Raw genomic sequence first — 112,278 nt, 5'->3', positions numbered from 1 at the left:
CGTTCCTGCAGACGCCTGAGGAGACCCGGCATGTTCGGTTACTACCTGCAGCTCGCGCTGCGCAGCTTCCGCAACAGCAAGGTGCTCACCGCACTGATGGTGCTGGCGATCGCGCTGGGTATCGGCGCCAGCATGACCACGCTGACCGTGTTCCATGTGCTCTCGGGCGATCCGATTCCCGACAAGAGCGATCGCCTGTTCTACGTGCAGCTGGATGCGGCCAGCATGCATGGCTACACATCCGGTGAAGAGCCGGACCGGAACATCACCCGCTTCGACGCGGAAAACCTGCTGCGCGAGGCGCGCGGCGCACGGCAGGCGATGATGAGCGGCGGATTCGTCGCAGTCGCGCCGGACGACAACCGCCCGGCGTTCTTCACCGATGCGCGCTACACGTCATCGGATTTCTTTCCGATGTTCGACGCGCCTCTGGCCCATGGCCGCGCCTGGACCGCTGAAGACGACGCCTCCCGGGCGCGCGTGGCGGTGATCTCGGCCGAGACCAACCAGAAGGTGTTCGGCGGTGGCGACAGCACCGGCAAAACCCTGCGCGTCAACGGTGCGGACTTTCGTGTCGTCGGCGTGCTTGGGCCCTGGATGCCGACGCCGCGATTCTGGGATCTGTCACTGGACAGGTTCAATTCACTCGAATCGGTGTTCGTCCCGTTCTCGACTGCGATCGAACAGAAGCTCTCGCGCATGGGCAGCATGAACTGCTGGGGCGACTCGGGCGGCGATCCGAATGCACTTAGCGCACCGTGTACCTGGGTGCAGTACTGGGTGGAGCTGCCCGCTTCCACTGACGCCGCGGCCTATCGCGATTATCTGACCAGCTACTCCGACCAGCAGCGCACGGCCGGACGCTTCGAGCGCCCCACCAACGTGCGGCTGCGTGATGTCCCGGCTCTGCTCGACCACCAGAAAATCGTCCCCAGTGATGTGCGTCTGCAACTGTGGCTCGCGATCGGCTTTCTGGTGGTATGCCTGGTCAATACCGTGGGCCTGCTACTTGCCAAGAGCCTGCGCCGTGCATCGGAGATCGGCGTGCGCCGCGCGTTGGGTGCGTCGCGTCGCGCGATCTTCGCCCAGTTTCTGGTCGAGGCGGGTGCAATCGGTGTCGCAGGTGGTGTCGTCGGTCTGGGCCTTGCGCTGCTCGGCCTGTGGGCCGTGCGCCAGAACCCGAGCAGTTACGCGGCGCTCGCCCAGCTCGACACGACGATGCTGCTGACGACCTTCGCCCTGTCCATCGTCGCGAGTCTGCTGGCCGGCCTGCTGCCGGCGTGGCGCGCGATGCAGGTGACACCGGCCATCCAGCTCAAGTCGCAGTGATCCGAATTTTCTCGAGGACATCCATGGACATCCGCCCCATCTTCTCGACACTGCGCCGGCACAAGACCGCGGCCGCGCTGATCGTGATCGAGATCGCGCTGGCCTGCGCGATCATCTGCAACGCGATCTATCTGATCGATCGCCGGCTCGATCACATGTCGCGTCCCAGCGGCACGGTCGAGGCCGAGATCCTGCGCATCCAGATGCCGAGCATCGACGAAACCGCCAGCGTAGACCGCAGGGCCGCCGTCGAGCGCGATCTGGCCGCCCTGCGAACGCTCCCCGGCGTCCGCCACGTCGCGACGGTCACCCAGATCCCCTATGGCAACAGCAGCTCGACCAGCGGCGTTCGACTCAGCCCCGACCAGCCCAACAACACCATCGTGGCATCGGGTTACCTGGGCAGCGAGGATCTTCTCGACACGTTCGGCCTGAAGCTGGTGTCCGGACGCCGGTTCAATCCGGACGAGTTCCTCGACATGGCCGACGTCGAAAGCGCTGGCGATTCGGCGCGCGTGCCTGCCGTGATCATCAACAGCGCGATGGCCGAGCGTCTGTTCCCGGGCAAAGATGCGGTCGGCCAACACATCTACAGCTGGGGCAGTGCACCGATTCCGATCGTCGGTGTGGTCGAAACGCTGGCGATGCCGACGGACAACACGGGGCCCGGGAACGCGACGATGCTGCTGCCGATCCGCGACGCTTCCAACGGCATCAACTACGTGATCCGCACCGACCCGGCGCAACGTCGCCAGGTGCTCGATGCCGCGGTGGCCACGCTCAAGCAGATCGATCCGGACCGCATCGCCGTCAATGCTGACCTGATGTCCGACCTGCGCGAGAAGTACTATCGCGAGGATCGCGCGATGGCGATGCTGCTGGTCGTGGTGTGCATCGCGCTGCTGGTCGTCACCGCGCTCGGCATCGTTGGGCTGGCCAGCTTCTGGGTGCAGCAGCGTAGCAAGCAGATCGGCATCCGCCGTGCGCTCGGTGCGACGCGCAGCCAGATCCTGCGCTACTTCCAGGTCGAGAACTTCCTGCTCGCGACGATCGGCATCGTGCTCGGCATGCTGCTGGCGTACGGCCTCAACCAGCTGCTGATGTCGCGCTACGAACTGGGCCGTCTGCCACTGGTGTATCTGCCGATCGGCGCTGTTGTCCTTTGGCTGCTGGGTCAGGTCGCGGTGTACTGGCCAGCCAGGCGCGCGGCCTCCGTTCCGCCGGCCGTAGCGACGCGCAGCATCTGATCGCGCGCCACCCCGTCGCCGGTTGCGTCCAGCGCAGCCGGCGACGACCATGCCTTCTGATCCCAAACGTTCCCACCGGATGTCCAGCGCCTGATGCCCACGATCCTCGTCATCGACGACAACCCCGCGGTCGCCACCGCGCTGGAGGTGCTGTTCTCGTTGCACGACATCGCCTGCGAACACGCGGCGACGCCCGAGGCCGGCATTGCCCGGCTGCAGGCGGGCGGCATCGATCTGGTCGTGCAGGACATGAACTTCCACGCCGACACCACCTCCGGCGACGAAGGCGTTGCGCTGTTCCACGCGATCCGGCGCTTCGACCCCGATCTGCCGGTCGTGCTGTTGACCGCGTGGACGCGTCTGGAATCGGCGGTCGAACTGATCCGCTCGGGCGCTGCCGATTACCTGGGCAAGCCCTGGGACGACGGCAAGCTGCTGGCGACCGCCAACACCCTGCTAGAACTGTCGTCGACGCGCCGGGCGCTGGATGCACGCACGCGCGATGACCGCCGTCGACGCGACGCACTCGCGCAGGGTCGCGACCTGCGCGGCCTGGTCTGGGATGATCCAGCCAGCGAGACGACGCTGTCGCTGGCCTTGCAGGTCGCGCGTTCGAACCTGCCGGTGCTGATCACCGGGCCGAATGGCGCAGGCAAGGAAAAGTACGCGGAAATCCTGCATGCCAACTCCGGCGTGCGCGAGGGGCCGTTCGTCGCGGTCAACTGCGGCGCCTTGCCGCACGATCTGATCGAAGCCGAACTGTTCGGCGCCGAAGCCGGCGCCTACACCGGCGCGACCCGCGCACGCGAAGGCAAGTTCGAGGCGGCCGATGGCGGCACGCTGTTTCTCGACGAAGTCGGCACACTGCCGCCCGCGGGACAGGTCAAGCTGTTGCGCGTGCTCGAAACCGGGCGCTTCGAACGGCTCGGCGGCAATCGCGAGCGCAGCGTGTCGGTGCGCGTGCTCAGCGCGACCAATGCCGATCTGCAAGCGATGATCGCCGACGGCCGGTTCCGCGAAGATCTCTACTACCGGCTCAACGGCATCGAACTGCGGCTGCCGCCACTGGCGCAGCGTCCGCGCGACATCCTGCCGCTGGCGCGACATTTTCTCGACGGCCGCAAGCCGCTGTCGGCCGGCGCCGAACGCGCCCTGCTGCAGCACGGCTGGCCGGGCAACGTGCGCGAACTGCGCAATGTGATCCAGCGCGCCGAACTGCTGGCGCGCGAGGCACACATCGACGCGCCCGATCTCGCGCTGCCGGCCGCAGTGGTGGCTGCCGTCGACGTCGACGCCTACGAACCGGACCGCGCCGAGATCGAAGCCGCGCTCGCGCGTAGCGGCGGCGTGCTGGCGCAAGCCGCCAGCGAACTCGGGCTGTCGCGGCAGGCGTTGTACCGGCGCCTCGACCGCCTCGGCATCCGTCGCGACTGACATGCGCTGGCAACAGCGGCTGCCGTTGACGGCTGTGGTCATCGCGATCGCAGGGGTGCATGTCGCACTGGGCGCAGGATGTGCGGTCTTGCTGCTGCGCTGGTGGTCGCCATGGGCGGCAGTCGCGGGCGCCACGCTCTGCGCGCTGCCATCGCTGGTCTGGTCATTGCACCGGGCGTTCGCGCCGTCGCATGCGCTGTTCCGCGCACTCGCCGGCACGGTGGCGAGCTATCGCGACAGCGACTACGGCTTCGGTGTGTCCTGGCAGGGTCGTGGTGCGCTGGGCGAGCTGGTGGCCGCGCACAACGAGCTGGGCGAAACCCTGCGCGCGCAGCGCCTGTCGCTGGTGCAGCGCGAACTGCTGCTCGACACGATGGTGCAGAACACGCCGGTCGCGATGCTGCTGCTTGATCCCGGCGACCGCGTGGTGCACGCGAACCTTGCCGCGCGCCGCGCACTCGGGGGCGGCCGCAAGCTGGAAGGCCAGGTGTTCTCTGCGCTACTCGCCGATGCGCCGCCCGCGCTGGCCGATGCATTCGCCCGCGGCGGCGATGGGCTGTTCACCATCGGCGACGGCGAGACCGAAGAGATCCATCACCTGTCGCGCCGGCATTTCCGATTGAACGGCCGGCGCCACGAACTGCTGCTGCTGCGGCAGATGACGACCGAACTGCGGCGCCAGGAAGTGCAGACCTGGAAGAAGGTCATCCGCGTCATCAGCCACGAACTCAACAACTCGCTCGCGCCGATCGCCTCGCTCGCGCACTCGGGTGCAGAACTGCTGCGTCGCGGCCAGACCGAACGTTTGCCGGACGCGCTGCGCACGATCGAAGAACGCGCGCGGCATCTGGAAGGTTTCATCCGCGGCTACGCGCATTTCGCCAAGCTGCCGTCGCCGCGTCGCGAGCCGATCCGCTGGCGCGCGTTTCTCGATCAGCTGCGCTCGCAGGTGACGTTCGCGGATACCGGTCCGATCGACGATGCGTTTACCGCGTCCTTCGATGCCGCGCAGGTCGAGCAAGCGCTGTTGAACCTGCTGCGCAATGCCCACGAGGCCGATGGCGATCCCGGAGCGGTCGCGATCGGACTGCGGCGCGCCGCGGATGGCTGGCGGATCGATGTGCTCGATCGCGGTCCCGGCATGAACGAGGCGGTGCTGGCCAATGCACTGTTGCCGTTCTATTCGACCAAGCGCAATGGCACGGGCCTTGGTTTGGCGCTCGCGCGCGAGATCGCCGAAGCGCACGGCGGCCGCATCGCGCTGCTCAATCGCGAAGGCGGCGGGCTCTGCGTGTCGCTGGTGCTGCCGGACTGATCCGCAGACCGGTCGGAGGCGCGACGTTCGGGCAGAATCGAAGGCCCGTTCCACGGCGACTCCCGATGCGATTTCGACGCCCCACGCTCGCGCTGCTTCTACTGTATCTGGCGACTGCATCCGCATTCGCGCAACGCGCGAAGAGTCTCGACGCGGTGCCTGCTTTGTTGAAGAGTCCGGAGGCGAAAGCCGTCTGGGCCGAACAGATGGAAGGTCGCCGGGCGCCCGATCATCTCGGCACCCGTGATCTCGCCGGCCTCGACGCCGGAACGCTGCGTCAGCTTCTGGTGCCCGATGTCGCTGGCGACCGCATCGTGCTGCTCGGCGCGCGACGCTGGGTGCAGCATCCCGGTCACGTCGTCGCACTCGTCTGCTATCGCGACGATGCCCCGCGCAACGCGTCTGCGGAGCCGAGCTGCGAAAACGGGGACACCGCGCAGGTGCTCGGTGTGTTGCGTGTCAGTGATGCAGGCGATGCGCAGCTGGTCGCGCGTCTGCGACTCGACGACGGTATCGCGTGGCCGCTGCTCTCCTGGGGTGGCGAGCAGCCACTGCGGATGGAAGATGCCGGCGCGTCGGCGATCCCCGAACGCTGGGAGCGCTTCGATCTCGCCGCCTATCGTCTGTCGAGTGGAGCGCCCGCATTGGGCCTGCGCGGCGGCTGGTCGGAAGGCTACGCCGGCGGCGGCGCGTTCTATTCGGCGCTGTATCTGTTCGAACTGCGCGGCGCCACCTTGAAGCAGGTGTTCGGCGCGGCGATGTCGATGTATCGCGACATCGCCGGCAGCTGGAACGACGACGGCACTCGCGCGCACGACATCGAAGAATGGGCGGGCGTGCTCATCGTCGAGCCGCGCGCACATCACGGGTATCAGGATCTGCGCCTGCGCGAGCGCGGTGGTCGCGGCGGCGATCTCTACCGATGGTCGCCGGCCGCGGATGGCTACCGCCGCGTGGAATGAGGCTCAGCGCTTCTTCGGCCGCTCCCAGCCCTCGACGACCGCCTGCCGCCCGCGCGCGACTGCGAGCTTGCCGTCCGGCACATCGTTGACGATCACCGACCCGGCGCCCGTCGTCGCGTCGTGGCCGATGCGCAACGGCGCGACCAGCGATGCATTCGAACCGATGAAGGCGCGATCGCCGATCACCGTCTTCGACTTGTTCACGCCGTCGTAGTTGCAGGTAATCGTGCCGGCGCCGATGTTGCTGCCGGCGCCGATCTCCGCATCGCCCAGATACGTGAGGTGGTTGGCCTTGCTGCCGACGCCGAGCGTGGTGTTCTTAGTCTCGACGAAATTGCCGATGTGCACGCCATCGGCGAGCACGGTGCCCGGCCGCAGGCGCGCGAACGGACCGATGGTCACTGCACCTTCCGCGCGCACGCCTTCGAGATCGCAATGCGCGCGCACTTCGGTGCCGTCGCCCAGACCGACGTTCTTCAGGCGACAGAACGGACCGACCCGCACACCGTCACCGAGGGCGACACGCCCTTCGAAGATGACGTCGACATCGATCTCGACATCGTTGCCGACGATGACCTCGCCGCGGATGTCGACACGCGCGGGATCGGCGAAGCGCGCACCGGCCACGCACAGGGCGCGCACCGCGCGCAGCTGCCACGCACGTTCCAGTTGCGACAGCTGCCAAGGGTCATTCGCGCCTTCGGCTTCGAGCGGATCGGCGACCAGCACGATCTGCGCGGCGCTGTACTCGTCGGCAGCCATCGCGAAGACGTCGGTCAGGTAGTACTCGCCCTGCGCGTTGTCCGACGACAGTCGTGTCAGCCACGCCTTGAGCGCAGTGGCTTCGGCGGCGAGGATGCCGGTGTTCACCAGATCGATGCGTCGCTGTTCGTCGCTCGCGTCCTTGTGTTCGACGATCGCGCCGACGTGACCTTCCGGATCACGCACGATGCGGCCATAGCCGGTCGGATCCTCCAGCTGCGCGGCCAGTACCGCGAGCCGGCCTTCGACCGACACCAGATGACGCAGGGTCTCCGCGCGCAGCAGCGGCACGTCGCCGTAGAGCACCAGCACCTGCGCGCCATCCGGCACATCGGGCATCGCCTGACGCACCGCGTGACCGGTGCCGAGCTGTTCGCGCTGCTCGGACCAGTGCAGATCGGGCTGGTCGGCGAACGCGGCCTGGACCTGCTCGCCGCGATGACCGTAGACGACATGGATGCCGGCCGGCTCGAGCGCACGCGCGGCCTCGATGACATGCCACAGCATCGGCCGCCCGGCGATCTTCTGCATCACCTTGGGCAGCGACGATTTCATGCGCTTGCCCTCGCCTGCGGCGAGGATGACGACGTGCAGGGGTGCGGTCATGGGGGAACTCTGCGTGGAATGCGGAAATTCTAACGGCGGCGCGGGTAGGATGCCGTCGTCCGCCGCCCACCGGCCTGCCCGATTCACGGAGTCGACACCGCGATGAGCCTGACCCGACAGGGGCGCGACTACCTGGCGATCGGCCTGTTGCAGTGGCTCGTCGACTGGGGCGTCGTCGTCGGCCTGACCCATTTCGGCTTGCCCGTCGCGCCGGCGAATGTCATCGGCCGCATCACCGGTGCGCTGATCGGCTTCTGGCTCAATGGCAAGCTGACGTTCGCCAACGACCGCAACACCGTGGGCACGACGCAGTTCCAGCGCTTCATGATCATGTGGGTGTCGACGACGTTGTTCAGCACCTGGGCGCTCACCCAGATCGATGACGTGCTGGGCCTGCGCTGGGTATGGGTCGCGAAGCCTGCGATCGAACTGGCGTTGGGCGCAGTGGGCTTCGTGCTGTCGCGCTACTGGATCTACAAGCGCTGAAGCGAACGCGTCTTCCGCGATGTCGCGTCACGGGGTCGCCGGTCTCTGCCCATTCGACTGGCGCAGCATCGGCAGCACGAGATCCAGCGGCAGTGCGGGCACCGTGCCCTGATGCCCCGAGACCGTGGTCGCGCGGAACATCGAGTTGAGGATCGCTTCTTCGGTGGCATCGGCCACGGCCACGAACAGCGGCGTCATCGCCTCGTTGGACAGCAGCTCGACACGATGCGTCACCGCGCTGGATGCACGGCGCACGCCGGGCGCGGTCGAAAACGCGATCACGTAATCACCCGAACCGTTGCTCATCGATGCGCCGGTGCGGCCGAGTCCGATCAATGCACGCGTGGCCAGGCGCCGCAGCAGGCGATCGTCCAACGGCGCATCGGTCGCGACGACGATCATGATGCTGCCGTCGCCAGTCGACGGCGGCGGCACATCCGGTGCCAGTGCGATATGGGCCTGCGGATCCGGCAGCGCATCGCCCACCGGCACGCCCGCGATGGTCAGGCGCCCACCGAAATTGCTCTGCACCAGCACGCCGACCATGTACCCGCCGGCGTCGGGCGCGATCCGACGCGAACTCGTGCCGATGCCACCCTTCCAGCCGAACGCGATCGTGCCGGTACCGGCGCCGATGCTGCCTTCTTCGATGTTGTCGATGGACGCGGTATCGAGCGCCTCGTACACGTGCCGCGCCTGCAGCGGACGCGCGCGGATGTCGTTGAGGTAACCGTCGTTGGTCTCGCCGACGACGGGATTGATCGAGCGCACCTGTTCCATGCCCGGCAGTGCGAGCTGTCGCTCGACCAGTGCATCGGCCGCGCGCCAGACGCCCAGCGTGCCGGTCAGCAGGATCGGGGTTTCGAGTTCGCCCAGCTCGTCGACCTGGGTCACGCCCAGCAGTTTGCCGAAGCCGTTGCCGACGACGATCGCCGCCGGGACACGATCGCGGAACAGATTGCCGCTGTGCGGCACGATCGCGGTAACACCAGTGCGCACGGTGTCGCCTTCGATCACGGTCGCGTGTCCGACGCGGACACCTGGCACATCGACGATGGCGTTGCGCGGTCCGGGATCGAGCGTGCCGATGACGACGCCGGTGTCGCGCAGTCGGGGGCGCTCAGGACCGGATGCGAAGGCCTGCGATGTCGTCGCAAGCAGCGCGAGTACCGCGCAGCCCTGCAGGATCGAGCGATTCATCTGTGCGCCCTCGTCGTGTCGGTCGCACGCATTGTGGGGCCTCGGCGGAATCCCGGAAAACCACTACACCGTCATTCCGGCGGAAGCCGGAATCCACCTTGATCTTCGCGACAGTACCGGCCGCGACGGAGAGGCTCGAGACGCAAAATGGATTCCGGATTTCGCCGGAATGACGCGATCTGCCGGATGGGCGCCGAACACGTCTGCGGGCTAGCACATACACCCCAGAACAAAAACGCCGGCACATGGCCGGCGTTCTCGGGTACCGCGTGACGCGATGCCTCAGTGCTTGAGGGTCTTGCGCAGACGCTCCAGCGCCTGCAGCTGGACCACGGCCTCGGCCAGCTTCTGCTGGGCTTCGGCAATGTCCATCGCCTCGCCGCGGCCGGCCAGGATGCGCTCGGCCTCGTCCTTGACCGCCTTCACTGCGGCCTCGTCGATGTCGTCGGCGCGGATCGCGGTGTCGGCCAGGATCGTCACGACCTGCGGCTGCACTTCGAGAATGCCGCCGCCGATCGCGAAATCGAGCACTTCGCCATTGGCCTGGGTCACGACGACCTTGCCCGGCTTCAGACGCGTGATCAGCGGTGCGTGGCGCGGCGCGATGCCGAGCTCGCCGAGCTCGCCGGTGGCCACGACCATGGTCGCCTCGCCGTGGAAGATCTCGGCTTCTGCGCTGACGATGTCGCAACGGATGGTGGTGGTCATGGCGGTCTCGCTCTGCTCGACGTGTAAGGGATGAAGCGTGAGGACGGGCGCGTGCGGTGCACGCTCAGGAAGTGAGAGGTCAGGTACTGACACCTGACGCCCCCACGCCCTCGCGGCTCTTACGCCGCGATCTTCTTCGCCTTCTCGACCGCTTCGTCGATGCCGCCGACCATGTAGAACGCCTGCTCGGGCAGGTGGTCGTATTCGCCGTCGACGATGCCCTTGAAGCCGCGGATCGTTTCCTTCAGCGCGACGTACTTGCCCGGCGAACCGGTGAAGACTTCGGCCACGTGGAAGGGCTGCGAGAAGAAGCGCTCGATCTTGCGCGCGCGCGACACGGCCTGCTTGTCTTCTTCCGACAGCTCGTCCATGCCCAGGATCGCGATGATGTCCTTGAGCTCCTTGTACTTCTGCAGCGTCGACTGCACGCGCTGGGCGGTGTCGTAGTGCTCGTTGCCGATGACGTTCGGGTCCATCTGGCGGCTGGTCGAGTCCAGCGGATCGACGGCCGGGTAGATGCCGAGCGAGGCGATGTTGCGGCTCAGCGTCACCGTGGAGTCGAGATGGGCGAAGGTGGTCGCCGGCGACGGGTCGGTCAGGTCGTCCGCGGGCACGTAGACGGCCTGGATCGAGGTGATCGAGCCGGACTTCGTCGAGGTGATGCGCTCCTGCAGCACGCCCATTTCCTCGGCGAGCGTCGGCTGGTAGCCCACTGCCGACGGCATGCGGCCGAGCAGCGCCGACACTTCGGTACCGGCCAGCGTGTAGCGGTAGATGTTGTCGACGAACAGCAGCACGTCCTTGCCGCGACCCGATGCGTCCTTCTCGTCGCGGAAGTACTCCGCCATCGTCAGACCGGTCAGCGCGACGCGCAGGCGGTTGCCCGGCGGCTCGTTCATCTGGCCGTAGACCATCGCCACCTTGTCGAGGACGTTGGAGTCCTTCATCTCGTGGTAGAAATCGTTGCCCTCACGGGTACGCTCGCCCACGCCGGCGAACACCGACAGGCCTTCGTGCGCCTTGGCGATGTTGTTGATCAGTTCCATCATGTTGACGGTCTTGCCGACGCCGGCGCCGCCGAACAGGCCGACCTTGCCGCCCTTGGCGAAGGGGCACATCAGATCGATGACCTTGATGCCGGTTTCCAGCAGCTCGGTGGACGACGACTGGTCTTCGTACGACGGTGCCGCACGGTGGATTTCCCAGTGGTCGGTGGCTTCGACCGGACCGGCTTCGTCGATCGGACGACCCAGCACGTCCATGATGCGGCCGAGCGTGCCCGGGCCGACCGGCACCGAGATGCCGCGGTCGGTGTTGGTCGCGATCAGGTTGCGCTTCAGACCGTCGGTGGAACCGAGCGCGATCGCGCGCACGATGCCGTCACCGAGCTGCTGCTGCACTTCCAGCGTGATCTCCGTGCCTTCGACCTTCAGTGCGTCGTAGACCCTCGGTACTTCGTTGCGCGCGAACTCGATGTCGACGACCGCGCCGATGATCTGAACGATCTTGCCCTGACTCATTGCTGCATTCCTCTAGAAGAATTCTGGTGCGCGTACGGATCAGACCGCTGCGGCGCCGCCGACGATCTCGGAGATTTCCTGGGTGATCGCTGCCTGGCGGGCCTTGTTGTAGACCAGCTTGAGCGTGTCGATCAGCTTGGTGGCGTTGTCGCTCGCGGACTTCATCGCGACCATGCGTGCGGCATGTTCGGAAGCCACGTTCTCCATCACCGCCTGGTACACGAGCGATTCGATGTAACGCGTCAGCACGTGGCCGAGCACCGATTCGGCGTCCGGCTCGTATATGTAGTCCCAGTCGTGCTTGACCACCGGCGTCTCGGCGGCCGGCAGCGGCAGCAGCTGATCGAAGCTGGCCTTCTGGGTCATCGTGTTGACGAAGTGGTTGTAGGCCAGGAACACACGGTCGACGCGACCGTCGGTGTAGCCGTCGAGCATCACCTTGATGATGCCGACCAGCTGCTCGACTTCCGGCGTGTCACCGATGTGGGTGACGCTGCCGACCATGTCCACCTTCAGGCGGCGGAAGAACACCGTCGCCTTCGTGCCGATGGTCACCACGTCGACCTGCACGCCCTTGTCCTGCCAGGCGCGGATCTCGCCCAGCAGCTTGCGGAACATGTTGTTATTCAGACCGCCGGCCAGACCGCGATCCGAGGACGCGACGATGTAACCGACGCGCTTGACCTCACGCTCGACCAGGTACGGATGCTGGAACTCGGAGCTGGCCTGGGCGAGATGCCCGATCAGCTGCTTCATCGCGTTCGCATACGGGCGCGATGCCTTCATCCGATCCTGCGCCTTGCGGATCTTCGACGCGGAGACCATCTCGAGCGCGCGCGTCACCTTGCGGGTGTTCTGCACGCTCTTGATCTTCGTCTTGATTTCTCTGCCGCCTGCCATATCCGCTCGCTTTGCTCGCTTGAGTTAGGGGGTGAAGGGAGCGCCCGCGATGCGGGCTCAGACGTCAGTGGACGCGAAAACCGCGACCTCTGACCCCCTCACTCCTGACCTTCTGACGCCTTACCAGCTACCGGTGGTCTTGAAGTCGGAGATGCCCTGCTTGAAGGCGCCTTCGATCTCGTCGTTCCAGCCGCCGGTCTGGTTGATCTTGCCGACCAGTTCGCCTGCGGTGTTGTCGAAATGCGCGTGCAGGCCTTCTTCGAACGCGAGCAGCTTGGCGACCGGCACGTCGTCGAGGTAACCCTCGTTGACGGCGTAGATCGTCAGCGCCTGGTGCGCGATCGACATCGGCTTGTACTGCTTCTGCTTCATCAGCTCGGTGACGCGCTGACCGCGCTCAAGCTGCTTGCGGGTGGCTTCGTCGAGATCCGAGGCGAACTGCGCGAACGCGGCCAGCTCACGGTACTGGGCGAGCGAGATGCGGATGCCGCCCGAGAGCTTCTTGATGATCTTGGTCTGCGCCGAACCACCGACGCGCGACACCGAGATACCGGCGTTCACGGCCGGGCGGATGCCCGCGTTGAACAGGTCGGTTTCCAGGAAGATCTGGCCGTCGGTGATCGAGATCACGTTGGTCGGCACGAACGCGGACACGTCACCGGCCTGCGTTTCGATGATCGGCAGCGCGGTCAGCGAACCGGTCTTGCCGGTCACTGCGCCGTTGGTGAACTTCTCGACGTATTCCTCGGACACGCGCGCAGCGCGCTCGAGCAGACGGGAGTGCAGGTAGAACACGTCGCCCGGGTAGGCTTCGCGGCCCGGCGGACGCTTGAGCAGCAGCGAGATCTGGCGGTAGGCGACGGCCTGCTTGGACAGATCGTCGTACACGATCAGCGCGTCTTCGCCGCGGTCCATGAAGTACTCGCCCATCGTGCAGCCCGAGTAAGCGCTGATGTACTGCATCGCGGCCGACTCGGACGCGGTGGCGGCGACGACGACGGTGTGCGCGAGCGCGCCGTTCTCTTCGAGCTTGCGCACGATGTTGGCGACGGTCGAGGCCTTCTGGCCGATCGCCACGTAGACGCACTTGATGCCAGTGGTCTTCTGGTTGATCACGGCGTCGATCGCCATCGCGGTCTTGCCGGTCTGGCGGTCGCCGATGAGCAGCTCGCGCTGGCCGCGGCCGATCGGGATCATCGAGTCGACCGACTTGTAGCCGGTCTGCACCGGCTGGTCGACCGACTTGCGCCAGATCACGCCCGGCGCGACGCGCTCGACCGGCGCGCTGAGCTTGGCGTCGATCGGGCCCTTGCCGTCGATCGGCTCGCCGAGCGCGTTGACGACGCGGCCCAGCATTTCCGGACCGACCGGCACTTCGAGGATGCGACCAGTGGTCTTGGCCACGTCGCCTTCGCGCAGGTGCTCGTAGTCACCCAGCACCACGGCGCCGACCGAGTCGCGCTCGAGGTTGAGGGCGAGTGCGAACGTGGCGGAACCGTCTGCCGCATTCGGCAGTTCGATCATTTCGCCCTGCATCACGTCGGCCAGGCCGTGCAGACGCACGATGCCGTCGGCGACCGAGGTCACGGTGCCTTCGTTGCGCGATTCGGCGCTCAGCTTGACCTTCTCGATGCGGGACTTGATCAGCTCGCTGATTTCGGAAGGATTGAGTTGCGTGGTAGCCATCGGGGGTTCCCTTGAGCCGGCGTTGCCGCCGACGTTGCAATTGAAAATCGTGTCAGTGCGTCAGAGCGGACTGCAGGCGCGCCAGCTTGCCCTTGAGCGAGCCGTCGATCACCACGTCGCCGGCCGAGATCACCGCGCCGCCGATCAGCGATGCGTCCACGGCCGTTTCGACGTGGACCTCGCGACCGAAACGACGCTTGAGCGCGGCGCGGATCTGCTCCACTTCCGCGTCCGGCAGTTCGGCTGCCGACGTCACCGTCGCCAGCACGATGTGCTCGGCTTCGGCGCGCAGCTCCTCGAACTGGCCGGCAATCTCCGGCAACTGTGCGAGACGGCCGTTGCTGGCCAGCAGCGTGAGGAAGCCGGCGAACTTCTCGTCGGCGCCCTCCGGTGCGAGCAGCGCGACGGCATCGTCGTGCGACAGCGCCGGGTGGCCGAGCAGCGCGGCCGCCTGCGGATCGGCAGCGACGCGGGCCGAGAACGCGAGCGCGTCCGACCACGGCGCGAACTGGCCGCCGTCACGCGCGATCGCGAACGCGGCGCGGGCATACGGACGGGCGATCGTCATGGCCTGGCTCATCGGACTCAGATCTCCGCGGCGAGTTCGTCGAGCAGCGCCTTGTGGGCGTTGGCGTCGATCTCACGCTTGAGCAGACGCTCGGCGCCGGTCACCGCCAGGCTGGAAACCTGACGACGCAGCTCTTCGCGTGCGCGGGTGGCCGAGGCCTGGAGTTCGGCGTCGAACATCGCCTTCTGGCGCAGGCCCTCGGTGACCGCTTCGGCCTTGGCGGCCTCGACGATCTGGGTGCCACGCTGGTGGGCCTGCTCGATGATCTCGTTGGCCTTCGCACGCGCGGCCTTGAGTTCCTCGTTGGCGGTTTCCTGGGCCTGCGCGAGGGCGCGCTGGCTGTTGTCCGCCGCGGCCAGACCTTCGGCGATCTTCTTCTGGCGCTCCTCGATGGCACTGAGCAGCGGCGGCCAGATCTTGGTCGCGATGATCCAGATCAGACCGGCGAACGCCAGTGCCTGGGCAATTAGGGTCAGACCGATATTCATGGGCTTGTGACTGCCTGTCGTGAAGGGTTGGGCGCGCACGCGCGCCCCCTGTCATCCACCGGTGCGGTCATGCGCGAGGCACGCACCGCACTGGAAGCGTCAGCTGGATCAGCCCGCGAGCTGCGCAGCGACCGGGCCGATGAACGGCGAAGCGAACGCGAACAGCAGGCCGACGGCGACCGAGATGATGAACGCGGCGTCGATCAGGCCGGCGGTGATGAACATGCGGACCTGCAGCACCGGGATCAGCTCGGGCTGGCGCGCGGCCGACTCGAGGAACTTGCCGGCCATGATGGCCAGGCCCAGACCCGCACCCAGCGCAGCCAGGCCGATCATGATGCCGATGGCCAGAACGGTCGAAGCCTGGATCTGGGCGAACGAGGTCAGTGCGATTTCCATTGTTTTCTCCGGAGCGGATTGCTTGGTAAGGGTGGAACCAGGGATTGGGGTGTTACGAAAGCGGTGTCGCGTGATGCCGGCGATCAGTGGTCGTCTTCAGCCAGGCTGAGGTAGACGATCGACAGCATCATGAAAATGAAGGCCTGCAGCGGGATGACCAGCAGGTGGAACAGCATCCAGCCCAGGCCGAGCACGCCGCCGCCGAGCACACCCAGCAGGCTCGCGCCGCCGAGGACCCAGATCAGCAGGAACACGATCTCGCCGCCGAACATGTTGCCGAACAGTCGCATCGCCAGCGAAATCGGCTTGCTCAGCCACTCGACGATGTTGAGGATCAGGTTGAACGGCACCATCCACTTGCCGAACGGTGCGAACAGGAATTCCTTGGTCATGCCGCCGACGCCCTTGGCGCGCAGCGCGAAGAACACGGTCAGGAAGAACACGCTGATCGACAGGCCGAGCGTCGCGTTGACGTCGGCGGTCGGCACCGGCTTCCAGTAGTGCACGCCCAGCAGCTCGAGCGGCTTGGCGATGAAGTCCGCCGGAATCATCTTCAGCAGATTCATCAGCAGGATCCAGAAGAACAGCGTGATCGCGATCGGCGTCACGAGCTTGCTGGAACCGTGGTACGTGTCGCGAGCCTGCTTGTCGACGAACTCCAGGCAGATCTCGACGAACGCCTGCCACTTGCCCGGCACTCCGGCGGTGGCCTTGCGGGTCGCCATCCAGAATGCGAACACCATCAGGCCGCCCATCAGCAGGGCGGTGATCAGCGTGTCCACGTGCAGCGTCCAGAAGCCGCCTTCGCCGGTCGACGCGGTCAGGTTCTGCAGGTGGTGCTGGATGTAGCTGGTTGGGGTCAGTTCCGCATCAGCTGCCATAAGATCGAAAACCCTGCCTGTGATTGGTTCAGTGCCTGGCCAGAGGCCGGGACATTGCGAGCAACTGCGCGAAGAGCGCGACGATGACCCCGGCGAGCATCGGAACCGGCGACAAACCCGCCATTCCCACGCCCAGCAGCAGAACCGCCACCACCACGACCCACTTCAACGCCACCCCTGCCAGCAGCCGCGCGAGCGCGCCTGTCGACGGATTGACCCCACCCCCCAGCGCGATGACGCTCGACAGCCAGCCCCCGAGTGCGATCGCCGCACCACCGAGACCTGCCGCCAGCGCCCAGTCGGCTCCCTTTGCGAGGGAGGCGAGCGCCGTCACCGCGATCGCGACCGCCTGCCAGGCGATTGCGCGCTGTGCCAGCCGCCGACCCACTGCGACGGACGTCAACACTTCAAAGGATTCCACTGTCTGGAGGACACGAGGGCGTCGAAACGGCCCCGTCGAGCCGCAAAAGTATAGCAGCGGGGTCATTTGCCCCACAACCGGCGGAGGTCCTGTTTCGGAATACGCCGCACACCGGCCATCGACCTGCGTCCTGACGCCCGCGTATTCACAATTTTCCCCCGATTTCTTCGCATTCGCGCGGAACTTCCGCCCGCCGGGCCAGTCGTACTTGTGTGTCCGATCTGCCGTCCTTCCTCGTCGGTCCCGTCTGCAGATCGTCACCCCGAGCCCCGGCCCGCCCGCCGGGGCTCTTTTTTTGTGCATCGCGCAATGGATGCCTCGCGTCGGGAAGAGAAGCGAACGTCGGTCACATGACGGCTTCACGTCGTAAAGACTGCGGTTTAACGAACATCGCACGCCTCTCCCAGGAAGACTCCCCCGATGTCACGACCCGCGTCCCGCCTCGCCCTTGCCCTGCTCTCCACCGCCATCCTCGCCACGTTCGCCACTGCAGCACAGGCGCAGAGCCGTGACGACCGCTTCGTGCTGCGCCTGAGCGCGTTCAATCCGGAAGCCGAACTGGGCTTCTCCGGCGACGGCACGGTCACCGACGGCAGCGATACCGCGACCTTCGGCTTCAACGAAAGCTTCGACACCGGACGCGAATGGCGTCCGCGCGGCGCGATCGGCTTCCGCATCAGCGAGCGCCAGGCGCTGATCGGCAACTTCTACGACTACCGTCGCGACGAGACCTGGGAATACGGCGGCAACGTGCTCGACACCGGCACGATCATCCCGGGCGGCGACGCCATCGAGATTCCGGGCGCACGCATCGACGGCCGCCTGTCGTTCCGTCTGGCGAACCTCAATTACGAGTACGCCGTCGTCAAGAACGACAGCTTCGAATGGGGCCTGGGCCTGGGTGTGACCTACGCCAAGCTCGAAGCCACCGCCAACGGCAGCTCGACCGGCACCGATCTCGTCGACCCGCAGTTCGAGACCGTTGGCTGGGAGCGCGACGGCGTGTCGCCGGGCCTGCACACCCGCCTGACCTGGACGCCGGCCGAACGCTGGACCGTCGGCCTGGAGGCGCAGTACCTCGATACGACCTGGGGCAACATCCTCGACGAGGAAGGCCACTTCGAGCGCGGCGGCCTGCTGGTCGAGTACATGGTCAGCGAGCGCGTCGGCATCCATGTCGGCTACGACTGGTTCCGCCTGAAGCTCAAAGACCAGTATCGCGGCACCGCGCGCGCACCGGACGGCATCGACGCGGGTCCGTTCCCGTACTCGGGCAACGTGACCGGCGATCTGAAGGTCCACGGCCCCATGGCCGGCGTGACGTTCCGCTTCTGATTCGCGGCACCGAGCCGTGCGCCTGGACACAGGTGCGCGGACATGAAAAAGCCCCGGCATGCCGGGGCTTTTTCTTTGGCGCGAACGCGCTGTCCCGCGCGCCTACTTCTTCTTCGGGATGTACAGGTCGGTGATTGTGCCGTCGAACACTTCCGCCGCCATCGCCACCGATTCGCTGAGCGTGGGATGCGGATGGATGGTGTGGCCGATGTCGGCAACTTCGGCGCCCATCTCGATCGCAAGACCGGCTTCGGCGATCAGATCGCCCGCATGTACGCCGACGATGCCGGCGCCGACGATGCGGTGCGTGGCCTCGTCGAAGATCAGCTTGGTGAAGCCCTCGGTGCGGCCGATGCCGATCGCGCGACCGCTGGCCGCCCACGGGAACTTGCCCACGCCGACCTTCAGGCCCTTGGCCTTGGCTTCGGTTTCGGTGATGCCGACCCACGCGATTTCCGGATCGGTGTAGGCGACCGACGGAATCACCCGCGCCACCCATTCCTTCTTCTCGCCGGCGGCGACTTCGGCCGCGAGCTTGCCTTCGTGCGTGGCCTTGTGCGCCAGCATCGGCTGGCCGACCAGATCGCCGATCGCGAAGATGTGCGGCACGTTGGTGCGCATCTGCGCATCGACGGCAATGAAGCCGCGATCCGACACGCGTACGCCAGCCTTGTCGGCGGCGATCTTGCCGCCGTTCGGCGTGCGGCCCACGGCCACCAGCACGCGGTCGAAGGTCTTCGTCTCGGGAATGCTTTCGCCTTCGAACGTGACGTCGATGCCGGTCTTCGCGGCCTTCGCCTCGACGACCTTGGTCTTGAGGTGCGCGGACACGCCCTGCTTCTTCAGACGATCGGCGAGCGGCTTGACCAGATCCTTGTCGGCGCCGGGCATCAGCTGATCGGCGAGTTCGACGACGGTCACTTCCGAGCCGAGCGCGTGATAGACCGTCGCCATCTCCAGACCGATGATGCCGCCGCCGACCACGAGCAGTTTCTTCGGCGTCTCCGCGAGTTCCAGCGCGTCGGTCGAGTCCATGACGCGCGGGTCGTCCCACGGGAAACCGGGCAATTTCAACGCCTGCGAACCGGCGGCGATGATGCACTGCTCGAAGCGCACGAGCTGGGTCTTGCCGTCGCTGCCGGTGACTTCGATCTCGTTCGGCGACACGAACAGGCCTTCGCCGGTGACCACGCGCACCTTGCGCTGCTTGGCCATCCCGGTCAGACCCTTGGTCAGCTGACCGACGACCTTGTCCTTGTAGCCGCGCAGCTTGTCGAGCGCGATCGTCGGTGCGCCGAAATCGACGCCGTAATCGCTGGCGTGCTTGGCCTGGTCGATGACCTCGGCCGCATGCAGCAGCGCCTTCGACGGAATGCAGCCAACGTTGAGGCAGACGCCACCGAGGGTCTCGTAACGCTCGATCAGCACGGTGTCGAGGCCGAGATCGGCAGCGCGGAATGCGGCCGTGTAACCACCCGGGCCGGAGCCGAGCACGACAATGCGACATTCGACATCGGCCTGGCGGCCGGACGACGGCGCGGCCTTGACCGCTTCCGGTTCGGCCGGCGCCGCGTGCGAACGCGCGACCGGCGGATTGCTGCCGGGTGCTTCGCTCTTCTTCGCCGGGGCCTCTTCCTTCTTCTCAGGCGCGGCGGCTTTCGCGTCAGCAGCAGGCGCATCGCCCTCGCCTTCGACTTCGATCACCGCGACCACGCTGCCTTCCGACAAGGTGTCGCCCACCTTGACCTTCAGTTCCTTGATGACGCCCGCGCTCGAGGCCGGCACTTCCATCGTGGCCTTGTCCGATTCCAGCGTGACCAGGCTCTGGTCCTTGGCGACGGTCTCGCCGACCGCGACCAGCACCTCGATCACCGGCACGTCGTCGTAGCCGCCGATATCGGGCACTTTGACTTCGAGGGTATTGGCCATCAGGAATTCTCCGGGGTCTGTTGCGTGGGGTCTGCCACCGCCATGCGCGACGCCGGGCGACGGGCCCAGGTCAGCGAGTAGAGATCGTGGCGGCGGTCATTGAGGTTCTGCACGGTGCCGTCGTTGCGGGCGACGACGAGATCGTTGAGGCGCAGGTCGGCGAACGCGACCTGCTCGACGTTCGGCGTGGTGTCGGCGGCGATGCCGTCGCGCGCGAACGGGAAATCGCAGGGCGTCAGGATGCAGCTCTGCGCGTACTGGATGTCGAAGTTGTTAACGCCCGGCAGGTTGCCGACGTTGCCCGACAGCACGACGTAGCACTGGTTCTCGACCGCGCGCGCCTGCGAGCAGTAGCGCACGCGCAGATAACCTTCACGGGTGTCGGTGCAGAACGGCACGAACAGGATCATCGCGCCCTGGTCGACCAGATGGCGGCCGAGTTCGGGGAACTCGCTGTCGTAGCAGATCATGACGCCGATCGGCCCGCAGTCGGTCATGATCGCCTGCGCGCTGTCGCCGCCGCCGATGCCCCACCAGGTGCGCTCGTTAGGCGTGGGATGCAGCTTGTCGCGCGTGTGCAGCGAGCCGTCGCGCAGCGCGACGTAGCAGATGTTGCGCACCTTGCCGTCTTCACCGTCGCTGGTCCGCGTGGGATGCGAGCCGCCGATGATGTTGATGTTGTGACGCACCGCCAGTTCGCACAGCAGCTGCGCGAACCGCTCGGTGTAACCGGTCAGTGCCAGCAGCGAATCGACCGGCGACAGCGGCTTGTTCTCGACCGACAGCAGCTGCAGCGTGAACAGTTCGGGGAACACGACGAAATCGGCGCGATAGTCGGCGGCGATGTCGACGAAGTACTCCACCTGCGTGGCGAACTCCTCGAACGACGCGACGCGACGCTGCTGGTACTGCACGGTCGCCACTCGCACCGAATCGGGCAGCGGGCGCTGCGTGCCGCGCGTCGGCGCGTTCGCATCGATCTTGGGATTGCGCCAGAGCAGATGCGCGGCGTAGCCGGCTGATTCGAGATCCTGCGGGAGGTAGCCGGGCAGCACGCCGATCAGTTCGAACCCGTTGCGCAGCTGGAAGCTCAGCGCGCGATCGCGTACCCGGCCGGCGACCACGTCGGCGACGTAGGCGCGCACATCGCCCTGATACCGGCGCGAGCGACGCGAAAAGCCCGGCAGTCGTCCACCGAACACGATGCCCTTCAGACCGAGGTCCTGGCACAGCCGTTTGCGCAGTTCGTACATGCGCCGGCCGATGCGCAGGCCGCGATGCGCCGGATCGACGCAGACTTCCATGCCGTAGAGCCAGTCGCCGGTCGACAGATGCCGCGACGCGTAGCCGCCGCCGGAAATCTCCTGCCAGCGATGCGGCGCCATCGCCGCGCGCTCGTCGATGCGGAAGGTCGCGCAGTAGCCGACCGCCACATCGTCGTAGTACGCGACGAACACGCCCTGCGGAAACTGGGCGATCTGGCCGTTGAGCATCTCGGCCGTGTAGCCGTTCTCGTGACCGTAGATGCGATCGCTGAGCGCAACGATCGCCGGAATGTCGGCGATGCCGGCATGACGCAACGTCAGTCGCGCCCGCTCGCGCGTGGACGTGTCGCTCATGCCGGGCCCGGGCCGCTTACAGCAGCACCCGGCGCATGTCGCCGAGCAGCTGCGCCAGCGTCGCGGTGAAGCGCGCGGCCGCAGCGCCATCGATGACGCGGTGGTCGTAGGAGAGCGACAGCGGCAGGGTCAGACGCGGCTGGAAGGCCTTGCCGTCCCAGACCGGCTTCATCGCCGACTTCGACACGCCGAGGATCGCGACTTCCGGTGCGTTGACGATCGGGGTGAAGCTGGTGCCGCCGATGCCGCCGAGCGAGCTGATCGAGAAGCAGCCGCCCTGCATGTCGGCCGGGCCGAGCTTGCCGTCGCGCGCCTTCTTCGCCAGCGCGGACATCTCCTGCGAGATCTCCATGACGCCCTTCTTGTCGGCGTCGCGGATCACCGGGACGACCAGACCGTTCGGCGTGTCGGCGGCGAAGCCGATGTGGAAGTACTTCTTGAGCGTCAGGTTCTCGCCAGATGCGTCGAGCGAGCTGTTGAAGCGCGGGTACTGCTTGAGCACCGCGACCGACGCCTTGATCAGGAACGCGAGCATGGTCAGCTTGACGCCGGGCTTCTCGTTTTCCTTGTTGAGCTGCACGCGCAGCGCTTCGAGGTCGGTGATGTCGGCATCGTCGTGCTGCGTGACGTGCGGGATCATCGCCCAGTTGCGCGCGAGGTTGGCCGCCGAGATCTTCTGGATGCGGCCCAGTTCCTGGACCTCGATCTCGCCGAACTTGGCGAAGTCGACCTTCGGCCACGGCAGCAGGTTGAGACCGCCGCCCGCCGCTGCCGGCGCACCGGACGCGGACTTCGCGCCGCCGCCCTGCAGGGCACTCTTGACGAAGGACTGCACGTCCTCGCGGATGATGCGGCCGCCCTTGGCGCTGCCCTTGAGCTGGGTCAGATCGACGCCGAGCTCGCGTGCGAACAGACGCACCGCGGGACTCGCGTAAGGGACCTTGTCGGGGAAGATCGCATCGGCGTCGAACCGCACCGGCGGATTGCCGCCGCCCGGCGCGCGATGCTCGATCGAAGCCTCGGCGATCTTGTCGGGCTTGCTCTGCGTCGCGACCGGCTCGACCTTGTTGTCATCGGTGCCCTTGGCCGGCGCGGGCGCCGGTTCGGACGCCGCGGCAGGTGCATCGCCCGCAGCTTCGATGATCGCGACCACGGCGCCTTCCGACAGCGTGTCGCCGACCTTGACCTTCAGTTCCTTGATGACGCCGGCGACCGCGGCCGGCACTTCCATCGTGGCCTTGTCCGATTCGAGCGTGATCAGGCCCTGGTCTTTCTCGACCGTGTCGCCGACCGCCACCAGCACTTCGATCACCGGCACGTCGTCGTAGCCGCCGATGTCGGGCACCTTGGATTCCTGCGTGCCACCACCGCCGGACTGCGCCTTCGGCGCCTCGGTCTTCGTGGCCGGTGCGGCTTTCTCGGCGGCAGGCGTGTCGGCAGCCTTCGGGGCTTCGGTCTTCGCGGGCGCTTCGGCCTTCGCCGGCGCTTCGGCCTGGGCGTCGCCGCCCTCGGTTTCGATAATCGCGACCACGCCGCCTTCCGACAGGGCGTCACCGACCTTGACCTTCAGTTCCTTGATCACGCCCGCGAACGGCGCCGGTACTTCCATCGTGGCCTTGTCCGATTCGAGCGTGACTAGCCCTTGGTCGACCGACACCGTATCGCCGACGGCGACCAGCACCTCGATCACCGGGACATCGTCAAACCCGCCAATGTCGGGAACGCGTGCTTCTTTCAGGTCGGCCATGCGGCCCTCCGGGCATCTCGTGACTCGCTATTGTGCGGCCCAGCCGGGTTTGCGCCAACTGTTGCATCGCGTACGGACGCGCATGGCAGCGCGAATGCAGGCGATGCGCACGCAGCGCTCGCGTGTGCCAGCCGCTGAAAACGGAACGCTGCGTCACGAGCGTGACGTTCGCTATCGACACATCAAATTTTTGGCGCTTGCGTTTCGCGGATCTCGCATCGGAACGCCCTCGCGGATGAACTGCGCAATCGGGTTCCCGAAGACACCGTGAAGCGTTGCGAACGCTTCAGGTTGCGCAAATCCTCTATTCAGCCTTCGATTGCGAGCATGGCGCCGCCTTCCCGCAGAGGAAGGTCGCAGCGCTGCCCCCGCACGCCGTGACACGCCGCACCGCTGGACCCGCCACACGGTCCGGCCTTCAAGAAGGAGCACACCCCATGCTGAAGTCCAACAAGCGCGTTCTTGCGCTCGCCACCCTGGCCAGCTTCGCCGTCTCGTCGGTCGCGTTCGCACAGGACGCTGGTGACACCGCGTCCGGCAAGCGCTTCTCGGTCGTCGGCGGCGCCACCCTGCTCGAGCCGACCAACCGCAGCGCCAATGACGGCGTCGAAGTCGACGGCGGCCCCGCGCCGACCGCATCGGTCTCGTACAACTTCACTGACAACATCAGTGCAGAACTGTGGGGCGCGCTCGACAAGTTCGACCACCGCGTCCGCAACGACGCCGGCAAGGTCGGCACCGTCGAGCAGCAGCCGATCGCGCTGAGTGGCCAGTACCACTTCGGCCAGGCCGACAACACCTTCCGCCCGTTCGTGGGTCTGGGTTACCACCACTCCAACATCAGCGGTGAGGATCTCAACCCCGGCGGCGAGCACGTCAGCCTCTCCACGCCGAAGGGCGCGATCGGCACGGTCGGCGTCGACATGAACATTACCCCCACCTGGTTCGCCCGTGCCGATGCGCGTTACCTGCGCAGCCGCGCAGACGTGAACCAGGCCGGCGTGTCCACCGGTCAGGAGCTCAAGCTCGATCCGTGGACCGTGGGTGTCGGTATCGGCGCACGTTTCTGATCTCTCTCCCCAGAGTCGTGCACCAGGAAAGACCCGCTTCGGCGGGTCTTTTTTTTGTGTCATTTCGACGCGCACGGTGCGCACGCCTGTCTGTTACAGCCAGCGCCCCAGCCGCCATTGCAGCAGCACCGCATACATCGCGTGGTAGCCGACCAAGAGCCCGGCGACCGCGAACAGGCCGGCCGGCTCGCCGAGCGGGCCCCACGCGGCGAGTGCCGCATAGTCCCCGCGCATCCGCTCCCAGGCCTGCCAGATGCCGGCGAACACGCGGGCGACGACGACCAGCGTCAGCGCCAGCACCAGCCAGCGGTTCGGCGTGTACCAGACCTGGCCGGGACGATGCTCGACGCGCGTCAGCGCCCAGCCCAGACCCCCGAGCGCCAGTCCGGCGAGCACGCCGAGCGCGGCATAGGGAAACGCGTGGTCGACGAACAGCTGGGCGATGCCCATGCCGCCGAGGAACACCAGCGCGGATGCCGGAATCAGCCAGGCATTGAGTCGGGTCAGCCAGCGCGGCGGACGCCGGCGCGAGGTGCCGACGCGATAGCGGTTCCACAGCGCGAGCGGCCACAGCAGGAGCAGCAGCGCGAAGATGGCGAGCAGGACCACGGCGAGCAACAGAAGAGGCATGGCGGTGTCGCGGATCCCGGCGTGTCGAGGACGACATGATCGGCGATCCAGCGCGCGATCACGATGAAGGGGCCGCGTCCGGCACCTGTTCGAGGCCCGTCGCGAGCGCCGCCAGATGGCGCGTGCTAGAGCGCAGCGTACGGGCGGTACGCGAGCATTGCGGCCGCCATTCATCACGTCCACCCTTCAGGCCGGCAAGCGCTGTCATGATTCGCCATCCTGCGATTCCTTCCGAGCACAACGCGCGCGCCAGCTGGCACGCGCAGCAGGACATCGAACAGGTTCTCAGGGCCGCGGCGTGCCGTCGAGGCGCTTGATCTCGGCGTCCACCGTCCCGGCGTGCCGAAGTGATTCTGGTGATCTCAAGACTTCCTCGCAAACGCCAGGCCGAAGCGCTTGAGCTGCTGAAAGGATTCGCTGGTCGCAGTGGGTAACGCACGATCGGCTCGCTCTCGGCACTCGCAAGTCAGGTCCGATGCCTGATACACCAACTCGGACTGTGAAGTTCTCCGATCCGGATTGCCAATGAAAAATGCAGCCCGAAGGCTGCATTTCTTCATCCATGCTATCGCATGGAACGAGCTTGGCTAACAGTCGCTCTATCCAACGAAAACGCTTGGTGAGAGAGCCTCCAGCGCCTCAAGGCTTGGCGCAGATCGGCTGGTTACGCTCGTCGGACAGCGCGTGCTGAACACGCTTGCCATCTGATGCCGTCCCCTCATAAACGGCACAGTTTCTGGAATCCCATTCGATCCGCGAGTCCCGATACTTGTAACGGGCATGTGCGCGTTCGTAGGCTTTCACTTCTGCACTGGCCAAGGCGTCGTTACCGTAGCTGCGAACTTCAGGCTGCGGTGCTGCAGGCCCTCGCGCGCCGCTTCCAGGATGTCCGGAACACGCAGTCAAGCCGAGCGCCATCAGTGGAAGAATCAGAATCTTCATAAGTTTTCTCAAGTTCAGTTGAGGGGTTAGATGCAGAAAGGTTTGCCGCGAAAGCTCACGACCCAGTCTAGAGATCGAGCGACATCCTTACTTTGATAGTGGCAGTCACACTGACTGGCAACTCGGTCGAGCTCCTTCTCACAAGCTTGCTCCAGTTACCTGGTCGAGAGCTCGGCACCATCGGATGTCAGACCGTCTGTAGCGACAGCAGCCAACGCTCCATCCAAGTTAGATTGACCGCGAGAATCGAAGGATGGTAATGCCACAGATCTCATCTTCCTCGACGGTGAAGCACTCAGCTGTCGCGATGAATCGATAGACACGCCATGCCTGGAAAGCTATCCGCCATGTCTTGGGCGTCGTTCCGCTGCGCACGATGACATCCGACAAAGCGAACTCGATCTGGTCCGCGCCATCGCCGCTTCTCGACCAGCACTTCATGTTCTCCAGCCAATCAAAGGCATCATTGGCTGCACCAGTTTTCGTTGTCATGTTAGAAAAAAGACCCCGCGCCAATGATTCGACGCGGGGTAACGCAGGTTACTGACGAGCTACGATGGTAAGACCCGCGTATGTGCCGGTCAGCCGGATGTTGTAGGTGCCGGCCACAGGCGCGGTGAAGCGGACAGTCTCGGAGTTGCTCGCCGGGCGCGTGGAGAAAGCGTCCCGATCGGTGGCAGTCGGAATGCGGCCGCGCGCGACATGCATCGAGACATTTCCGGTGCCACCGTAGGTCATCAGGGAAAGCGTTCTACCCGCCTGCGCTTCGAAGCTGAAGACCTTGTCATCACCCCCGTCCGAGAGGCCAACCACTTCGACCTTGTTCTGAAGAACGGTCGTGGGCGGGACGCAGTTCCCGGTGCAAGGCGGGGCCGTCGCGCGCGTGAGCAACGCTCCAACATCCAAGATGCCAGCGCCCATCGGCCTGTTGCTGGGGATCGCAATCGGGAACGGGCGGGCGGTGCTGCGGAGCAGCGCACGCATCTCCGTAAAATTAAGTGGGGTTAGAACCACGCTTTGCACCATGGCAACGGCGGCCGCCACATGCGGCGACGCCATAGATGTGCCCGTGAAGCCGGCGAGATTGTATTGCGTGGTCGGGCGTGTGGTCCCCGTGTTGAGCACCTGGAAGATGTAGCCGCCCGGGTCGCCATCAACAAATCCGCCGCCACCTGGAGCAGACAGATCGACGCGGGTGCCCCAGTTCGAATAGTTTGCCTTGGCGCCTGTAATTCCGGTGGCGCCTACTGCAATGACCCCTGTGCACGAGCCCATCGTGTAAGTGCCAGCGTCCGCGTTCGAGTTGCCCGCAGCGACCACGATGATCGAACCCGCACTGTTCACCTGGTCAATCGCAGCCTGATAGATCGCAGGGCATGCCGACGGACCACCGCTGCCCAAGCTCAGATTGAGCACCTCCGCGGGATTGGGGTTCGTCGGGAGGCCATCGACCGGAAGGCCTGCTGCCCACAGCATGCCGTCTGCAATATCGCTGCCGAACCCACCGCACGATCCCAGCACTCGGATCGGCACAACCTTTGAACCGTGCGCCAAGCCTGCGAGGGCGCGGCCATTGTTCGTTTCCTGAGCGACCGTGCCGGATACATGACTGCCGTGCCAGGAACTGTCTAGAGCCTGATTCGGGGGGCCGCCAAGGGCGACGCAGTAGCCATCCTCAACCCAATCACCGACATCCCAGCCGCCCGGCGCACGATCATCACTATCCCGTCGCGAGACGCGACGATCGGTGATCATGTCGTAGCCGGGAAGAATGTTGACGGCGAGGTCCGGATGGTTCTCGACAACGCCGGTATCGATCACCGCGACGACGATGTCTTGTCCCGTGGATATCGCCCAACCCGCCTCAGCGCGCACGCCTCCCGTTGCGTCAGTGAAGTTCCACTGAAGCTGCGCGTAGTTAGGATCATTCGGCGCAGCAGCCGGCACTGCGCGCGCGACATTGCCACGCTGATACAGGTGATCGACCTCAACCGACACCACGCCAGGTTCCGCAGACAGCTCGCGAATGAAGCTGGCGCGCTCGGAGCTTGTCAGCGCCCGCGAGGTTTGGACTACATGCCAACCAGGCGTGCCCATGCTGCGCAGCACGCGCGCGCTCGCAGCAGGCCGCGCCGCAGCAGTAGCGTTAGCGCGCACAGGCATCGCAAGGCCAGCCCGCTGAACCGATGTCCGCAGAGCGCTTTGAAGCACCGCGCGGCCAGCGGTTGACGGGGCGCGCGTGCGAACGACGAACCGTTGGCTGCTTGAGATCACGGACTGACTAGCAGTCTGGCGATCGACTACCTTGGTCCGTTTGGGGCTGAAGTCTGCAGCCTGTGCGCCGCCGGCAATCAGGACAGCGGCGATCGCGGCGCTGAGGGTGGAATGGATACGCATTTCTCTCTCCAGAAAAGATTTGAATCGTTGAGTGATGTCAGATGTCGCGATTTATCCGGTCCCGAATCGCTTTTACAGATCGATACCGAAGCCGATGCCGGCAGACTTCTCGTCTCCGCTAAAAGCGCCGCCAAGGCTGAAGGACGCGCGCTCGCCGACCTTCTTTGCATAGCCGACGGATAGCGCCTGTTCTCCGCTTTGGAAGCCTGCGCCTACCGCAATGCGGCCCCGTGGGCTCTGGGTGCCGGCCGCGTTCGTCGCCATGTTCAACATGGCAGCGCCCATCGCACCCTGGCGGTCGATACGACGATCGGTATCGCGGAACCGCTGGGCCACTTCGCCGCGATAGTTTTCGAACTGCGTGCCCCAGGCAGCCAACTTCTGGTCGGTGTAAGCCTTCGAAGTGGCAACAGCCTTGGTCGCGGTGGTATCGGCGTAGGCCTTGGCTTCCGTCACACCTGCGCGCACCTGACTGACATTCGCTGCGTCGGTCGCCTGCGTGCCGGCAGCCACATTGGTGATCTGACGCTGGCTGGCCGCACTACCGACGGAGACCGTGTTTGCACGGTCTGCCACCGAGCCTTGGCCCAGTGCGACCGCACCTTGCGCCGTCACGCGGGAGCCCTGGCCCACGGCCGTGCCCGATGCAGCACTCACCGACGCCCCCTCACCCACTGCCACTGCGTTCGTCGCGTTCGCCGCGATGCTTGTATTGGCGCCCACGGCAGTGCTGCCATCGGCGTTGACGCGAGAGTTGCCGCCCAGTGCGGTGTCATTGGGTCCGTGCGCATACGCACCGCCACCCACCGCTACACCGTTGTTGCCATTTGCGGCCGCCCCCGAACCCACCGCAACAGCATTCGTATCAAGTCCCACGGTGGCAGGTGTCTGTCCGCCGACAGCGACGCGATTGCTGCCACTGCCCTGCTCGATACCAGTCTCAACCCGGTTCACGCGCTGGTTGAGCTGAGTAATCTGGGTGTCGAGCGCGGAGAAAGTGGCCTGGATACCGCTAAATGCGGTGCCTTGGATGACATACGATGGCATCGACACCGCGCCGAACGCTGTCACCGTCGAGCCGCCGCCCAAAGCGTTCGCGACGCCCTGGAGACCAGCATGGACCTGCCGACCATTAACAGCGTCCGTGCTCGCCGCATCGATCGCCGCTTCCCGAAGATTGGTCAATCTTGTGCCGTTCGCGCCGGCCAACCTGATCGACGACTTGCTTGTGTCATCGTAGGTCACTGCGTTTGCGGCGACATCCACGAAGCCTTCGGTCATGCGGCGAACCTGAGCCAGGTTCACCGCGTCCGTGTCGAGCGTGCCTGCCGCCACATTGGTGATCTGTCGTTCGTTTCCAGCGTGTCCAACGGAGATCGTGTTGTTGCGATCCGCAATCGAGTTCGAACCCAGTGCGACACTGTTGTCGACAATGCGCGGATTGCCGTTCTCATCCATCACCTGCCAGCCGCCCACACGGGCATTGGGGCCGATGGCGACAGAGTTGCTGCCATGCACTTCGGCCTCGGTGCCCATTGCGATGCTGTCAACGAACAGGACGGGGTCCGCGTCGTTCGTGAAGTAACCATTCCAGACAGTAGCCTTGCCGATGGCGATGCTGTTGCGGCCGGCAGCCCACGAACCCTTGCCGATCGCCGTGCTGTTCACATTGTTCGCCATCGAGGCTTCACCGATAGCGGTGGCACCTTCTGCAAGTGCGCTGGAGAACGCGCCTAGTGCGGTCGATCGGAGGGACTGGGCCAGCGCGCCGCCGCCTAGTGCAGTAGCCCAATCGGCACGGGCTTCGGCCCGATCACCGATTGCGGTGGCGTCGTATCCCAACGCGCGAGTCGAGTATCCGATTGCGACCGAACGAATTCCGCTGGCTTGTGCAAGCGCACCCATCGCAGTGGCCGCATATTCTGTTGCTTGGGCGCCGCCACCGATAGCCGTCGACAGTCGTCCGGATGCTCGCGTGTTACGCAGCTCCTGTCCGGCGAAGTCCGACCCGATTTCATCTTCCAGGACATCGACGATGCCGCCGATTGCTACAGCAGACTTGCCACTCGTTTCAGACTGCGCGCCGATCGCAGTGTTGAAGTCGCCGTTTGTCTGCGCGCCTGCGCCCAACGCTGTTGACGCAAGCCCCGTCGCCGAGGTCTGGCGGTTGAGCACCACGCCAAAATCGCTCAACGCGCTGTAATCGATGCTGAGCGTTCCACCGATTGCCGTGGCGGAGGTGCTGACAGCCAAGCTGTCCCTACCCAGCACGGTGGAGTTGACGCTGTTCGCGACCGCTCCTGCGCCTATTGCAGTTGCGCCGCTGGCCAAGGCGGAAGACGCCTCGCCAGCAGCGACTGCATCATCGCCATCGACGAAAGCACCTGCGTCGCTGTTCTCGCTTCCACTTGCGCTGAAGAAGCGGTTGGCAGCGGTTGCGGCACGCAGCTGGCGCACATTGACTGCGTCCGTCTCTTCGGTGCCCGCGGCCACATTGGTGATCTGACGATCGAAGTTAAATCCGTTTCCAGAGCTGTTACCGACTGACACGGTGAACTCGCGCGTCGCAACAGAGTTGCTGCCCAACGCGACGCTGTAATCAGCTTCGGCAAAAGATGCGATGCCGAACGCGGAACTTTGGAGACCCAAAGTCACTGCGTTGTAGCCAACTACGGTAGAAGAGATGCCGCCCGCGAAGCTGCCGCTGCCCAGCGCAACGGTGTAGGCATCACCAGCAACGGTTCCTGAGCCAATCGCGATGGAGCCGAAGCCCGTCGATTTCGCGCCGTCACCTGTCAGCGGATTCGCATTTCCCAGCGCGATGCTGCCAACCCCACTTGCTTCGCTTGCGAAGCCGATCGCGACGCTCTGATCACCGGTTGCCTGCGTGCGCGAGCCGACGGCCAGAGAGTGGCGACCCGTTGCATTCGCGATCGTCCCGATGGCAGTCGACTCCAAAGCCGTGGCACCTGCGCCAACACCGAATGCGGAGGAACCAAACGCTTCCGCATGAGAGCCCGCACCAACTGCTGTCGCGGCCACTGCTGACGCTTGAGCGCCAACCAGCACTGCACTTCCCGACCCGTCGGCGAGCAGTGGATTCCCATCCTCGTCTACCGCTACGCCGCCAATGGCAACAGAAGAATTGCTGGACGCCTGTGCGCCTGATCCGAATGCGGCACTCTCCACTCCTCTCGCGAATGTGTTGACGCCCACCGCTGTCGCGTTGTTTGCAAGCGCGCTGCTGCCAGCGCCATACGCGGAAGCGCCCGCGCCGATCGCACTACTGGCTTCACCCGCTGCAACTGCATCATCACCCTCTACATAGGCGCCTGCGTCGCTGTTGGCACTTCCGGATGCCTGGAAATACTTCGAAGGATCGTCAGCGGCAGCTTGCGCGTCGCCCGCTCCAGCAGCATTTGCATCGCCTTCGATTACGCCAGTGGCAGACATTGGAGCCGATGCTTCAGTTCCCTTGGTCTGCGCCTCGCTAATGTCGTCGCTGCAATCAGCGTCCTTGTTCTTCGCGTTAACGAGATCACCGTTGCAGCGAGCCTCGACGCCAGTTGTCGGAGCCGGCGTGCTTGCAAACGAGATCAGCGGAACGCTGGTCAGCGCAACTGCAAGCGCTGACGCCAGCAAGTTTGCTTTCAGCGGACGAATAGCTGAGGAGCGGGAATACACAGAGAAGGCGTTCATGGTCTATTTCCGGATTAAGGGCTGCGCGTGAGCAAAGGTGTCGAGCGGTCGCCACGAAACTGACGACTTGAATGTGCTGCTGAAGAAGACTGATGAAGTAAGCGTTTCGGGAGAGATCTGGGCGCCCTTCCAACTGTGGCCCCATGCAATTGGCGAAGGGTGCGGACAGTGCTCGCAATTCCCCTATGCCCAATAGAAATTTCAAAAACCTAAGACAGCTGTCCCCTATGGATAGGTGGAAACGGTCGGGATCTTCTTGCTGAGCATTTCGATGGACCGCTGCTGTTCGCCAGCAGGCCTGCAGTTGTTCTCCAGCAGTTCGCGGACCGCCACGGCTGGCGCGCGCCTCGCAGTTTCAACGGTCTAAGGCCGTGAGCCGTGTTGAGCGCATTCGCTCGAAACCAGTGAACAGACAGACCAATTGCCCATCGAGTGGCGGCCCCAAAGTCGATAGCGCGTAGAGATAAAGCCAGCATGGAGCGCTGAGAAATCTGGTGCACAGTGGGCGTGACGCGGTTCATTCCAACACTCTCCAGCCAGCTCAAGAAGCAATGGACAGCCAAGCCCCGCCCTGCGAACTCAAGTTCGCTGAGGATGGCTTCCATGTCTGCGCCGAAGTCCCTGCAGATCGGCATGTTTCGAACGTAACTGTTCGCTACTAAAACTGTCATCCAAGGAATAGTCGCGAAGATATGTAGCAATTCTCACGATCCCGAATTCATCTTCTTTCGAGCACCGAAATCGCATCGCGAGGTCATGCATCCGTTACCTTATCGGCCACTCAGAACCTGTCCGAGATCATTCCGCATGCACCTTCCGGATCCCATTCGTGTGCTCGTGGTCGATGACGACGCGGATTACCGAGATCGCTTCCTCGCTCAAGGCCTCCGACCGTTTGGGTTCGAAGCGGTGACCTGCGGAACAGTCGCCGAGTTCCGATCTCTGATCGCGGCAGAGAACTTTCAACTTGCGATCGTTGACCTGTCTCTTCCGGATGGAAACGGATTCGAGATATCACGCTTGATGAGAGCGCAACTACCTGGCGTGGGCACTGTGATGCTCTCTGCCGATGAGAAGATCCAGAACAGCATCCGGGGACTTCAAGAAGGCGCAGACGCTTACCTTTTCAAGTCCGCTCACATGGATGTGATCGCAGGCACCCTCCATGCTTTGCGCCGCCGCATCCAAACGCCGGTCACTGAGAAATTTCAAGGCGACTGGGCGCTGACCGCAGACGGCTGGTGTCTGACTTCTCCCAGAGGCTGCATCGTGGCGTTGACTCAAAGCGAGCGGCAGATCTGTCGGACCTTGATGACTTCAAGGGGCGCATGTGTCGATCGCCTCACGCTAACCTCTGGACTAACCGCGAAGCCTGACGAGTTCGACGAAAGGCGACTGGACGGAATCATCAGTCGTTTTCGTTCCAAGGTGCTCAGAAGTTGCAACGAGGCCCTACCCATCCACGCGCTTCACGGCCGCGGTTACCAATTCGGGTAGTGCCAGCGCATGTAGGCTGAAGTGCTAACCTCGGCGCGTTAGCCCTAGGAACGCGTGCGTCGCGATAGAGGGTTCGTTCGCGATCCCAGAGGTTTCGATGTTCAAAGCTTGGCGCAATTGGCTGTCCGACCTTCCCATCGCGGATCCTGTGGACCGGCGCAACGCGCAGGCTGTCCAAGGTTTGCTGCTCTTTCTTGGAATCAGCCTACCGCTTGCGACCGGCTTCGGACTATCAGTCCTTTGGCCCATTCGTCATCTTCTACCCGAAGGTGTAGGCAACTGGGTTCCCCATAGCGCAAGCATCGTGCTTGCCGCACTTTGCTTTGCCTGTATCGCCATGATTCGCAGAGGCGCTTTTCACGCCGCGATGAAAGCGTTGCTCGTTGCCCTTATCGCAATTCTTTACGCGAATGCCTTTGCCAACGGGTTCCGACATCAACTTCCAGCTCAGCTGCACCCCATGCTCTTGATTGTGTTGAGCGGGTTGATTTTCGGGCGGCGCGCCATCTGGATCGTTTTTCCGGCGCTGGTCGGAAGTGTGCTCGTCGGCGCAGCACGCGACGCTTTGCATGCCCAGAACCTATTGACGGCTTTCGTGAATGTGCCGCCAGCCATCTTCGGCTATCTGGCAGTTGCTGTGCTTACCAGCAGGACGACTGAGGCGATGCGAGAGAGCTTGCGTGACGCGCAAGCTCGGCGACAGGAATTGGAGGTGGAGATCAAGGAGCGTGAGAAGACCCATGCCCAATTGATCCACGCGCAGAAGAAAGAGATTACCGAACGCATGGCCAGTGGATTGGCGCATGATCTGAACAATATCTTCGCGGTGATCGCCGGCTTCTCCGCATCAGCGTTTGAGGATGACGGCCGAAGCGACGGCGACCGTGTCATCGACCTTGAGCGCAACTTGCGTGCTATTGAGGATTCGGCTCGGCGTGGCATGGCGGCGAACCGAAAGCTCTTGCGCTTCTCCCGTCTGGATACGGCGATGCCAGAGCGGTTTGACGCTGCCGACGCGATCGAGGAGCTTGCCCCAATGCTGCGTCAACTCCTGGAAGCGCGGATCATCTTGAAGATCAACCGAGACCCTGTCGCGCTACCAATCGTTTTCGATCGGAGTCAGTTCGAGCTCATGCTGCTCAATCTGGCATCCAATTCCCGCGACGCAATCGATGGCGATGGCGTCATCTCGATCGGCGTCACACGCGCGGCAGCATATAACCGCATCACCATCGAGGACGATGGACAGGGGATGAGTGAAGAGGTTGCCACCAGGGCATTTGAGCCGTTCTACAGCACCAAGCCATCCGAGAGCGGCACAGGTTTGGGACTGGCAGTGGTGCGTGATCTGGTCACCCGCTATGGGGGAACAATCGAGCTTCGGACCTCCGTGGGCGAAGGCACCTGCTTCCTGATTGCCCTTCCAAACGCTCATTAGCGTTGTGGATGTCATACATTCCGTCGGGAGCCGCGCCTGTCTCGTGTCAGGACTTTCTCATCCGGGCAAGATACGATGCCGAATCCGCATCGCTGGAGATATCTGATCATGAAATTTGGTCGCCGGACCCTCCCCTTATGAAGTTCGCCCTCGATATGTTCAGCGCATCGGACCTGGATTCGCTGATCGACGCTGCCGAGCAGCAGAAGCGTCGTGCGAGCCGTCGCCCCATCAAGCGTGTGCGGGAGGAGCTCATTGCAGCTGCCGCATCGCTTGGCTATTCCATCGATGACGTTTTCGGTGACTCTACTCATCAAGAGGCACCTGAAGTGCCGGCAACCAAGCGCCGGAAGACCACGAAAGCTGCCATCAAGTATCGGGATCCGGAGAACAGGAAGAATGTGTGGAGCGGACGCGGTAGCCTTCCACGATGGCTTCGCGCCAAAGTGAGCCGTGGCCAGGCACCTGCTGATTTCTTGATCCCCGGTCTCGCGAAGCCCACCGCCAGCACCAAGAACGCGATCGGCAAGAAAACCGTCTACAAGCAAGGTTGAACGCGATTGAGTTGGCCCTCCGCTCGTCGGGGCGGAGGCTTACTTGTCGACATCACGAGTTGCCCGGTATCACTGGCACCGACGCATCATCCGTCGCCCCCATGGGATCTAGACTGTGAGGCCGGACTCTTGCGGAACTTGAGGGACGCCGAGCATCCACATGGGCCAAGATTGAAGCAGCGAAGGCATGAGGCGTAAGCTTCGCTCCAATCGGCGCTTTCGACCCCCAAGTGTTCCTCTTTATTCCCATGACTGCCATGCGGATATCAACTCACACGGAATGTGAAATTGATGAAGTTGATGCCGACAGGCCTTCTTGCACGCGCGATTGAGAATCCGAAGGCGACGAACGCGATCCTATTTTTAATAGGCGCCGGCCTGCTTGCTCTTTACGCCATTCTCGCTAACTACGACGGTGAGCTAAAGATATGGGCTTCGGATCTTTGTCCAGCAATGGGATAAAAGTTCTAGCCGTCTTCTTCAAGGAGGTCGGTCTTGCCGCGGTAGTGGCCGTGCTGATCAACTTCTCTATCGAAGCGTTCAATCGGAAACGACACGATAAGGAGAAGCATGAGCTCATCGAGACCATCAACCAGACGCACCAGGATCAGCGGGATGCCCAGATCAAGGCGGTCAACGGAAGGATTTTCCAAACGGTCTACGAGCGAAACATTCCACATGAGTTCTTTAAGGCAATCGAAGAGCAGATGTTGCGGAGCCGCTTCATACGCTTAAGCAGTGACTTCGATCTCGAAATCACTGAAATTGCCGCACCCAGTTCGCCTTGATCAGGACTGGGCTGAGGACACCGGGTGAAGCAGCGGAGCTTCGGATCGGAAGCCGAGTCCGTAGACCGCGCTTAAGCTCCCGGAAGAGCACGAACTACGCGGCATGCTTGAAAAAGCTGGTAAATGGCATCTGAGGAAGAGGTCTGACGCGGCACTTCCATTAGGGCACCCAATGAATCTGTCCATCGCGCACCCAAAAATGCGAGCGGCAACCAACGCTCCGCCAAACCGAGGGATGAAGCGTCGGCAAGTCGCCTCGCGCTGTGAGGGTCCAGCGGGGCCTCGCAGTTGGAGAGAGGAGGAGCTCGATTACTGCGCCACAGCCGCATGGACAGGTCATTACAGCGGCCCAAGCCTCTCCCTCATCGAGCATGCGAAGAAGTTGTCTCGACGGAACGCTGGAAGGCGCGTCGTCTCCGACCAGGTCAAGCACTCGAATGTCGATGCGCCGCCGGCGCAGCAGGCGGCGGAAGAAGTCCTTGACCCACTGGATCACGCGCACCGCTTGTCCTCCAATGCCGGGAGGCCGAGAAGGGGCGCGCTAAGACCGAGTGCAGTCTGCGCGGAACGCTTGGACAGAAAATCGGTCTCGGACGCGTGAGTCGTCTCTTCGATTACCAAGTCGAACTCCGTCCGCGCGTAGGGACGGTTGTCTTTCCGGTAAGGAGTAAAGCGCGCGACCAGCTCCTGAACCACCATGCTGGCGGCGCGCATGTTCACCGAGATCACGGCCGGCGCCTCCTCGTGGCTTCCAGGCATGTAACCCTCCTTTACCTGTTGCTCGAAGGCCTCCGGGTTTTGCTTGCGAAGGTCCTCGGCAGCAAGCCGCTCTGGCGAGTAGACGCCGCGGTCGAGCAGAGTCGAGCGGCCGGGTTGGACGAAGTCGATCCGACCAGCAATGTTGGCGATCTTGATCTGTCCACGCGGGTGGAATACAGGAATGTTTACGCCAACATCGAAAAGCGGCTGGAGCATGGATGTGGCGAGGCGGTCGGCGATATGCCGCCCGTCCATGGTGTCCACACACGAGAAGACAATGTCGGCGTCAGCCGCCGCCCGAATGGCAGACCAAGTGTCAATCCGCTCGGAAACAGCAATCACGAGCGTGTCCGGATGGCTTAGCGCATATGCGTCCTTAAAAACATCCACCTTCAGGCGACCACTGAGCGCATCGGCGGCGGTAGTGTTGAGGATACGATTGAGGTTCTTGGACTCCACATGATCGTCGTCAATCACGATCAGCTCTCCGATCCCCATACGAAGCAGCATCTCGGCCACAAGACTCCCGGTGCCCGAGATCCCAACAATAGCCACCGAGAGGCTTGAGAATTCCGCGCGCATCTCAGCACTAAACGGAAGGGTCCGAGAAGAAGGCTGCGCGAGCTTGCGCACGGTAATCGAGGCGATCGCGTAGCACAGCGCGCCGCCGACGACCGCCAGCCCGGCCAGCGTCGCCATGCCCTCGCCGGTCGGCCGCAACACGACCAGCACACCCACGACGCCGAGCGCGATCGCCGTCCAGCGCCGTGGCCCGACCTTCTCGCCGAGCAAGGGCACCGCCAGCGCGGTGACCATCAGCGGCGACACGAACACGATGGCGTACGCCGTCGACAGCGGCATCCGCGCCAGGCCGTAGACGAAGCCGGCGATCATGCCGACGCCCAGAATCCCGCGCAGCAGATGCAGCGGCCAGTGGATGCGCAACAGGCTCCCCGCGCGCCCGCGCAGCAGCAGCCAGCCGACGATCAGCGGCAGCGTGGCCAGACTGCGGAAGGTCGCGACCTGGAACGCGGAATAGTCGTTCGCGATCCACTTCATCCCCGCGTCCATGCCGGCGAACGCGAGCACGGCGAACAGCATCCACAGCGCGGCGGCGCGGGCATCGGTGGGAGCGGAAGAAGCGGACATGACGATGGGCGAGGCGGTGGTGCGGATGCGCATCCTCGCATGGGCAGCCGAGGTGGGCTAAGCCGGGACGTGCTGAATTTTCTTCACCATCCAGCCGATCGCCGATCAGCATTACGCCTACGCAAGCAGCCAGCTGAAGCCCTCCCCCGCACTGCGGGGGAGGGTTGGGTGGGGGCGAACCCCGAGTTCGGCACTGCCCCCCCTCGTGCGAGTTCGTCGGTGAGAGCGCGCCCGGTGCATTGCGCCGGCACGCAAGGTTCGCCCCCATCCCGACCTGCCCGGCCCGGCGAAGCACGCCGGGCATTCGATCGATCCACGCGGCGGTGCCGCGCAAGCGGACCACTCTCACCCTCCGCTCGCGGGGGAAGGTGCGCAGGACTCTCAGCCCTTCAGCGTCGCCGTATCGATGACGAACCGGTAGCGCACGTCGCCCTTGAGCATGCGCTCGTAGGCGGTGTTGATGTCGGCGATGCCGATGCGCTCGATGTCGGACACGATGCCGTGCTCGGCGCAGAAATCGAGCATCTCCTGGGTCTCGCGGATGCCGCCGATCAGCGAACCGGTCAGGCGACGGCGCTGCATGATCAGTGCGCCGGCGGCGACCGGGGCCGGCTGGTCCGGCACGCCGAGCAGGATCATCGTGCCGTCGACTTTCAGCAGCGACAGATAGGCGTTGTAGTCGTGCGGCGCGGAGACGCTGTCGACGATGAAGTCGAAGGTCTTGGCCAGCGTCTTGAACGTGGCCTCGTCACGCGTCGCGGCGAAATCGTGCGCGCCGAGCTTCAGGGCGTCGTCGCGCTTGGATTCGGACGTGCTGAGCACGGTCACGCGTGCACCTATCGCCACGGCGAACTTCACCGCCATGTGGCCGAGGCCGCCAAGGCCGACCACCGCGACCGCGTCGCCGGCGTTGACGCCGAAATGGCGCAACGGCGAATACGTGGTGATGCCGGCGCACAGCAGCGGCGCCGCGGCGTCGAGCGGCAGCGACTCGGGCACGCGCAGCACGTAGTCCTGGTCGACGGTGATGCGGGTCGAGTAGCCGCCGTAGGTCGGCGCGCTGCCGTCGCGTTCCATCGCGTTGTAGGTGCCGGTCATGCCCTGCTCGCAGAACTGCTCCTCGCCCGCCTGGCACTGCGCGCAGGACCGGCATGAATCGACGAAACAGCCGACACCGACCGCGTCGCCGACCTTGAACTTCGTGACGCCGGCGCCGATTTCGGCGACATGGCCGACGATCTCGTGACCGGGGACCATCGGGAAGATCGAACCGCCCCACTCGTCGCGGACCTGGTGCAGATCGGAATGGCAGACGCCGCAGAAGGCGATGTCGATCAGGACTTCGTTCGCGCGCGGGGCGCGGCGCTGGATCGTGGTCGGCGCTAGCGGCGTGGTGGCGTCGGCAGCGGCGTACGCAGGTGTCTCGGACATGGCGGATGCCTCGTCATGGGCAGTCGGGGGACCCGTTATTTTGCGGCCCCTTGCGCGATGTTGGCGTGGCATCGGCGGAACAGCCCATACCGCCGGTGCGGTAATCTGCGCGCCTTCGTCCCACCTGCAGGTGCCCCATGCCTTCCTTCGATATCGTGTCCGAAGTCGACACCCACGAGCTGACCAATGCCGTCGACCAAGCGAACCGCGAGCTGACTACGCGCTTCGACTTCAAGGGCGTCGAGGCGTCCTACGAACTCGACGAATCGACCATCAAGCAGTCGGCGCCGAGCGACTTCCAGGTCCAGCAGATGACCGAGATCCTGCGTCAGCGCCTGGCCGCGCGGAAGATCGACGTGAAGTGCCTGGAGTTCGGCGACATCGAGACCAACCTCGCGGGCGCGCGGCAGACGGTCACCGTCAAGCAGGGCATCGAGCGCGAACTGGCGAAGAAGATCCAGAACACGCTCAAGGAGGCCAAGCTCAAGGTCGACAGCCAGATCAACGGCGACAAGCTGCGCGTGAACGGCAAGAAGCGCGACGATCTGCAGGCCGCAATGGCCCTGCTGCGCGGCGCCGATTTCGAGCTGCCGCTGCAGTTCGACAACTTCCGCGACTGATCCGCATGTTGCCGAGCGCGGACCCGATCGCCGACACCCGCCTGTGGCTGGAGCGCGCGGTGATCGGGCTGAACCTGTGCCCGTTCGCGAAGGCGGTCGTGGTCAAGGACCAGGTGCGTTTCGTGCTGAGCGACGCGACCACGCCCGAAGCCCTGCTCGAAGAGCTCGGCGAGGAACTGCTGCGTCTGCGCGACACACCGGCCGGCGAGATCGACACGACGCTGATCGTGCATCCGCAGATCCTCGGCGATTTCCTCGAGTACAACGACTTTCTCGACGAGGCCGATGGACTGGTCGAGGTGCTGCAACTCGATGGCGTGCTGCAGGTCGCGAGCTTCCATCCCGAGTACCAGTTCGCCGGAACCGCGCCCGACGACATCGGCAACTACACCAACCGCGCGCCGTACCCGACGCTGCACCTGCTGCGCGAAGACAGCGTGGCACGCGCGGTGGATGCGTACCCGGAACCGGACAGCATCATCGACCGCAATCTCGCCACGCTAGAAACGCTGGGACATGCCGGCTGGGCGCGGCTGTTCACCGAAGCGAACTGAGATTTGTGCAGCGCGCATATGCGTCGCTAACTGGCTGCCGCAGCGATGTGAATCAACGCGGCGGTCGGGTCGAGGCTGCGCAGCCGTCGGAGCGGGCGCTGGCCGAGACGCTGCAGGGAATTCCTGACCCGTCTCCCGCGCCCGCAAACCATCCCAGACAGCGCCCGCTATCAACGCATAAAAATATATTTATATAATGGCGGCCGGATTCGCCTGCCCCGCTCTCCCATGTCGCACGACCACGATCACACCCACGAACACGGCCACAGCCACGCGCCGTCGGTCTCCGCCGCCAACGAACGCGTGGTGCTGACCGGCTTCGCGCTGACCGCGGGCTTCATGCTGGTCGAGGTCGTCGGGGGTGTGCTGTCGGGGTCGCTGGCACTGATCGCCGATGCCGGGCATATGCTGACCGACGCGGCGGCGCTGCTGCTGGCCTGGGTGGGTTTCCGCATCGGACGTCGCGCATCCGATGCCCGGCGGACGTTCGGCTACATGCGCTTCGAGGTGCTCGCCGGTCTGGTCAACGCGGTCACGCTGTTCGCGCTGGTGATCTGGATCGTGTGGGAAGCGATCCAGCGGCTGCGCAGTCCGGGCGAGGTGCTGGCCGGGCCGATGCTCGCGGTCGCGGTGGTCGGCCTGCTGGTGAACTGTCTGGTGTTCTGGATCCTGCATCGCGGCGACCAGTCGCACGTCAACATCAAGGGCGCGACGGTGCACGTGCTCGGCGATCTGCTCGGCTCGGTCGCGGCGATCATCGCGGCGCTGGTGATCCATTTCACCGGCTGGATGCCGATCGATCCGATCCTGTCGGTGCTGGTGTGTCTGCTGATCCTGCGCAGCGCCTGGGCGTTGCTGCGCAGTGCGTTCGACATCCTGATGGAAGCCGTGCCGCCGGACATCGACATCGCCGTGCTGCAGGACCACGTGCGCGACACCGTGCCGGGCGTCGCCGCCATCGACCACGTGCATGTGTGGTCGATCACCTCCGGCAAGGTGCTGGCGACGCTGGAACTCACACTGTCCGAAGACGCACAACCGGCGCAGGTGGTGCCCGCGGTCAAGCGCGCGCTCGCCGAGCGGTTCGCGATCGGCCACGCCACCGTCGAAGTCGTGCACATGCCACAGGCGCAGTGCGCGCTGGAGCAGCAGCGCAGCGGCGACGCGCATCACGACGATCACGATCACCACGACACGCACGATCACCCGCACGACACGCCGCATGGCTCCGGTGCTGTGCGATGACCACGCTCGATGATGCGCGTCTGGCAATCCTCGCCGAGACCTTCAAGCTGCTCGGTGATCCCACGCGGCTGCGCGTGTTGCTGACCTGTCTCGACGGCCCGGTCGCCGTCGGCGAAATCGCGCGCCGCACGGGCGCCTCACAGCCGCTGGTCAGCCATCACCTGCGACTGCTGCGCGGCGCGCGGCTGGTGCGTGGCGAACGTCAGGCGCGCCAGGTGCTGTACGAGGCCGACGACGCCCACGTGCAGGACATGCTGCGCGACATGCTCGACCACACCGGCGAGCACGCCTGACCGGATGTCGCGTGCGTTCACGTCGTCCGCATGAGTCGTGCTCACACTGCGCAATCCGCCGCCGCCGAGCATCCGCATGTCGAACCCGTTCCGCACCGTGTTCCCGTTCGTGCTGCTGGCCTTCGCCATGACGCATGCGGCATCCGCGGTCGCCGACGACGCGTCCGCTGGTTTCACGCGCTGCATGGGCGCGGCAGAGGGTGTGACCGTCGATATGATCAACTGCATCGACGCCGAGACGTCACTGCAGGATGCGCGCCTCAACAGCGAGTACCGGCGAACCTTGGCCGCCATCACGACGCGACAGCAGGCACGACTGCGCACGGCGCAACGATTGTGGGTGCAGTACCGCGACGCGAACTGCGCGTTTCTGGCGGATCCCGACGGTGGCACCCTGGCGACGGTGATGTCGGTCGATTGCAGGCGTCAGATGACCACCGAGCGCGCGAGCGAGCTGGCGCGGTTGCGGGATCAGACCCGAGTGCCGTAGTCGATCAGTCCGGCTGCGTCGCCAACAGCCAAGGCGCAAGCAGCGCCTGCGCGGCCTCGAGCGATCCGACGATGCGATGCCCGAGCGCACGCACGTCGTCGTCCGGCGCCAGCAGATCCGGCACCTGCACCACGGCCATACCGGCGGCGAGCGCAGCGCGCACGCCGGTCGGTGAATCCTCCAGCACCAGGCACTGCGCGGGCGATACGCCGAGACGTTCGGCGGCGAGTAGATAGACATCCGGCGCCGGCTTGGGATGCGCGACATCGCTGCTGGTGCAGACCACGTCGAAATAGCCGAGCAGACCAGCCGCTTCGAGCTTGCGCTGCGCCAGTGGCGCGCGTGTCGACGTCGCGACCGCGCGCGGCATGTCGTGCGCGGCGAGCAGATCCAGCAATGCGACGATGCCCGGGCGATGCGGCACGCCGCTCTCGGCGACCGCCACATAGCGCGCATGCCCGTCCGCGAGCAACGCATCGGCCGCCACGTCGCCGATGTGCGCGCCGAGGCGCGCACGGCACACAGCTTCGGTATGGCCGATCAGACACAGCCACCAGTCCGGATCGATGTCCGCGCGATGGTCGAGTGCCGCGGCGCGCAGCGATTCGAGAATCGCGCGCTCGCTGTCGAGCATCAGCCCGTCCATGTCGAAGATCACTGCCGCGGGCCGGAACGGCAGCGGCGCGATCTCAGCCATGGGCGGTCATCAGCCGTTCGATGTCGGCAGCATCGAGCGCACGCCATTCGCCTTCCGGCAGATCATCGAGCGCGAGTCCGCCGACGTGGCTGCGATGCAGCGCAACGACGTGGTTGCCGACCGCGGCGAACATGCGCCGCACCTGGTGATAACGGCCCTCGGTGATGGTCAGTCGCGCCTGCGTCGGCGACAGCACGTCGAGCACCGCGGGTTTGAGTGGCGTGTTGTCCGCCTCCAGCAGCATCGCGCCGCTGGCGAACAGCGCGGCCTCGTTGCCGCGCAACGGCTCGGCGAGCGTGGCCTCGTAGACCTTGGGCAACGCGGCCTTGGGCGAGATGATCCGGTGCAGCAACTGGCCATCGTCGGTGAACAACAGCAGGCCGCTGGTCTCGCGGTCGAGTCGACCGACCGACGACAGCACCGGCGACCGCAGCCGGAAACGCGGCGGCAACAGGTCATAGACCAGGCGTCCGGTGTCCTTGGTCGAACAGGTGTAGCCGGGCGGCTTGTGCAGCAGCAGCGTCAGGCCGAGCGGCGGATCGAGCGGTTCGCCGTCGACGCGCACGTCGGCATGGCCAACCTGGTCGTCGGCATACAGCACGTCGCCGGCCGCATCGGTGACCCGGCCTTCGCGGAACATCCACGCGACCTGCTTGCGGCTGCCGTAGCCCAGATTGGCGAGCAGTTTGACCAGCTTCATGCGCGGCGCCTCGCTGGCGTCGCGCGGGCGCGCACCGCGTGGATCACCTTGAACGCGCCACTGGATGCGACCTCGTTGACCTCGCTGAAACGCGCATCGAGCACTTCCTCGTACGGAAGATGGCGGTTGGCGACCAGCCACAACGCGCCGCCTGGTTTCAACGAGACCGCAGCGGCGCCGATGAACGCGCGTCCGATGTCGGGTCGGCCTTCGCGGCCGTGCGCATGGAACGGCGGATTGCTGACGATGAAGTCATAGCCCTGCGGCACGCCGGTGGTGACGTCGTGCCAGTGGTAGGCCAACGTTGCGCCCGCGCCGAGTGCGGCGAGATTCCGTCGCGCCAGTGTCAGCGCGCGACCTTCGGCTTCGAAGACGTCCAACGCTGTGATGCCCTTGCAACGCTGCAGCAGTTCGGCGGACAGATAGCCGTAGCCGGCGCCCAGATCGGCGCCGCGACCGGCCAGCGTGCTCGGCAGATGCGAGGCCAGCAGCGCGGACGCGGGATCGATGCGGTCCCAGGCGAACACGCCCGGGCGGCTCTGGAAACGTCCGCCGAGCACGGCGCGTGGACGGTCCAGCGTGGCCCAGGTCTCGACCAGCGCGGTGTCGACGGTGTCGCCGGCCTGCGCCCAGAACACGCGGCATTTGTGCTTCGACAGCGCGCCGATGTTGCCGGCGAGCTGGGCCAGATCGTCCTGCGCGGACTTCGCACCTTCGTCGTTGGACACGCTGGCCAGCACCCAGCCGCCCGGCGTCACCGCCTGCAGCGCACGTGCCAGCACGGCGCGCGACTCGTCGCGCTGACGCGGCGGCAGCACCAGCACGAGCGGCTTGCGCGGCAATGCGACATCACCGTCGTCGCCGGGCAACACCTCGAGGCCGGCGCGCTGCAGGGCCACATGCAGCGGCTTGAGGCTCTGCTCGCAGACCATATCCGGCCAGCGGCCACCGGTCGTCGGCACGCCCGGACGAGCGCGCAGGAACAGCGCGCCCTCCTCGGGCCAGATGATCTGGCGGTGTTCGAGCGGCAGGAACAGGGCGTCGAGGGCGGGATCGGACATGAAGAGGCGGATGCGGGTCGGGCGTCGATTCTACCGGTCGTGCCACCGCGCCCGTAGAACAGCCGATCACGACCGCCCGCTCCACGCCATCCGAACGCGGGGTTGATCCGGCGCAAACATCCGTGCCCGCACGATGACCTCACCGCGTTCCGTACACCCGAGGAGACCACGATGCCCATCCATGCCCTGTTCGTCGGCGGCACCATCGACAACAGCGAACTCGACCTCGACGGCGCCGAGCCGCCAGCCCGCTACCCACCGGATTCCGGTAGCGGCCAGTCGCGCTACCACCTGCACGCAGTGGGCCGTCGCGACGACGAGATCGTCTACGCGGTCTATGGCGGACCCGACATCGCCCACGAGGACGTGCAGCGCGTCAGTGAGGAGCGCGAGTACGCGCGGCGGTTCGAGGCGACCGAGACCATCGTCGGCTGAGTGTCAGCCGGATGGCGCGGCAGCGTGTCGTGCCGATCGGCCAGTGCAGCGAGAGCGTGGCGGTCTGTCCGCCGATGCCGCACGTACGGCGCTGCGCGTCAGGCTGCCGGCCCACAGGCGTACGCCAGCATCGCAAGATGTCGCGGCGCCGACAGGCCCAGCAGCGCGAGCACCGCGTCATCGTCGAAGGATGCGATCGCCGATCCGGCCCAGCCGGCTTCGGCAGCCTGATAACCGAGCGTGCCCAGATGCACGCCTGCCTCGATCAGCAGGAAGCGACCGCCGCGTTCGCCGTATTTCGCCAGCGTGCCGGCGCCTTCCGCCACCAGCAATACGACGAAGGCCGGCGCGACCGCCCAGTCCACGCCCAGCGTCTTCGCGAGCGTGGGCCAGTCGGGACACGGCGCGACCGGGGTGAGCGCGTGGCGCGCCGGGTCGTACCAGGCGAGGCTGTTCTGCAGGTCCGGCGGCCCGTCGACGCGGCACAGGGCGACATAAGCCTGCACCGGATACTTGCCGCCGCCCGACGGCAGCAGTCGCGTCTGCGTAGCGGCATCGCACAGCCCAGCCGCTTCGCGCGTGCGCAGTGGCGCGAGCAGATGCGCGACTGCGTCGAGCGTCCAGGGCGCCGACCCGAAGGCGCGCGCACTGCGGCGTTGCAGCCACGCGGTGTTGCGCTCGGCGCAGGGCGCCGGCAAGGCGACGCCGGCGGCGGCGTGCAGAGGCCGCGGCGGCTGGTACGGGCGCGCGGCGTCGTGCGCGATCCGTTCGTGCATTACCTGTGCACGCGACGGATTGAGCGTGCTGTTGTCCCAGAACAGATGGAACAAAGGCGCTGCGTCGAACGTGGAATCGGGATCGGAAGACGACATCAGAACTCCGGTCAGCCGAGGGGGTGCGGCAGTGGATTGGGCCAGGCGCCATGCGACGCCGCGCCGGGATACCGCCAGGCGACATCACGGCATCGACCGCCGAGGAACGGCGCGCGCTCGTCCGCATGCAGGCCGGTGAGCTGCGGCGACAGCACGCGCATGACGCGCAGGCCGGCAGCCGCGACATCACGCGTGGTCAGCTCGCGATAGAACAACGCGATGCCGGCATGCCCCAACGCCGCGTTCAATGTCTGCAGTTGCGCGGCCGCGTCGCCCGCAGGCGTGCTGCGTGCATGCACATCCCTTGCATCGATCCGCAGGCCGCTCGGCGCCGCATGCGCGTGCAGCGGCGTCTGCGCCCACAGCTCGGGGCGCAGCGTGTAGAACGCGGCGTGTTCGTCGAATCGGCGCAGTGCCATCGGCGTACGCGGCAGGGTGTCGCCTTGCCTGCCGACCAGCCAGGCCGCGAATGTCAGTGCCTGCACCCATTCCAGCAGCGCCTTGTGCAGCGCTTCGCCACGATGCGCGCGGCAGGCGATACCCATCACGTAACGCGGTCGGCCTTCGAACGGCAGACTGCCTGCGACCGCGACCACCGGATGCGGATTCCAGTGCTGGGTGAGTTCGAACGCGCTCAGCGTGCCGCCACGCGCGGCCACGAAGGTCCGCCACTCCGCAGGCAATTCCACGGTGCGACCGCCGAGTCCGTTCGACCACGTCACCGCGAGCGCGTCGCGCTCCAGCAGTTCCTGCGCCGCGCGCAACACGGCAAGCCACGGTCCGCCTTGTGTGTCACGCCATGCGGCCAGTCCGCTCGATGTCGACGGCATGCGCGCCTCACCCTGGCGCGGACCGAGGCCGACCAGTTCCTGCGGCACCCACACGGCGCGGTTGTCGCGGAGCGCATGCACTTCGGCGAGCAGATCGTCATCGGTCTGCGGCATCGGCCACGGGAATTCCGGCTTGGCGCGCTGCGCATCGGAGAACAGTGCGAACTTCGCATCGTCGAGCCGCGCGTCAGCGGGAATCTCACGGCGAGGCCGCACCTCGAACGTGGCCTGCGCCGCGGCGATGCGCTCCAGCGCTTCGGCGATCGCACCGCTGGCCGCGCCACCCGCATCGAGCGCCACGGCGCCGGATGCCGTCTGCCATGGATTGGCCGGATCGGCGGGCGTCGCCGCGTTGTGCACGCGCAGACCGTCGAACAACGGGCCGATGTCGTCGCAGGGTTCCGCCTGCAACGCATGCGCGGGCAGGACCACGCCGCAGCGCGCGCCGGCCACGCTGTGCAGCAGATGATCGGACAGCGTCCGCACTCAGCCGATCCGCGTCGACCGGTGCCCGGCCGCCGTCATCCGATGGCGGCCAGCCACATCCACATCTCGATGGCCGCACCGATCGCGGCGCAGACCAGCACCGCGACCGCGATCAACGCGCCGCGTGCCGGGCTGCGTCCGGTGCGCTCGTAGGCCCAGCAGTACAGGGCGATGAAGACCGCGAGACCGACGATTGGAGAGAGCAGGAAGACGGTGGTCATCGTCCCCGACATCAGGCCTGCGAGACTCGCGATCACCATCGAGAACAGTCCCACCAGCATCAGCTTGCGACGCGAGGGCGCGGGGTGTACCACCGCGTCGCTCGGCGGCGTCGTGGTCGCCGATGTCTCCGGCGTATCGCGGATCACCGCGGCGTCCGCAGCACTGGGCAGTTCGGGATCGATCCGCGGCGTGTTGGCGACGAACAGTTGCGCGGTGACGAAAGAACCCACGCCCAGCGTGACGATGCAGGAACTGCAGGTCGTCGTCGTCGAGCCGCCACCGGCGGCCGACAGACCATCGTGACGCGCGGTGGGATCGAACTGGGACGGCAGTCGGTACATCGCGCACTCCATATCGGACCGCATCCAGCGGATGGGGTGTGCAGATACTAGCGGGGCGATGCGGTGCCGGCACCGGGGGATGCATCGATCCACGGCAGCACCAGCGGCGACGGCGCGCGCATGCCAGGGCGACACGCTGGACACCAAGGCAGCCGCACGACGCGTTCGCGGGTGCTGGCGAGCGTGGACAGGTCGAGGCTCACCGCGTGTTCGAGAAACGGCAGCAGGCTCGTCGCGTCACGCAGCACCGGCGCGATCAGGGCTGCGACCCGCGCCACGTCCTTGGCGACCGACGGGCGGTGCGGCATCGGCGGATCACCCCAGCGCCGGATCACGCGGTTGCCGAGGCAGTACACGCAGGCGGTGTCGCCGGGTACGACGTAGGGACCGACACCGAGCGTGCGATGGTAGGCGACATCGACGAACAGATGCGGCACCGCCGGCATCGCATCGCGGTACGTCGCGAGTGCATCCGACCACAACGCATCCGTGCGCACCACCAGTTGCACAGATGCAGCGTCCGCATCGACACGCGTCGCCCCGCTTGTATCGGACATCGCATCGAACGCCGCCTCCAGTGCAGGCATCGGCGTGCCGAGCCACGCGAGCGCGATGCGCGCAGGCGATGCGAGCGCACTCGGCGGCACCAGCACACCGAGCCGCACGAGCTGACGCACCGCGGCGCCGCAGGCAGCATCGTCGACCAGTGGCGCAAGCGCATCGGCCTGCCACGCCGCGACGATGCGGTCGATCGCGTCCACGCCCTGCGCCTCGTCGACGACGTACAGCGCATCCGCGCCGCCGGAGACCAGCAGCAGCGTGGCGTCGTCCTGTGACTGCGCGAACAGCGTCCACGCCGGGTTGTTGATCCAGCCGTGCCACCGGGCGATGTCGTGCTGCACCTTGCCTCCGGCTGCGTCGTGTCGAGGCCGCGAGGATAGCGGCTGGCGCGCGTGCCGATCTGCTAGCGTGGCGCCGTGCCCCCGACGCCCGACGCCGCCCACGACCTCCATCCCTGGCGCGAAGCCCTGATGTGGGCCTGCGGTCTCGGCACGTATTTCGTGGTCGGCTATTCGCTGACCAACCAGTGGGCGGCCGCGCAGCCCGCGCCGCATTCGCTGCATGGCTCTTGGGATGCGCGCGTGCCGTTCCTGGGCTGGACGATCTGGCCCTACCTCAGTCTCAACCTGCTCTACCCCTGCGCGTTCTTCGCGTTCGAACACGTGCGCGCCCTGCGCGTGCACGCGGCGCGCATCGCGCTGGTGCAGACCATCTGCTTCCTCGTCTTCCGGCTCTGGCCGACGGCCGCGGTGCGCGACGCGCCCGACGTATCCGGCGTCAGCGGCGCGCTGTTCGAGCAGCTGCGTGCATTCGAGCAGCCGGTGAACATGGCGCCGTCGCTGCATGCGGCGGTCCTCGTGCTGGTGTGGCGCGCGGGTAGCGTCGCGCTCCGCCCACACCGTGCAGCGCGAATGCTCTGGCACGCGTGGTGCGCCCTGATCCTGCTGTCGACATTGACGACCTGGCAGCACGACATCGCCGATGCCGTCGCCGGCACCCTGCTCGGCGCGCTGGCGCTGTGGATCGTGCCGATGCGCGCCGCACGCTGAGCGCGCGGCGCGTCGTCGATCAGTCCTGCAGCGCGCGCAGCGTCACTGAAGGCGGTGCATCCAGCACCTTGCGCGTCGCCCACAGGCCGGCCAGCAAGGTCATCAGCACGCCGATGCCACCGCCAACCGCGGCCAGCGCCCAGTTCGGCGTCCACGGCAGGTCGAACACCTGCACCGCGATCACGCCGGCCAGTACCGAGGCCGCAATCGATGCCACCAGTCCCGCGAGCAGGCCGATCGCCGCGAACTCCGATGCCTGCGCCAGTCGCAGCTGCGCCCGCTTGCCGCCGAGCACGCGCATCACGCCGCCTTCGAGCAGGCGCTCGTCCTGGCTGGCGCTCACCGCCGCCAGCAGCACCAGCACGCCGGCGGCGAGCGAGAACCAGAACACCACCTGCACCACCGTCGACACCTGGTCGGCGGTGCTGCGCACCTGGGTCAGCACCGCGTCGATGTCGACCACCGACAGGTTCGGGAACTGCTGCACCAGATCGGCGGTGAAGCGCGGCGTATCCGGCGGCACGCGGACCGCGGTGATGTGGCTGGCGGGATACGCATCCAGCGCGCCGGGGGAGGCGACGACGAAGAAGTTCGGCCGGAAGCTCTCCCATTCGATGCTGCGGAAGCTGGTGATCGGCGCTTCGAAACGCTGGCCGGCGATGTCGAAGACGATGCGGTCGCCGAGCTGCCAGCCGAGATCCTTCGCGAAACCTTCCTCGACCGAGATCTCCGGCGTCGCCGGCGCGGTGTCACCCCAGAACGTGCCTGCAGTGACCCGGTTGTCGTCGCGCAGATCGCTCTGCATCGACAGGTTGAATTCGCGTTCTGCACGACGCTGCGCCTGGCGGTCCTGCGCTTCGTCGCCGCTGCGGCCGGCGTAGTCCTCACCGCGCACAGGTTCGCCGTTCCGTTCGACCAGACGCGCGCGGATCATCGGGAACAGCGCCGGCGCATCGACGCCCTGATCGGCGATGAAGGCGCGCACCGGATCGAGCTGGTCCGGCTGCACATTGATGATGAAGCGGTTCGGCGCGTCCTGGCCGATCGCGAGCTGCCAGCGGTCGAGCAGATCGGTGCGCACGAAGGTCAGCAGCAGCAGCGCCATCAGGCCGAGGCCGAGCGCGGTGACCTGCGCGACGCTGGTGCCCGCGCGCCGGCTCACGTTGGCCAGGCCGTAACGCAGGCTACCGCGCAGCCGCGTGCGCAGCGCGCGCACCAGCAAAATCAGACCCCAGGCCAGCAGTGCGAGCACGGCGAACGTCGCCGCGATACCCGCGAGCATCGCGCCACCGAGCGTCGCCGAGCCGGCCTTCCACCACAGCAGCGCGGCGAGACCGACGAACCCGGCGCCGCCGACCAGCCATGCGCTCGGCTCGAAACCACCCAGATCACGCCGCAGCACGCGCAGCGCCGGCACGCGGCGCAGTGCGAGCACCGGCGGCGCGCCGAACGCCATCAGCACGACGAGGCCGACGCCGTAACCCTGCAACGCCGGCATCAGCCCCGCCGACGGAATCGACAGGCCCAGCAACGATTCCAGCCAGCGGCCGATGCCCCACTGCAGACCGAAGGCGATGACGACGCCCAGCGTGCAGGCGATCACGCCAAGCAGCAGCAGTTCGCCGACATGGATGCCGACCAGCGTGCGCTGCTGCGCGCCCATGCAGCGCATCACCGCGACGGAGGTCAGATGCCGCGCCGAATGCTGGCGCGCGGCCATCGCCACGGCGACCGCGGCGAGGATCACCGACACCAGCGCAGCAAGGCCGAGGAAGCGGCCGGCGCGATCGAGCGAGGAGCGCACTTCCGGCCGCGCGTCGCCGATGGTTTCCACTCGCTGGCCGCGGCCGATGTTCGCGCGCGCGACCGTGGCGAAGCCATCGACGGCGTTCGCGTCACCAGCGATCACCAGGCGATAGCGGATGCGACTGCCCGGCTGGATCAGGCCCGTCGCCTCGAGATCGGACAGGTGCAGGAAGACCTTCGGCGCGACGTTGAAGTAATCGATCGACGCATCCGGCTCCTGCAGCACCAGCGCGGTCAGGCGGAAACTGCGGTCGCCGAGGAACACGGTGTCGCCGACCGACGCGCCCAGCGTGTCGGCGCCGGCGCGGCTCATCCACGCGGTGCCGGGTTCGGGCACAGCCTCGGCGTCGCGTTCGACGCCGTCGGCGCCGGCGATGCGGAAACTGCCGCGCAGCGGGAAACCATCACCGAGCGCGCGCACGTCGCCCAGTTGCAGATTCGCGGTGTCGCCCGCGCCGACGCGGATCATGCTGTCGAGTTCGATCGTGTCGACGGCTTCGAGACCCGCGGCATTGGACGCCTCGCGGATCGCACCTTCGATCGGCGCGTCGCCGCGCACAACCGCATCGCCGCCGAGCAGACGGTTGGCTTCGATCGCCAGCGCGCGTTCGGCGCGATCGGTGACGAAGCCCACTGCAGTCACCGCGACGACCGCGAGTACCAATGCGGCGAACAGGATGCGGATGTCGCCGGACTTGAAATCGCGGCGCAGCTGGCGCCACGCGAGCGCGGCGGTCCTCATGCGGTCATCGCCTCGTCGGCGACCAGACGACCGCTGTCGATGCGCAGGCGGCGCTTGCAGCGCTGCGCCAGATGGTCGTCGTGGGTGACCAGCACCAGCGTGGTGCCGGCGTCGGCGTTGAGCGCGAACAGCAGTTCGATGATCGACTGGCCGGTCGCGGTGTCGAGGTTGCCGGTGGGTTCGTCGGCGAACAGCAGCGACGGCCGGGTCACGAACGCGCGCGCCAGTGCCACGCGCTGCTGCTCGCCGCCGGAGAGCTGACGCGGGTAATGGCCGAGGCGCTCGGCCAAGCCCACGCGCGCGAGCACGTCGCGCGCCGGACCTTCCACTTCGCGATCGCCGCGCAACTCGAGCGGCAGCATCACGTTCTCCAGCGCAGTCAGTGACGGCAGCAGCTGGAAGCTCTGGAACACGAAGCCGACCTTCTCGCCGCGCACCTTCGCGCGGCCGTCCTCGTCGAGCGTCGAGATCGGCGCGCCGTCTAGCACGACGGTGCCGGTACTCGGCGTATCCAGACCGGCAAGCAACGACAGCAGCGTGCTCTTGCCCGAACCCGACGCGCCGACGATCGCCACCGTGTCGCCGTGGCCGATGCGGAACGCGACGTCCTGCAGGATGGTCAGCTCGCCCGACGGCAGTGCGACCCGCTTGCCCAGTTCCGTGACGTCGAGTGCATGACCGGCGCGTTCGGTTTCATCTTGCGTGGGGGTGCCGTCGTGCATAGATATCCTTCGATGTTTCGAACCAGCGCCGCGCACGTCGCCAAGCAGCGGCGTCGCCGGACCGACCGGAGATGTGGGAATGATTGAGGGAACTGCGGCCGCGCGCCGCCGGATGCAAGCGCGGTGGATGCGCTGGATGTTGGCGTGCCTGCTGGCCCTGCCAGTTCTAGCACATGCGCAGTCGGCGGCACCTGCAGCGCAGCCCGGTGGCGCGGCAAAGACCATTCTGGTCATGGGTGATTCACTCTCCGCGGGCTACGGCATGTCCGCTGGCGAAGGCTGGGTGTCGCAGCTGCAGCAGCGCCTGCAGCGCGATGCGCCCGGCTGGCGCGTGGTCAACGCGAGCATCTCCGGCGAGACCAGTGCCGGCGGAGCGTCGCGGATTTCCGAAACAGTGGTCCGCGAGCAGCCCGACATCGTGATCATCGCGCTCGGTGCCAACGACGGCCTGCGCGGCCTGCCGCTGGCGGACGCGCGTCGCAACCTCGCGCGGATGATCGGTGCGTCCCAGCACGTGGGCGCCAAGGTGCTCTTGGTCGGCATGCGCATGCCGCCGAACCTCGGCGCCGATTACACGCGCGGCTTCGAGGACAACTACCGCCTGCTGGCGAAGACCTTCGACACCGCGTTGCTGCCGTTCCTGCTCGAACCGATCGCCAGCGATCGCGGGAATTTCCAGGACGACAACCTGCACCCGACCGCCGCAGTGCAGGGGCAGCTGCTCGATCATGTGTGGCCCGCGCTGCAGCCGCTACTGGACTGAACAGGCGCGTCCCGGACGTCATCCGCAGCGCCGCAAATGTAAGGATCGCGTGATGCATCCAGCGGGCCTTCCAGTCGCGTAGAGAGGGGTGAATCCGTCGCAATGTGCGGCGGGTCACCTCACCGTCTCCGGACGATTTCTGAGAAAACACCATGAAGCGCACTCTGCTCGCCACGATGCTGCTCGCCTCGATCGCCGCCCTCACTGCATGCCAGAAGGACGCCGCCACCGATTCCACCGCTGCCACGATGCCGCCGCCGGCCGAAGCCCCGGTTACAGCACCGCCGGTCGCCACGGCCACGGATCCGGCGATGTCCGCCGAAGCCGACGCCACCGCGCAGACCGACAACCCGATGGTCGGCGGTGCGCCGATGTTCGCCGACCGCGACATCGTCACCAATGCCGCGACCTCGAAGGACCACACCACGCTCGTCGCCGCGGTCCAGGCCGCCGGTCTCGCCGACACGCTGAAGGGCCCGGGTCCGTTCACCGTGTTCGCGCCGACCAACGCTGCGTTCGAAAAGCTTCCGGCCGGTGCCGTCGACGGCCTGCTGAAGCCGGAAATGAAGTCCGACCTGACCAAGGTGCTGACCTATCACGTGGTGCCGGGCAACATCGACGCCGCCGCACTGGTGCAGCAGATCCAGGCCGGTGGCGGTACCGCCAAGCTCAAGACCGTGGAGGGCGCCGAGCTGACCGCGAGGCTGGATGGCCAGACCGTCACGCTGACCGACGCCAAGGGCGACGTGGCCCGTGTGACCACGGCCGACGTGCGTCAGAGCAATGGCGTGATCCACGTGATCGACACGGTGCTGATGCCGTAACGGCGCAGGCACCGATTGCGAAACGGTCGACCCGTTTTGCAGACACGAAGAAGGCGGCCCGAGGGCCGCCTTTTTTTGTCGCGCGCGCCATGATGGCGCAGCTGCCCCGGAAAGCATCTGCACGATCCAATGAGCCGATGCAGAGCGGCGGAGGCGTATCCCCGCTTTCCAGCCGGTGGACCGCGTCAGGAGAATTTAAGAAGAGGCTGAACATCACCATCGTCGGTTCGATCTGCTTACTCGGCTTGACCGGCAGCTACGCCCACCTCACCGCAGCCGAGCACGTACTGCGGACACGTCAGGATCTCGCATACGGACAGCTCGAAGCCGAACGAACTTTGCGTCAGCACCTAGGATGCCGAGCGAACGTGTCGGCGCTCTGCGGTTTAGCTCCGAGCGTTACGGGTGGGATGTCTTGATGTCCCCATCGACTTAGGACCACTTGCCAACTCGCCAAGGGATGGTCTACCGGCTATCCAACTGGCTGCACCAGCTCGTACAGATGGTGTGCAGGAGATATCTACATCCTTGTTAGAGCGCATTTCTCGAACGGCTGGTCGCCCGTTTCTAGCTGTACACCTCAGAGCTGAAAATTCTCTGGATGCGAGCGCACATAGTTCGCAACAGAAGAATCAAAATCCTCAAGGGCCCAGACAGCTCGGTCGCAGTCGTGCCAAGGATCTTCGCCATTGTCGTTGCTCAAACTCTTGATCAAAGCCTCTCTCGCTGAGAGGCTTTCTGGAACTTCGCCACGAGGGAAAAATTGCTTTGATCTCACGCAAGCATCAGCTGCAATAGCTGCTCCAACCTCCCGGAAGGCGCGTTCAATATCATCGATACGCACTGGAGATTCGTAGAGGTAGGAAAATCCACCATTGTCTATTGCTCCTTTTGCCCACCAAGCAATTACAACTGCTTGCTCAGGCCAAGGCAGGCAGTGCACGCCCCTGTCGGCTCGCGCTGCAACACCGCTCAGATAGATTTTTTCAACAAAATCGAAATCAGACAATTGGGGGGCCATCGTAATCGGGTCCGTCCTCTGGCATGGGAAGCAGAATACTGCAGAACAGGCAAATCATCGGTACTCGAAAAAGCCCTCCACCGCCTCGCAAGTGTTCCAAGTAATTCTTAATATCTGGCTGCTGGGACGCCTTAACCTCGTCCACACATTGTTGCGCCTGCTGTGCTGTCATCTTCGAAGGATCAATGTTATTTCGCCTAATGAAATCATCGACATAAGTTCCTACGGCTTGATTGTAAGAGCGATGGCCCCGGTCGTAATAGTGCGTCACCTTGCCGGTAGTCGACCTCTGAAAAACACGTCTCGCTTCAGGCGGGAAGTTGTAACGATTATAGATCTGGCGAGGAACGTAGTGATGCCCTTGAAGTCCAAAGGGGTCGAAGAACGAGATCGGATCGGCACCAACATAAGAGTACGTGCTGATTCCTCCTGCCAACCCAGTTGGATCGCTTTGCGAGTATCTACCAACCATCGGATCGTAGTCACGAAAATAGTTGTAGTTGAGTCCAGAGGCAGCATCATGCCGCTGCCCTGGAAAACGCTTATCAAGCACGAAGACGCCGCCGTCACCGTCCGGGTCTTGATGGGGAGGGCTGTTGCCAAAAGCCTCACTCGCGAGATCCCAGCGCCAAACCGGAACATTACGGGCCGGTTCGATCACCACTCGCGGAGTCCCCAAATGGTCTGGTTGCACATAGTGAAGGCGACCACTGGCGGCGGCGCCGCCGACCAACAACCCCACTGGGGCATCATCTAGCCATATGGCTTGCTGCAGCGGCGTTGCTGCAATGTCGTAATCACCTAGCCAGTGGCCAGCTTCATCATAAACACTTGTGATGTCTTCCAAGCCAAGATAGCTGCGGACCCGTTCGCCCCTGCCGTTATAGCTGTACTGGCGCCGCTGGCTCCCGTTCTGCGCGACGCTGACTAGCCGATTGGCTGCGTTGTAGGTGAAGGTTCTCCCCATACCATCTGTAACAGTGCTGCCGGCGACATCGTACGTGCGCGGCACCCCGGCAACAGACGCCAAAAGATGGCTGTCGGCAGCATATGCGTACGCCTGAATGCCGCTGGAGCTTGCGAACGTGGTCCGATTGCCAGTAGCGTCGTAGGCATATTGCTCTATCAGGGTTTGGGTTTCCCCGTCGCGGAAAGCAGTCAGTCGGCCCAAGGGATCATAATCAAACTGGACGCGTGGCGGGTCCGTGAGCGCGGCCGACCGGAGATGTGACAACTGACCAACCGCATCGTAGCTAAATCCAAGATCCATACCTCCTGCGGCAGTGTCCTGGATCGACGCTGCTCGATAATCGAGGTCATGGCTTCTGGAAAGCGTACGACCGTTGCCATATGTCCAGCCCGCCGAAGGGCCGAACGGATAATAACTTGCGTCGGTAAGTAGTATCTCGCGCACCCCTCCCGGGGACGTCGCCGCCACCTCCGTTATGCGGCCCTGCTCGTCGCGCACATAATCTGCTACCGTCCCGTCGGGGTAGGTAAGCTGACGGAGCCGGTTTGCCTTGTCATACGCATAGCGCACTACGAAAGTTTGGCCGTTGGTGACCTGCACCTTGCGCACGACATTGCCGAAGCGGTCGTAACAGTACTGGGTGCCGCCGGTGACGTCGATCACCGCCGTCATACGGCCAACTGAATGGCCTTCCCCGGCAGCACAGTCAGGCTGCACGGCGTCATAGACATAGACGATGTCGAGTTCAGGTGCGCCCGTGTAGGCAACGCGCGTCAGGCGATTGAGTGCGTCGTAGGTGTAACTGCTGGCTTGTCCTCGCGCGTCTAGCTGCCCGATCCGATTGCCTGAACTGTCATACAAATAAGTCGTGGTGCCAGTGTCTGGGCTCTCAAGAGACCGTAGATTCCCGAACGCGTTGAAGGTGTACCTTGTTTCTAGTCCTTTTGGGTCTGTTACTTTGGTCAGATTATCGAATGCGTCGTACTCAAAATCCGTAGCCGCGTCGATTCCACCGACGTCCTGCAGTGCAGACTTTAGGCGGTTCAAACCGTCGTAGGTGTTGGCCGTCTGCCGTCCTAGCGGGTCGGTGATCGTTAGCGAATTTCCGTTGGGGTCGTACGTGACGTCGGTCGGGTTGTCTCCGGAATCAGCCTGCGTGACGAGTTGCCCCAACTGGTTGAAAACACGCGAAAGCGTCCTTCGTAGAGTGCCACTGCTATCATTGATATCTTCAGCCACACGGTTACCGGCATTATCCAGCGTGTAGGCGATGGTGTTGCCGGCGTTGTCTCGGATGGCGGTCAGGCGGTGCGCGGCATCGTAGTCGTACTCGGTGTAAGCACCGTTTGGATGGGTGACGCGCTGAACCATGCCTGTGGGCCAGTAGGCGATCTGGGTGCTCCGGTCATCGTTACCGGCGCCCTGCACATGGCTTGCGGTGAGCCAGCCGCGAGGGTGGTACTCAAAATTGGTAATCACGCCGTTGATATCTTTGACCGAGAGTTGCCGACCTGCCTCGTCGTAGGTTAGTACTTCTCTGGCCTGGCCAAGCGCGTTCGTTACACGCCACAGATCACCCCTTCGGTAAGAGCAAGCAGAAGGCGTTGTGGAGCAGGCCGGGGCATCACTCGAGTAGTACATAAAGGAAGTGATGTCTGATATGTCAGTCCGCGGCCCATCGATTGTTCTGAGCAAGCCTTCGATCGGGCAGGAGCTCCCCGGCGTCGAAACATCTGCGGCCTCACAATAGGCATAGGCCGTCGTGCGGGATTCATTCGAGCCTCGGTCCGTCGTCGTAATTGAGATGGGCTGGAAGCGGGTGTTGTACGTATAACGCTGCTCACGATCGCCCAAAGAACTAACTAGTAAGCGATTGCTGGCAAGGTCAGTGTGCTCCTCAATGATCCGCTGCTCGGGCAGACCGAATGCTTCTGTTACGGCATGGACGCTCGCTGGGCGAGCAGTTGCGGCGTCAACTATTTCCCCATAGGTGTGAACTGACTCAGTTCCTTTTCGGTCAGTAACACTTCTAAGCCGACGCCGGAAGTCTGTAGAACGGTCATAGTATTGGTAATTAATCGATCCCGCGCTGTCAGTGACCGAGGAGACCTTCGGGGTGCCACCACCCGCATCAGTCATGACGTACGTCGTCAACTCGCCTAGCGAATCGATAACCGCGGTGCCCGTTTGTGAGTAAGTGAGGGAGACACCCGCTACACCCCCGGCATGTTGACTCGATGTTACGCGTCCTTCGGAATCGTAAGCGTACATGCCATAACGCAGGCCATTCTCAGCGGTGATGCCGGTTAAATGTCTCTTAAAACGGGGATCTTCATAATGGTAGACCCGGGATGTACCATCCGGAAAGATTACCGATTCAAGTATGCCATCATTGTAACTGTATTCTGCCAGCTGAACTCCGTTAGTTGAGATGCCTACAATCAGAGCATCAGCTGAATTTCCCAGATAATTAAATTGGATCGAGCGCCCTTGCAGTGACGAGATCCTTTCCAGCCTCTTATACTCGTCGTAAGAGTAAAGAAGTGCGCTGCCGTCAGCCTGAACGCGAGAATTCAGGCGTCCAGTCTCATCGAAGCTGTAAGTTCCATCTCCGCGACCGAGAATCCAATGGAGCCCGTTCTTAACAATTCGCTCCCCGCTGCCGTTGGTAGAGATAAAATCATCACCAGCCTTTTGGAACTGCGCCGTATACCCAGTGCTCTCGATCAGACCAATCTGGGCAGATTCAATCGCCAATCGCATTCCGTGCGTATGCAGCCAACCTGCTCCAAAACCACCGGTCGAATACGCCACGCCTGAGCGGTAGGTGCGGGATAGGTCTACCCAATCCAGCTCAAAGTCTTCTTCGTTCTGAACTTTTTCACCCGTCTTTACGTCGCATGGATTTCCTACAAGACCTGAAGATGCCCCTTGTGTAGGACATTCGCTGACTGTTGTTACTATGCTAGCAACTGCCCATTCATTCACGCATGCGCCGTAAGAATTCATCCAAAACGTGTAGAGAGGCGGTGAAGGGCATTCGTTCTTCCGCAAGCGGTCCAGTTCTGTGTGAATTACTTCTGCGCCGCAATCGTCTCCCCAAAAATAAGTAAGGCTGTACGGCCGTACTTGGCGCTCTCCGCCAATATCACCGTTGTCCCAGGTCGCTTCCCATCCACCAGTGAAAACGGCAGTTGGTACTGCGCAATGCGGAAATTGGAGTTTGTGATCGCTATTTGCTCTTGAAGCGCGTCAGCTTCGTTATCAAAATATTGATCAGCCATCGGGTATCGCCACTCTAGATCGGTGGGCTGATCTAGGCCGAGCCAGTACACGATTCGAACTTTTCCATCCTCTGTGTGAATTGTCTCCTTAATTTCACGGGCATAAGAAAATATATCCGAGAAAAATTCGAACGGCCCGGGAATTTCCCGAATTGCAGATTCCGCTTCTGCTTGGGTTTTGTATTCTCCTATGAGCCTATTCTCGTAGTCATAGACGGTGAATACCTGGTCGCTCTCTTGGGCGGACAGCGTTGGAGAGGCGATCGCAGCTAAGCCTGCGATAAAATTGGCGATCGAATTGCGAATTCTGCGGCGACCAGTTGCGTTCATAGGTTCTAGTGTCCTTCTCAGCAGTAGACGCATCGGGCGGAGCGCAGCGCGTGCCTCAGGTCAGGCTGAGAGAGTGGATACCCGATAGGAATCGGGAAATCCCCAGCAGCCTTGTAGGATTTTCCTGCTGATGTTCCGCGATCGGCTCTACAAGCGGGTGCGATGATGCTGCAGACGCCCTCCCGAGAGGATGCTGTGTTCTCAGAGGAGGGCCTATGAGCCAAGACAATGATCGATGGGGAGATCTGGACGCTGCTATGGAGGTCCCGACGGACTTAGCAGTGCACATCATGAGGAAGCGAGGGGAGCTACCTGCGTCGGTTGGATACGCCACGACGGTCAGCTTGTCATGGTCGCGGCCGATGGGTCGCTTGAGAAGGTTCCAGCATCAGCCAGCGAAAACTACCTCTGGAGTTCAGGGGTCTGTTGGTCCCAAGCCCTAGTGAGAAAGTTTTCTAGAATTCGTTTCAGCGAGCCTAGATCTTTCAGTTCACATTCCCACAGCACGAGAGTGTTCCATCCAGTGTTGCGCAACTGCTCGAGCGCCCGCGCATCGCGAACCTTGTTCCGCGCAATCTTTGCGAACCAATAGTCAGCGTTGGTTTTCGGTTGGCGATTACCTCTGGCACAGTCATGCCCGTGCCAGAAACAGCCATTCACGAAGATCACTTTCTTGCGGGCGGGAAAGACCAGATCAGGTGAGCCCGGCAGGTCCTTCCGGTGCAGGCGGAAACGAAATCCCAGCGCGTGGGCAAGCCGTCGAACTATCAGCTCTGGCTGCGTGTCTTTCGATCGCACCGCCCGCATGGTGCGCGAACGAAGCTCATCGCCCGTCATCCCTCAAACTCGATCCTCAAGCTCGGATCGCTCTCCACAGCGGTGACAATCCGATTGTATCGCTCAATGATGTCCTGGACCGCTGTAGGTCGGGCATCTCGTTCGAAGACGCTCCACTCGTAGACATTGGTGGCGATGAACTGCTCGATCTCGATTACGTCGAGGCGCTCGTCAACACCAGCCTGCTTTGACAAGGCCTTGGCCCCGCCTACACCGTCCTCAGTAGTGACAATCAAAGGACGCAGCCCCGTCGACAGATTTCCTTGGCACTTGCGGATCAGCGCCTCGCCTGGTGCTGTCGTGAAATGTCCAAATCACTCCCGCAACCCTCGAAACAATCTTCAGCAACCGAGATGTTGAAGTCCGGGACCTCACAGAGGTGGAAGCGCCTCCCGAAGGGCTGCACTGACGACGCACATAAATTGCACGTACAATCAATAACTTAGCTTCCATTTCCCTTTGCGTGTTGAGACACTCGGGGTGTAGAGGCGGACCGTACATTCCGGACTCTGCCAATGCGGTCGTTGAAGTGATGCCGGCGGTATGTCGGTGTTACGCCAGCCAGGCCGCGCTCCCGCTCCTCAACTCGTTAAGGACAGAGCCTATCGATTAGTCGCCCGAGTGACCTGCGTTTCCACCTGGGCAGAAAGCACGAAGCCTAGACCCCTGGCCGGGGATCTAGGCTTCTTGTGGCTCGCAGCTTGAGACCCTGCGCAGCCATAGTGCCCCCTCCCAAACCCCTTGTCAACACGCCCGAAGGGCGTGCACGGGAGGGGCTTGCCCGGACATTCCTATCGCCGCAGCCGCGGAGGGCAGCGTTCGCCCCCCCGGCCGGCACTTCCGGACCAATCCTATGACTCAGCACTACCTTCGGAGCGCGGCATACCGCGACTTCTCCATCCATTCGATCTACGCGATGTCAGATGATGAGATCCATGCGATGTTCGCCCGCCTGCGCTGGGGCAACAACACCCACCAAGCCTGCCCCGCCTGTGGGGCTTGGGCAGAGCACTACCGACGGCCTGCCCGCCAGCAGTGGCGCTGCCGGGACTGTAGCCGCGACTTTTCGGTGACCTCGGCCACGGCTTTTTCCAGCAGGAAGAAGTCCCTACGCAGCATTCTCCTGGCCACCTTCTATTACGTCACAGGCGTCAAGGGGCTCGCGGGGCTGGGGCTAAGCCGCATGGGCGACTACTCAAACAAGGCTGCTCACGTCACCCTTGGAAAGCTGCGAGAAGCGATCTTTCGGACCCAGGATTTCACGCCCCTGACCGGTATCGTCGAAATCGACGGAGGCTACTTTGGCGGGAAACCTCGAAAGCCCAACCGTCGCGGTCGGCGCAACCATCAGGTAATTGTCGACCGTATCGCGGGGCGACCTCCAAAGCGTCCATGGCATGCCAGTGGCATGACCCGGGCGAACTGGGAGAAGCGGAGGAACAAGCGCGTAGTGATGATCTTTCGGCAGCAAGGACGGCCAGGAGAGGGCGCAGTGCGGAGTATTGCCGCCGTAGCTCGATCGGAGAACGACAAGGATGCCGCCAAGCTGATCGCACGGTATGTCAGCCCCGACGCCATCATCATGACCGACGAGAGCCCCGCATATGCAACCGTTTCGGCGACCCATACCCACTATGCCGTCAGACACAGCAGAGAGTACGTAAGCGCTGATGGCGTCAATGAGAACCAGGCTGAATCGTTTTTCAGCCGGCTCAGGCGTTGGGAATACGGCGTTTCACACGGTGTGCGGCCGGCATACTTGGCCGATTACGCGAACGAAATGGCGTGGCGTGAGGATGTGCGAAGGTTTTCAATCAGAACCCAAGTGGAACTGCTCTTGGAGAAGGCGCTCACCGTGGGGCATTCCCGCTGGTGGCGCGGGTACTACCAAGGCAAGCGGCGAGGGACTGAGATCCTCATGAATCAAGGTATCCCCCCGTCATCCGGAACGGGTGCGAGCGCCCAGTAACCTTCGATATTAGTGCTCGGACTGTTCCGCCGGACCACCCGTCCGGCGGAACAGTGGGCCTGGAGGCACTTTCGCACCCGCAACCTCAACTCCGCATACCGAACGTCGTTGTCCACCGCATTGCTTTGGGACGCGACGAACAGCAGGACTTCGGTCGTGGACCGCCAGTCCCCTGCGGCCTCTCTTAGACAGGCCAGCACGTTGCGGCTGATGTGGCCACGCTGCAGCAGCAGACCCTCGTTTGACATTCTGACCGGCCTGATAACCTCAGGCGGCACGCAGATATCGTGCAGACCAAGAATGCGGTCCAAAGCCTCTAGGTCCCGGCGGGTGGCTTCGGCGCTCCGTTCCAAGTCTGCGGCGCGCTGGCGCGTTGCCGCCGCCTTCTTGGTGATCTGGGAGATATGGCCGGCGAGGCGCGCGCGCTTATCGACAAGCCATTTCAGTGAGGATGGGGTCCGGGTTTCCATGACTCCAACGTAGCACCGGCAACTACCTGATTTCCTTGGGCAGGTGCGCCATCATGGCGGTCGCGCGATCGTCTCGGGTCAGCGGGACGGCGCGGCGGTGCCATCCGACGCACGCAGCAGCGGATACGGGTTGAGCGGTGTCCCGGTCCACCACTGTTTTTCCGGCGTCAGCTGGAAGATCGCGAAGTGCAGATGCGGCGCGGCAGGATCGGCGTTGCCGGTGCTGCCGACGGTGCCCAGCACGTCGCCGCGCTTCACCGTCGCACCCTCCGCCAGGCCGGGCGCGTACGCCTGCAGATGCGCGTAGTAGTACGAAAATTGCCCGCTGGGCTCGAACTGGTAGATCGTCAGTCCGCCGCGATCACTGGTGAACAGCTTCTCGATCGTGCCGTCGGCCACCGCGAGAACCGGTGTGCCGGTCGGCGCCATGATGTCCAGCGCTTCGTGCTGGCGCTCGCTGCCGCGTGCATCGCCGAAGGTGTCGTGGATGTCGGTGATGGCGATGCCCTGTACCGGCAGCAACAGACCTTCAGGCGCCTGTGCATCCACGATAGGTGTGGCGGCCAGCTGTGCTGTCGGCGGGGACGCGGCCGGCGTGTCGATCACCGCTACAGTGACCGGCGGAGATGTGACCCCGGCAGCCGCCCCGCGAGAAACCGTCTGCGAAGACGGCACCTCGACCACTTCATCCGCCTGGCTCGCGCCCCGCTCGAACAGCGGCCCGCCCTGCCAGAAGAACCACGCGACATTGGCCAGCAGCAGCACCGCAATCAACGCGATCCAGGTTCCCGGCCGTTTCATGGCTTACTCCTCGAGCAGCGCGACGGTGCCCGGCTTGACCACATCGGCAACGCGACGCGCGCTCCAATTGGTCATGCGGATGCAGCCGTGCGACTGGGTCTTGCCGATGTTCTGCGGCTCGGGCGTGCCGTGGATGCCGTAATGCGGCTTGGACAGATCGATCCACACCGTGCCAACCGGATTGTTCGGGCCGGCCGGCAGCGCGGCCTTCGCGTGCGAGGGATCGGCATCCCAGAACAGGTCCGGGTTGTAGTGGAAGGTCGGGTCGGTCGCGACACCTTCGATCTTCCACTCGCCGATTGGCAGCGGATCGCGCTCGGTGCCCGTCGACGCGGGGAACTGCGCGTAGACCTTGCCGCCGGCATCGACCAGACGTACGACCGAATCAGACTTGCTCACCACCACGCGCGCGGGCTCGGCCAGTGGCGCCGCCTCGGCGACGTTCGGGACGACGATGCGCGTACCGGCTTTGAAGTCGCTGCCGGGATTGAGCCGGCGCAGCAGCGCGGGCGACGCATGGAAGCGTTCGCCGAGGGCTTCGACGATGGTCTCGAAGCCCAAGGCGTCCTGCTTCGACTGCGCCATCATGTCGTCGGGCACCGCGACGAACGGACCGGCGACATCTTCGGCCGTCAATGTATGCGCGAGCAGCGCGGGCGCAGCGTCAGCGGTCAACGCGTCCCAGGTGCGCGCATCGAGCGTGCCGTTCGCCTCGATGCCACTGAAACGCTGGAATGCGGCGATCGCGCGCGTGGTGTTGGTGCCGCCGCGCGCGTCGATCTCGCCGGGGGAGAAATGCACGCGATCGAGCAGCACCTGCGTGCGCAGCATCGCCGCATCGCCGGCGTCCATGTCCGCCGCATTGACCGATTCAGCCGTCAGCGCCTCGGATGCATCGGCGCTCTGCACAGTGTCGTCGCGTGCGGGGGCGTCCTGCGCGATTACGGGCGCTGCGACCAGCAGCATGGCGAATGCGCAGACAGGCGCGCGGGCAGTGCGGATCCAGTGGGCGGGCATGGCGTCGTTCCTTGGGCTCGATACGCCGCATGCTCCCGGCGCGCGCGCGCCAACCGTGTGAAGCCGCGCGCGGACCGTTCAGCGTGCCGGGCAGCGCAACAGCTTCGAGTCGCGCCGCCATGACGGATCGTCGGCGTAGACGAACAGCAACTGGCCGTCCTTGAGATCGTCGATCACCGCCTGGGTCACTTCATCGCGCACGGCGGGACACCCCCAGCTGCGCCCGAGCCGGCCCTGCCGACGCGCCTGTTCCGGATCCACGTAATCGGCGCCGTGCATGACGATCAACCGCTCGCGCGCACGGCCGTTGATGCCGGGCTCCAGTCCATCCATGCGCAGCGAATACCCGTTCTGCCCGGTGTAGGTTTCGGCCGTCGAGAACAGGCCGAGGCTCGACTGGTAGCTGCCTTCGACATCGGAGAACACGGTGGGCACGTTGTCGCCGCTGCCGCGGCCATGCGCGACATGCTCGGCGTGCAGCAGGCGCCCGGTCTGCATATCGAAGATCCACATGCGGACGTCGGTCGATGGACGCGAGTAGTCGATGACCGCGAGCCGGCGTCCGACCTCGTGATCCCGCGCAGCGCATGCGCGCGCATCGAGCGCGAGCGACAGCACGTCGCGATCGAGCGCCGGCGCGGCGGCGGACAGGGTGTCGAGCGTGGCGTCGGCAGCCTGCAGCATCGATGACGTCGCCAGCAGCGACAGGAACAGCAGTGTGCGGGCGACGATCGTATGCATGCAGGCAAGCGTATCGCTGCGGCGTCGCAGCCGCACTATTTGCCCAGTCAGCACGCTTTTCCCTCTGCCAAGGGGCGCCCACAAAAGAGACGGAAAAAAAACCGGGTCTGCAGGCCCTGAACCGCTGCAACGCCTTGATTGCCGGTTAAGCCCACCCGGCGCATGATCGAATTCCAGTCATCCATCCTGCGCGCACCGCCCGCAGTCGGGAGTACCCGCGATGCATCGCCGATCCCTGCCCCTGTTGCTCGCCGCCGCGCTGATCGCCCTTGCGATGCCGGCGCTTGCCGGCAACGACGTCACCGATCCGGAACTGCCACGCAGCCTGAACGGCGACAGTCCGGTCGCGGTGCAGTGGACCGATCCCGAGGCTTTCTCCGATATCCGCCTCAGTGGCAATCGCTGGGAAGCCCGCCGCGGTGACTGGGTCGAGCAGATTGCCCGTTACGTGCGCCAGCGCGCGGAGCGCGAACTGCCGGCTGGCAGCACGCTCGACGTGACCATCCGCGACATCCGCCGCGCCGGCATGTACGAGCCGTGGAACGGTCCGCGCTTCGACCACGTGCGCATCATCAAGGACCACTATCCGCCGCGGATCGATCTCGACTTCGTACTGCGCGATTCCAGCGGCGCCGTGATCGCCGAAGGCCCGCGCGAGTTGCGCGACATGGGCTTCCTCAACCGCGCGGGCTCGGCGATGAACAGTGATGCGCTGCGTTACGAGAAGCAGCTGATCGACGACTGGCTGCGACGCGATCTGCGACCTGCGATCGCGCAGCGCTGAGGGTCGGTGGACTCGAAGAAGCCGCGCGATTGCGCGGCTTTTTTGTTGCGTCCACATAAACCCGTTCCGGTTGATGAGGATGTGCTCCACTTAAACTCCGGGCGCCTCACGATCGGACAGCCGTCGTCACGATCGCCGCACGTGCGGACATGTCAACCGAGGTTCGCGAGTCTTCTTTACCCGTTCTGGATTTGGCTCCAGCACTCACTCTGGCCGCTTTCTCTTCTGCTTTGGCTTTGGCTTCGGCTCTGGCTTCTCGCCTTTGACTTGAATCGAGCCGTAGAGCGAGCCGAGCATCGCAGGGCGACGGGGTCGAAGAGCAGCCCATGTCTGAGCGCAGCGAGTTTGGGCTGCGTGCCCCGTCGTCCGAGAAGCGCAGGGGACCGCCGCAGCTGTATCGCGGCGGATCGCGTCCGGCGAAGACGGTTTTGCTTACTTTTGCCGAGACAAAAGTAAGCCGCGCGACAGCGCGGAAGCCCTGTCTTTGATCTTCGCTCCTGCGGTTGATTCATTAGTCTTCGCCCGGGACCTCGAAGTCGCAAAGCGACGAGCGAAGAAGCTGAAGCAAGTGCAGGGCTTTCGCCCGCTGCGCGTGCGAGTTCCTTTTTGACGGGCCAAAAAGGGAACCAAAAACCCCCTTCGCCGGACGCGAGCCGATGCGATGGAGCCGCATCGGTCCCCTGTGCTCCTCGCCTGATGCGGCACGCAGCCCAAACTCGCTGCGCTCAGACATGGGCTGCTCTTCGGCCACGCCAGGCTCCGGTGCTCGGCTCGCTCTACGGCTCGATTCCAGTCAAAACCTGGAAGCCAAAGCCAGAGCAAGACCAAAACCAAAGCCCAGCAAGAGCAGGAGCAGGAGCACTGTCGTAGAAGACAGGTAGAACCCAGAAAAGCCCTTTCAAGTCCGCATAAAGAGAAAGGCCACGTGCGAACACGTGGCCTTCCCGATCCGGATCAACCGGCGTGTGATGTCACCACGCCGGCGTCGGGCCCCAATGCGTCCGCACCGGAGGCCGCGCTGTCTCAACGCACGACGTTGAGGAAGTGGATGTGGCGCTGATACTGGTCGAGCACGTCGTGGATCAGCTCGTCCTTGCGCCAGCCCATCACGTCGTAATCCTGACCGCCTTCGCGCAGGTGGACCTCTCCGCGATAGAAGCGGTCGGTCTCCTTCCGGCGACGGCGCGGATCTTCGAACATGAAGCTCGGCGGCTCGTACGGCACCGGGCGCACGGAGTAGAAGAAATCCATCTCTTCGCCATGGCCGACCTGCAGCCAGATGCGGCCGTCCTCCCCTTCTTCGACCGCGACATCGAGGTTCTGCTTGCGCAGCTCCGCGGCCACGTCCTCGAATGCCGGCTTGACCTGTGTCTGCAGGAACGCGAGCACTTCCTTCTGCATCGGGTGATGGGCGAGCGAGCGCAGGCGCGCCTTCCAGTCGCCGCCGCCGCCGATGCCGACCGGTGCAATGCGCGCATCGCGGAGGCTGTCGCGCTTGACCACTTCCAGACGCATCGCCCGCACCATGCCCCAGCACATCAGGATCATGACCACCGTGAACGGCAGCGCGGATGCGATCGTCGCCGCCTGCAGCGCGGCCAGGCCACCGGCCAGCAGCAGTGCGATCGCGACGATGCCCTCGGCCAGCGCCCAGAAGATGCGCTGCCAAACAGGCGATTCCTCCTCGCCCTTCGTCGTGAGCATGTCGATCACCAGCGAGCCGGAGTCGGACGACGTCACGAAGAAGATCACCACCAGCGCGGTCGCCAGACCCGAGGTGATCGTCGAGAACGGCAGGTTCTCGAGGAACTGGAAGATCGCGACCGAACTGTCGGCCGCCACTGCATCGACCAGCTGCGTCGCACCATCGACCATGACCATATGCAGCGCGGTGTTGCCGTAGATCGTCATCCACAGGAAGGTGAAGCCCAGCGGCACCAGCAGCACGCCGACGACGAACTCGCGGATCGTGCGGCCACGCGAGATGCGCGCGATGAACATGCCGACGAACGGGGACCAGGCGATCCACCAGCCCCAGTAGAACAGCGTCCAGCCGCCCAGCCAGGTGCCACGGGATTCGTAGGCGTACAGGTTGAACGTCATCGCGAAGACGTTCGAGATGTACATGCCGGTGTTCTGCACGAAGGTCTGCATCAGATAGACCGTCGGTCCGGCGATCAGCACGAAGGCCAGCAGCGCCACCGCCATGATCATGTTGAGTTCGGACAGACGACGCACGCCCTTGTCCAGACCGCTGACGACAGAACCCGTCGCGATCAGCGTGATCACGCTGATCAGGATCACCTGTGTCGTCGTGCCGACCGGCGTGTCGAACAGGTAGTTAAGACCGGTGTTGATCTGGATCACGCCCAGGCCCAGCGACGTGGCGAGGCCGAAGATCGTGCCGAGCACCGCGAACGTGTCGACCGCGTGGCCGATCGGGCCGTAGATACGATCACCGATCAGCGGATACAGCGACGAGCGGATACGCAGCGGCAGACCGTGGCGATACGCGAAGTACGCCAGCGACAGCGCGACCACCGCGTAGATCGCCCACGCGTGGATGCCCCAGTGGAAGAACGTGATGCGCATCGCCTGTCGCGCAGCGGCAACCGTCTGCGCATCGCCGACCGGCGGTTCGGCGTAATGCATGATCGGTTCGGCAACACCGAAGAACATCAGGCCGATGCCCATGCCGGCCGCGAACAGCATCGCGAACCAGGTCGCGTAGCTGTAATCGGGACTGCTGTGGTCAGGGCCGAGTTTCAGGCGACCGAAGCCGCTGATCGCGATGCCGACGATGAAGACCAGGAAGCCGGCGACCGTGAGCACGGTGAACCAGCCTGCCTCGTCGGCGACCCAGGTCTTGGCGTGGCCGAACATCGTCTCCATCGCCTCGGGCGCGACGAACGACATCACGATCAAGGCCAGCACGATCAGCGCCGATGGATAAAACACGGGACCGAGAATGCGCGAGTGCCAGCGTTCTGGCGGCGCGACCGGATCGGTATCCGGGCGCACGGTGGGATCGTTCATGGAAAGTCCTCAGGGCAGGACGCGACAGCGCGGCCACAGGGTGAGCCAGGTGCTGCCGCGTCCAGGTGAAACCGCCGGCGACCGGCGGCCGTATCGATGCGGCCGGGCAGCGCGCCCGGCCGTAAATCAGAAGTAGAAGCCGATGTTGACGTTGAGGCGCGAGTGCCAGCCGTCGTTGGCCGGATCGCGCACGCCGATGCCGGGGCCGCCGGCGAACCACATGTTCTTGCCTGCGATCCAGTCGACGTAGGTCAGCATCACGCCCTTACCGAAGCTGCAGCCGGTGACGTTCTGGATCGAATCGCGCAGTCCGGGATCGTTGCCGACCGGCAGCGTCGCGCTGGCGTTGTTGTAGCAAGTGATGCTGTCGAACCAGCCGGTGCGCTGCACGTCATAGGCGACGTTGAACGTCGGCACGTCGGCCTGCGATGCGATCTCGAACGGGAACATGAAAGCCGACATCGCGATGCGCGATTCCGGATTGTCGTAGCGGTAGCGCGCCCACTGCGCCTGCAGCGTCAGCGGACCGCGCACCCACTGCCCGTGCACGGCAGCGCCGGTGTGGTCGTGCTTGCCACCATCGAAGCGGTTCTCGATGCGACCGGCGAAGGCCGATGCGCCCCAGGTGGTTTCCCAACCGTCGGCTTCACTGGTGTGCTCGTAACGCACGATGCCGCGTTCGCGCTCGCGGTAGGGCAGATCCTCGGTCGTCGCGACATCGAAGGAATAGCGGTCGAAGTTCGCGCCGGTGCCGTACTCGTCGCCCGAGAATACACCCGCGTTCCACTGGTGCGCGCCAGACTGGCGCTGCCACACCACGCCGAGGTCGTAATCGTCCTCGAGGCCGAGGTAGTAGCCCGAACCGAACCAGAAACTGTGCGAGGCGGTGGGCAGCAGACCAAACGGGACCTGCTGGATACCGGCGCGGATGTCGGACGTGGCGCCATCGCTGCCGTCTTCGAGTTTCCAGCCCGCGTAAGCGTGGTGCACGGCGTCGAATCCGTCGTACCAGCGGTATTGCAGCGAGAAGAACGCCGGACCGGCGTTGCCGCGTGCATCGACCCGGAGGAGTTCGAGCTCGGGACCGCTGCTGGGCCCGTAATCGAGCCACCCGTAATTGAAGCGGACCGCGCCGCCGAGTTCGAAACCGGGTGTCTCGTCGGCACTTTCTTCAGCCGACACGGCGGGCGCCGCAGCCACGAAAACACCACACAACAACCACTTGAAACCGCGCGAAATCACGACGGGTCTGCCCTCCTCGATAAATTCGTAAACGCAATGCAGACCGGCCATCTTAACGATTTCTGCACGAACCCCCAAATGCACGAAATTTCAGAACTGCAGAAAACGGCTTGAAAACAGGGGTTTTCACGCGTCCATGAGTATGCAACGCGCACGCGCCTCCATTCGCCGGACGGAATATCTGCAGGCGTAGGCACGGCGGAGAGAAAAATGTGATGGCCGGGCGCAAAGCCCGATGCATGCGTCGCCACATGCGCCCGCTATGATTCATGAACGGCGATGATGCCGATGTGCAGGCCCGTTCATGACTGTCTACGTCGACGATGCGGTCCATCCCTGGCGCGGCGAGCGCTGGGCGCATCTGCTCGCCGACACACTCGACGAACTGCACGCCTTCGCGGCCCTGCTCGGCATGTCGCGGCGCGCGTTCCAGGACCGCACCAGCGGCGCGCATTACGACGTGACCGCGGCGATGCGCGCGCGTGCGATCACGCTGGGTGCGATGCCGATCTCGCGTCACCACGATCGTGCGCTCGTGCGCGCGGTGATCGCGAATGCGCGCCGGCAGGGACGCGGCGAGGCACCGTAGGTGAAGCCTGCACGCGCCGGCGGTATCCTGCGCGCAGTCTCCACACTGCATTCCGACGCCATGACCGATACGCCGCCCGACCATCTCTCCAACGATCCGCGCAGCCAGCACTACAACGAGGCGGCGATGAATCGCGGCATCGGGATCCGCTTCAACGGCAACGAGCGGCGTGACGTCGAGGAATACTGCGTCAGCGAAGGCTGGATCCGCGTCGCCGCCGGCCGTGCGCTCGATCGCCGGGGCCAGCCGCTGACGGTCAAGCTGCGTGGCACCGTGGAACCCTACTTCCATCTGGAAGCCTGACCCGCCCATCCGAGGACGCGCCCGATGCAGTACCTGCTGCTGATCTACACCGACGACACACTGCTCGACGGTCTGGCCGAGGGCGAATACGACACGATGATGCGCGGTTGCCTGCAGCACGCCGATGCGTTGCAGGCCGAGGGCACGCTGCTCGGGTTCCAGCAGCTCGAACATGCGACCACCGCCAAGACCGTGCGTACGCGCGGCGGTCGTACGCAGGTGTTCGACGGTCCGTTCTCCGAAACCAAGGAAATGCTGGCCGGCTTCAACCTGATCGAAGCCGACAGCGAGGAAGACGCATTGCGCATCGCGGGCGAGTTCCCGTGGGCGCGCACCGGCAGCATCGAAGTGCGCCCGGTGCGCGATGTCGGTCTGGTACGCACGCGCGTCGGCGCCTGAGCACTACCGCCGCGTGCCGGATCAGATCTGCACGCGGTTGCGGCCGGACGCTTTCGCCACATAAAGCGCGCGATCGGCCACTTCGATCAGCGCATTCGCTTCGCGCGTGTCGTCCGGCCCCGACACCACGCCGCCGACACTGACCGTCACCACCTGCGCCAGTGACGATGCCGGATGCGGCAGCGCCAGCGCTTCGATACCGCCGCGCAACGCTTCCGCAGCGCTCCATGCCAGACCCGCGTCGTGGCCGGGCAGCAGCACCGCGAATTCTTCGCCGCCGAAGCGCGCCGCCAGTCCATCGGCGTCTGCTGCCGCAGCCGCGCACACACCCGCGATCGCGCGCAGGCATTCGTCGCCGTGCAGATGTCCGAGCGCGTCGTTGAGCGCCTTGAAGTAGTCGGCGTCGGCCAGCAACAGCACCATCGGCTGACCCGCAGCACGCAGTCGCCGCAGCATCGCGTCCAGCGCCTGGTCGAACGCGCGCCGGTTCGCGATGCCGGTCAGGCCATCCACCATCGACATCTGCTGCAGCCGCGCATTCGCGTCTTCCAGCGCCGCGGCGATGCGCGCGAAGTGGATCGCGCCCGCGATCTGGTCGGCGATCGCGTCGAAGGCGTCACGCATGTCGTCGTCGAAGAACACGGCATCGGCACTTTCGATATTCAGCACGCCGTGCAGGCGCGCTCGGTGGCGGATCGGCACCAGATACTCCGAACGCACCTCGCAGTTGCCGGCGAGGTAGTCGGTATCGGTGTCGACGTCGACGATCAGCTGCGGTTCGCCCAGTCGTGCGCAGCGCCCTGCAGCGCCGACGCTGAGCGGCCACGGCCAGGTCATCGGCGACAGATCGAACGTGCCGGCCGAGACTTCCTGCACGAAGGCCTCGCCGGCCTCGTCGAGCAGGATGATGCTGACGACCGCGACCGGCAGCTCCGCGGCGACGACATCTACGATCCGCTGCATCACCCCGTCGAGCGCACCGTCCTGCAGGGCCTCGCGTGAGACGCGCGCGAGGATGCGCTGCAGCGACGCGCGGCCGCCCGCACCGGCATGCCCGGCTCCTGCTCCTGCGTCGCGCTCCCCCATCGCGTCCTCCCGGCCTATGGCCCGGGCGGCGAACCGCCCACGCGCACTGTACGCCGGTCGATCGTGAGGCCGGCGTCGGTCAGCCGCCGCGTGCTTCGGCGACGATCTGGTCGGTGATCGCCTGCACCTGCTTGACCGTCATCGGCGCGAAGATGCCCTGCCACGCGCTCGACGCGGTGTCGTAGGTCCGCGTCGCCGCGACCTTGCCGCCGGGCACTTCGATGAACTGCGCGCTGGCCTTGATGTGCGCATTGCCGGTCATCACGCCGAGGCCGTAGCGCGCTCCGGTGGAGACGTAGCGGAAGCTGTCGACACGCACCGCCACGACCACACCCGGCGGGTCCAGCGACGCCGGCCGGCTGTCGCGCACGCTGCCCTGGATGCCGGCCGCGGTGGCGGACGTGCGGATCGCGTCGTTCCACAGGGCGCGGAAATCCGCCCAGTCCTCCTGCGCCCGAGCGGTATCGCTGCCTTCGACGACCAGCACGACCTGGCGCACATCGCCATTGATCGCGACCGGATCGACAGGCGCGGCCGTAGGTCGCTGCACCGTCGCCGCGCATGCGGACAGCAGTGCGGCTGCGCCGAGCAGGGCTAGGGCACGGAAGATGCGCGGCAAGCGTGCCGCGGAGGGATTCACAGGGGTGCGGATGTGCATGGCAAGGCCTCGTCGGATGGCTGGCATCGCGCGACCCCGGACCACTCCCCCTGCGCAGCGTCCGGTGCGCGCGCTTTGTTTCTAGCGGGGATTCCATTCACTGCAGGTGAAAGGAGGACCAGGCTTTGAGCCCTCCCCTGCTTACGGGACAGGGTTGGCAGCCCCTACAGCAACCCATCCCGCTTCACCGCCAGATAGCGCTCGACCAGCGCCGACGGCAGCTCTTCGCCGGTGACGTCGAGCACGGCGATGCGATGGTTGCGCAGTGCGTCGTGCGCGGCCTTGCGCTGGGCGAGATAGCGGGCGGTGGCGCCGGCGCGGATCGCATCGTCGTGGTCGCGGACCTCGGTCGACAGCACCTCGTCGAGCGCGCGTTCGCGCAGGGACGCGACGATCACCAGATGCCGCTTCTGCAGCATGCGTACCGCGGCCAGCACGTCCTCGATGTCCTCGTCGCGCAGATTGGTCACCAGCATCAACAAGCCACGACGGCGCTGGCGCAGCGACAGTTCGGTCGCAGCGGCCAGATAGTCGGTCGCGACCGCTTGCGGCTGCAGGTCGTGACTGACACGCAGCAGTGTGTCGACCGCGCCCATGCCGCGCTGCGGGGCCATCCAGCGACTCTCGCCGCCGGTTGCGAACAGGCCGACCGCGTCGCCCTGGCGCAACGCGAGATAGGACACGACCAGCGCGGCATCGAGCGCGTGGTCGAAATGCGACAGCGCGCCATCCTGGGCGAGCATGCGCCGACCGGTGTCGAGCACGACGACGAGCTGCTGGTTCTTTTCGTCCTGGTACTCGCGCGAGATCAGCTTGCGGGCGCGCGAACTCGCCTTCCAGTCGATCTGGCGCAGGCTGTCGCCGACGCGGTACTCGCGCATCTGGTGGAAATCGGTGCCCTCGCCGCGGCGGCGCTTGATGTGCGCGCCGACCAGTCGTGAGGCGCGGTCGGCGCTAAGCAATGCGAAGCGCGTCAGCGGTGCGAAGTTCGGGAACACGCGCACCTGGTGGCGCGTACCGGCGCCGCGCCGCTGCCGCCACAGCGCGAGCGGCGAGCGCAGCCGCAGCTGCACGCCGTCGAACGTTGCTGCGCCGCGCATGTCAGGCTGCAGGGTGTAGTCGACGCGCGACACGGTGCCGGGCGTCAATCGCAGGCGTCGCGGCAGGCCATCGACGCGCCAGCCCGGTGGGTGCAGATCGAACACCTCGAGATGCTGGACCTGCGGGCCGCCTTCGACCTGCAGCGACACCGGCCGCGCGATGCCGATCGGCCAGGCCTCGGCCATCGTGCGCACGACATCCGGCGTCGGACGTCGTAACAGCAGTACGAGATCGAGAATCGACAGCAGCAACAGCGCCGTACCGAAGACGTTCCACGGCAGCACCGCCGCAGGCCACAGCGACGCGGCGACGCCGCCCAGGCCCCAGACGACGAGCAGCACGACGAGGGCGATCGTCGGCCTCATGTAGAGCGGCTCACGTGCGGACTTCGCAACGGGCTCACTTGCGCGGCGCCTCCACGCGCGCCAGCAGCGCCTGCAGCACCTGGTCGGCGTCCTGCCCTTCGATCTGCAGCTCCGGCGCGAGCGCGATGCGATGGCGCAGCGCCGGCGTGGCGATCTCGCGGATGTCGTCGGGCGTGACGAAATCGCGGCCCGACAGCACCGCCTGCGCACGTGCCGCACGCACCAGCGCGAGGCTGCCGCGCGGGCCGGCGCCGAGTGCGATGCCCGGCCATTTGCGCGTGGCCGCGGCGATGCGCACCGCGTAATCGATCACCGCCGCATCGACCACCGTCGCCGCGGTGCCCTGCTGCAGCGCGACGATCTCGCCCGGCTGCAGCACGGTCTTGAGTTGCGACAGGTCGAAATCGGCCGCGACCTTGCCGCTGCTGATCGCGGTCACCATCGCGACTTCGTCGGCATGTTCGGGATAGTCGATCAGCACCTTGAGCAGGAAACGATCGAGCTGTGCTTCGGGCAGCGGATACGTGCCTTCCTGTTCGACCGGATTCTGCGTCGCCAGCGTCATGAACGGCGGCGGCAGTTCGAAGCTGTGGCCTTCGATGGTGACCTGCTGTTCCTGCATCGCTTCGAGCAGTGCGGACTGGGTCTTGGCCGGCGCACGGTTGATCTCGTCGGCCAGCAGCAGATTGGTGAAGATCGCGCCGCGACGGACCACGAAGGTCTCGCTCTTGGTGTCCCACACCGCGTGGCCGCTGACGTCGCTGGGCATCAGGTCGGGCGTGAACTGCACGCGCGCGAAGTTGCAGCCGAGCACTGCCGACAGCGCGCGCACCAGCAGCGTCTTGCCGAGGCCGGGCACGCCTTCGATCAGCACGTGACCACCGGCGAGCAGCGCGACCAGGATCTGGTCGAGCACCTCGGGCTGGCCGATGAAGGCCTTGGAGACTTCGTCCCGGACGGCGGCGACGCGCGCGGCAAGGGCGTCGCCGGTGATCGGTGCGGACGGGGGCACGGACAGTTCGGTCATGGTCTGGCTCACAGGTTGTTTCGCATCTGGATCAGTCGGGCAATGCGCTGGCGGAACGCCGTCGCATCATCGGGTCGGGGCGCCTGCAAGGCATGGCGGACATCGCGTGGCGACACGCCGGTGCGCGTGGCGATGGCCTCGATGCCGGCCTCGCCTTCGAGCGCGGCGGCGAGTGGGTCGCGCCGGCGCAGGCGATCGAGAAACGCCGTGCGCACCGCGTCGTACAGCAGCGGCGCGCGGCCGTAGCGCACGAGATGTTCGCCACTCGCGGCGACGTGCTCGAGCAGCGCGCGCCGTGCGACCGGCGGCGCCGGCAACACCGAACCGAGCCGCTGCGTACGCATCCACAGCCAGGCGAGCAGCGCGAGCAGCAACGGGCCCCACGCCATCCAGCCTCGGGTGAGGATCTGGTACCACAGCGGCGGCACGCTGGCGGCGTACACCAGATGCACGGTGCCCGCGCCCCAGTTCGGCGCCAGCAGCTGCCGGGTCAGCAGCGCGTGCGGCACTTCGCGCAGATCGGCATTGCGCATGAAATCGAAGTCGGCGAGCACGTCGACTCTGCCGGCGCCATGCGCCAGTCGCGCGAACACCAGACCGTCCTCGCCGCTGTCGCCCCATTCGAGCAGCGGTTCTGCATCGACGAGGAACCGGCGGCCGTTGCAGAACTCGATATGGCCGCCCTGCCCGGTCACCAGCAGCGGTTCGCAGTGCGTGCGGCCGTCGACGGTGTGCACGCCGAGGCGTTCGAGCAGATCCCAGGGACGCGCGGCATCCGCGCGGCGGCGCGGCAACGGCGTGCGCACCAGCAGATGGCCGCCGCCGTCGACCCAGCCGAGCAGCGCTTCGACTTCCGACGGCAGCAGCGTGCGCGGTTCGCTGTAGAGCAGCACGGTGTCGCGCGGTCCAAGCGGCACGCTGGAGAGTTGCAGACGCTGGCGCGAACGCGCCTCCACGCCATCGGCGCGCAGTGTTTCGCGCAATGCGTACAGCGGGTTGTAGACGGCCTCGCCACGCGGCGGCACATCGACGGTGTCGGCCACGCGCTCGTGCGTGTGCAGGAACCACGCGACGCCGAGCGCGATGATCAACGCACCGAGTGCGGCGAGTGCGATGCGGGTAGGCCAGCGCATCAGGCGAACCATCCGAAACGCGGCACCAGACGCGTCAGCAACGCGTCGAGGCCGGCATCATCCGGCAGCCGCTGGCCGTAGGCGGCGCGCTGCCAGACGCGCACCATTTCGGCGAACGCATCGCGGTCTTCGGCATCGGGCAAGCGTCGCGACGCGCGCAGGACCTGCGCCTCGGTCGCGCCCGGCACCAGGGTCACGCCGGCGCGCGCGACCATCGCCTCGACGCCGCCGCGATACAGCAGCGCCAGCGCGCGACGATGCCGGCCCTCGGCCCACAGCCGGCGCACTTCGGAGACCAGATCCGCGGGCAATGCTTCCGGCGGTGGTGGCGCGGCTTCGACCACGATTTCGCTCGGCTCGCGCACGGGCCCCAGCGTGCCGCGCATCCACGGCCACCAGCGGCGCGCGGTCCAGGCGAGCACGCCGACGACGATCGCGAGCACCAGCCACAGGCCGTATTCGGCGATCAGCGCGAAGACCTGTCCGATCGCGGCCAATAGGCCGGTGTTCGGCGTCGGTCGGCTTTTCTCGTCTTCTTTCTCGTCGTCGGCGTCCTTGCGCTGCCAACGCATGACCTCGCGCTTGTTGTCGAGCAACGGATCGGCATAGGCACGTTCGATCGCGCGCTGGAACGCTGCGCCGTCCTTGAGGCGTCCGAAGACCTGCGGGAGCGTCGGCGTCTGCGCCGCATCGTCCTGCGCGACGTCCTGCTTGCGTTCGCCAGGCCGCCAGGTTTTGGTCGGATTGATCTCGCGCGTGCCGTCGTCGCCGGCGGTCGCCGGGTCCTGCGCATGCCCCGACACCGGCGCCAGCATCAGGCCGGCGAGCAGCAGGCCGACCACCAGCGTCGCCGCAGGCGCCAGGCGCGCGCGCAGACGCCGGAACGCGATCTCCAAGTCCCAGGCTTCCAGCTGCGTGCGACGGTTGAGATACAGGCCGAAGCCGGCGCCGATGTAGAACGGCTCGACCAGCCCGATCGCCATCCAGAACGCGAGATTGCCGAGCACCTGCACCCAGCGCGGCGGCTGTTCGGAGATCAGCGCCCACATCGCGCGTGCCGATTCGGACAGCAGTTCGGTCGGCACGAACATCAGCACCAGCGTCGTCAGCGACAGCAGCAACGCGGCCACGAACAACTGGCAGATCACGGTCAGCAGCAGCGCGTGTCCGCCGATGCCGTCGGCGAGCAGACGTCGCCGCTGCGCGAGCGGCGCGCCGGACAGACCTTCGAGCAGATCCACTGGCAGCGTCGCCGCGCGCCAGGGACTGAACCGGCGCCACGTTAGATGCCCGATCAGCGGCCGCCAGCCCCAGCGCCATTGCGCATCGAGTGTCGCGCGCATGCCCGGCGCCGCGCCGAACACCGCGCGCGACAGCACGAACAGCGGCACGCGATCGAACACCGGCTTGAGCCACCACAGCAGCAGCGCGGACAGCCACAACTGGTCGATCGCCCAGCCCAGTGCGTTGAGCACCACGAACACCGGCAGCCCGAGCAGCAGCGACGGGCCCCAGATCGCGAGCGCGTGGCGGCGCACCAGCGCGTTGCCGAGCTCCATCGCTTCCCAGGCGGTGCGCGGTCGCAGCTCCACCTGCACGGTCTCAACGCGCATCGGCCACCCCGCGTCCGCCGCGCCACAGCCACAGCCCGGTCAGCAGCCACAGGCCACCGCCCACACCGAACTTGATCGGATCGGGAATCGCCCCGGTCGACGACCAGAACGCTTCGACGAACGCCGCGAACACCAGCATGAAGAGAATGCCGAGACACAGCCGGCCACCGTCGCGTCCCGCCTGCACCAGCGCATCGACGCGGCGCAGCTGGCCCGGCGCGACCAGCGCGAGTCCGAGCCGCAGGCCACCGGCACCGGCGATGACGATCGCGGTGAGTTCCGGCGCCGAATGGCCGACGACGAAGCGCCAGAACGGACCGCCGTGGCCGATCGCCTGCAGATGTCCGGCGACCGTGCCGATGAAAATGCCGTTGAAGATCAGCACGAAGATCGTGCCGACGCCGGCGAGCAGACCGCTGGCGAAGGTGCGGAAACCGATGCTGACGTTGTTCCAGATGTAGTAGCCGAACATCTCCATGTCGCTCTGGCTCTCGCGCGCGAAGCGCTCGGCCGCGCGCGCCGGGTCGTACATGCCCTCCATCTGCGCCAGCTGCTCGGGGGACATCACCCCGTAGGCGAGTTCCGGCCACTGCTGGATCAGCACGAACATCAGCACCAGCGGCACCGCGAACAGCACCAGCGCGGCCCACAGGCAGCCGCGCTGCGCGCGCACCAGCCGCGGGAAATCGGCGAGCAGGAAGCGCAGCGCGCGTCGCCACGGCGGCGGTGGCGGGCGATAGAGCACGTTGTGGCCGCGCTGCATCAGCGCCTGCAGCCGCGCAGTGACCTGCGGGCTGTAGCCGCGCCGGCGGGCGAGTGCCTGCTGCTGGCACAGACGGCGATAGCGCGAGGGCACGTCCTCGTCGACCAGTCCGTCCCAGTCGCGACGCGTCGCACGCGCGCGTCGCGGACTGCCTTCGCGCGCATCGAGCCAGCGCTCGAACGCATCCCACTCGGGCTCGTGCCGGGCGACGAACGCGTCCTGCCTCATGCGCGTCGCCCCAGCAACCAGTTGGCCACGCCCAGCAATCGCAGCACGCCGGTTTCGCCGCGTGCACCGGTGACCGGTGTGGCGATGTCGGCCAGCTCCTGCTGGCGTTCGCCGGTCAACGCGTGCGCGCGTTCGGCGAATGCGATCACCGCGATCTGCTCGTGCGCCTGCAACGGCGCGGCCGGTGCCTGCGGCGCGATCTGCAACGCGTCGATGCGCGTGCGCTCGCGTGGCGCATGGATCACCAGCGTGCCGGCGACCATGTCGCCGAGCCGCCGGCTCCAGGGATCGGCGAGGCTCGCGACCAGACCCGCGCCGTAGCCGAAGGGCAGCATGTCGACGGTGCGCATCAGATTGCGCACGAAACTCGCCATCCAGCCGATCGGCGCGCCGTCGGCCGAGACCACGCGCAGGCTCAGTGCGCGCTTGCCCGGCGTCTGCCCGCCGTACAGCGCTTCGAAGACCACCGGATAGCCCCAGAACACGACGAACAGCACGATCATGTAGAGGCCCGAGCCGAACTTGCCGAGCATGCCGAGCACGATCGAGATCGCCATCAGCAGCGCGCCGCGGATCGCCAGGTCGATCAGCCACGCCACCGCACGCGGCACCGGGCCGGCGGCCGGCAGGCGCAACGCGACGCCCTCGGGCGTGTGGACCTCGCGGACCGTATCGAGCATCAGGCGCCGCGGCTCCGTGCGGTCATGCGCGAATGCGCGTCGTCCCTGTGCGTCATGCGTCGTGCCCTGCCCCTGCGCTGCTCAGCCCGCCAGCGCGGCGAGATATTCGTCCTTGAGACGCACGTAATGCGCGGCGCTGTAGTACAGGCCTTCGATCTGCGCATCGTCGAGCTTGCGCACGCAGCGCGCCGGATTGCCGACCCACAGCTCGCCTTCGCCGACCACCTTGCCCGGTGACACCACCGCACCTGCGGCCACGAACGCGTGCTTCTTCACCACCGCGCCGTCGAGCACCAGCGCGCCCATGCCGATCAGCGCCGCGTCCTCGATCGTGCAGGCGTGGATCACCGCCTTGTGGCCGATGGTGACGTCGCTGCCGATCAGGGTCGGGAAGCCGCCGCGCTTGGCATGCGGGCCGGCGTGGCTGACGTGGATCACGGTGCCGTCCTGCACGCTGGTGCGCGCGCCGATGTGCACGTGGTTCACGTCGCCACGGATCACCGTCGCCGGCCACACCGACACGTCGTCGCCGAGCACGACATCGCCGATCACCGTTGCTGCAGGGTCCACATAGACGCGTGCACCGAGGCGCGGGGCGGTGTTCCGATAGGGTCTCAAGTCCATCGCCGGAGTCTACCTGCGGCCCTGCCGGAATGCCGCGACGCCGACGCTACACTGCGGCGATGGACACCGCCCCGACCGATTCGACACCCGCCGCGACGCCGGTCGCGGACCTGCGACCGACCCTAGATGCCTTGCGCGCGGCCTGGCGCAGCGGTCGCCCGGATGCCGCGCAGCGCCGCGACGATCTCGCCCGCCTGCGCGCTGCATTCGCGCGACGCCTGGACGAGATGGCCGACGCGATCTCGGCCGACTTCGGCCATCGCGCGCGCTCCGAATCGCTGATCGCCGACGGCATGACCGTGCTGTCGGAGATCGATGCGCTGCGCAGCCATCTGCGCGGCTGGATGCGCCCGCGCCGCGTTGGCGTGGGCTGGAAACTGTGGCCGGCACGCGCCGAAGTGCGTCCGGTGCCGCTGGGCGTGGTCGGTGTGATCGCGCCTTGGAACTACCCGGTGAATCTGGCGCTGATTCCGCTGGCGACCGCGATCGCCGCCGGCAACCACGTCTATCTCAAGCCGTCCGAACACACGCCGCGCAGCAGCGCATTCCTGCGCTCGCTGCTGGCCGAAGTCTTTCAGGCCGACCGCGTCGCCGTCGCGCTGGGCGATGCCGACATCGGCGCCGCGTTTGCCGGCCTGCCGTTCGACCACCTGGTGTTCACTGGCTCCACCGCAGTGGGTCGCAAGGTCATGGCCGCGGCGGCCCCGAACCTCACCCCGCTGACGCTGGAACTCGGCGGCAAGTCGCCGGCGATCATCTGCCCCGGCTATCCACTCGACAAGGCCGCGTCGCGGCTGGTCACCGGCAAGCTGTTCAACGCCGGACAGACCTGCATCGCGCCGGACTACGTGCTGGTCGATGCCGCACGCCGCGACGCGCTGATGGAAGCGCTGCGCTTCGAGGTGCAGGCGCGTTATGCCGATGCCGGCACGCGGGCATCGGATTACACGCACATCGTCAGCGACGCGCAGCATGCGCGCCTGACCGGCCTGCTCGACGATGCGCGCACCCGCGGCCTGACCGTGCTGCCGCTGCTCGAGGTCGACGGCGCGCGCGCGCTCGCGCCGACGCTGGTCGTCGACCCCGGCGACGACAGCGACGTGATGCGCGAGGAAATCTTCGGGCCGATCCTGCCGGTGATTTCCTACAGCTCGCTCGACGACGCCATCGCCTTCGTCGAAACACGCGACCGGCCGCTGGCGCTGTATCCCTTCGGCGATCGCGCCCAGGCCGAGGCGATCCTCGCCCGCACCGTCGCCGGCGGCGTCACCGTCAACGACACCCTGCTGCATTTCGCCGCGAACCGGCTGCCGTTCGGCGGCGTCGGTCCCAGCGGCATGGGCGCGTATCACGGCCGCGCCGGTTTCGATGCAATGACCAAGGCGCTGCCGGTGCTGTGGCAGTCGCGCGTCGCGGTTACCGATTGGCTGCGACCGCCGTATGCGCGGATCGCGAAGCTGGTGGATTTTCTGGCGCGTTGACCCTCGGCAATCCATACCAGCCACGCTCATACGCGAGCGATCCCCACAGCGCCTGCGCGTGTGCCTCGCGCGCGAGCAACGGCGACAGCGCCGCGGGCTGCAGGCGGCCCTTGCCCGGCACGTAGCGGTACTGGCTCGGCACCTTGTCGGGCTGCAGCACGACCACGTCGTCGCCCTGCAGCCACGCGAAGTTGCGGTCGTACTGCATCAGCGCGCGACCGGGCAGGCGCATCGTGGGATCGGCCAGATCGCGTCCGGTCATCGGCGTGGCGTCGGCGATGCCGATCAAGGACAGCAGCGTCGGCCCCAGATCGATCTGGCTGGCGATGCGGTCGTCGCGACGCGGCGCGATGCCCGCGCCGAGGATCAGTCCCGGAATATGGAAGTTGTCGACCGGCACCAGATCGCGGCCGAAGACGCGCGAGTCGTGATCGGCGACGACGAGAAACACCGTGTCGTTCCAGTAGTCGCTGGCCATCGCCTGGTCGAAGAATCCGCCCAGCGCGTGGTCGGCGTACTTCGCGGCGTTGTTGCGCGTCTGCAGCGGCTGCTCGAACGGGGTGATGCGCCCGGTCGGAAACTCGAAGGGATCGTGGTTGCTCGAGGTGAACACGAACCCGAAGAACGGCTTGCCGTCCGCATGCAGGCGCGCGAACTCGTCGTTGGCACGCGCGAACAGATCCTCGTCGGACACGCCCCAGGAGCCGACGAAGGCCGGCGCGCGATAGTCGCGCTGCTCGACTACGCGGCAGAAGCCGTTGCCGAGGAAAAAGCCGCGCATGTTGTCGAAGTGGCTTTCGCCGCCGTAGTAGAACGTCGTGTCGTATCCACGCCGGCGCAGCACGTCGGCGAGGGTGAAGAAGCCCTGCTGGCTGCGCGCGCGCTTGACCACCGCCTGCGCCGGCGTCGGCGCGAAGCCGGCGACCACGGCCTCGATGCCGCGCACCGAGCGCGTGCCGGTCGCGTACAACCGCTCGAAGGCCCAGCCCTGTTCGCTCAGGCGGTCGTACTCGGGCGACAGCGGGCGCCCGCCGAGGCTGCCGATGAACTGCGCACCGAGACTTTCCTCCAGCACGATCACCAGGTTCTTCGGCTTGCCGCGCCATACGGGAGCGCGCGCGGCGAGCGTCGGCAAGGCCGGATCGGTGAACGCCGAAGCCGGCAGGCCGGTGCCGGCCCGGACCGATGCGAGCACCGTGTCCGCCGGCAGTTCGCCATACAGCGATCCGGCGGTGTCCTCATGCTGCAGCCAGCCGCGCATCGCAAACGCCAGCGAGTAGAACGAGTTCAGCGGCAGCGCATTGACCGTGGGATTGGTGCTGAAGGCCAGCATCGCCGGATTCATCGGCCGGTGGCCCAGCGTCGAGCGCACACCGAGCGCGCCGATGCCGAGCACCAGCACCGCGAGGCCCACGCGCAGCACCGCGCCGCCGGCGGGCATCGGCTGCGCCGGCCATCCGCGTCGGGCGAGCCGCAAGCTGGCCAAGGCCGCCGCCGCGGTCAGCAGCAGCACGCCGATGCATTCCAGCGGCCGCCCTTCGGCGAGCATCGAAAGTACCTCACGCGGATAGACCAGATATTCGACGAACACGCGGTCGGGCCGCAGGCCGTACTCGCGCATGAAGCCGGGCGTGGCGAGTTCCAGCCAGACCAGCAGCGTCATCGCGAGCGCGAGCCAGCCCGTCGCGATGCGGCGCACCCAGCGCGCGTCGTAGACCGCCGCAGGCAACAGCAGCAAGAGTGCCGCCAGCGGCACGAACAGCAGGCACAGGCTGGCGATGTCGACGCGCAGGCCCTGCACCAGCACCGGCACCCAGCCTTGGACCTCGTCCACCGCCGCCCGCTGCCACAGCGCCAGCCCCAGCCGCGACACGCCGAGCACGACGAGGCCGAGCACACCCATGCCCAGCACCGGTTTCAGGCGCGTCATCGCATTCCGCAGCGTCATGTCCAGATCCACACGCCGCGCCATCCGCGGCCTGTACAGGATCGACCCGGGCATGTCGGAAGCCTGTCGGAACACGGCCCCGCCGCGCCGTATCATCAACCGGCACTGCCTTGCGCCCAGGACGAGAACCGATGCGACTGCTGGTGGTCGAGGACAACCGCAACCTGGTCGGCAACCTGTTCGATTATTTCGAGCCGCGCGGCCACGAGATGGACGCCGCGCCGGACGGCATCGTCGGCCTGCACCTCGCGGTGACCCAGCATTACGACGCGATCATCCTCGACTGGATGCTGCCGCGCCTCGACGGCCGCGCGCTGCTGCAGCGCCTGCGCGAACATGCGATCGACACGCCGGTGATCATGCTCACCGCACGCGACGAACTGCCCGACAAGATCGCCGGCTTCCGCGCCGGCGCCGACGACTATCTGACCAAGCCCTTCGCACTGCCGGAGCTCGAAGTGCGGCTCGAAGCCGTGCTGGCGCGCGCGCACGGTCGCCGCGGCGCGCGCACGCTGGAAGTGCACGACCTGCGCCTCAACCTGGACACGCTCGAGGCCAGCCGCGCCGGCCAGCCGCTGCATCTGTATCCCGCGGGCCGCAAGCTGCTCGAAGTGCTGATGCAGGCCAGCCCCGCCGCGGTCGATCGCCAGCAGCTGGAACACGCGCTGTGGGCCGACGCGCCGCCCGACGGCGACATGCTGCGCTCGCATGTCTACGAACTGCGCCGCAGTGTCGATGGCCCGTTCGCGATCAAGCTGATCCAGACCCTGCCGCGCTACGGCTATCGGCTGGCCGCGCCCGCCGACACGGGCGCAGCGGCATGAGCCGCGCGCGCAGCCTGCGCAGTCGCATCCTGTACTGGCTGGCGGTCTACGCGCTGCTGCTGGCCGCAGGCGTTTCGCTGCACGGCTTCCTCGTCAACGAGTACGCCGAGCGCCTGCTGTGGGATTCGATGCTGCGCACCGAGTTCACCCACCATCTGCAACGCAGCGCGGCGGATCCCTCGTATCGCTGGAGCGATTCCGACAGCCTGCGTCTGTACGTCAACGGCGGTGCGCCGCCGGAAACCGCGGCCCTGCCCGACGGCATCCACGACGAAGTCGAACTGCCGGACGGCACCGAAATCCTGGTGCTGGTCGAGCACGTCGACGGCGTGCGCCATGTGCTGACCCTCGACATCACCGACATGGAGCGCGAGGAAGACCGGCTCACCCTCTTCATCCTCGGCTCGTCGGTCGTCCTGGTGACGGTGATGGGCGGGCTGATGGCGCTGGGACTCGGGCGCACGCTGCGGCCGTTGACCACGCTGGCCGGCGACATCGCCGCGCTGTCGCCCGATCGCGCCGGCCAACGGATCGTGCCCGAGACGCGCGCGAGTTCGGAACTGCTGGTCATCGCCAACGCGCTCAACGACTACTTGGGGCGAAACGAACAGTTCGTCGATCGCGAGCGCGCCTTCATCAACACCGCCAGCCACGAATTGCGTACGCCGATCGCGGTGATGTCCGGCGCCGCGGAACTCGCGCTGGCGCCGACCGACGTGCCGGCCGTCACCGCGCACCAGCTGCGCCGCATCCAGCGCACCGCCGACGACATGGACCGGATGATCGCCCTGCTGCTCGCGCTGGCGAAGGATCCCGCGCGCCTGCTGCAGGCCGGCCAGCCGATCGAGCTGGCGACGCTGCTGCCCGCGATCATCGATGACCACCGCCACCTCACCCGCGACAAGGCACTGCAGATCGTGCTGCACACGGCGCAGCCCTGCACCCTGCTCGCGCCACCGGCGGTCGTGCGCGCGACGGTCGGCAACCTGCTGCGCAACGCGATCGAACACAGCGACGACGGGCGCATCGATGTCGAACTGCATGCCGATGCCACCGTCGTGATCCGCGATCCCGGCCACGGCATGACGCCCGAGCAGATCAGCGCGGTCTATTCGCGCATGGCGCGCACCGGCATGCCGACCGGCGACGGCATCGGCCTGGAACTCATCGCGCGCGTCTGCGAACACCTCGGCTGGGCGCTCGACATCCGCTCGTCGGCGGAAGGCGGCACCATCGCCACGCTGCGCATGCGCGCGACCGGCGACGCGCCGGACGCTAGAATTCCCGGATGAAGATCGCAAGCTGGAACGTCAACTCGCTCAACGTCCGCCTGCCGCACCTCGAACAGTGGCTGCGCGATGCGCAGCCCGACGTGGTCGGCATCCAGGAAACCAAGCTCGAGGACGCGCGCTTTCCCGATACCGCCCTCGCCGCGCTTGGCTACCGCACGGTGTTCTCGGGCCAGAAGACCTACAACGGCGTCGCCCTGCTCGCCCGCGATCGCGCGCTCGACGACGTGCAGATCGGCATCCCGGGGTTCGAGGACGAACAGAAACGCGTGATCGCCGCGACCATCGACGGCGTGCGCGTCATCAACCTCTACGTCGTCAACGGCCAGGACGTCGGCACCGACAAGTACGCCTATAAACTGCGCTGGCTCGCCGCCGTGCACGACTGGGTGCAGCGCGAACTCGCCGCGCATCCGAAGCTCGTGGTCCTCGGCGACTTCAACATCGCACCCGACGACCGCGACGTGCACGACCCCGCGGTCTGGAACGACGCCCACATCCTGACCTCGACCGCCGAACGCGACGCCCTGCGCGGCCTGCTCGGCCTCGGTCTGCACGACGCGTTCCGTCTGCATCACGAGGACGCCGGTGTTTTCAGCTGGTGGGATTACCGGCAGGCAGGCTTCCGCCGCGATCTCGGCTTGCGGATCGATCTGACGCTGGTGTCGGATGCGTTGCGGGATCAGGCCGTCGCGTCCGGCATCGACCGCGAACCGCGGACCTGGGAACGGCCGAGCGATCACGCGCCTGCGTGGGTCACCATCTCGGGCTGACACGCCGCGCAGCGCTGCCGTTGGATCGGATGCCATACCGGATGACATCCCCAACAAAAAAGGCCCGGCAATGCCGGGCCTTTTTTTACGTCGATCCGGCCGCGATCAGCGCGCGCTGCCGCGGCGGAACAGGTTGACGATCGCCAGCAGGATGATCGCGCCGATCAGCGCGGTCAGCAGGAAGCCGATCCAGCCTGCACCGAGCGACACGCCCAGCATCGGCAGCAGCCAGCCACCGATGAAGCCGCCGATGATGCCGACGACGATGTTCAGCAGGATGCCCTGCTGCCCGTTGGTGCGCATCAGGATGCTGGCGAGCCAGCCGGCGATGCCACCGACGATGATGTAGATGAGGAAATTCATGCGGAATGCTCCAGTGCGGAACGCGGGAAATCGGGATTGGCGCGTGCAGGCCCGAAGGCCGGCGCCAGCATCCGGCCCGGTCCGTGACGGAGATGTCGGTATTCAGGTCGCGGTGATACCGAACAGCGCGTCGAGCGCGGCGCGGGGCAGCTTGCCGGTCTCGTTGCGCGGCAGCGCATCGACGCGGCGGATGCGTCGCGGCAGGAACACCGGATCCATGCTGGCCCGCAATGCGTCCAGCAGCGCCGCATCGTCGAGCGCAGGACTCGCCACGACGGCGGCCATGATCCGGCGGACGCCAGTCGCATCGGGCGTGGCGCTCTGGCAGATCACGCCGTCGCGCACGCCGTCGATGGCGAGCAGGCGGCGGGTGAGGTCGGCGAGCGACGCACGCTTGCCGGCGATCTCGATCATGTCGGCCTGACGGCCGCGCAGCTCGAAACGACCCGCGGCGTCGAGTTCGACGATGTCGGCCAGCAGGCGCGGTTCGGGCAGATGCGGCGCGTGCACGAGGGTGCCATCGGGCACGGGCTGCAGGCGCACGCCGTCGAACGGGGTCCAGGCCTGCTCGAGCGCGGTGCGGCGGCGCGCGAAGATGCAGGTCTCGGTGGAGCCGAACAGTTCGCGCACTTCGCAGCCGAACCGGGCTTCGGCCTCGGCGGCGAGCGCCTGCGGCAAGGGCGCAGTCGCAGTGGCGATCGCGGCGAGCGGCGGCAGGGCCACACCGGATTCGACCAGCGAGCGCAGATGCACGGGCGTGGTGACCAGCAGCGGCGGACGCGGTGCATCGCGCAGCGCGGCGGCGATGTCCTCGGGAAAGAACGGCCGCGCGCCGTGCACGGCGACGTTGCCGAGCAGCGGCAGCAGGATGGAGAGCTCCATGCCGTACATGTGCTGCGGCGGCACGGTCGCCACGACCGGCAGCGTGGCCTCGCCATGCAGATCGGCGAGCGCGGCGAGGTTCTGCAGCGTGCCGGTGTGGAACGTGGCCCAGGTCTTGGGATTGGCGCCGGGGACGCCGGTGCTGCCGGAGGTGAACCCGATCGCGACCAGCGCGTCGAGCGCGATCTGCGGCACGTCGCCATCGCGCGTCGGCAGCGCATCGGGCAGACGCACGTAATGCGGCGGCGCGGGCGCGTGGCTGACGTCGTACAGGTCATCGCAGCCGCAGTCGTCACGATCGCCGATGCAGTAGCTGTGCGGATGACGCGCGCGCACGTCGTCGATCGCACCGCGCGTGCGGGCCGGCGGCAGCAGCGTGGTCTGGCCACGCAATGCGACCGCGCAGAACGCGACGAGAAAGCGGTAGCGGTCTTCGCAGAGATTCAGCGCGAACGGCGCATCGGGCAGAAGCGCGGCGACGCCGCGCACCTGCGCGAGAAAGGTGTCGAGCGTCACCACGCCATCGGCCCCGAACGCGATCGCGCGCGACGGATGGCCGTCGACCAGCGGCCGGTGCTCGCCTGCGCGCTGCAGGCCTTCAATGCGCGAAGCGCCCTGTTCCACACCCACTGCCGACATCGTGTTGCGACTCCGAAGATTGTTCCGTACGCCGTGTCCGGCCCGCGGAACAGCTGTTTTAGCTTACGCTGGACGCCCTGCGGGATGCCAAGTTCGGATGTTCAGCGAGGGATGTTCAGCGAAACCATGAGTCTGGCCGCCGGGGCGGTGCGAATCGCGTGGCGGGACTACCGCCGCGGTCAATCCGCCGAAGCCCTGGTGCGCCCCTGGCTGGTCGAGACGCTCGGCCGCGCCGACAGCGACATCGCCCTCACCCGCGACGCCCGCGGCCGCCCGCAGTTGCAGGTGCCCGGCCAGCCGGACCTCGACGCGAACTGGAGCCACAGCGGCGACGCATTGCTCGTCGCGTTGGGCGACGGCGTCGCGGTTGGAGTCGACATCGAATGGATGCGACCACGTCCGCAGGCAATGGCACTGGCGCAGCGCTTCTTCACTGCGGGCGAAGCGACGGCGCTGGCGAAACGCGCACCCGACGCCGCGGAAGCCGCGTTCGTGCAGCTGTGGTGCGCGAAGGAAGCCGTGCTGAAGGCGCATGGGCATGGGCTGTCGTTCGGGCTCGATCGCCTGGAGTTCGCAGCGCGCGACGATGGCTGGGCGCTGGTCGCCTGCGATCCCGCGCTGGGGACACCGGGGGATTGGCATCTGCATGCGTTCTCGCCATTGCCGGGCTATCTGTCGACGGTGGCGTGGCGGCGGGTGGATTGAGCGGGCGTTCCGGGTTGCTGATTCGCAGATCTGATCTGCGATCAAGGTCGTCTCCCGACCTGCCAAGGAATCTGCACCTCTCCCTTCGGGAGAGGTCGGCGCGCGCAGCGCGTCGGGTGAGGGCCGAAGCTTACGGGGAACACCCTGAAAGCGCCCTCATCCGCCCTCCGGGCACCTTCCCCCAGAGGGGGAAGGACAAGGCGCACCGCAATCTTGACGTTCGAGCCCACTGGACACCCGCGCTCATCAAGCGCACGCGAGGAAGCGATCATCCGGCTTGATCCACAGACCACGCACCACACCAGCTTCTACAATGCGCCCCATGGAACTCTCCGACGACACCGCGCTGCGCGCCGAACTCGAAGCCGGGCTGCGCACGCTGGGCCTCGCGCCGACGCTGGCCGACCCGCTGCTCGCCTATCTCGCGTTGCTGGTGCGCTGGAACAAGACCTACAACCTGACCGCCGTGCGCGATCCGCGCGAGATGGTCGTGCGGCATCTGCTCGATTCGCTGGCGATGGTGCCGCACGTCGATGGCCTCGCCACGCTCGCCGATCTCGGCACCGGTCCGGGCCTCCCCGGCATTCCGCTGGCCATTGCGCTGCCGGGGCTGCACGTCACCCTGGTCGAGTCGAACGGCAAGAAGGCGCGCTTCCTGCGCGAAGCGGTGCGCCAGCTGAAGCTCACCAATGCCGATGTCGCCGAATCGCGCATCGAAGCCGTCGACAGGCCTGGTGCGTTCGACGCGATCACCGCGCGTGCGCTCGCCACGCTGCCCGACATCCTCGCCGTCGGCGGCCATCTGCCGAAGGCGGACGGCGGACGTCTGCTGGCGATGAAGGGCGTCCATCCGGTCGACGAGATCGCCGCGCTGCCGACCGGCTGGCGGCTCGACTCGGTCACGCCGCTCAAGGTGCCCGGCCTCGACGCCGAACGGCATCTGGTCGTCGTCGCACGCGCCTGAGCCACTGTCCCGCATCGAGCGCGGGACATTGGCGACACCCGGCCGCGCATTGCCGGTTCAGTTGCAACCGCGTTGCCGCCGTCATGCGGACGCAGGATCGGATCGGTGTCCCCAAGCGACCCTTGGGGGGCATAATCCCCGGTCCGGCCGCCGCCCGCGGTGGCCGGCTCCCTTCCTGAACCTCGCACGGAGCCCATGGCCCGCATCATCGCCATCGCCAACCAGAAGGGCGGCGTCGGAAAGACGACGACGGCCGTGAACCTGGCCGCGGCGCTCGCGCGCACGCCCAAACGTGTGCTGCTGGTCGACCTCGATTCGCAGGGCAACGCGACCATGGGCTGCGGCATCGACAAGGGCGCGGTGCCAGTGTCGACCTGCGACGTGCTGCTGGGCGAAGTGGAAGCCGGCGATGCGATCGTGCAGACCGAGGAAGAGGTCGACCTGATTCCCGGCAACACCGATCTCACCGCCGCCGAACTCGAACTGATGGGCGCCGAAGATCGCGAGCAACGCCTCAAGCGCGCGCTCGAACCGCTGCGCCCGCGTTACGACTACATCCTCATCGACTGTCCGCCGGCGCTGTCGCTGCTGACGCTCAATGCGCTGACCGCCGCCGATTCGGTGCTGGTGCCGATGCAGTGCGAGTACTACGCGCTCGAAGGCCTGACCGCGCTGCTGCAGACGATCGATGCGATCAAGCAGAACCTCAACCCGAAGCTCGAGGTCGAGGGCGTGTTGCGCACGATGTTCGACGTGCGCAACAACCTCGCCAATGCCGTGTCGGGCGAGCTGACGAACCACTTCGGCGACAAGGTGTTCCGCACCATCGTGCCGCGCAACGTGCGCGTGGCCGAGGCGCCGAGTCACGGCCAGAGCATCGTCGGCTACGACAAGGGCTCGCGCGGCGCGATCGCCTATCTCGGTCTTGCAGGCGAAGTGATCCGCCGTCAGCGCGAACGTGACGCACAGAAAAGCAATCAGGACGCTACTGCCATGGAGACGCCGGCATGACCGCTGCGAAGACGCCCGCCAGGAAGCGCGGTCTGGGCCGCGGCCTCGAAGCCCTGCTCGGCCCCAAGGCCGCAGCGGAGGCGCCGACCAGTCTGGAGGCGACCGAGCAGGACACGCTGCGCGTGCTACCGATCGATGCGCTGAGCGCCGGCAAGTACCAGCCGCGCAAGCACTGGGACGCCGACAAGCTCACCGAGCTGGCCGAGTCGATCAAGGCGCAGGGCGTGATCCAGCCGCTGGTGGTGCGCGAGCGACCCGACCGCACGTTCGAGATCATCGCCGGCGAACGCCGCTGGCGTGCGTCGAAGCAGGCCGGTCTGAGCGAAGTGCCGGCGGTCGTGCGCAACGTCGAGGACCGCACGGTCGTCGCGATGGCGCTGATCGAGAACATCCAGCGCGAAGACCTCAACCCGCTGGAAGAAGCGCAGGCGCTGCAGCGGCTGATCGACGAATTCGATCTGACCCATGCGCAGGCCGCCGAAGCCGTGGGCCGTTCGCGCGCCGCGGTGTCGAATCTGCTGCGTCTGCTCGAACTGCCGCCGGCGATTCGCATCCTGGTCGAATCCAAGCAGCTGGAAATGGGCCACGCCCGCGCCCTGCTGACGCTGTCGCCTGAACTCGCCAGCAAGCTCGCCAGCGACGCCGTCGAGCACGGCTGGTCGGTGCGCGAAGTCGAACACCGCGCGCAGCAGTTCGCCGCCGGTCGCGTACCGGGCGGCGACACCCGCACCGTCGCGCGCAACAAGGCGCGCCCGCAGGCCGACATCGTGTCGCTGGAGAACGAACTGTCGGAGACGCTGGGCACGCGCGTGTCGATCGCCAACGGCCGCGGCAACAAGGGCCGCCTGGTGATCCATTACGGCAATCTCGAAGCCCTCGACGGCGTGCTGGAACGGCTGCGCGCACAGCGCGCATAACGCCTTCCTAGGATGTGTAGCGCGCAGCGAAACCCGTCGCGCACCGTGTCACACCAGAGCGGACTGCTCAGGGCAGTCCGCTTACGCTTCAGCCTCCGGGCCGCACCGCAGGGCGTCGCAGCGGCGTCATCTCCACCGGCTCGCGTGGCGTCAGCCGCTTCTTCGGCAAGCGCGGCACATCAATGTCGGGCCGCGTGATCCGTTGCGGCAAGCGGTCCAGAAGACAGCCGCGTATCACGTAATCGCCGGTCACTGCGCGATCACTGCCGCTGTTGCGATACGCCACGAACTTGATCCTGCTGCCGCGGTCCGCATACAGCGGACCGTCCGCGGTAGCGGTCCAGATGATGGCGTTGTTCGACAACCGCATGTCGTACCAGCCGCTCTCGCCCGACACGCTGGCGGACAGATCGCCGGCCGACAGTCCCGGCCCGCGCAGCGTGGCGCGGACCTGGCGGATTTCGAGATACCGGTTCTCGGGCACGAAGTCCGAAGACGCGCCGGCGCCGGTGACGTTCGCGCCCATATCGAAGGTGCCGCGGTTCTCGAACGGCTGCGCGCAGACCCGGCGCAGTGTCGGGACCTCCGGTCGCGGCAGGCGGTCGGCGATGTCCGGATCGAGTTCACGGCTGCCGGTCGGCGGTGGCGCGGCGGCGGCCGTCAGGCACAGCACACCCAGCGCGAACGCGGGCACGGCATGTCGCAGGCGGGATCGGGTCATGGCGGTCTCTCGGTCGCTGCGCGAAGCGCGATGGTGGGCGGCCGGTTGCGCGCGAATCCGGCCCGTTTTCCATCCAACGCAGAAAGCGCCACGAACGGTCCACCGCGCCGCGCACGCGTGTGCTGGAATTGTGTAACGCCGTGCGCAGCGCCTAGGCTGCGAGGATGCATCGCTTCGCCAACTCCCTGTCCTGGTCGCGCCGGCTGCTGCTGGCGCTGCTGGTGTTCGGGCTGATGGCAGCGCCGGTGCTGGTGGCGATGGGCAACACCTACGAGGCCGCGCACGGCGAGACCGCCGAGCAGCACGACCACGCGGCAGACACGCACGAAGACGGCGACGACCTGCTGCACGCGGTCGCGCACTGCGCCACGTGTGGCGCGCATACGCCCGCGCTCCCGCCGGTGGCATCGCTGCTGGCACCGCTGGCGATGTCGCATCCGGCCTGGCCGGCGTTCGAAGCCGCGCCCGCGCGCGTGCCCGATTCCCTGTTGCGACCGCCGATTTCCGCATGACGCCCGCGCCGGCCTGAGCCGGCTTTTCGTCATCCCGAAATTGGAGCGTTCCCATGTTGTTGCGATTGGCGGCCCTGGCCGCCCTCGCCGCTGCGCCGTGCCTTGCGGCCGCGCAGTCGGCGCCCGTGCCCGTGCGCGCAAGCGCGCAGGCCCTGACCCTCGATGACGCGTTCGCGCGCGTCGCCGATGCCCATCCGGATCTGCGCCTGTTCGACGGCCAGCGCGCGGTGTTCGATGCCGAACGCGAGGTCGCCGCGCTGCGTCCACCGCTGGAGGCCGGCATCGAGATCGAGAACCTCGGTCTCGATGCGCCCACGCGCACACTCGAAACCACGCTGACGCTGGCCGGCGTGTTCGAGCGTGGCGGCAAGCCCGATGCACGCAGCGCGCTCGCGCAGACCCGCATCGATGCGCTCGCCTTGCAGCGCGAGTCCGCACGCGTCGACCTGCTGGCCGAAACCGCGCGCCGCCATCTCGCGATCGTCGTCGCGACGCGGCGCCAGACCATCGCGCAGGCCGATGTCGCGCAGCGCACGCGCTTCGTGGCCGCTGCGCGTCAGCGCTTCGCCGCAGGTGCATCGCCCGAAGCGGTCGTGCTGACCGCGCAGGCGGCGCAGGCGCAGGCCGAACTGCAGATCGCCAATGCGCGACTGGAGATCGAAACCGCGCAGCGCAGCCTGTCGATGTTGTGGGGTGATCCGGACGGCGGGTTCGCCATCGCCGACAGCGATCCGTTGGCGCTGCCCGACATCGCCGACTTCGGCACGTTGCGAGAACTGCTCGCGCGATCGCCCGAGCTGCTGCAGTTCAACGATCGTGAGCGCATCGCCGAGGCGCGGCTGCAGCTCGCGCGCAGCGACGCCACGCCGGACATGGGCTGGCAGGCCGGCATCCGTCATCAGCGCGAGAACGGCGACACCTCGCTGGTCGGCGGCTTCGTCGTGCCGCTGGGCAGTCGCGCGCGCGCGCAGCCGGGCATTCGCGCCGCGGCGGCGGAACTGGCGCTGGTCTCGATCGAACGCGACGCCGGTGATCGAGCACTACAGGCCACGCTGGCCGAAGCGCACGGCCGCTATCGCGTCGCGCAGTCGGCCGTGTCGCTGCTCGCGCGCGATGTGCTGCCGCGGCTGGGTCGCGCCGCCAGCGCGACCGAACGCGCTTGGCGCGCAGGCGCGGTGTCGTATCTCGAATGGTCGCAACTGCAGGACGCGCGCAGCGATGCACTGCGCCAGCAACTCGACGCCGCCGAAGCCGCGCAGATCGCCCTGATCGAACTGCAGCGCCTGACCGGCCAGTCCCTCGTCGTCGCGCATGCGACGCCTGCCCCCTTCGAAGGAGACGCCCGATGAGGACGTTCCACCGTGTCACTGAAGCATCGCTCGCGCTCGCCCTGATGCTGGGACTGCCTGCGTGCAGCGCACCGTCGACCACGCCCGCCGCCGACACGACCGATGCGCCTGCCGGCGCAACCGCAGCCCAGCACGCCGATGACGGCCACGGCGACGACGATGACCATGCAGACGACGCCACCACGATCGCGGCTGACATTGCCGACGACGTCGGCATCCGCGTCGCACCCGCCGCAGCCGGCACCATCGCCGACCAGCACGAAGTGCAGGGCTTGCTGACCACGCTGGAAAGCGGCAACGCTCGCGTGACCGCACGCTTCCCCGGGCCGATCCGCCGCCTGCACGCCGAAGTCGGCGATCGCGTGCGCGCCGGCCAGGCGCTGGCGACGATCGAGAGCAATCTCAGCCTGTCGACGTATACGGTCGCTGCGCCGATCAGTGGCACCGTACTCGCGCGCAACGCATCCGTCGGCCAGAGCGCCGGCGAAGGCGCAGTGCTGTACGAGATCGCCGATCTGTCGACGCTGTGGGTCGACCTGCATGTCTTCGGCCGCGATGCCGAGCATCTCGCAGCCGGCTCGCCGGTGACGATCAGTCGCCTCGGCGACGGCGCGACCGCCGACACGCGTATCGATCGCGTGCTGCCCGGCACCGCCACTGCAAGCCAGAGCACGATCGCCCGCGCCACGCTCGACAACGCCGACGGCCAATGGCGGCCCGGCTCGGCCGTGCGCGCGATGGTTACCGTGTCGACGCAACCGGCGGATCTCGTTGTGCCGCTGACGGCTTTGCAGCAGATGGACGGCCGCGACGTGGTGTTCGTACGCGAGGGCGATCGCTACGAGAAGCGCGCGGTCACGCTCGGGCGGCGCGACGCGCGACAGATCGAGATCGTCGATGGCGTGGCGGTGGGCGAGGAGGTGGTGGTGGAGCAGAGCTACACGATCAAGGCGGATCTGGAGAAGGCGGGGGCGGGTCATGCGCATTGACGTCACTCCCGACGCTAGCCGTGAGTCGGGACCGGTTCGCGGATTGCCGATTCTCCGTCATTCCCGCGGAAGCGGGAATCCATCTTCGCTGGGAGCGAACCGAAGCCGGTCTTCAAGTTATTCCGCCAACATCAAAATGGATCCCAGCGTGATCAGACATACGTCTGTTGAAAGCCGCTGGAATGACGTGACCGGGGTCGGAGGCGTTCCTGCGCAGTCACGCCTGATTACAAGCGGGGCCCATATCCATGCTTGAGTCCCTCATCCACGCCTCCATCCGCCACCGCTGGCTGGTCCTCGCCGCCGCGCTGCTGCTCGTCGCCGTCGGCGGCTGGAGTTTCACCAAACTCCCGATCGATGCGACGCCCGACATCACCAACGTGCAGGTACAGATCAACACCGCCGCGCCGGGCTATTCGCCGCTGGAAACCGAACAGCGCGTGACCTTTCCGATCGAGACCGCGCTCGCCGGCTTGCCGCGGCTCGACTACACGCGTTCGCTGTCGGCGTACGGTCTGTCGCAGGTCACCGTCGTGTTCGAAGACGGCACCGATCTCTATTTCGCGCGGCAGCAGGTGGCCGAGCGTGTGCAGCAGGTGCAGGGGCAGCTGCCGGACGATGTCGACCCGACGCTCGGACCGGTCGCGACCGGGCTCGGCGAGATCTTCATGTACACGGTCGAAGCCGACGCGGATGCGCGCAAGCCGGACGGCACGCCGTACACCGCGACCGATCTGCGCACGCTGCAGGACTGGGTGGTGCGGCCGCAGATGCGCAATGTGCGCGGCGTGACCGAGGTCGACACCATTGGCGGCTTCGCGCGACAGGTACACATCACGCCGGATCCGGCGCTGCTGGTTGCGCTCGACTTCACGTTCGAGGATGTCGTCACCGCGGTCGCCAACAACAATCGCAATGTCGGCGCCGGCTACATCGAACGCAACGGCCAGCAGTTGCTGGTGCGTGTGCCGGGCCAGGTGGCCGATGTCGAGGCGATCGGCAACATCGTGATGGCGCGGCGCGATGGCGTGCCGATCCACGTGCACGATGTGGCGAGCGTTGGCGAAGGCCGCGAACTGCGCACCGGCGCGGCCACGCAGAACGGCGCGGAAGTCGTGCTCGGCACGGTGCTGATGCTGTTCGGTGAGAACAGCCGCACCGTTGCGCAGGCCGCGGCGCAGCGTCTGGAGGCAACGAATGCGAGCCTGCCAGATGGCGTGCGCGCTGTGGCGGTCTACGACCGCACGGCGCTGGTCGACCGCACCATCCGCACCGTCGCCAAGAACCTGATCGAAGGCGCGCTGCTGGTGATCGTGGTCCTGTTCCTGCTGCTCGGCAACGTGCGCGCAGCGCTGCTCACCGCCCTAGTGATTCCGCTGACGATGCTGTTCACCGTGATCGGCATGCGCCAGGGCGGCGTGTCCGGGAATCTCATGAGCATGGGCGCGCTGGATTTCGGTCTGATCGTCGACGGCGCGGTGATCATCGTCGAGAACTGCCTGCGCCGCTTCGGCGAAGCGCAGCAGCGGCTCGGCCGCCTGCTCGATACGCGCGAGCGGCATGCGATCGCGGCATCGGCCAGCGCCGAGGTCATCCGACCCAGCCTGTTCGGGCTCGGCATCATCGCCGCGGTGTATCTGCCGGTGTTCGCGCTCGAAGGCGTGGAAGGCAAGATGTTCCATCCGATGGCGATCACCGTCGTACTGGCATTGACCGGCGCAATGCTCCTGTCGCTGACCTTCGTGCCGGCGACGATCGCATTGCTGCTGCGCGGACGCGTTGCCGAGCACGACAACCGGGTGATGCGGGCCGCACGTCGCGGCTACGCGCTTGCGCTCGACTGGGCACTGCGGCACGGCCGCTGGCTGGTCGGCGGCGCGCTGGTGCTGGTGCTGGCCTGCGGCTGGCTGGCCACAAAGATGGGCAGCGAGTTCATTCCCAGCCTCGACGAGGGCGACATCGCGATGCATGCGATGCGCGTGCCCGGCACCGGCATCGAACAATCGGTGGCGATGCAGCGCGTGCTCGAACGCCACCTGCTGCAGGTGCCCGAGGTCGCACGCGTGTTCTCGAAGATCGGCACTGCCGAGGTCGCCAACGATCCGATGCCACCGTCGGTCGCCGACACCTTCCTGATCCTTGCGCCACGCGCCGACTGGCCCGATCCGCGCAAACCACGCGCCGCACTGGTCGGCGAACTTGAAGCCATCGCCGAGACCCTCCCCGGCAACAATTACGAGTTCACCCAGCCGATCCAGATGCGCTTCAACGAACTGATCTCCGGCGTGCGGAGCGACGTGGCGGTGAAGATCCAGGGCGACGATCTCGAGCGCCTGCAGGCCGTCGCCAGCGAGGTCGAACGCGTGCTGCAGGGCATCGACGGTGCCGCCGACGTGCGCATCGAAGCCGTCGACGGCCTGCCGTTGCTGGAGATCGCGCCCGATCCACGTGCGATGGCGCGCTACGGGCTCAATCCCGGCGACGTGCAGCGCGTGGTTGCCGCGGCGATCGGCGGCGAGACGGCGGGACAACTGTTCGAGGGTGACCGCCGCTTCGACATCGTCGTGCGCCTGCCTGAATCGCTGCGCGGCGATCCCGCAGCGCTTGCCGACCTGCCGATTCCGCTCGCGGGTACCGCAGGCGACAGCGCCGACGAATCCGACCGCAGCGGGACCTGGGCCACTGGCACGCCACGCACGGTGCCGCTGCGCGAAGTCGCGACGATCGGTACACAGCTCGCGCCGAACCAGATCAACCGCGAGAACGGCAAACGCCGCATCGTCGTCACCGCCAACGTGCGTGGGCGCGATCTGGGTGGCTTCGTCGGCGAGCTGCAGAGCGCAGTCGCCGGTTCGGTCACGCTGCCGACCGGCTACTGGATCGACTACGGCGGCACGTTCGAACAACTGGCGTCGGCCAGTCAGCGACTTTCGCTGGTCGTGCCGCTGACGCTGGCGGTGATCCTCGCACTGCTGTTCATGGCCTTCGGTTCGCTGCGCGATGCGCTGGTGGTCTTCAGCGGCGTGCCGCTCGCGCTCACCGGCGGCGTACTCGCACTCGCGGCGCGCGGCATTCCGCTGTCGATCTCGGCCGGCGTCGGCTTCATCGCGCTGTCGGGCGTCGCCGTGCTCAACGGCCTGGTCATGCTGACCTTCATCCGTAAGTTGCGCGAAGACGGCCTCGATCTACGCACTGCGATCGTCGAAGGTGCACTCGGCCGCCTGCGTCCGGTGCTGATGACCGCACTGGTCGCCTCGCTCGGTTTCGTACCGATGGCATTCAACGTCGGCGCGGGTGCGGAAGTGCAGCGCCCGCTGGCAACGGTGGTCATCGGCGGCATCCTCTCGTCGACGCTGCTGACGCTGCTGGTATTGCCGGTGCTGTACCGGTGGGTGCACCGGCGGGCCGTGCGAGTTTGAGGTTTCTAGAGGAACCGGGATTTGCCTGCGCAGCTGCCCTCACCCCAACCCCTCTCCCGGAGGGAGAGGGGCTAAAAGAATCCGAAGCTCGCGCCGACTGAGCCCCTCTCCCTCCGGGAGAGGGGCTGGGGTGAGGGCGCTCTTGGCGACACACCAAATCTCTCACCGCCCACCACCACCCCCTCCTCCACCGCCCCCACCCGAAAACCCACCACCCCCACTCCCCGACGAACTCCCGGGCGGCGATGCCGACGACGCGATCTGCCCGGTGAATCCACTGCCGATCGCCTTGCTGAAACCGGCCATGTCGCCGATGCCTGCGCCGCCGTGCAGGCCGCTGGCGTAATACCAGCCGATCGACGCCGTCGCAGCCGCCGCCGCACTGGCGCCCACGGCGGCGGTGAACTTCTTCGTCCAGGCGTCCTCGACCTGCAACGCCACCGCATACGGCAGCAGGAATTCGAAACGGCCCGCGTCCAGCGTCGGCGCGTCCGCGCCCGGCGCCTGCAGGCGCTGCAGATCCTGCTTGTCGGCCACCGTCAGATAGCGCCGGAAACCTTCGATGCGGTCGCGCATGCGCCGGCCTTCGGGCGTCACCGTCGGCAGCAGGAACACGAATGCGAGAAACACCACCACCATCGCGACCAGCAGCGGCGCCGCCAGCAGCAGGCCCGAGCCTGTGCCGACGCCGAACACCAACGTCGCGATCGAGAACACCGCCAGCAGCAACGCCATCCACGCGATGCTGCCGCCGTTGTAGCGGTACAGACCGCCGGGAAAGCGCGTGGCCATCGCCGTCTTGATCCGCACTTGATGCGCGCCGAGGATGCGCTGCATGCGCGTGGCGTTGCTGTGGTGGAAGGTCAGCGAATCGCCGTCTGCGAACAGATCGGTCAGCAAGGCGGTCTGGTCGGGCGCGAGCGTGCAGCCTGCAGCGGCGGCGCGCTGCACGCGCCAGTCGTCCTGCTTGAGCACCTTCTCGTCGCGATGGATGTCGACGTGCCCGGCCACGGCCAGCGACAGCACATCGGCCGAGAATCCACGCGTGTCGATGTGGGTCTTCTCGATGTAGCGCAGCGTGGCGGGCGACAGATCGTCGGGCGGGTCGTACTCGACCACCACCGGGCCTGCCTTCGGGTCGCGCCCCACCTTGCGCCAGCGCATCAGGCCGGAGGCCAGCATCACGATCAGTCCGGCCAGCGCGATCAGCGCCGCGCGATTGTCGTTGAGCATCCACTGCAGGCGCTGTTCGCGGGTCGGTTCGACGAACAGGCCTTTCGGAAACGACAGCACCGTGGTCAGCCCTTCCTCCGGCTGCAGTGGCGCGGTCAACGTCCAGCGCGCCGGTGACCTCGGCCGTGCAGGCCTGTGACGTCCCGCCCTGCGCGCCCGTGTAGCACTCGGCGGTCAGATCGGCGACCGGCACATCACGCGGCAGGCGCAGCGTCGCGCTGCCCGTTTCGATCGGGAACGCCCAGCCGTGGCCGATCGCGTTGAAATACAACTCGTCGCGCGTGTCGAAGAAGCCCAGCTGCCGCGACGTGCGATAGCGCAGCGTGTAGGTGAACTCCCCCGGCACCGACAGGAAGTCGTCGTTACCGGTGTTGATGCGCACACCGTTGGACCTGTTTTCCAGGAAGAACGGTTCGGGCTGTCCATTCCGCGTGAGGCCGGTCATCTCGAAGTCGACCACGACCCGGTTGCCGCGGCCGTCCTTGTAGGTCGTCGGGAAATCGCGATAGATGCCGCGACGGATGTTCTCGCCCTCCGCCCGCACCCGGATGCGCTCGGTCACGTCCAGGCTGCCGTCGGCATTGAGTTGCAGATCGCTGTCGTAGGACAGGATGCGTTCCTGCGCCAGCAGCGGCGCGGTGCACAGCAACAGCAGACACGACAGCAGCAGACGGATCATCGGGCGGTTCCCTGGGGGTGGAGCGCGCCGAAGGAGTGCCCCCGCGACGCGAATGCCGATGATCACACCGCAGGCGTGGAGGTGTCGCGCGCGACGTGTGCCCGGTCTGATGCCTGCCCCGTGACGGAGCCGGGCATTGCGAACGCCGCGGGTCGGGCGCGGGTCACTCCGCCGGAGACGACGCGCCTCGCACCGGCGGCACCGAACTCGAATGCGACGCCGCGATCTCCCACTGCCCATCGCGATGCACGGCCACCATCGTCGAAACGAGCACGCCAGTGAACGCCTGGCCGCCTGCACTTCCACGCCATGTGCTGCGGCCGGTCATGAGGGCCGTGTCGCCGTAGACACGCACCTGCGCATCACTGGCATCGAATACGGCGGATTCAAACTTTGGTGCGGTGGCCGACGGGTTCGCGTACTCGGCAATGAACTGCGCGCGCGGACTGACCGTGCCATCCGGCGACACATCGATGAAGTCTTCCGCCAACAAGCGCTCGAGCGTGGCGACATCGCGTTCGACGATCGCGTTCGCGTAGGTGCCTGCGAGCGCAACGACCTCGTGTTCGGCATGCACCCCCTCGCGTGCCGCGGGCGGGTTCGTCTGTGCGAACAGCGGAACAGATGCCAGGGATGCGGTGGCAAGGAATCCCGCGAACACGATCGTTTTCAGCACGGTGACGCTCCTCATGGATATGCAATGAATGTCACAAAGTTCCTGATCGCCGCGTCCAGTGTCGAACGGCAGTTCGCCGTCGGCTGCCAGGGGACAGCATTGGAACGCAGGATGATCAACGCGGGGAGCGACGCGCAGCGGTCATTCCGGATGGGTCAGGACATTGCCGATCCAGCGACGGCATCCAGACCCGCGCGCGCATTGCCGATACAGTCGAACGCATGACGATTTTCGAACTGCTCAAGGATGGCGGTCGCGCGGTGCTCGACGCCCTGTTCCCACGGCGCCAGGCGCTGGCGAACCTGCGTGCGAAGTGGGGCCAGCCGGGCGACAAGGCGCACAGCGGGATCAGCCGCTGTTTCGACCTGACGCGGGACGCGTCGGCAGGCGAGGTCGTGGACGACCAGACCTGGACCGACCTCGAGTTTCCGCGCCTGTTTGCCGATCTGGACACGACCGAAAGCCCGCTCGGCAGCCAGTGCCTCTACCGCCAGCTCCGGCGCTACGTCGAACCGGCGCAGGCCGCTGCGCACTACGCCAGCTGCCAGACGCTGCGTGCCGATGCGCCGCTGCGCGAACGCCTGCAACTCGCGCTCGCGGGTCTGGACACGACATCGAACTGGCAACTGGCCCGCTTCATTTTCGGTGCACCGCCCGAAGTCGGGCCACTCCACCGCCTGTTGCCGTGGTGGAGCCTCCTGTGTGTCGCAGTTCTGGCGCTGGTCATCGTGACGCCGCTGCCGATCTGGACGCTGCTGCTCACGGTCGGCGTCAATCTCCTGCTGATCCTCAGCCTGTCGGCGCCGCTGTTTCGCGACATCGAGCTGCTCAAAGGCTGCAGCCAGCTGCTGCGTGTCGCGGACGGCCTGGCCAGAGTTCGCAGCGGCGCATCCGCCCTGCCGCAACTCGACCGCCTGCGTGCCGAAGCGCCACTGCGGCGCAAGGTCCGTGCTTCGCTCGGTTGGATCGCGTTTCTCTACTCGCCATGGATCCAGAGCGTCGCCATCTGGTTGAACCTGCTGCTTCTCCTCGAACTCGCCGCCTACGGCCGCACCGTCACGCGCTTCGTTCGCGTGCGTACGGAGCTGGCGGCGACGTTTGAGAGCGTCGGTGCGGTGGACGCTGCCATCGCGGTCGCCTCGTTCCTCGAGCAGCGGCCGCAGCACTGCGAGCCCGTGATCGCGAAAGGATCGTTGCTCGACCTCGTCGATGCCACGCATCCGCTGACGCAGCGACCGGTCTCGAATTCGATCCGGCTCGACGGGCGCTCGGCCCTCATCACCGGCTCCAACATGGCCGGCAAGACCACCTTCATCAAACTCGTCGGCATCAACCTCATCCTCGGCCGCACGCTCGGCTTCTGCTTCGCTCGCGAGGTGACGCTGCCGCACACACGCGTCATGGCGGTGATCCGCGGCGAACACTCGGTCGAATCCGGCAGGAGCCATTACTTCGCCGAGATGACCGCGATCCAGACCTTCATCGAACACGCGGACCGCGGCAGCTGCCGTCTGTTCCTGATCGACGAACTGTTCAACGGCACCAACACCGTCGAACGCCTGGCCGCCGGCCGCGCCGTGCTGGAACGGCTCGGCCGCAACGCCCAGGTACTGGTGACCACGCACGACGTCGAACTGCAGGACGACGTCGCCGGGCCCTACGATCTGTATTACTTCCAGGAAGATCCGGATGTGGACGGCTGGTTCGACTACCGGCTGCGGGCCGGTCGTACGGATCGTCGCAACGCGATCCAGCTGCTCGCGCGGAACGGGTTTCCGGCGGATCTCGTGTCGGATGCGTTGATGTATGCAAAAGCCTACGCCGACACGCATTCGGTCGTTTCAAAAACGCCTCTTCACTGAGCAGAAGCAGCACACGACTCGAGAAATATCCTAACTCCGTCAGCTTGGGAACTAACTAAAAAATAGAGCCCTGCCGATCCAAATCGGAATGAGGCTGCTCAATTGAATCAGGCTTAAGAATTCTTAGGAAATCCTCGGCAGATTTCACTGATTCCTCAAGCAGACCCAAGCGCTCAAGCGCCACGTATGTTGCACAGGAACGAGCCTGGCAATTAATCGACCTTGCCGGATTGAACTCGATATCAGTAAATCCGGAGTAGGCGCTCAATCTTCCACTTAAAAAATCTCGGTGTGGAAACAAAGATCTTATATACAACCAATCGTAGAACATTGTCTTGGGGGCTAGTGGAAAATCCAGATCCAAGAATCTGAACCCCACGAGGGCACCCGAATCGATTAGCCTTGGATCACGCTTTGCTTCGCGAGCCTCCTTGTCGAAGATGTCTACATAAGGACCCCCTCCTTCAAAGACCTTACTCCCTTGGAACGCGCACTCCAAAGGCACCGACAAGCCATCACCCAATTCAACTTTCAAATTAAATGCACTCAGCCTTTGCCCAAGCTTCTCGTCAGACTTGGTTGAAACCTCCAGCAAGTTGACCAACCCCTTTCTACCTGCAGCCTCGTGAAGCGCCGCGACGTTCTTGCGCTTTTGAACCGGAGCCAGCCCAGGACTCCACAAAAACGCAATATTCAGCTCTTCGACTAATCGCCCCATCTTTTTCGAAGGAACGAAAACCGGCCTGTCAGCCATTCATATATTCCTTAGATATTTAATATCAACGAAACCCGGAACTAGAATCTCGTACTTTCTAGCCGCAACTACCCTGCCTCTCTGCGCGAGATCAGACCAGTCGACCTTTCCGTAGATTGCATCAAAATCTAGAGCCTGAGAAGCTCTAACAAGATCAACTGCAACGGCCCCGCGCACATTAGACATCGTTGAAGTAAACAGAACACCCTCGACGCAGATCACTTCCCTGCTTACCTCCAGAAACTTTGACTCCTCAATTCTCCCGTCTTCCTTCGCTCGATACTCCATCGGATTCTGATTGAAAAAACAAAGGTGCACGTACTTATCCATGCCATTAATTGCGTCTGTTCGCTGGCTCGCGACGTTACCACCTGGAGCAGGCACTGCTATTCCTCTACGCTTCATTTCGTGCATAGACAAGAGCCCGCCGCGCTCTTTAATCGATGACACATTTCGTAAATCCGTAAAATGATAAAAGCACTTGACACTGAATTTCCGGAAGAATTCATCAGGCGTCATACAAGTCGCTTCCTTTCGTTTTTTTAGACGGCTTCCAAATTTTTTATCTTGCGCACGCGAATTGAACATAGCCGAGAATGCCTTCATAGCGCAGCAACGAGCAATTTTCCGGTTAGTCCTTGAGAAGACGCGTACGACACGGCACGCGCACTGTAAAATCGCCGTCTTTTGCGCGCGCCCTCCTTGGATTCCCCGCCCCGCCCCGCCTTCCGCGGCCCGACCTTCATCCGGCTGCTGGCCCGCCTGACCGACGACACGCTGCCGCAAGGCGGCCCGGCGCCGGCCGAGCGTTTGAGCCAGTGGATCGACTGGACGCGGGCGGTGGTGCTGTCGAAGGTGCTCGACGCGAAGGCGCTCGAGGCTGAACAGAGCGCGCAAGTCATTGATCGGGATGACGCGGCCGTGTGCGCCAAGGCGCGGGCGACGCTGCTGGCGTCGATCGCCGAAGCGCCGGAACTGGCGATCCCGCACCCGCATGCGGCCAGGCCGTCGGACGAAACCGAAGCCGCAATCGACTTCGCGCCCTTCCGCCAGCGCCATCTGGCGCTGCAGCGGTCGATGCAGATGGCGACAGGCCGGCTGCGCGGCGATCTGCGCGACCGGCTGGCACAGCGGTCGGCCGACATGGCGCGGCTGGCCGAGGTGGATGCGGTGATGGAGAGCGCGCTGAGCCCGCGCGAGCACGCGTCGCTCGGTGCGGTGCCGGCATTGCTCGAAACGCACTTCGAGCGGCTGCGCGCCGCCGCGGGTGCGTCGGCCACGGATCCGTCCGCGGCCTGGCTCGATGGTTTTCGCAGGGAGATGCAGGGCGTGCTGATCGCCGAACTGGATGTCCGTTTCCAACCGGTCGAGGGGCTGCTCGCAGCGCTTCGCACCCACTGACGCAGTCCTTATGTCCTCAAGCAGTCGTAATACCGCTCTCCTTCCCGCGTTCGTGTTCGCGCTCGGCCTCGCCGTGGTCGGCTGGATCGCGATCGGCTACATCGGCTCGAACACGCTGGCGCTTGCCGTCACCCTGCTGATCGGCGCCTGTTACGTCGCCGGTGGCCTGGAGCTGCTGCGCTACCGGCAGGCCACGAAGACGCTGGCCGATGGCGTGGCGCAGTTGAACGAAACGCCGTCGTCGCTGGGCGACTGGCTGGGCGGGCTGGATGCCGGTCTGCGCAATGCGGTGCGCCTGCGCATCGAGGGCGAACGCGTCGCGCTGCCGGTGCCGGCGCTCACGCCGTATCTGGTCGGCATGCTGGTGCTGCTGGGCATGCTCGGCACGCTGCTGGGCATGATGGTGATGCTGCGCGGCACCGGCATGGCGCTGGAGACGGCGACCGATCTGCAGGCGATCCGCGATTCGCTGGCGGCGCCGGTCAAGGGCCTGGGCTTCGCGTTCGGCACGTCGATCGCGGGCATCGCGACCTCGGCGATGCTGGGCCTCGCGTCCGCGTTGCTGCGCCGCGAACGCGCGCGCACCGTGCAGCTGCTGGATGTGGCCGCCGCGACGACGCTGCGCACGCATTCGCAGGCGCACCAGCGCGAGGAAACCCTGCGTCTGCTGCAGCAGCAGACCGAGGTGATGCCGGCGCTGGTCGAGCGGCTGGGCGCGATGATGGCGACGATCGAGCAGCAGAACGCGGCCGCCGGTGAGCGACACACTGCCAACCAGGACGCCTTCCACGGCCGCACCGAAGCGGTTTACACGCAGCTGGCCGGTTCGGTGGAACGCGCCCTGCAGACCAGCGTCGCCGACAGCGCGCGTGCCGCGACGGCCGCGTTGCAGCCGGTGTTCGAAACGACGATGGCCGCGCTGGCACGCGAAACCGCATCGCTGCAGGCGACGGTCTCCGACGCGGTCGAGCGTCAGCTGCAGACGCTGACCACCGGCTTCGAAGCCTCGACCGCGACCGTGGCTGATCGCTGGCAGCAAGCGGTGGACGGCCAGCAGGCGTCGAACGAAACACTGGCGCGCGACCTGCGTGGCGCACTCGACGGATTCAACACGACGTTCGAGCAGCGTGCGAACGGTCTGCTCGGCGACGTCACCACGCGTCTCGATGCGACAACCGCGCAGACCATCGCGCTGCACGAGGCCGTGACCGGCGCCGTCGACCGCCAGCTGCAGGCGCTGACGACAGGCTTCGATGCGTCGACGGCGAACGTGGCCGAACGCTGGCAGGACGCGCTGGCCGCGCAGCAGGCGTCGCATGCCGCGCTGACGTCCGATCTGCGCAGCACGCTTGACGGCATCGGCGAAACCTTCGAGCAGCGCGCCACCGCATTGGTCGACGGCGTCGCCACGCGTCTCGACGCGACCGCTGGCACGGTCAGTGCCGCCTGGAACGACGCACTCGCGAAGCAGGCCGCAACGAACGAAGCCATGAGCGCACAGCACCAGCAGGCGCTGACGGCAGCCGCGGCGACATTCGAAACCCACTCCGCCGCGCTGCTGCAGCAGGTGGACAGCTCGCATGTCGGCTTGCAGACCGCGCTCGCGGCGCAGGACGCGCAGCGCCTTGCCGCGTGGACCGACAGCCTGACCGCGATGGGCGCCGCGTTGCGCGAGGACTGGGCGCAGGCCGGCGCCGAGACCACGCGCCAGCAACAGGCGATCTGCGACACGCTCGCGAGCACCGCCGACACCATCGGCGCGCAGACGCAGGCGCATGCCAGCGAGACCATCGCCGAGATCTCGCGCCTCGTGGACACCGCATCGGAAGCGCCGCGCGCGGCCGCCGAGGTCATCGCGGAACTGCGCCAGTCGCTGTCGGAGAGCATGGTGCGCGACACCGCGATGCTGGAAGAACGCACGCAGATGCTGTCGACGCTCGACACGCTGCTGAGCGCGGTGAACCACGCCTCGACCGAACAGCGCGCGGCGATCGATGCGCTGGTCGCGACCTCGGCCGATCTGCTCGAACGCGTCGGCACCCGCTTCACCGATCACATCACTGCCGAGACCGGCAAGCTCGACGGCGTGGCGACGACGCTCAGCGTCGGCGCAGCGGATGTCGCGAGTCTCGGCGAGGCGTTCGGCGCCGCGGTCGAGGTCTTCGGCGAATCGAATCAGCAGCTCGCGACGCGTCTGCAGGGCATCGAGGACGCGCTGGAGAAGTCGCTGGCGCGCAGCGACGAGCAGCTGGCGTACTACGTGGCGCAGGCGCGTGAGGTCGTGGATCTCAGCGTGCTGGCGCAGAAGCAGATCATCGAAGACCTCCAGCAGCTGGGCGCACCGCGCGCCGCATCCGCATGAGCGTGGAGCTGGAAGGCGATCACGAATCGTCCGCGCCGATCTGGGCCGCGTTCGGCGATCTGATGTCGGTGCTGCTGGGCGCGTTCGTGCTGATCCTGGTCGGCGTGATCGGCGTGCAGCTGCAGCTCGAACTCAAGCTGGACGCGGAGATCGCCCAGCGCGAGGCCGAGACGCAGCGCCGCCAGACGCTGGAACAGGCATTGGCTGCGCCACTGGCAGCAGGCCGCATCACCCTGGTCGATGGCCGCATCGGCATCCGCGGCAGCGTGCTGTTCGCGCAGGCGTCCGATCAGCTGCAGCCGGAAGGCCGCGAGCTGCTGCAGAGCCTGGCCGGCCCGCTGGCCGAGTACCTCGCCTCGCGCGATGAGATCTTGATGGTCAGCGGCTTCACCGACGACCGCCTGGTGCGCGACGGCAACCGCTTCTCCGATAACTGGGAGCTCTCGGCGCAGCGCGCGTTGACGGTGACGCGCGAGCTGATCCGCGATGGCGTGCCGGCCGAGTCGGTGTTCGCCGCCGCGTTCGGCGCGCAGCAGCCGGTGGGCTCGAACGACGATGCCGACGGCCGCGCACAGAACCGTCGCGTGGAGATGGCGCCGGTGCCGCGCCTGCAGGCCGCTGCCCAGTCCGATGGCCGCTGATCGCATCGACATCGATGCGGTGCTCGACGGCTGGCGCTTGAGCGGCGCCGACCGCATGGACCCGTTGCGCTTCCATCGCATCGCGGCCTTGCATCGGCGCGCATCGGCGCTCGACGGTGCGGCGCGAGATGTGCTCGATACGAAGCTCACCGCGCTGGTCGATGCGTATGCGCGCGATGTCGAAAGCCGACCGCGCGAGGCGCGCGAATCGACGCCGACGCGCAGCGCGCTGGGCACGCTGGTCGATGGCATGGCTGCGCGCGCAGAGAGCGCTGTATCGAACGCCGCCTATCCCGAACTGCCTGCCGTCGACGACTTCCGCACGCTGTGGTCGACGCTGCGCACCGGCAGCCAGGTCCGCAAGTCACTGGCCGAGGTGCCGACCGGCGCCGGCCCGCTGAACTCTGCCGCCCTCGCCCATCGCTCGCTGACCCTGATGGGTGGCCTGTCGCCGGAGTACCTGCGCCAGTTCCTGGCCTACGTGGACACGCTGTCCTGGCTGGAAACGCTGCAGGACGCGGGCGTGCTGACCGGAAAGGAAACCGGGCCGCCGGTGGGCGCGAAGCCCCGTGCGAAGCCGCGGGCACGCAAACGCGGCTGAACGGACCAGAGTTTCGGCCATCGCATCGCGAGTGATGATTGCCCCTTCGCTGCCGGGCGCTGGAGTGCCTTCCCATGGGACGTGCCGCCAAGGCCTTGCGCGGCAAGGGGAATTTCAGCAGAATGGCCGGCTCGTTGCGTCCAGCCCATGGCGACATGGCCTGACCTGCCTTCCGGAAGCGCGATTCCCCGGCAGTGGTGCAGCGAGACTTCCTTCCCGTACCGCGCGATGGCCACGCCATCGGGGCCGCCATCTCCCTGGCTAAGGGCGATATCAAATACTTCGAGGTGCGTAATGTCCCGAGTCTGCCAAGTCACTGGCAAGCGTACGACGCATGGCAACAACGTGTCGCATGCCATGAACAAGACCCGTCGCCGCTTCATGCCGAATCTGCATGAGCGTCGTTTCTGGGTTGCCAGCGAAAACCGCTGGATCAAGCTGCGTGTATCCACCAAGGCCCTGCGCACCATCGACAAGAACGGCATCGACGTCGTCCTCGCCGAGCTTCGTGCCCGCGGCGAAAAGGTCTGAGGAGTTAGAACATGGCAGGCAAGCGCGACAAGATCCGTCTGATTTCCTCGGCCAACACCGGGCATTTCTACACCACGGACAAGAACAAGAAGAACACCCCCGGCAAGATGGAGTTCAAGAAGTACGACCCCGTCGTCCGGAAGCACGTGATCTACAAGGAAGGCAAGATCAAGTGATGCAACGACCCGCGCTTCAGCGCGGCTGACGTTGCATCATCCCAGCGAAGGCTGGGATCCAGCCTCAACACAAAACCCGCCGCAAGGCGGGTTTTGTGTTTCTGGGGATCTGCTATCACTTTCGATTCGCGTACACGACGCGACCCTCACCCCAACCCCTCTCCCAGAGGGAGAGGGGCTCTAAACGGTGATCGCGAGTGCCGAGTGCGGAGCTCGGAGCACTCCGGTTCAGCCATCCCCGCCACACCCGCATGCCACACTCGAACGCATGTCGGATCACGACCTGCACATCGGCC

The 112,278-nt window shown here is 65.9% G+C and carries 106 protein-coding genes and 2 pseudogenes (2 of these 108 running past the window's edge); 48 read left to right on the top strand and 60 right to left on the bottom strand.

Annotated features, from left to right (window positions below; genetic code table 11):
- From LU699_RS11310 to LU699_RS11285, 6 genes are all read left to right on the top strand, one after another.
- A protein-coding gene (locus LU699_RS11310) for an ABC transporter ATP-binding protein (RefSeq protein WP_232137394.1) crosses the window boundary here: on the top strand, positions 1–19 show its final stretch. Its footprint begins 704 nt before the window's first position; 19 of the gene's 723 nt are visible here — the last part of the coding sequence; its start codon lies off the left edge, out of view; it ends in the stop codon at positions 17–19.
- Between the two features lie 11 nt (positions 20–30).
- A complete protein-coding gene (locus LU699_RS11305; protein ID WP_232137396.1) occupies positions 31–1,329 on the top strand; it encodes an ABC transporter permease in 1,299 nt (432 codons plus the stop codon).
- Between the two features lie 23 nt (positions 1,330–1,352).
- On the top strand, positions 1,353–2,576 hold the full coding sequence (locus LU699_RS11300) for an ABC transporter permease (protein ID WP_232137398.1): 1,224 nt from the start codon (positions 1,353–1,355) through the stop codon (positions 2,574–2,576).
- Between the two features lie 93 nt (positions 2,577–2,669).
- Positions 2,670–4,010, top strand: a complete 1,341-nt coding sequence (locus LU699_RS11295) for a sigma-54-dependent transcriptional regulator (protein WP_232137400.1) — start codon at positions 2,670–2,672, stop codon at positions 4,008–4,010.
- A 1-nt stretch (position 4,011) separates the two neighbouring features.
- A complete protein-coding gene (locus tag LU699_RS11290; protein WP_232137402.1) occupies positions 4,012–5,325 on the top strand; it encodes a sensor histidine kinase in 1,314 nt (437 codons plus the stop codon).
- A 65-nt stretch (positions 5,326–5,390) separates the two neighbouring features.
- Entirely contained in the window at positions 5,391–6,287 is an 897-nt protein-coding gene (locus LU699_RS11285) for a hypothetical protein (RefSeq protein ID WP_232137403.1), read from the top strand.
- 3 nt (positions 6,288–6,290) lie between these two features.
- Here the strand turns inward: LU699_RS11285 and glmU are convergent, their stop codons facing one another.
- Complete coding sequence (gene glmU, locus LU699_RS11280; protein WP_232137404.1) at positions 6,291–7,655, bottom strand: bifunctional UDP-N-acetylglucosamine diphosphorylase/glucosamine-1-phosphate N-acetyltransferase GlmU; 1,365 nt, start codon at positions 7,653–7,655, stop codon at positions 6,291–6,293.
- 102 nt (positions 7,656–7,757) lie between these two features.
- Between glmU and LU699_RS11275 the strand changes: the two genes are divergently transcribed.
- Complete coding sequence (locus LU699_RS11275) at positions 7,758–8,141, top strand: GtrA family protein (RefSeq protein ID WP_232137405.1); 384 nt, start codon at positions 7,758–7,760, stop codon at positions 8,139–8,141.
- 27 nt (positions 8,142–8,168) lie between these two features.
- Here LU699_RS11275 and LU699_RS11270 read toward each other — a convergent pair whose 3' ends face one another.
- The 10 genes from LU699_RS11270 to LU699_RS11225 all read right to left on the bottom strand — a co-directional run bounded on the left by LU699_RS11270 (position 8,169) and on the right by LU699_RS11225 (position 16,897).
- Positions 8,169–9,341 carry a DmpA family aminopeptidase gene (locus LU699_RS11270; protein WP_232137406.1) on the bottom strand — a complete coding sequence of 391 codons (1,173 nt, stop codon included), beginning with the start codon at positions 9,339–9,341 and terminating at the stop codon, positions 8,169–8,171.
- A 282-nt stretch (positions 9,342–9,623) separates the two neighbouring features.
- Positions 9,624–10,049: a F0F1 ATP synthase subunit epsilon gene (locus LU699_RS11265; RefSeq protein WP_232137407.1), complete on the bottom strand. Its 426-nt coding sequence runs from the start codon at positions 10,047–10,049 to the stop codon at positions 9,624–9,626.
- 119 nt (positions 10,050–10,168) lie between these two features.
- On the bottom strand, positions 10,169–11,569 hold the full coding sequence (gene atpD, locus LU699_RS11260) for a F0F1 ATP synthase subunit beta (protein WP_232137408.1): 1,401 nt from the start codon (positions 11,567–11,569) through the stop codon (positions 10,169–10,171).
- A 39-nt stretch (positions 11,570–11,608) separates the two neighbouring features.
- On the bottom strand, positions 11,609–12,469 hold the full coding sequence (gene atpG / locus LU699_RS11255; RefSeq protein WP_232137409.1) for a F0F1 ATP synthase subunit gamma: 861 nt from the start codon (positions 12,467–12,469) through the stop codon (positions 11,609–11,611).
- Positions 12,470–12,589: 120 nt separating this feature from the next.
- Positions 12,590–14,155: a F0F1 ATP synthase subunit alpha gene (gene atpA, locus LU699_RS11250; protein ID WP_232137411.1), complete on the bottom strand. Its 1,566-nt coding sequence runs from the start codon at positions 14,153–14,155 to the stop codon at positions 12,590–12,592.
- Between the two features lie 52 nt (positions 14,156–14,207).
- Entirely contained in the window at positions 14,208–14,735 is a 528-nt protein-coding gene (locus LU699_RS11245) for a F0F1 ATP synthase subunit delta (protein ID WP_232137413.1), read from the bottom strand.
- Positions 14,736–14,740: 5 nt separating this feature from the next.
- Positions 14,741–15,211, bottom strand: coding sequence for a F0F1 ATP synthase subunit B (locus tag LU699_RS11240; RefSeq protein WP_232137414.1), 471 nt, complete (start codon positions 15,209–15,211; stop codon positions 14,741–14,743).
- A gap of 108 nt (positions 15,212–15,319) precedes the next feature.
- Positions 15,320–15,610, bottom strand: a complete 291-nt coding sequence (gene atpE, locus LU699_RS11235; protein WP_159681455.1) for a F0F1 ATP synthase subunit C — start codon at positions 15,608–15,610, stop codon at positions 15,320–15,322.
- An 83-nt stretch (positions 15,611–15,693) separates the two neighbouring features.
- A complete protein-coding gene (gene atpB, locus LU699_RS11230) occupies positions 15,694–16,491 on the bottom strand; it encodes a F0F1 ATP synthase subunit A (RefSeq protein WP_232137415.1) in 798 nt (265 codons plus the stop codon).
- 28 nt (positions 16,492–16,519) lie between these two features.
- Entirely contained in the window at positions 16,520–16,897 is a 378-nt protein-coding gene (locus LU699_RS11225; RefSeq protein WP_232137416.1) for an ATP synthase subunit I, read from the bottom strand.
- 435 nt (positions 16,898–17,332) lie between these two features.
- Here LU699_RS11225 and LU699_RS11220 point away from each other — a divergent pair, with 435 nt between their 5' ends.
- Positions 17,333–18,247 (top strand): TonB-dependent receptor, encoded by a 915-nt coding sequence (locus LU699_RS11220; RefSeq protein WP_232137417.1) that lies wholly within the window; start codon positions 17,333–17,335, stop codon positions 18,245–18,247.
- A 102-nt stretch (positions 18,248–18,349) separates the two neighbouring features.
- Here the strand turns inward: LU699_RS11220 and lpdA are convergent, their stop codons facing one another.
- Genes lpdA through aceF form a run of 3 tightly spaced genes read right to left on the bottom strand, consistent with a single transcriptional unit; the run spans position 18,350 to position 23,542 of the window.
- Entirely contained in the window at positions 18,350–20,176 is a 1,827-nt protein-coding gene (lpdA, locus tag LU699_RS11215) for a dihydrolipoyl dehydrogenase (RefSeq protein ID WP_232137418.1), read from the bottom strand.
- Entirely contained in the window at positions 20,176–21,795 is a 1,620-nt protein-coding gene (locus LU699_RS11210; protein ID WP_232137419.1) for a bifunctional GNAT family N-acetyltransferase/carbon-nitrogen hydrolase family protein, read from the bottom strand. Before LU699_RS11210 ends, lpdA begins: the two co-directional genes overlap by 1 nt.
- Before the next feature lie 16 nt (positions 21,796–21,811).
- Positions 21,812–23,542: a dihydrolipoyllysine-residue acetyltransferase gene (aceF, locus tag LU699_RS11205; RefSeq protein ID WP_232580170.1), complete on the bottom strand. Its 1,731-nt coding sequence runs from the start codon at positions 23,540–23,542 to the stop codon at positions 21,812–21,814.
- 437 nt (positions 23,543–23,979) lie between these two features.
- Between aceF and LU699_RS11200 the strand changes: the two genes are divergently transcribed.
- The gene (locus tag LU699_RS11200; RefSeq protein WP_232137421.1) at positions 23,980–24,612 is read left to right on the top strand and encodes an OmpW/AlkL family protein; all 633 of its coding nucleotides are present in this window, start codon (positions 23,980–23,982) and stop codon (positions 24,610–24,612) included.
- Positions 24,613–24,705: 93 nt separating this feature from the next.
- Here LU699_RS11200 and LU699_RS11195 read toward each other — a convergent pair whose 3' ends face one another.
- The 5 genes from LU699_RS11195 to LU699_RS11175 all read right to left on the bottom strand — a co-directional run bounded on the left by LU699_RS11195 (position 24,706) and on the right by LU699_RS11175 (position 32,280).
- On the bottom strand, positions 24,706–25,242 hold the full coding sequence (locus LU699_RS11195; RefSeq protein WP_232137423.1) for a DUF1453 domain-containing protein: 537 nt from the start codon (positions 25,240–25,242) through the stop codon (positions 24,706–24,708).
- Between the two features lie 639 nt (positions 25,243–25,881).
- Entirely contained in the window at positions 25,882–26,184 is a 303-nt protein-coding gene (locus tag LU699_RS11190; protein ID WP_232137425.1) for a hypothetical protein, read from the bottom strand.
- Between the two features lie 228 nt (positions 26,185–26,412).
- Positions 26,413–26,676: a hypothetical protein gene (locus LU699_RS11185; RefSeq protein WP_232137428.1), complete on the bottom strand. Its 264-nt coding sequence runs from the start codon at positions 26,674–26,676 to the stop codon at positions 26,413–26,415.
- A gap of 48 nt (positions 26,677–26,724) precedes the next feature.
- On the bottom strand, positions 26,725–28,581 hold the full coding sequence (locus LU699_RS11180; protein ID WP_232137430.1) for a S8 family peptidase: 1,857 nt from the start codon (positions 28,579–28,581) through the stop codon (positions 26,725–26,727).
- Positions 28,582–28,653: 72 nt separating this feature from the next.
- The gene (locus LU699_RS11175; protein WP_232137432.1) at positions 28,654–32,280 is read right to left on the bottom strand and encodes a YadA-like family protein; all 3,627 of its coding nucleotides are present in this window, start codon (positions 32,278–32,280) and stop codon (positions 28,654–28,656) included.
- 807 nt (positions 32,281–33,087) lie between these two features.
- Here LU699_RS11175 and LU699_RS11170 point away from each other — a divergent pair.
- From LU699_RS11170 to LU699_RS11155, 4 genes are all read left to right on the top strand, one after another.
- Entirely contained in the window at positions 33,088–33,777 is a 690-nt protein-coding gene (locus LU699_RS11170) for a response regulator transcription factor (RefSeq protein ID WP_232137434.1), read from the top strand.
- A 97-nt stretch (positions 33,778–33,874) separates the two neighbouring features.
- Complete coding sequence (locus LU699_RS11165; protein WP_232137436.1) at positions 33,875–35,215, top strand: sensor histidine kinase; 1,341 nt, start codon at positions 33,875–33,877, stop codon at positions 35,213–35,215.
- 137 nt (positions 35,216–35,352) lie between these two features.
- The gene (locus LU699_RS11160) at positions 35,353–35,769 is read left to right on the top strand and encodes an H-NS histone family protein (RefSeq protein ID WP_232137437.1); all 417 of its coding nucleotides are present in this window, start codon (positions 35,353–35,355) and stop codon (positions 35,767–35,769) included.
- A gap of 428 nt (positions 35,770–36,197) precedes the next feature.
- A complete protein-coding gene (locus tag LU699_RS11155) occupies positions 36,198–36,557 on the top strand; it encodes a hypothetical protein (RefSeq protein ID WP_232137438.1) in 360 nt (119 codons plus the stop codon).
- Between the two features lie 160 nt (positions 36,558–36,717).
- On the opposite strand, the gene LU699_RS18435 is transcribed toward LU699_RS11155, so the two are convergent.
- From LU699_RS18435 to LU699_RS11145, 3 genes are all read right to left on the bottom strand, one after another.
- Positions 36,718–36,990 (bottom strand): ubiquitination-like system serine protease family protein, encoded by a 273-nt coding sequence (locus tag LU699_RS18435; RefSeq protein ID WP_484497517.1) that lies wholly within the window; start codon positions 36,988–36,990, stop codon positions 36,718–36,720.
- A gap of 59 nt (positions 36,991–37,049) precedes the next feature.
- A complete protein-coding gene (locus LU699_RS11150) occupies positions 37,050–38,498 on the bottom strand; it encodes a ThiF family adenylyltransferase (RefSeq protein WP_232137439.1) in 1,449 nt (482 codons plus the stop codon).
- 348 nt (positions 38,499–38,846) lie between these two features.
- Positions 38,847–39,896 (bottom strand): NAD(P)-dependent alcohol dehydrogenase, encoded by a 1,050-nt coding sequence (locus tag LU699_RS11145; RefSeq protein WP_232137440.1) that lies wholly within the window; start codon positions 39,894–39,896, stop codon positions 38,847–38,849.
- Between the two features lie 137 nt (positions 39,897–40,033).
- On the opposite strand from LU699_RS11145, the gene LU699_RS11140 reads away from it, so the two are divergent.
- The 5 genes from LU699_RS11140 (at position 40,034) to LU699_RS11120 (ending at position 43,098) form a co-directional block, all read left to right on the top strand.
- Positions 40,034–40,516 (top strand): YajQ family cyclic di-GMP-binding protein, encoded by a 483-nt coding sequence (locus LU699_RS11140; protein ID WP_232137441.1) that lies wholly within the window; start codon positions 40,034–40,036, stop codon positions 40,514–40,516.
- A 5-nt stretch (positions 40,517–40,521) separates the two neighbouring features.
- Positions 40,522–41,070, top strand: a complete 549-nt coding sequence (locus LU699_RS11135; protein ID WP_232137442.1) for a DUF1415 domain-containing protein — start codon at positions 40,522–40,524, stop codon at positions 41,068–41,070.
- 228 nt (positions 41,071–41,298) lie between these two features.
- A complete protein-coding gene (locus LU699_RS11130; protein WP_232580169.1) occupies positions 41,299–42,315 on the top strand; it encodes a cation diffusion facilitator family transporter in 1,017 nt (338 codons plus the stop codon).
- On the top strand, positions 42,312–42,608 hold the full coding sequence (locus tag LU699_RS11125) for an ArsR/SmtB family transcription factor (RefSeq protein ID WP_232137444.1): 297 nt from the start codon (positions 42,312–42,314) through the stop codon (positions 42,606–42,608). The genes LU699_RS11130 and LU699_RS11125 overlap by 4 nt, the downstream gene beginning before the upstream one ends.
- Before the next feature lie 76 nt (positions 42,609–42,684).
- Positions 42,685–43,098 (top strand): lysozyme inhibitor LprI family protein, encoded by a 414-nt coding sequence (locus LU699_RS11120; RefSeq protein WP_232137446.1) that lies wholly within the window; start codon positions 42,685–42,687, stop codon positions 43,096–43,098.
- 4 nt (positions 43,099–43,102) lie between these two features.
- Here LU699_RS11120 and LU699_RS11115 read toward each other — a convergent pair whose 3' ends face one another.
- Genes LU699_RS11115 through LU699_RS11105 form a run of 3 tightly spaced genes read right to left on the bottom strand, consistent with a single transcriptional unit; the run spans position 43,103 to position 45,556 of the window.
- Positions 43,103–43,795 carry an HAD family hydrolase gene (locus tag LU699_RS11115; RefSeq protein WP_232137448.1) on the bottom strand — a complete coding sequence of 231 codons (693 nt, stop codon included), beginning with the start codon at positions 43,793–43,795 and terminating at the stop codon, positions 43,103–43,105.
- Positions 43,788–44,495, bottom strand: coding sequence for a pseudouridine synthase (locus tag LU699_RS11110; RefSeq protein ID WP_232137450.1), 708 nt, complete (start codon positions 44,493–44,495; stop codon positions 43,788–43,790). Before LU699_RS11110 ends, LU699_RS11115 begins: the two co-directional genes overlap by 8 nt.
- Entirely contained in the window at positions 44,492–45,556 is a 1,065-nt protein-coding gene (locus tag LU699_RS11105; protein ID WP_232137451.1) for a class I SAM-dependent methyltransferase, read from the bottom strand. The genes LU699_RS11110 and LU699_RS11105 overlap by 4 nt, the downstream gene beginning before the upstream one ends.
- 177 nt (positions 45,557–45,733) lie before the next feature.
- On the opposite strand from LU699_RS11105, the gene LU699_RS11100 reads away from it, so the two are divergent.
- Entirely contained in the window at positions 45,734–45,991 is a 258-nt protein-coding gene (locus LU699_RS11100) for a hypothetical protein (RefSeq protein ID WP_232137637.1), read from the top strand.
- A gap of 98 nt (positions 45,992–46,089) precedes the next feature.
- On the opposite strand, the gene LU699_RS11095 is transcribed toward LU699_RS11100, so the two are convergent.
- From LU699_RS11095 to LU699_RS11080, 4 genes are read right to left on the bottom strand one after another with little or no spacing between them, the layout of a single operon-like run.
- The gene (locus LU699_RS11095; RefSeq protein ID WP_232137453.1) at positions 46,090–46,863 is read right to left on the bottom strand and encodes a SagB/ThcOx family dehydrogenase; all 774 of its coding nucleotides are present in this window, start codon (positions 46,861–46,863) and stop codon (positions 46,090–46,092) included.
- An 11-nt stretch (positions 46,864–46,874) separates the two neighbouring features.
- Positions 46,875–48,179 (bottom strand): YcaO-like family protein, encoded by a 1,305-nt coding sequence (locus tag LU699_RS11090; protein WP_232137454.1) that lies wholly within the window; start codon positions 48,177–48,179, stop codon positions 46,875–46,877.
- A 35-nt stretch (positions 48,180–48,214) separates the two neighbouring features.
- Positions 48,215–48,742: a hypothetical protein gene (locus LU699_RS11085; protein ID WP_232137456.1), complete on the bottom strand. Its 528-nt coding sequence runs from the start codon at positions 48,740–48,742 to the stop codon at positions 48,215–48,217.
- Positions 48,743–48,789: 47 nt separating this feature from the next.
- A complete protein-coding gene (locus LU699_RS11080) occupies positions 48,790–49,644 on the bottom strand; it encodes a hypothetical protein (protein ID WP_232137459.1) in 855 nt (284 codons plus the stop codon).
- A gap of 75 nt (positions 49,645–49,719) precedes the next feature.
- On the opposite strand from LU699_RS11080, the gene LU699_RS11075 reads away from it, so the two are divergent.
- Positions 49,720–50,352: a phosphatase PAP2 family protein gene (locus tag LU699_RS11075; RefSeq protein WP_232137461.1), complete on the top strand. Its 633-nt coding sequence runs from the start codon at positions 49,720–49,722 to the stop codon at positions 50,350–50,352.
- A 19-nt stretch (positions 50,353–50,371) separates the two neighbouring features.
- Here LU699_RS11075 and LU699_RS11070 read toward each other — a convergent pair whose 3' ends face one another.
- On the bottom strand, positions 50,372–52,900 hold the full coding sequence (locus tag LU699_RS11070; protein WP_232580168.1) for an ABC transporter permease: 2,529 nt from the start codon (positions 52,898–52,900) through the stop codon (positions 50,372–50,374).
- Positions 52,897–53,622 carry an ABC transporter ATP-binding protein gene (locus LU699_RS11065; RefSeq protein WP_232137463.1) on the bottom strand — a complete coding sequence of 242 codons (726 nt, stop codon included), beginning with the start codon at positions 53,620–53,622 and terminating at the stop codon, positions 52,897–52,899. Before LU699_RS11065 ends, LU699_RS11070 begins: the two co-directional genes overlap by 4 nt.
- Positions 53,623–53,854: 232 nt before the next feature.
- Between LU699_RS11065 and LU699_RS11060 the strand changes: the two genes are divergently transcribed.
- Positions 53,855–54,385, top strand: coding sequence for an arylesterase (locus LU699_RS11060; RefSeq protein WP_232580167.1), 531 nt, complete (start codon positions 53,855–53,857; stop codon positions 54,383–54,385).
- A gap of 248 nt (positions 54,386–54,633) precedes the next feature.
- Entirely contained in the window at positions 54,634–55,209 is a 576-nt protein-coding gene (locus LU699_RS11055; RefSeq protein ID WP_425491135.1) for a fasciclin domain-containing protein, read from the top strand.
- Positions 55,210–55,789: 580 nt separating this feature from the next.
- Here LU699_RS11055 and LU699_RS11050 read toward each other — a convergent pair.
- The 5 genes and pseudogenes from LU699_RS11050 to LU699_RS11030 form a co-directional block, all read right to left on the bottom strand.
- Positions 55,790–56,230 carry a DMP19 family protein gene (locus LU699_RS11050; RefSeq protein ID WP_232137465.1) on the bottom strand — a complete coding sequence of 147 codons (441 nt, stop codon included), beginning with the start codon at positions 56,228–56,230 and terminating at the stop codon, positions 55,790–55,792.
- Positions 56,211–60,209: an RHS repeat-associated core domain-containing protein gene (locus tag LU699_RS11045; protein WP_232580166.1), complete on the bottom strand. Its 3,999-nt coding sequence runs from the start codon at positions 60,207–60,209 to the stop codon at positions 56,211–56,213. The genes LU699_RS11050 and LU699_RS11045 overlap by 20 nt, the downstream gene beginning before the upstream one ends.
- Before the next feature lie 65 nt (positions 60,210–60,274).
- Positions 60,275–60,814, bottom strand: coding sequence for a hypothetical protein (locus LU699_RS11040; protein ID WP_232580165.1), 540 nt, complete (start codon positions 60,812–60,814; stop codon positions 60,275–60,277).
- Positions 60,815–61,216: 402 nt separating this feature from the next.
- A complete protein-coding gene (locus LU699_RS11035) occupies positions 61,217–61,651 on the bottom strand; it encodes a very short patch repair endonuclease (protein ID WP_232137468.1) in 435 nt (144 codons plus the stop codon).
- Positions 61,648–61,947, bottom strand: a pseudogene (locus LU699_RS11030) (DUF4928 family protein); the annotation flags it as partial. The pseudogene LU699_RS11030 and the gene LU699_RS11035, both read right to left, overlap by 4 nt.
- 557 nt (positions 61,948–62,504) lie before the next feature.
- Here LU699_RS11030 and LU699_RS11025 point away from each other — a divergent pair.
- Positions 62,505–63,620: an IS1595 family transposase gene (locus LU699_RS11025; protein ID WP_232137469.1), complete on the top strand. Its 1,116-nt coding sequence runs from the start codon at positions 62,505–62,507 to the stop codon at positions 63,618–63,620.
- On the opposite strand, the gene LU699_RS11020 is transcribed toward LU699_RS11025, so the two are convergent.
- From LU699_RS11020 to LU699_RS11005, 4 genes are all read right to left on the bottom strand, one after another.
- Positions 63,575–64,090 (bottom strand): hypothetical protein, encoded by a 516-nt coding sequence (locus LU699_RS11020; protein WP_232137470.1) that lies wholly within the window; start codon positions 64,088–64,090, stop codon positions 63,575–63,577. The genes LU699_RS11025 and LU699_RS11020 overlap by 46 nt on opposite strands.
- A 78-nt stretch (positions 64,091–64,168) precedes the next feature.
- A complete protein-coding gene (locus LU699_RS11015; RefSeq protein ID WP_232137472.1) occupies positions 64,169–64,891 on the bottom strand; it encodes a M23 family metallopeptidase in 723 nt (240 codons plus the stop codon).
- 3 nt (positions 64,892–64,894) lie between these two features.
- A complete protein-coding gene (locus tag LU699_RS11010) occupies positions 64,895–65,857 on the bottom strand; it encodes a L,D-transpeptidase family protein (protein ID WP_425491229.1) in 963 nt (320 codons plus the stop codon).
- 129 nt (positions 65,858–65,986) lie between these two features.
- On the bottom strand, positions 65,987–66,649 hold the full coding sequence (locus LU699_RS11005; protein ID WP_232137474.1) for a murein L,D-transpeptidase catalytic domain family protein: 663 nt from the start codon (positions 66,647–66,649) through the stop codon (positions 65,987–65,989).
- Between the two features lie 220 nt (positions 66,650–66,869).
- Between LU699_RS11005 and LU699_RS11000 the strand changes: the two genes are divergently transcribed.
- On the top strand, positions 66,870–67,433 hold the full coding sequence (locus tag LU699_RS11000) for a DUF3016 domain-containing protein (RefSeq protein ID WP_232137476.1): 564 nt from the start codon (positions 66,870–66,872) through the stop codon (positions 67,431–67,433).
- A gap of 1,023 nt (positions 67,434–68,456) precedes the next feature.
- Here LU699_RS11000 and LU699_RS10995 read toward each other — a convergent pair.
- Together LU699_RS10995 and LU699_RS10990 are read right to left on the bottom strand one after the other, a co-directional pair.
- Entirely contained in the window at positions 68,457–70,469 is a 2,013-nt protein-coding gene (locus LU699_RS10995; RefSeq protein WP_232580164.1) for a BCCT family transporter, read from the bottom strand.
- Between the two features lie 126 nt (positions 70,470–70,595).
- On the bottom strand, positions 70,596–71,651 hold the full coding sequence (locus LU699_RS10990; protein ID WP_232137480.1) for a porin: 1,056 nt from the start codon (positions 71,649–71,651) through the stop codon (positions 70,596–70,598).
- A gap of 364 nt (positions 71,652–72,015) precedes the next feature.
- Here LU699_RS10990 and LU699_RS10985 point away from each other — a divergent pair, with 364 nt between their 5' ends.
- Genes LU699_RS10985 through LU699_RS10975 form a run of 3 tightly spaced genes read left to right on the top strand, consistent with a single transcriptional unit; the run spans position 72,016 to position 73,002 of the window.
- Positions 72,016–72,300 carry a DUF4031 domain-containing protein gene (locus LU699_RS10985; protein ID WP_232150218.1) on the top strand — a complete coding sequence of 95 codons (285 nt, stop codon included), beginning with the start codon at positions 72,016–72,018 and terminating at the stop codon, positions 72,298–72,300.
- Between the two features lie 60 nt (positions 72,301–72,360).
- Positions 72,361–72,603 carry a DUF3297 family protein gene (locus LU699_RS10980; protein WP_232137483.1) on the top strand — a complete coding sequence of 81 codons (243 nt, stop codon included), beginning with the start codon at positions 72,361–72,363 and terminating at the stop codon, positions 72,601–72,603.
- Positions 72,604–72,627: 24 nt separating this feature from the next.
- Entirely contained in the window at positions 72,628–73,002 is a 375-nt protein-coding gene (locus tag LU699_RS10975; protein WP_232137484.1) for a YciI family protein, read from the top strand.
- A gap of 21 nt (positions 73,003–73,023) precedes the next feature.
- On the opposite strand, the gene LU699_RS10970 is transcribed toward LU699_RS10975, so the two are convergent.
- The 9 genes from LU699_RS10970 to LU699_RS10930 all read right to left on the bottom strand — a co-directional run bounded on the left by LU699_RS10970 (position 73,024) and on the right by LU699_RS10930 (position 82,280).
- Positions 73,024–74,088: a sensor domain-containing diguanylate cyclase gene (locus LU699_RS10970; protein WP_232137485.1), complete on the bottom strand. Its 1,065-nt coding sequence runs from the start codon at positions 74,086–74,088 to the stop codon at positions 73,024–73,026.
- A gap of 79 nt (positions 74,089–74,167) precedes the next feature.
- Entirely contained in the window at positions 74,168–74,746 is a 579-nt protein-coding gene (locus tag LU699_RS10965) for a DUF4410 domain-containing protein (RefSeq protein ID WP_232137486.1), read from the bottom strand.
- A 164-nt stretch (positions 74,747–74,910) separates the two neighbouring features.
- Positions 74,911–76,212 carry a DUF58 domain-containing protein gene (locus LU699_RS10960; RefSeq protein ID WP_232137487.1) on the bottom strand — a complete coding sequence of 434 codons (1,302 nt, stop codon included), beginning with the start codon at positions 76,210–76,212 and terminating at the stop codon, positions 74,911–74,913.
- 34 nt (positions 76,213–76,246) lie between these two features.
- Entirely contained in the window at positions 76,247–77,239 is a 993-nt protein-coding gene (locus LU699_RS10955) for an AAA family ATPase (protein ID WP_232137488.1), read from the bottom strand.
- A gap of 8 nt (positions 77,240–77,247) precedes the next feature.
- Complete coding sequence (locus LU699_RS10950) at positions 77,248–78,372, bottom strand: DUF4350 domain-containing protein (protein ID WP_232580163.1); 1,125 nt, start codon at positions 78,370–78,372, stop codon at positions 77,248–77,250.
- The gene (locus tag LU699_RS10945) at positions 78,372–79,985 is read right to left on the bottom strand and encodes a DUF4129 domain-containing protein (protein WP_232137490.1); all 1,614 of its coding nucleotides are present in this window, start codon (positions 79,983–79,985) and stop codon (positions 78,372–78,374) included. Before LU699_RS10945 ends, LU699_RS10950 begins: the two co-directional genes overlap by 1 nt.
- Positions 79,975–80,976 (bottom strand): stage II sporulation protein M, encoded by a 1,002-nt coding sequence (locus LU699_RS10940; RefSeq protein ID WP_232137492.1) that lies wholly within the window; start codon positions 80,974–80,976, stop codon positions 79,975–79,977. The genes LU699_RS10945 and LU699_RS10940 overlap by 11 nt, the downstream gene beginning before the upstream one ends.
- On the bottom strand, positions 80,973–81,656 hold the full coding sequence (locus LU699_RS10935; protein ID WP_232137493.1) for an RDD family protein: 684 nt from the start codon (positions 81,654–81,656) through the stop codon (positions 80,973–80,975). Before LU699_RS10935 ends, LU699_RS10940 begins: the two co-directional genes overlap by 4 nt.
- Positions 81,657–81,737: 81 nt before the next feature.
- Positions 81,738–82,280: a gamma carbonic anhydrase family protein gene (locus LU699_RS10930; protein ID WP_232137496.1), complete on the bottom strand. Its 543-nt coding sequence runs from the start codon at positions 82,278–82,280 to the stop codon at positions 81,738–81,740.
- Positions 82,281–82,339: 59 nt separating this feature from the next.
- Between LU699_RS10930 and LU699_RS10925 the strand changes: the two genes are divergently transcribed.
- Entirely contained in the window at positions 82,340–83,761 is a 1,422-nt protein-coding gene (locus LU699_RS10925) for a coniferyl aldehyde dehydrogenase (protein WP_232137498.1), read from the top strand.
- Here LU699_RS10925 and LU699_RS10920 read toward each other — a convergent pair.
- Positions 83,697–85,709 carry an LTA synthase family protein gene (locus LU699_RS10920; protein ID WP_232580162.1) on the bottom strand — a complete coding sequence of 671 codons (2,013 nt, stop codon included), beginning with the start codon at positions 85,707–85,709 and terminating at the stop codon, positions 83,697–83,699. The genes LU699_RS10925 and LU699_RS10920 overlap by 65 nt on opposite strands.
- A 131-nt stretch (positions 85,710–85,840) precedes the next feature.
- On the opposite strand from LU699_RS10920, the gene LU699_RS10915 reads away from it, so the two are divergent.
- The 3 genes from LU699_RS10915 to xth are packed head-to-tail and all read left to right on the top strand — an operon-like array spanning position 85,841 to position 88,595.
- Positions 85,841–86,533 carry a response regulator transcription factor gene (locus LU699_RS10915; RefSeq protein WP_232137500.1) on the top strand — a complete coding sequence of 231 codons (693 nt, stop codon included), beginning with the start codon at positions 85,841–85,843 and terminating at the stop codon, positions 86,531–86,533.
- Positions 86,530–87,825, top strand: coding sequence for a sensor histidine kinase (locus LU699_RS10910; RefSeq protein ID WP_232150222.1), 1,296 nt, complete (start codon positions 86,530–86,532; stop codon positions 87,823–87,825). The genes LU699_RS10915 and LU699_RS10910 overlap by 4 nt, the downstream gene beginning before the upstream one ends.
- The gene (gene xth, locus LU699_RS10905; RefSeq protein WP_232137502.1) at positions 87,822–88,595 is read left to right on the top strand and encodes an exodeoxyribonuclease III; all 774 of its coding nucleotides are present in this window, start codon (positions 87,822–87,824) and stop codon (positions 88,593–88,595) included. The genes LU699_RS10910 and xth overlap by 4 nt, the downstream gene beginning before the upstream one ends.
- Before the next feature lie 105 nt (positions 88,596–88,700).
- On the opposite strand, the gene LU699_RS10900 is transcribed toward xth, so the two are convergent.
- Positions 88,701–88,958, bottom strand: a complete 258-nt coding sequence (locus tag LU699_RS10900; RefSeq protein ID WP_232137503.1) for a GlsB/YeaQ/YmgE family stress response membrane protein — start codon at positions 88,956–88,958, stop codon at positions 88,701–88,703.
- Positions 88,959–89,060: 102 nt separating this feature from the next.
- Positions 89,061–90,479 (bottom strand): AMP-binding protein, encoded by a 1,419-nt coding sequence (locus LU699_RS10895; protein ID WP_232137504.1) that lies wholly within the window; start codon positions 90,477–90,479, stop codon positions 89,061–89,063.
- Positions 90,480–90,590: 111 nt separating this feature from the next.
- On the opposite strand from LU699_RS10895, the gene LU699_RS10890 reads away from it, so the two are divergent.
- From LU699_RS10890 to LU699_RS10875, 4 genes are all read left to right on the top strand, one after another.
- Positions 90,591–91,184: a 4'-phosphopantetheinyl transferase family protein gene (locus LU699_RS10890; RefSeq protein WP_232137505.1), complete on the top strand. Its 594-nt coding sequence runs from the start codon at positions 90,591–90,593 to the stop codon at positions 91,182–91,184.
- 322 nt (positions 91,185–91,506) lie between these two features.
- The gene (gene rsmG / locus LU699_RS10885; protein ID WP_232137506.1) at positions 91,507–92,148 is read left to right on the top strand and encodes a 16S rRNA (guanine(527)-N(7))-methyltransferase RsmG; all 642 of its coding nucleotides are present in this window, start codon (positions 91,507–91,509) and stop codon (positions 92,146–92,148) included.
- A gap of 195 nt (positions 92,149–92,343) precedes the next feature.
- Positions 92,344–93,159, top strand: coding sequence for a ParA family protein (locus tag LU699_RS10880; RefSeq protein ID WP_232137508.1), 816 nt, complete (start codon positions 92,344–92,346; stop codon positions 93,157–93,159).
- Entirely contained in the window at positions 93,156–94,076 is a 921-nt protein-coding gene (locus LU699_RS10875) for a ParB/RepB/Spo0J family partition protein (protein ID WP_232150223.1), read from the top strand. The genes LU699_RS10880 and LU699_RS10875 overlap by 4 nt, the downstream gene beginning before the upstream one ends.
- An 88-nt stretch (positions 94,077–94,164) precedes the next feature.
- Here the strand turns inward: LU699_RS10875 and LU699_RS10870 are convergent, their stop codons facing one another.
- Positions 94,165–94,797 carry a hypothetical protein gene (locus LU699_RS10870; protein ID WP_232580161.1) on the bottom strand — a complete coding sequence of 211 codons (633 nt, stop codon included), beginning with the start codon at positions 94,795–94,797 and terminating at the stop codon, positions 94,165–94,167.
- 164 nt (positions 94,798–94,961) lie between these two features.
- On the opposite strand from LU699_RS10870, the gene LU699_RS10865 reads away from it, so the two are divergent.
- From LU699_RS10865 to LU699_RS10850, 4 genes are all read left to right on the top strand, one after another.
- Positions 94,962–95,309, top strand: a complete 348-nt coding sequence (locus LU699_RS10865; protein ID WP_232137513.1) for a DUF2946 family protein — start codon at positions 94,962–94,964, stop codon at positions 95,307–95,309.
- Positions 95,310–95,362: 53 nt separating this feature from the next.
- Entirely contained in the window at positions 95,363–96,658 is a 1,296-nt protein-coding gene (locus LU699_RS10860) for a TolC family protein (RefSeq protein ID WP_232580160.1), read from the top strand.
- Positions 96,655–97,647: an efflux RND transporter periplasmic adaptor subunit gene (locus LU699_RS10855; RefSeq protein WP_232137516.1), complete on the top strand. Its 993-nt coding sequence runs from the start codon at positions 96,655–96,657 to the stop codon at positions 97,645–97,647. Before LU699_RS10860 ends, LU699_RS10855 begins: the two co-directional genes overlap by 4 nt.
- A 248-nt stretch (positions 97,648–97,895) precedes the next feature.
- On the top strand, positions 97,896–101,066 hold the full coding sequence (locus LU699_RS10850; protein ID WP_232137517.1) for an efflux RND transporter permease subunit: 3,171 nt from the start codon (positions 97,896–97,898) through the stop codon (positions 101,064–101,066).
- Between the two features lie 162 nt (positions 101,067–101,228).
- Here LU699_RS10850 and LU699_RS10845 read toward each other — a convergent pair whose 3' ends face one another.
- The 3 genes and pseudogenes from LU699_RS10845 to LU699_RS10840 all read right to left on the bottom strand — a co-directional run bounded on the left by LU699_RS10845 (position 101,229) and on the right by LU699_RS10840 (position 103,654).
- Positions 101,229–102,398, bottom strand: a complete 1,170-nt coding sequence (locus tag LU699_RS10845) for a DUF2207 domain-containing protein (protein ID WP_268739117.1) — start codon at positions 102,396–102,398, stop codon at positions 101,229–101,231.
- Positions 102,399–102,450: 52 nt separating this feature from the next.
- A pseudogene (locus LU699_RS18430) lies at positions 102,451–102,978 on the bottom strand (DUF2207 domain-containing protein); the annotation flags it as partial.
- Between the two features lie 163 nt (positions 102,979–103,141).
- Positions 103,142–103,654 (bottom strand): nuclear transport factor 2 family protein, encoded by a 513-nt coding sequence (locus LU699_RS10840; protein ID WP_232137518.1) that lies wholly within the window; start codon positions 103,652–103,654, stop codon positions 103,142–103,144.
- 24 nt (positions 103,655–103,678) lie between these two features.
- Here LU699_RS10840 and LU699_RS10835 point away from each other — a divergent pair, with 24 nt between their 5' ends.
- Together LU699_RS10835 and LU699_RS10830 are read left to right on the top strand one after the other, a co-directional pair.
- Positions 103,679–103,879, top strand: coding sequence for a hypothetical protein (locus tag LU699_RS10835; protein ID WP_232137519.1), 201 nt, complete (start codon positions 103,679–103,681; stop codon positions 103,877–103,879).
- On the top strand, positions 103,876–105,516 hold the full coding sequence (locus tag LU699_RS10830; RefSeq protein WP_232137520.1) for a MutS-related protein: 1,641 nt from the start codon (positions 103,876–103,878) through the stop codon (positions 105,514–105,516). Before LU699_RS10835 ends, LU699_RS10830 begins: the two co-directional genes overlap by 4 nt.
- 55 nt (positions 105,517–105,571) lie before the next feature.
- On the opposite strand, the gene LU699_RS10825 is transcribed toward LU699_RS10830, so the two are convergent.
- Positions 105,572–106,270, bottom strand: a complete 699-nt coding sequence (locus LU699_RS10825; RefSeq protein ID WP_232137521.1) for a DarT1-associated NADAR antitoxin family protein — start codon at positions 106,268–106,270, stop codon at positions 105,572–105,574.
- Complete coding sequence (locus tag LU699_RS10820) at positions 106,271–106,789, bottom strand: DarT ssDNA thymidine ADP-ribosyltransferase family protein (RefSeq protein ID WP_232580159.1); 519 nt, start codon at positions 106,787–106,789, stop codon at positions 106,271–106,273.
- A 183-nt stretch (positions 106,790–106,972) separates the two neighbouring features.
- On the opposite strand from LU699_RS10820, the gene LU699_RS10815 reads away from it, so the two are divergent.
- From LU699_RS10815 to cls, 7 genes are all read left to right on the top strand, one after another.
- Positions 106,973–107,671 (top strand): DUF3348 domain-containing protein, encoded by a 699-nt coding sequence (locus LU699_RS10815; RefSeq protein WP_232580158.1) that lies wholly within the window; start codon positions 106,973–106,975, stop codon positions 107,669–107,671.
- A 10-nt stretch (positions 107,672–107,681) separates the two neighbouring features.
- Entirely contained in the window at positions 107,682–110,033 is a 2,352-nt protein-coding gene (locus tag LU699_RS10810; RefSeq protein ID WP_232137524.1) for a DUF802 domain-containing protein, read from the top strand.
- On the top strand, positions 110,030–110,674 hold the full coding sequence (locus tag LU699_RS10805) for an OmpA family protein (protein WP_232137525.1): 645 nt from the start codon (positions 110,030–110,032) through the stop codon (positions 110,672–110,674). Before LU699_RS10810 ends, LU699_RS10805 begins: the two co-directional genes overlap by 4 nt.
- A complete protein-coding gene (locus tag LU699_RS10800) occupies positions 110,664–111,275 on the top strand; it encodes a DUF2894 domain-containing protein (RefSeq protein WP_232137526.1) in 612 nt (203 codons plus the stop codon). Before LU699_RS10805 ends, LU699_RS10800 begins: the two co-directional genes overlap by 11 nt.
- Before the next feature lie 294 nt (positions 111,276–111,569).
- Positions 111,570–111,806, top strand: coding sequence for a 50S ribosomal protein L28 (rpmB, locus tag LU699_RS10795; protein ID WP_096209782.1), 237 nt, complete (start codon positions 111,570–111,572; stop codon positions 111,804–111,806).
- Between the two features lie 11 nt (positions 111,807–111,817).
- Positions 111,818–111,982 carry a 50S ribosomal protein L33 gene (gene rpmG / locus LU699_RS10790; protein ID WP_096296520.1) on the top strand — a complete coding sequence of 55 codons (165 nt, stop codon included), beginning with the start codon at positions 111,818–111,820 and terminating at the stop codon, positions 111,980–111,982.
- Positions 111,983–112,250: 268 nt separating this feature from the next.
- On the top strand, positions 112,251–112,278 hold the 5' end (the start) of the coding sequence (gene cls / locus LU699_RS10785) for a cardiolipin synthase (RefSeq protein ID WP_232137527.1). It continues 1,397 nt past the right edge of the window; 28 of the gene's 1,425 nt are visible here — the first part of the coding sequence; it begins with the start codon at positions 112,251–112,253; the stop codon falls past the right edge of the window.

This window comes from Luteimonas fraxinea (genome assembly GCF_021233355.1).
In the GTDB taxonomy this organism is placed as follows: domain Bacteria; phylum Pseudomonadota; class Gammaproteobacteria; order Xanthomonadales; family Xanthomonadaceae; genus Luteimonas; species Luteimonas fraxinea.
This window is presented reverse-complemented; position numbering and strand designations above follow the sequence as displayed.

What these genes read in the sequence shown, in the direction of transcription:
- LU699_RS10950 (WP_232580163.1), bottom strand. Translation starts at nt 78,372, where the DNA reads ATGCGCTGGCCTACCCGCATCGCACTCGCCGCACTCGGTGCGTTGATC.
- LU699_RS11040 (WP_232580165.1), bottom strand. Translation starts at nt 60,814, where the DNA reads ATGAACGCAACTGGTCGCCGCAGAATTCGCAATTCGATCGCCAATTTT.
- LU699_RS11060 (WP_232580167.1), top strand. Translation starts at nt 53,855, where the DNA reads ATGGGTGATTCACTCTCCGCGGGCTACGGCATGTCCGCTGGCGAAGGC.
- rpmG (WP_096296520.1), top strand. Translation starts at nt 111,818, where the DNA reads ATGGCAGGCAAGCGCGACAAGATCCGTCTGATTTCCTCGGCCAACACC.
- LU699_RS10925 (WP_232137498.1), top strand. Translation starts at nt 82,340, where the DNA reads ATGGACACCGCCCCGACCGATTCGACACCCGCCGCGACGCCGGTCGCG.
- LU699_RS11200 (WP_232137421.1), top strand. Translation starts at nt 23,980, where the DNA reads ATGCTGAAGTCCAACAAGCGCGTTCTTGCGCTCGCCACCCTGGCCAGC.
- LU699_RS10800 (WP_232137526.1), top strand. Translation starts at nt 110,664, where the DNA reads ATGGCCGCTGATCGCATCGACATCGATGCGGTGCTCGACGGCTGGCGC.
- LU699_RS11005 (WP_232137474.1), bottom strand. Translation starts at nt 66,649, where the DNA reads ATGCATACGATCGTCGCCCGCACACTGCTGTTCCTGTCGCTGCTGGCG.
- LU699_RS11220 (WP_232137417.1), top strand. Translation starts at nt 17,333, where the DNA reads ATGTCACGACCCGCGTCCCGCCTCGCCCTTGCCCTGCTCTCCACCGCC.
- LU699_RS10910 (WP_232150222.1), top strand. Translation starts at nt 86,530, where the DNA reads ATGAGCCGCGCGCGCAGCCTGCGCAGTCGCATCCTGTACTGGCTGGCG.
- LU699_RS10965 (WP_232137486.1), bottom strand. Translation starts at nt 74,746, where the DNA reads ATGCACATCCGCACCCCTGTGAATCCCTCCGCGGCACGCTTGCCGCGC.
- LU699_RS10855 (WP_232137516.1), top strand. Translation starts at nt 96,655, where the DNA reads ATGAGGACGTTCCACCGTGTCACTGAAGCATCGCTCGCGCTCGCCCTG.
- LU699_RS10915 (WP_232137500.1), top strand. Translation starts at nt 85,841, where the DNA reads ATGCGACTGCTGGTGGTCGAGGACAACCGCAACCTGGTCGGCAACCTG.
- atpA (WP_232137411.1), bottom strand. Translation starts at nt 14,155, where the DNA reads ATGGCTACCACGCAACTCAATCCTTCCGAAATCAGCGAGCTGATCAAG.
- LU699_RS10995 (WP_232580164.1), bottom strand. Translation starts at nt 70,469, where the DNA reads ATGAACGATCCCACCGTGCGCCCGGATACCGATCCGGTCGCGCCGCCA.
- LU699_RS11180 (WP_232137430.1), bottom strand. Translation starts at nt 28,581, where the DNA reads ATGCGTATCCATTCCACCCTCAGCGCCGCGATCGCCGCTGTCCTGATT.
- LU699_RS11210 (WP_232137419.1), bottom strand. Translation starts at nt 21,795, where the DNA reads ATGAGCGACACGTCCACGCGCGAGCGGGCGCGACTGACGTTGCGTCAT.
- LU699_RS11270 (WP_232137406.1), bottom strand. Translation starts at nt 9,341, where the DNA reads ATGAATCGCTCGATCCTGCAGGGCTGCGCGGTACTCGCGCTGCTTGCG.
- atpB (WP_232137415.1), bottom strand. Translation starts at nt 16,491, where the DNA reads ATGGCAGCTGATGCGGAACTGACCCCAACCAGCTACATCCAGCACCAC.
- LU699_RS11195 (WP_232137423.1), bottom strand. Translation starts at nt 25,242, where the DNA reads ATGCCTCTTCTGTTGCTCGCCGTGGTCCTGCTCGCCATCTTCGCGCTG.
- LU699_RS10870 (WP_232580161.1), bottom strand. Translation starts at nt 94,797, where the DNA reads ATGACCCGATCCCGCCTGCGACATGCCGTGCCCGCGTTCGCGCTGGGT.
- LU699_RS11105 (WP_232137451.1), bottom strand. Translation starts at nt 45,556, where the DNA reads ATGTCCGATCCCGCCCTCGACGCCCTGTTCCTGCCGCTCGAACACCGC.
- LU699_RS11085 (WP_232137456.1), bottom strand. Translation starts at nt 48,742, where the DNA reads ATGTACCGACTGCCGTCCCAGTTCGATCCCACCGCGCGTCACGATGGT.
- LU699_RS11300 (WP_232137398.1), top strand. Translation starts at nt 1,353, where the DNA reads ATGGACATCCGCCCCATCTTCTCGACACTGCGCCGGCACAAGACCGCG.
- LU699_RS10825 (WP_232137521.1), bottom strand. Translation starts at nt 106,270, where the DNA reads ATGGCTGACAGGCCGGTTTTCGTTCCTTCGAAAAAGATGGGGCGATTA.
- LU699_RS11095 (WP_232137453.1), bottom strand. Translation starts at nt 46,863, where the DNA reads ATGTCGTCTTCCGATCCCGATTCCACGTTCGACGCAGCGCCTTTGTTC.
- glmU (WP_232137404.1), bottom strand. Translation starts at nt 7,655, where the DNA reads ATGACCGCACCCCTGCACGTCGTCATCCTCGCCGCAGGCGAGGGCAAG.
- LU699_RS11150 (WP_232137439.1), bottom strand. Translation starts at nt 38,498, where the DNA reads ATGCGCATCCGCACCACCGCCTCGCCCATCGTCATGTCCGCTTCTTCC.
- LU699_RS10850 (WP_232137517.1), top strand. Translation starts at nt 97,896, where the DNA reads ATGCTTGAGTCCCTCATCCACGCCTCCATCCGCCACCGCTGGCTGGTC.
- LU699_RS10975 (WP_232137484.1), top strand. Translation starts at nt 72,628, where the DNA reads ATGCAGTACCTGCTGCTGATCTACACCGACGACACACTGCTCGACGGT.
- LU699_RS11130 (WP_232580169.1), top strand. Translation starts at nt 41,299, where the DNA reads ATGTCGCACGACCACGATCACACCCACGAACACGGCCACAGCCACGCG.
- LU699_RS10985 (WP_232150218.1), top strand. Translation starts at nt 72,016, where the DNA reads ATGACTGTCTACGTCGACGATGCGGTCCATCCCTGGCGCGGCGAGCGC.
- LU699_RS10830 (WP_232137520.1), top strand. Translation starts at nt 103,876, where the DNA reads ATGACGATTTTCGAACTGCTCAAGGATGGCGGTCGCGCGGTGCTCGAC.
- LU699_RS11055 (WP_425491135.1), top strand. Translation starts at nt 54,634, where the DNA reads ATGCCGCCGCCGGCCGAAGCCCCGGTTACAGCACCGCCGGTCGCCACG.
- atpE (WP_159681455.1), bottom strand. Translation starts at nt 15,610, where the DNA reads ATGGAAATCGCACTGACCTCGTTCGCCCAGATCCAGGCTTCGACCGTT.
- LU699_RS10890 (WP_232137505.1), top strand. Translation starts at nt 90,591, where the DNA reads ATGTTCAGCGAAACCATGAGTCTGGCCGCCGGGGCGGTGCGAATCGCG.
- LU699_RS10930 (WP_232137496.1), bottom strand. Translation starts at nt 82,280, where the DNA reads ATGGACTTGAGACCCTATCGGAACACCGCCCCGCGCCTCGGTGCACGC.
- LU699_RS11115 (WP_232137448.1), bottom strand. Translation starts at nt 43,795, where the DNA reads ATGGCTGAGATCGCGCCGCTGCCGTTCCGGCCCGCGGCAGTGATCTTC.
- LU699_RS11175 (WP_232137432.1), bottom strand. Translation starts at nt 32,280, where the DNA reads ATGAACGCCTTCTCTGTGTATTCCCGCTCCTCAGCTATTCGTCCGCTG.
- LU699_RS10940 (WP_232137492.1), bottom strand. Translation starts at nt 80,976, where the DNA reads ATGAGGCAGGACGCGTTCGTCGCCCGGCACGAGCCCGAGTGGGATGCG.
- LU699_RS10880 (WP_232137508.1), top strand. Translation starts at nt 92,344, where the DNA reads ATGGCCCGCATCATCGCCATCGCCAACCAGAAGGGCGGCGTCGGAAAG.
- LU699_RS11065 (WP_232137463.1), bottom strand. Translation starts at nt 53,622, where the DNA reads ATGCACGACGGCACCCCCACGCAAGATGAAACCGAACGCGCCGGTCAT.
- LU699_RS11025 (WP_232137469.1), top strand. Translation starts at nt 62,505, where the DNA reads ATGACTCAGCACTACCTTCGGAGCGCGGCATACCGCGACTTCTCCATC.
- LU699_RS10920 (WP_232580162.1), bottom strand. Translation starts at nt 85,709, where the DNA reads ATGACGCTGCGGAATGCGATGACGCGCCTGAAACCGGTGCTGGGCATG.
- LU699_RS10960 (WP_232137487.1), bottom strand. Translation starts at nt 76,212, where the DNA reads ATGAGGCCGACGATCGCCCTCGTCGTGCTGCTCGTCGTCTGGGGCCTG.
- LU699_RS11240 (WP_232137414.1), bottom strand. Translation starts at nt 15,211, where the DNA reads ATGAATATCGGTCTGACCCTAATTGCCCAGGCACTGGCGTTCGCCGGT.
- LU699_RS11045 (WP_232580166.1), bottom strand. Translation starts at nt 60,209, where the DNA reads ATGAATTCTTACGGCGCATGCGTGAATGAATGGGCAGTTGCTAGCATA.
- LU699_RS11120 (WP_232137446.1), top strand. Translation starts at nt 42,685, where the DNA reads ATGTCGAACCCGTTCCGCACCGTGTTCCCGTTCGTGCTGCTGGCCTTC.
- LU699_RS10820 (WP_232580159.1), bottom strand. Translation starts at nt 106,789, where the DNA reads ATGACGCCTGATGAATTCTTCCGGAAATTCAGTGTCAAGTGCTTTTAT.
- LU699_RS10865 (WP_232137513.1), top strand. Translation starts at nt 94,962, where the DNA reads ATGCATCGCTTCGCCAACTCCCTGTCCTGGTCGCGCCGGCTGCTGCTG.
- LU699_RS11000 (WP_232137476.1), top strand. Translation starts at nt 66,870, where the DNA reads ATGCATCGCCGATCCCTGCCCCTGTTGCTCGCCGCCGCGCTGATCGCC.
- LU699_RS11285 (WP_232137403.1), top strand. Translation starts at nt 5,391, where the DNA reads ATGCGATTTCGACGCCCCACGCTCGCGCTGCTTCTACTGTATCTGGCG.
- LU699_RS10955 (WP_232137488.1), bottom strand. Translation starts at nt 77,239, where the DNA reads ATGACCGAACTGTCCGTGCCCCCGTCCGCACCGATCACCGGCGACGCC.
- LU699_RS10805 (WP_232137525.1), top strand. Translation starts at nt 110,030, where the DNA reads ATGAGCGTGGAGCTGGAAGGCGATCACGAATCGTCCGCGCCGATCTGG.
- LU699_RS10810 (WP_232137524.1), top strand. Translation starts at nt 107,682, where the DNA reads ATGTCCTCAAGCAGTCGTAATACCGCTCTCCTTCCCGCGTTCGTGTTC.
- LU699_RS10935 (WP_232137493.1), bottom strand. Translation starts at nt 81,656, where the DNA reads ATGCTCGATACGGTCCGCGAGGTCCACACGCCCGAGGGCGTCGCGTTG.
- rpmB (WP_096209782.1), top strand. Translation starts at nt 111,570, where the DNA reads ATGTCCCGAGTCTGCCAAGTCACTGGCAAGCGTACGACGCATGGCAAC.
- LU699_RS11015 (WP_232137472.1), bottom strand. Translation starts at nt 64,891, where the DNA reads ATGAAACGGCCGGGAACCTGGATCGCGTTGATTGCGGTGCTGCTGCTG.
- LU699_RS10900 (WP_232137503.1), bottom strand. Translation starts at nt 88,958, where the DNA reads ATGAATTTCCTCATCTACATCATCGTCGGTGGCATCGCCGGCTGGCTC.
- LU699_RS11135 (WP_232137442.1), top strand. Translation starts at nt 40,522, where the DNA reads ATGTTGCCGAGCGCGGACCCGATCGCCGACACCCGCCTGTGGCTGGAG.
- LU699_RS10945 (WP_232137490.1), bottom strand. Translation starts at nt 79,985, where the DNA reads ATGCGCGTTGAGACCGTGCAGGTGGAGCTGCGACCGCGCACCGCCTGG.
- atpD (WP_232137408.1), bottom strand. Translation starts at nt 11,569, where the DNA reads ATGAGTCAGGGCAAGATCGTTCAGATCATCGGCGCGGTCGTCGACATC.
- LU699_RS11145 (WP_232137440.1), bottom strand. Translation starts at nt 39,896, where the DNA reads ATGTCCGAGACACCTGCGTACGCCGCTGCCGACGCCACCACGCCGCTA.
- LU699_RS11020 (WP_232137470.1), bottom strand. Translation starts at nt 64,090, where the DNA reads ATGGAAACCCGGACCCCATCCTCACTGAAATGGCTTGTCGATAAGCGC.
- LU699_RS10970 (WP_232137485.1), bottom strand. Translation starts at nt 74,088, where the DNA reads ATGGGGGAGCGCGACGCAGGAGCAGGAGCCGGGCATGCCGGTGCGGGC.
- LU699_RS10860 (WP_232580160.1), top strand. Translation starts at nt 95,363, where the DNA reads ATGTTGTTGCGATTGGCGGCCCTGGCCGCCCTCGCCGCTGCGCCGTGC.
- LU699_RS11190 (WP_232137425.1), bottom strand. Translation starts at nt 26,184, where the DNA reads ATGAAGATTCTGATTCTTCCACTGATGGCGCTCGGCTTGACTGCGTGT.
- LU699_RS11125 (WP_232137444.1), top strand. Translation starts at nt 42,312, where the DNA reads ATGACCACGCTCGATGATGCGCGTCTGGCAATCCTCGCCGAGACCTTC.
- LU699_RS11070 (WP_232580168.1), bottom strand. Translation starts at nt 52,900, where the DNA reads ATGAGGACCGCCGCGCTCGCGTGGCGCCAGCTGCGCCGCGATTTCAAG.
- LU699_RS11295 (WP_232137400.1), top strand. Translation starts at nt 2,670, where the DNA reads ATGCCCACGATCCTCGTCATCGACGACAACCCCGCGGTCGCCACCGCG.
- LU699_RS11265 (WP_232137407.1), bottom strand. Translation starts at nt 10,049, where the DNA reads ATGACCACCACCATCCGTTGCGACATCGTCAGCGCAGAAGCCGAGATC.
- aceF (WP_232580170.1), bottom strand. Translation starts at nt 23,542, where the DNA reads ATGGCCGACCTGAAAGAAGCACGCGTTCCCGACATTGGCGGGTTTGAC.
- LU699_RS11275 (WP_232137405.1), top strand. Translation starts at nt 7,758, where the DNA reads ATGAGCCTGACCCGACAGGGGCGCGACTACCTGGCGATCGGCCTGTTG.
- LU699_RS11155 (WP_232137438.1), top strand. Translation starts at nt 36,198, where the DNA reads ATGGGCTTCGGATCTTTGTCCAGCAATGGGATAAAAGTTCTAGCCGTC.
- LU699_RS11185 (WP_232137428.1), bottom strand. Translation starts at nt 26,676, where the DNA reads ATGACAACGAAAACTGGTGCAGCCAATGATGCCTTTGATTGGCTGGAG.
- LU699_RS11160 (WP_232137437.1), top strand. Translation starts at nt 35,353, where the DNA reads ATGAAGTTCGCCCTCGATATGTTCAGCGCATCGGACCTGGATTCGCTG.
- LU699_RS11110 (WP_232137450.1), bottom strand. Translation starts at nt 44,495, where the DNA reads ATGAAGCTGGTCAAACTGCTCGCCAATCTGGGCTACGGCAGCCGCAAG.
- LU699_RS11035 (WP_232137468.1), bottom strand. Translation starts at nt 61,651, where the DNA reads ATGACGGGCGATGAGCTTCGTTCGCGCACCATGCGGGCGGTGCGATCG.
- LU699_RS11140 (WP_232137441.1), top strand. Translation starts at nt 40,034, where the DNA reads ATGCCTTCCTTCGATATCGTGTCCGAAGTCGACACCCACGAGCTGACC.
- LU699_RS11245 (WP_232137413.1), bottom strand. Translation starts at nt 14,735, where the DNA reads ATGAGCCAGGCCATGACGATCGCCCGTCCGTATGCCCGCGCCGCGTTC.
- LU699_RS10895 (WP_232137504.1), bottom strand. Translation starts at nt 90,479, where the DNA reads ATGTCGGCAGTGGGTGTGGAACAGGGCGCTTCGCGCATTGAAGGCCTG.
- atpG (WP_232137409.1), bottom strand. Translation starts at nt 12,469, where the DNA reads ATGGCAGGCGGCAGAGAAATCAAGACGAAGATCAAGAGCGTGCAGAAC.
- LU699_RS11170 (WP_232137434.1), top strand. Translation starts at nt 33,088, where the DNA reads ATGCACCTTCCGGATCCCATTCGTGTGCTCGTGGTCGATGACGACGCG.
- rsmG (WP_232137506.1), top strand. Translation starts at nt 91,507, where the DNA reads ATGGAACTCTCCGACGACACCGCGCTGCGCGCCGAACTCGAAGCCGGG.
- lpdA (WP_232137418.1), bottom strand. Translation starts at nt 20,176, where the DNA reads ATGGCCAATACCCTCGAAGTCAAAGTGCCCGATATCGGCGGCTACGAC.
- LU699_RS11290 (WP_232137402.1), top strand. Translation starts at nt 4,012, where the DNA reads ATGCGCTGGCAACAGCGGCTGCCGTTGACGGCTGTGGTCATCGCGATC.
- LU699_RS10980 (WP_232137483.1), top strand. Translation starts at nt 72,361, where the DNA reads ATGACCGATACGCCGCCCGACCATCTCTCCAACGATCCGCGCAGCCAG.
- LU699_RS11165 (WP_232137436.1), top strand. Translation starts at nt 33,875, where the DNA reads ATGTTCAAAGCTTGGCGCAATTGGCTGTCCGACCTTCCCATCGCGGAT.
- LU699_RS11010 (WP_425491229.1), bottom strand. Translation starts at nt 65,857, where the DNA reads ATGCTGCTGGTCGCAGCGCCCGTAATCGCGCAGGACGCCCCCGCACGC.
- xth (WP_232137502.1), top strand. Translation starts at nt 87,822, where the DNA reads ATGAAGATCGCAAGCTGGAACGTCAACTCGCTCAACGTCCGCCTGCCG.
- LU699_RS10835 (WP_232137519.1), top strand. Translation starts at nt 103,679, where the DNA reads ATGAATGTCACAAAGTTCCTGATCGCCGCGTCCAGTGTCGAACGGCAG.
- LU699_RS10875 (WP_232150223.1), top strand. Translation starts at nt 93,156, where the DNA reads ATGACCGCTGCGAAGACGCCCGCCAGGAAGCGCGGTCTGGGCCGCGGC.
- LU699_RS11305 (WP_232137396.1), top strand. Translation starts at nt 31, where the DNA reads ATGTTCGGTTACTACCTGCAGCTCGCGCTGCGCAGCTTCCGCAACAGC.
- LU699_RS11050 (WP_232137465.1), bottom strand. Translation starts at nt 56,230, where the DNA reads ATGGCCCCCCAATTGTCTGATTTCGATTTTGTTGAAAAAATCTATCTG.